Below are 115,343 nucleotides of genomic sequence, written 5' to 3'. Positions count from 1 at the left end.
AAAATATGCTCGACAGAAACGTACGAATCTCCGAGCGCCTTGGCCTCGTCCTCAGCGGATAAAAGAGCTTTATTAAGCTGCGCGCCTATATATGGCTGTCCGCCCTGCACTTTGGTTCTCTTGCCGATTCCCTGTTCAATCCTTGTGATAAAAGATGCAGTATCAACGCCCATCTTTTCCACAAGTCTTGAAATAAGACTATCTTCTATTGTCATAAGGGCATAGAGAAGATGTTCCTGTTCTATCTCCTGATTGCCGTATTCAACCGCAATCTTCTCGCATCCGCTCACAGCCTCTATGGACTTTTGTGTAAACTTCTGGATATTCATAATTCCCTCCTCATGTAACGCACACTTACAAGGAAGTTCCGATAATTATTCGCAAATTTCGGAACTATTTTTCATAATTCTAGTTGTTCTACTACAACTATAACACGTTATTTTCTATTGTCAACTCCCGCGATGCCAAAAACCCGAAGGCCACGTCCTACGTGCGGCCATTCTAATAATCAAAAATAAACACGTAAAATTCCATCGATAATTCAGAAGCTTCTACGTGAGCCTCTGTGAAATTCAAAGCAACTCACGTAAATATTGCCAGAAATCGAAAGCTTTTTACGTGCAATGTTGCAGAAAATCGGAGTTACTCACGTAGACTTGTCCTATCAGAGAAAATATCCTACGAGAGATTCCGTCAAAAACCGTGACAACTCACGTAAGTTTTGTATCATTACTGCTACTTCCTTGAAAACCTGGAACGTGGAAACTTGTTTTTATCACTGCAACAACAGCCAGCCCGGCCAATAACTCAATTCTTGCCAAGCCAGTCTTCGAGAAGGGTCCTGGTCTCCGCGAGTGCCCTCTTCGTACTCTCATTCCTTGTGGGGAATTCGAACATCTTAAGAACGTATCCCTGCTCTTTGGCAAGCTCACGGCTCTTCTCATATACAAGTTCAAACGTAAGCGCGATGTGTCCTATAAGGTGCTCCGCCGGCGAGTCCATGATATCGCGGTTGATCGCATGGCGCTCTCTGACCTGCTCCATAACTTTCTCAGACACTCCTGACGTAAGAAGCACCTCCTCTGTAACGTTGTATATCTCCTCCATAGGAGTCTCTATATTCACCCTTAAAATATCAACTTTATCGGCATCACGCAGAATATTGCAAAAGACAAGTGTCTTTCCCGAAATAGTCTCATCCATCCTGTACTTATTGTGCTGCCTTATTACGATTTCCAGCATCGCATCCCAATCTCTGTCATCGATGTAATCAGAAATCAAGCCCTCTTCTCCGAAAAGAAGATCCGCTCCAAACTCGGCATGATCTACCGACTCAGAGTCAATGAAAGTGTTATATCTTTTGACCTGCTCGAATCTTCCGATGTCGTGGAGCATGCCTGAAAGCCATGCAAATTCAACCTCCTCGTCCGTAAGTCCTATCGACCTTGCAATCTGTTCGCAGTTGTCGGCAACTCTGTATGTATGCGCGATCTTAAGCGCTATCTTGGTGTCTTCAGGATCGTAATTTCTTGTATATGAAGCAAACTGCTCCTTCACTCTCTGTCTGTCAATTTTCATATTTCAATATCTCTACCGTTTTGCTTTGCGAATCAATACAAACAGAAAATCTGCATATCCCTTCGCTAAACGTATCAGTACTCTATCCCTTCTCTGGCTTCAATCCCCTTGTCATAAGGATGACGGATTTTTTCCATATAAGTTATATAATCCGCCCTGTCCGCAAGGAGCTCGTCAGCATTTCTTCCCGTCATGACAATCTCCATACCTGACGGCTTATTATCTATCAACTCTTCAAGCCTCTTTTTATCAATAACTCCGTAGTTGTACGGGTAAGTAATCTCATCCATTATGAGAACATCGCATTCTCCCGCCTGAATAAGTTCCGAGATTTTTTCAAGGATTTCATTATGCACAACGCGAAAAGCCTCGCACTGCTCGTCATCATCGCGGTGCAACCATCCAAGTTCCTTGTCGCTTCTGACAATCGTAATTCCCGGAATAAGCGAAAGGCTGTTTAACTCGGAAGTCTGTCTTCCCTTCATGAATTGTGAAAAGACAACCTTCCTGCCCGCACCTGCTGCCCTCACGGCAAGTCCGATTGCAGCGGTAGTCTTACCTTTCCCTTCTCCGGTATAAAGATGTATCAGTCCCTTTTGGCGCTTAGTTCCCTGCTTTGACGCGCTCTTTTTCTTCTGCGGTTCTTTCCTCATAGGACAACTCACCGCGCTGCAACTTGCGCAGTCAGAATGCTTCTCGGTTCTCTCCTTATGAAGCTTCGCCGAGAACACAACACTCTTTTTCGGAACAAGAACAAAAGACTCATTGCACTTTACGATCTTCTGCCCAAGCTTAGCCATAACCGCCGCAAGCTCTTCAATCGGCATCTTATCACTTCCCGCAAATACATAGCTTCCGACATATAGGCCCGTCTTTTCAAATATCTTTTTATCAACTTCTTCATATGCAAGTGACAACATTTCTGTTCCGAGGCAGTCTATTATAAAGGCTTTCTGTATCTCGCCTCTTTGCAAAAAACTGTCCTGAAAGCTGTCAAACGCATCTCCGAGCGTCACGACAACATAGACGGTATCACCCTCGATTACATGATGAAAGCTTGCATGAACTCTTGGGTGAAGCTGCCTGTAGAGCATCACGATATCTTTTTTCTCACTTGCTTTAAAATGGTAGCGCTTGATGAAGCTCTTAATCCCGCTCTCATCAAGAGCTACCGATAATGGTTCAAAAGTCATATTTTTTCTTTCACAATAACACTATCAACAATATTTTTGAATGTATTCGCCAAAAAAAGGCAAGGTGATTTCAGCAATTCCATAAGACTGTGCACTATCTGCAAGAAGCCCCATTTTCTTAAGCGCGTTGCTGTTCACCTGGTAATTTCCCTTTCCATCCATCTCTGCAATAACATCTTTACGTTTCTTTGGGCCTGAAGATACTATCTTCAATATCTCACGTTCACCTTCAGGCAGCTCTTTCCAGATTTTTTCGTAGCATTGCGAAAACAACTCACTTTTTGCCTGCTTTACCACATATTCTTCGCCTTTATCTTTATACTCAAAATACGCGCTTCCAAACACTTGATATGCATATGCAAATCCTTTTGTCATTTTAGCAAAAGAAATAGCCATATCTTCTTCCATTCCCGTCTTATCCTCATATTTTATAGCCATAGCAGGCATTGGGAAGGCCTCTGTTTTTAGTTCCACTGCACGCTTAAAGAAAGTAAGATTCGGAACTTCTCCGAGTTCATAAAAATTCTGATATACACCGGAACATATGAGATATACAGGCCATGGAGCAGCAATTTCATCATCCATCACATTTCTTATAAGCTTAGCATATACTGAACAGAACTCCGCCATTTCATCTGTCTTTGCGATATCATCTATCCCGATCATAATTTTCTTCTTTGCCTTTATGAGTATTCCGACAAGTTGCTCAAGCCGAACTTCCTCATCGATATCGGTTTTAGAATCAAACCCTGCGCTTATCCCAACAATCGGTTTCGAAACACTTAAATTGGTCTTCTCTGACAATAATACTTTCTTTACTTCAGACTCAAGCAAAAGATATGAAATAAGCGTATTTATAGGCCTTCTGGCAGATGACAAGTCATAAACCAACCATCCATCCGCTTTCATATCCGCAGTCTTGTAATGTCTTAATATATTTCCAAATATTACAGTTTTGCCGGATCCTCGAATTCCGGTTATCTTATATACACATTCTGACGGTTGCTGATATCTAAAATTATCATACACTTTTTCTTCGATAGTTGTGACAATATTAGCATCTCCAACTCTGCCCGGTGTATGTGTAAAAGGGTTCTTCATGATATTTATATCTCCATTACAACTATTTACAGGTTTGATATCATTTTACAACTCTTTACAAGTTTGTACAACTGTTTACAGGTTAGATGCATTTTTTACAACTCTTTACAGGTTTATGTTATTTCTTATCATCCTCACTGTCATCGTAGAAGATCTGCTCTTTGCCTTCGATTCTCTTAGAAAGTTTCCTTGCAATTCGCCTGAATATCTTCGGTACTTTCTTACTGCCACGTATAGCCGCAATGACAAGCAATGCGATAAATACAAGTCCGATTACGATTGCTGCGATAACCATGTACTTATACTTAGACACCGCAAGTCCAGCCTTGGGGAACTTAACTTTCAAAGTAAACTCATTGCCTTCGATATCGTATGTGCTGTACTCTCCCATCTCGCCTGTCTTTGTAAGGAGCCGTTCTCCCTCGCCGTTTACGAGGTAAACCTCGAAACTACCAAGCGCGTCATTTATCTTGGATAAAGGCTTATATCTAACTGTGTGAACAGTCTCTCCGTCATCGGGAACGGTGACTTTGAGCGTTGTATAATTCTTAAGAGTTTCCGCATCATAGTCTTTTGCCGAGGTGAATTTTTTTACGTCAAAAGAGTCATTTCTTTCAACCACAAGTTTGTCCTCAGCCTTAAACTTACCGTCGACGAGAAGCTCACTCTGATAAGCCTCGCCGTCGTCATGCTCTTTATCTTCTTCAGCAATTGTTGTCCTGTATCTGCAATACTTTGCGGTTATGATCTGGTCCGAAGTAGCCGAATCTATCGACGATTTATCCCATGTAACATAATAACCGTCCTTGGGTTCAACAATAGGATATCCCTTTTCATCAAGCTTATCGCCATACTTCTTGTTACTCTTTTTGACAATTGTCTTTCCGTCACCGTTTTCATCATCGTCAAGTTCGTAAGTAACCGTAAGATCCGCAAAATCAGTCGGAAGTTCCTTGCTGTCATGCGAAACGGGTTCTGCCTTTAATGAGTAGCTTACCCTGTCAATTCCCGCAAGTGTATCGCTCACAAAGTAGTTGCCCCTGACTTCGCCCTCATCGCTTACGTGTCCCGCGATCGCACCATACCAACTGTTGGCGTCTTTGATATCGACCAAAGCCCTGCAATCCCTGATATTGGCGCCGTCGCCCACTATACCGCCAACATAAGACATTCCGTCAAGTATTCCCTTTGAACTTGAACTTACAATGTAGGATAAAGAACTTCCGCATACGCCTCCGACATACTCGCCGGAATTGGACTTCATATTTCCGTAGTTTGCGCAGTTTATGATGGTTCCCATCTCCTGAAGTCCGCAGATACCGCCTATATAGCTCTTTTCACCTTCCGCGGTATTGTAGTTCTTATTGTCGCGCAGAACGCATTTGGAGATAAAAGAGGTATTGAGCTTTGCATCCTTAATTCCCGTAATGTCGCTCTCTGCATCAAAGTCATATTCTATCGCCATCGTTCCAGCAATGCCCGATGTGTCGATGTCACCATAAGCCTCCCCGTAGTTAATACATCCGTCTATCGTCGCATCAGTGCAGATAAGAGCCTCCTCCAAAGACACATCCTCAAATGTATTCGAATAATCTTTTTCCAAAACACCGTCAATTGCATCCGCATACAGGTTCATTATCACATTGAACTGATCCGCCACAGACTGAAGGTCGTCGACGATTGCCCCCGTCGCATTGTTCATCTCGTTGTTAAGGAGCCCGAAGTTGTCGTTCATCCCCTGCATATTGTTGGCAAGCGATACCGTATGTGCCTTATACTCTGTGCTGAACTGTGGAAAAGAAATCGCTCCCCTTCCCGCGATATTCCTAACTATTCCTTTTGCCTGATCTCCGGCTTCTTCCAGATGATCCGTTGCCTCTTCCAAAGAACTCATGGCGTCAAGAGCATCACCTCTTGCCTCTTCTGCCATAAGGCGAATGTACTTCTTTGTCAAACTTTCAATTTCTGCTTTCGCATCCGCAAGATCTCTTGTGTAAAAGAAACTTCCTTCCCCGCCGTCCACACCGCTCTGATAATGATTCTTGGCATAATTATCAGCTTGCGCCGTTGCATAGTTTGAAGCATCCTTACTCAGATTAACATCATTCTCATCCTCTTTATCCGGAAACGCCCTGCCATCGGATAAATGTGTCCAATCTCCGGGAACATTGTATGATTCAACAAGTTTGGTATCCGAATCTGTGAAAGGATTATACGATCCAAACGTTCCGCTATAATCAAGATCCGAAGCATTCGGATAAAGAGCTGCTGCAGACGTCGACGGATTCTTTGCATCTGCAATAAATTTATTGTAATAAGCTTTATAAGCAGGTTCACTTAAGATTGCATACTGACTCGCAATACTCTCAAGTGTTTCCTTGGCTTTTTCGTATTTCTTTTTATCCTCTTCCGACATATACTGTTCATAATCAAGATCCTTCACCGTTTCTTTAAGACTTGAAACCGCATCGGAAGTATGCTCTATCGCATCATCGGCATTATCAAGAAGCCCATCGTCCTTGGCAGACTCTTCAAGAATATACTGAACTCTTGAAAAAGCTTCCGATGTCGCGCCTGACACGCCGTTTGCAAAATCCGTCGTTTCATTAGAAATAAACCTGACGTCCTCAATGGCTCCCGCCGTATACTCCTGAATCACATTCAATCTGTTCGTGATAGTATTCGACTGATATTTGACGTCCTTCAGTGTCTTTGTAACTTTGTTATGGAGATCGTTTATCGCTATGTTGAGCTGGTATGCGACGTCTCTGCTGAGGTCGACCGTTACATACGGCTCGGCCTGCCCCACAATTCCTCCGACATCTTTTCTTCCTCGGATAACGCCGTTATTTATGCAGCTCGACACATATCCCGACTGTCTTCCGGCAATTCCTCCCACGTTGTATCCGACGTGCTTGTAACCTACCTGCCCTTTATTTGTGCAACCCGATATGATGCCGATGGAAGTTCCGGCAATTCCGCCGATATCCACGCTTGTTATATCAGCACTTGCTTCATCACTGCCTTTATCACCGTTCTTTATTATATTAAGAACTTTATTAAGCGTATTCATGCTGTCTATGGTGATCTGCGAATCGACATTTGTTGTATTTACCGCACTTTCATTGACACAGCCTGATATATTTCCCATGTTCTCGCCCGCTATTCCGCCGGTAAAATGAACACCTTTGATATATCCTTTAGCCGTGCAATCCTTTATGTTTCCCTCAAGCCCGTTTTTGCCCGCAATCCCGCCGACATAATCATCGCCCGAAACAACTCCTTCGTATGACAGCTTACTCAAAAGCCCGTGATTGTCCGCAACGATTCCGCCTACTATAACCTGTTTCCCCGTCGGAATCACGGTTCCTTTCACGTTCAGATTCCTAATAATGCCCGTCTTTTGAACATTGGAAAAAAGAGCCACGTAGGACATGTCACTCTTTACTGAAAAATCGCTTATCGTATGTCCGCAGCCGTCAAATTCTCCGCCAAACGTCGGCACTCCCGCAAAAGAAGTATCTGCAAGCGAGATATCTTTGGATAAGATCACTTTTTTGTTTACAGACCATGTATCAAGCCTGCAACTTTCTGCAAACTTAAGGAATTCTTCAGCGCTTCCGATCTTGATTTCCTCGATATCATCGGGAATGAGTAAGTCGATATCATCCTTTATATCCGCATCAACATCTTTTTGCTCTTCCAAAGCTCCCGTCTGCGTGCCTGTCGTAATTATCTCCTGCCCGTCATTTCCTGTCTCTCCGTACACACAGACAGCAGAATTGATAAAAAGAACTATTCCCGGAAGAAGCATGCACACTCTTTTTTTCATATCAGATGTCCTCCCCTTCCGTGTAATAGAATTCAATATCTTCCGCATCAATCGGTTCATCCTCCATCGGAGTGATATCGCCGTTTTCGATATATGCACTGACATCGCCCTTTACAACGGCGTGAATGACACCTGTCACATTACCTTCAACGCGGCCTCTTATAAATCCGTCAATACGCATGGTTCCGGTTCTTTGCTTGAGCCTTAGCGGCATATTCATAACAAACGCCGTGAGCTCTATTACTCTGTCACCCACAAGAAGTATCTGCGGAAGAACAAACATCGTGACAAGAATGGAAATTATAGTTCCGCGGCCAAGACATTTTCCGATACCGTATATCGCGCAGTCCGACGTCATATTTCCTATAAGTGTTCCCGCAACGGCAAGCATCGTTCCCGATGTGATGATCGTTGGAAATGAAAGATTCATGGTATCGATGATCGCATCTCTTTTGCCCATGCTCTCTCTAAGCTCCGTGTACCTGCCCGCGATAACGATGGCATAGTCGATATTCGCGCCCATCTGAATGGAGCTTACTATCAGGTATCCGAGGAAAAAGAGATTGTCATGCCGGATGGCGGGTATCGAAAAGTTGATCCAGATACATCCCTGAATGACCGCAATAAGTAAAACCGGCATACCTGCAGATTTGAATGTGAAAAGAAGCACCACAAGAACCGCAAGTATCGAAATAACTCCGGTCACCGTGTTATCCCTTGAAAAGCACTTCTTAAGATCGTACTGGCTGACAGATTCTCCCACCACATAGATCTTGCTCGCGGCGTAATATTTCTCCGTTATTCTGTGGAGCTTTTCTATAAAATCAAAAGTCTCATCCGACTCCTGAGGAAGATCCACATAAATAAGTATTCTTGAGTATTCGTCGCTCTCAAGCTGTTTCTTCGCAAAGTTCATCATCCTGTTTGCATCTTCGAGCTTTTTCATCAGCTCGTCATCAAGAGTGACGTAGCCCTCTTTGATTTCTTTATACACAAACATGAACATGTCAATCAGCGGCACCTTGTAATTGGCAAGACCGTTGACCGCTTTGGCATAGTCCTCGTCATTAACGGCGTATGCGGCGTAAACAAGCTCAGCCACCTCGTAGTCGATATTTAAAAGTTCCGAAAACTGCCTCGGCGTAAGCTTCTCCGTCAATGTGTAGCCGTTCATCGCCTCAGTATTTGCAAGGCCCGTAACAGACGTAACATCATCCTCCAAAAGGATCTCATCTATCAGTCTCTTTTCCCTGTCATAATCACCTGACGGAAAAACAAGAGCCATCATGTTATCCGACGCAAAATTCTCCTTCTGGATATTCTCTGCCTTCTGAACAGCGTTGGTAAGGGGAGGCGTAATCTGTGAATAGCCGTATACATACGGGGTTTTTGCAGAAACCCTGTTTGCGACAATTATCAGCACAACGAAGAGCGGCGCAATGATATATCTTGTTTTATACGCAAACTTGCCCACAAAAGGAATCTGAGGAATGAAATTTTTGTGCTTAGTCTTTTCAAGGAGTCCCGCAAATACCATGATAATTCCCGGCATCAAAAGAAATACCGATAAAAGGCTGAGAATGATTGCTTTAATAAGAACCGTACCCATATCCGCACCGATACCAAACTGCATGAACAGCATGGCAACAAGGCCGCCAATCGTAGTCAGGGAACTTCCCGTTATCTCGGGAATTGATTTGGAGAGCGCCACAATACACGCTTCTCTTGGCTCAAGCGTCATATGCTCTTCTTTGTATCTGTTTAGGAAAATGACCGCATAATCGACTGACAGTGCAAGCTGAAGAACTATCGTAACCGAATTGGAGACAAAAGAAATAGTGCCAAGAAGGAAGTTCGTGCCCATCTGAACAAGCGCCGCACTTCCGAATGTAAGAAGGAGTATCGGAACCTCGGCATACGCCTGCGATGTAAGCACAAGTACCAAGACAACGACAATAACTACGATAACCGAGATGACATTCATCTCCTGATCTATAAGTTCAGACTGCGTATCGCCGAGCGTCGTGGTCAAATAATAATCATACGGTTCAAAATACTCTTTTACCGTATCAAGTAGCTCAAGACATTTATCATTGGTCTCATCATAATCAAAGGTAATATTAAAGAGCGCAGACCCGTTGGCATAGTGCTCATCCGAATCATCAATTTCCGCCGAGAAAACTCCCGATATTTTCTCAACATCCTCCTGTATCAGAAGTGCCTGGTCATATGATATGTTCGCAACCATCACTTTAGCGGAGCCGTAAGTCGTAAACTGCTCCTCCATTAGTTCAAGTCCCCTATACGTCTCTGAAGTTTTCGGAAGATACTTGGGCAGCTTATTCTCTACACCTACCCAGCCCCTCGATATCACAGAAAATATGCACACGATCGCATATATCAAGAAAAAAAGATTACGCTTATCCACGATAAACGTACAGATCTTAAGCATAAAGCTGTTTCCGGCCTTTTCATTACTACTCATTTTCGCCCCCTCAAAAATTCCTTCATAATGAATATCCACGCATCACTGCTTGTTATTTAATTTATATATACACTATATATTGTACACCTCTGAGTGAGCATTAACAACCAAAGCCTTTGCCGCCACAGTTTCGGGGATAGCAGCCCTTGGGGAGAGGGATATTTGAGCATTGCGCGAGAGCGTAAAGTTTCATGGGGAACCGAGATCCTTCCTGAAATTCTGCTTTGAGGCTCTTGTTTGACATCCAATCCGCAGAGAATAGGGGGCTACAGGCTTATGTTTTTTCGCAATCACTCCGGCTCACATTTTTATGGGGTTACGACCGTTTTTCTATTATGGCGCATGTTACGACTAAACTCGCATCCCGATGCCTTTATAAGAAGTGTCATACGCTGCTTTGCAGCTATAAAAATAAGCAAAGCCACTCTCGCAAACTTTTTTTAGCTTGCAGAGATGGCTTTGTTTATTTTTATACGCCCGCGTATGCGGGCTATGACACTTCTTATAAAGGCATCGGGATACTCACACAACGTCTCCACATGCGCAGGAAAAGCGGTCGTAACCCCATAAAAATGTGGCCTCCCGTGAAATGCTCAAAAACATAAGCCTGTAGCCCCCTATTCCCTGCGGATTGGATGGAGTTTTGAGCCGAAAGAATTTCAGGAAGGATCTCGGTTCCCCATGAAACTACGCGAAGAAGCAGCTCAAATACCCCTCTCCCCAAGGGCTGCTATCCCCGAAACAGTAAAGGCATACCGCGGTATCGCGATATGCCTTTCGATCACTTTTTGCAGTAATCTTCCCATCCGAATTCTTCTTTGATTCTGAGGACGTCGGTGGAAGGTTTAAACTCGTATTCGTAAGTTTCGCCACCTTCTGTGGTTATCTTGCCATCAGCCCAGGTTATTTTTACTGTATCCTGGCGTGTAAAACTTCCTGTTCCATCTTCATTAAATGTAACAGAACAGATCTGCTTTACTTCTTGGCCTTCGATTTCCTCTGTGTATTCTCTTGAAAAAATACCTACAGGTTTGTCGCTCACAACGTTGTCACTTCCGGGAGCGCCGTTTCTCTCTTTGGTAGCAGCCTTTGATGAACTGTCATCTGCTACATTATCGGCAGAAGACATGCTCTTTGTCGCACTGTCCGATCCGGCATCAATTTCCTCTTCATTTGCAAATAAACTATCCAGATTACCGGCCGTATCTGTATCTGAATCCAAACCCGGAATATTAAAAGAACACCCGGTAAACACCAGCGCAAGTGCTAAAATACCTAGAAATCTTTTTTTCATCTCCTCATTTCCTTTCTCTCAAAGCAATAGTTACGATAACGTTAATTATAACACAATCATCATAACTCAAATATCTATGTGTAATTTACGAGTGTTCTCTTCAAAATTAGTTTGCCATTTCGCTCTCTGTAGCGTCGGCATTATCTGCACTACCTATTGTGATAGTGTGGTCATCTTCTTCGGAAAAGCTGCTTTCTCCGCCTGTTCTGATAGTCTCAAGCGCAGCTTCTTTTTCCGCATCAGATTCTGCATTTTTGGATGAACATCCGGTCATTACCATAGCAAGTGCCAAAATGCAAATAAGCTTCTTTTTCATCTACTCGTTTCCTTTCAGAATGTTAATTTAATAATAACCTATATTACTCCATCCCTCTAGTCACAGCAATGAATTTTATTAGTATTTTTTTAACAATTTATATTTATTTTGTACTATATCAAAATTGCGCGCTTCTGTAAAACACAATATCCTTAGTTTCACCGTCTTTTTTAATCGCCACTTTAATATATAGCTTATCTTTAAGCTCCGGATCACTTGCTTCTTTCTCACCAATCACACCCTTGGGATAGATAGTATACTCAAAGTCGTAATTATCATATTCGCAAAGATATGAGCCATCTTCATTTTTGGTAATCTTATCAGGCCAAACCTGAGGATAACCTTCTCCGCCTCCGATCATTCCTCCATAGCTAAAATACATATCACCATACGTCTTTGCATTTTCCTTTTCAGCTTCTGAATTTTCTATCTTACTATAAACTCCTGCAAACTCAACCAAATCGCCATTCTCTATCGGATCGTCTCCGGGCTTTTTAGTATATTCCTGCCAGCCGTCAACCTCTTTTACTTTCAGGATATTCCCTTCAAGTTTATATTCATGAGATTCAATGCCTTCCTCTGTCGGAACTTCCCAATATATATTTTTATCATCCCATGTAATCCTAAAATCATCATTACCACGCACAAGCCCTGTTCCATCTTCATGTAAAGCATAAATAAACTCTCGTTCAAATACGTCATTTCCCTCATAATGCTCCTCTTTGTTTATTCTGGCATATACACCATAAGGTTCGCTTGACACACTATCACTTTTTGATGCCCCCAAGCTTTCTTCAGAAGAACTTTCTCCTGCCACATCAGTACTTGCAATAGCAGAAACCTCCGCAGTTCCCATGACATCATCAGATGCCACATCCTTTCCGGCCATGCACCCTGTCAACACAAGCGCCATGGCAATGCAACCAACAATCTGTTTTTTCATATAAACTCCCTTCTGTATAAAACAATCCCTTTCTTCATTAATCCTCTGTTAATATTTATCTCCCCATTATAACTATACGTCGCCGTTTTTCCAAGTTAAGCAAAGGACGTTTTCCCTTATGTGCAAGCGTTTTTTGCCTGTTTGAAGCATATAGTGTAGAATATACGGGAACCAAAAATCGAATTCAATTGATCATGGAGACAATACAAGATGGTAATAAAGAATGTAAACCTCGAGACAGTATGCGGTATCACAAGTACTCTTCCGGACAATCCGTACCCCGAATTTGCCTTTGCGGGAAAAAGTAATGTCGGCAAGAGCTCACTTATAAACGGCATAATGAATAGAAAAAATTATGCGAGAACTTCGCAGGAACCGGGTAAAACCCAGACAATAAACTACTACAACATAAACAACGAGTTCTATCTCGTAGACCTTCCGGGCTACGGCTTTGCGCGCGTTCCCGAAAAAGTAAAGGAGCAGTGGGGAAAGATGGTAGAGAACTACCTTCACACTTCCAAACAGCTCCTTCGAGTTTTTCTTTTAATAGATATAAGACATGAGCCCTCTGCAAACGACGTTCAGATGTACAAATGGATCGTGCATCAGGGATTCCAGCCTGTCATAATCGCGACCAAATCCGACAAGATCAAGAAAAGCCAGCACGAAAAGCACCTGAACATGCTCAGAAACGGCCTAGGTCTTCCGGACGATGTAAAAATCTTCCCTTACTCAGCCCTAAGTAAAGACGGCCGCGACGATATTTATGATTTCATGGATGAACTCTTAGCTGAGGCAAAAGAATCATCACTTTAATCTGATCATTGCAAAGCTCTGTGCCTTCAGCACAATCTTTGAACCACTGCGCTCTATCCTGCCGATTGAATAGACTTCTTCATAGTCGCCGTTTTCTATCGCGGGATAGTCCGCTGTATATTCAATATCTTTTTCACCGGGATTAACCATAATCACAAGACTGCCTCTCTTATAGACAAAAGGCTTATCTTTTCCGCTGCACAGAACTTCAAACGAAGCATCTGCGCACAGCTCTTTTTCTTTTTCCCTGATTGCAAGAATCTCTTTTACAACATTATACAAAGAAGTCTTATCATTCTGCTGTCCCGTAACGCTCGGACCGTTTTCATCAACAGGAAGATAGAGTTTATCCTTGGATGCGGCGGAAAATCCCATATTAACAGCACCTCCGTCCCACTGCATGGGAGTTCTGCTGCCTGTTCTGGTATATCCGCCTTCCTTTGTCGGAAGATTCTCAATATACTTCATCCCGATCTCATCGCCGTAATAAATAAACGGAACTCCGGGAAGCGTAAATATAGTGGCATACGCGATCTTAAGTTCTGTCTCATCAAGCGTCCTTGCAGGTCTCGGTGTATCGTGATTGCAGGTCATAAAGCATATATAGCCTGCGTCTTTTGTCTTCTCATATTTTGGAATATAGTCACTTAGAAAAGCCGATGCATCGCTGTCACCGTCTTTTTTGAAAAAGCTTCTGTCCCTGCCTTCGGTATTCTTCCTATCCTCAGCTATCGGAAATACATGGTACTTTTCAAGTGTCTCGTAATCTCTGAAAAGTCTGTTGTATCCATTCCCTGCATGATCGAGATAGAAATCCATATGAAATCCGGCGTCATTCAGAGACAGTTCGGGATTTGACCACTCAGATACCATCGCCGCATCGGGATATTCACTGTCAAGCATTGCCCTTACTTTTTTCCAAAGTGAGCACGTACATGTCTTTCTTTCATCATCGTCTTTTACAAGTGAATCTGCCATATCCACTCTAAAGCCGTCACATCCCATATTTAGCCAGAATCTCATAACATCCATCATAAGTTCCAGTGTTTTTTGCGGTTCGGGATCTTTGTAAGACATTTGCCAGCTCTCGGTCGGAGCGGCAAAACCATAATTGAGAGCGGGCTGCGACTTAAAGAAATTCAGCATGTACACGCCGTTTCTGTCACATTCCCCGCTTATGTAAGGATGGCCGCCAATACCTGACAGCCAGTATTCAGTCCAGATATATCTGTCGGAATGCTCGTTTTTCTTGGGCACTCCGTCTACAACGGGAATTGCTTTCCCGCTTTCTTTAAACCACTCATGTTCTTCGGATGTATGGCCCGGAACGAGATCTAAAAGTACGCGGATGCCCTTTTTGTGCGCCGTCTCAAAAAGGCGCTTTGCATCCTCGTTAGTTCCGTATCTTGAAGCCACTTTTTTGTAATCTCTCACATCGTAGCCCGCATCCTTGAACGGAGAGTCGTACCACGGATTGATCCAAAGCGCATTTGCCCCAAGGTCCTTGATATAATCAAGTTTCTCTATGATTCCCCCAATATCTCCTATTCCGTCATCGTTGGTATCATAAAAGCTCTGCGGATAGATCTCGTAAAATACTGCATTCTTAAGCCAACCGGGCATTGCTATATCCTACCTTTCCGTCTCCTTCTCTTATCCTCATACATCAAGGTATCTGCTCTGCTTATGTACTCATCCAAAGAAACTTTTCCTTTGCCTTCCGTCACAACATATCCAAAACTAAGCGACAGATCTACAGGAAGCTCTATCTTTCTGGAATCTCTGACTAAATTTTCTCTTATCTCAATGATGCAATCCTTTACAATCTCTTCACTCATGAATTTATCAATTATAAGGAATTCATCACCGCCAAGTCTAAAGCACATTCCCTCCGGGGTAACATGCTCTTTTAACTCATTGGAAGCACATATTATAGCTTTGTCACCAACTTCATGGCCATAAGTATCATTCAAATACTTAAGCATATCAAGATCGGAATAAAGGATAAGCATCTGTCTTCCTTCTTTGTGTCCGTCAGCGATAAGCTTCTCTGCATATTCACCAAATCCGAGTCTGTTATAAAGCCCCGTAAGAGCATCTTTTACAGAAAGATCCGAGAGCTTCTCATTGGCTCTTGCAAGACATTCTTTCTGATAAAGGATCTCCATTCCTGATAAAAATGTATTGATAAGATCAAAAAGGAACTGCTGCTCCATAAGATATATCGGGTTCTTCATTGCAAGATATCCCGCGCTCTTTTCCCTGAAGTGAATGGGGATAAACAGATAGCAATCGCCCCTGCCTGTTCCTTCGAAAGTCGGAAAAACATTTTTTATACAATCTTCATTAATATAAGCCGTATCAAATATCCACTCTTCCTCGGCAGTCTCAAACTGCGCCCAGAACTTGGGATCGAGGACCATTATGATATCTTCGCATCTGGATACTTTGACGACATCACGGATAACATCAACCATTTCTTTCATGCTGTCTGCATGAGTGATCCTTGAAGAAAGCTTTAATAAGTCATTTGCAAACTCTACGCTGCTCTCATTCCACAGGATATTGCCTTTCATCTGGGCACGACTGTCAACTATAATATCTGACTCGCAGTCGCAACTATCCCAATATATATTGGTGGATTTAATATAATTCTCCTGCTCAACAGGCTTTCCGCTCCATAGATCAAGGAAAAGCTGTATTGCCATCTCTCCGGCATCTTCTCTCTTGTAGCTTACGGTAGAGATTCTTGGAGAATAAAATCTTGCCTTGTCAAAATCATCAAATCCCGTTATATAAAAGTCCTCAGGACATTTAATTCCCTCTTCTTCCGCCTCGGCAAGTACGCCGACCGCAAGATTGTCATTGACACAGATCACCGCATCGGGCATCTTCTTTTTTGTCCCATACAGACTTCTAAACGCTTCTCTTCCATCCTTTATATCAAAGCCTCTAAATTCAAGAACATAATCCTTGTTCTTTTTAAGGCCCTTTTCTTTTGCAAAGTCAACAAGTGCCTTGGCACGTCTCTGACTCTCATAATTTCCTTCCGGTCCCATGACAAACCAAAAGCTCTTGCAGTTCTTTTCATTATATAAAAAGCTTATATTATCATACATGCACTGATAATTATTTACACCAACAAGATAGAAACCGTCTTCCTTTGCATTGATAAGAATAGCCGGTGTTCCGGAAGCCCTGACTCTTTCTATCACGTCATTTCTTACAGAAGGCTCTTCCGTGTTATTAAGTTCAACGATCACTCCGTCATAATCACAAAAATCAGGGAGACCAAAAATATTGTGTTCTCCCTGATTGTACAGCTCATCTGTGCTCCAATTGGCATAAGCGTTAAATACATATAAGTTTACATCTGCATCCGCTTCCTTGATCTTGCTGAGGATTCCACTTATCCATGCGTTAGTGATATATCGTCCCCAGCTTTCCATTACCAGAGCAACTTTCTTCATAAGCCCTTATTCTCCTAAATATCAAAATGCCACTTCGTAGACAAATGTACTTTTTGCCGACACACTTAGTATAACACACATCTTCAATAATTATAAATAGGGCAATTTCATTCTTTATGCTTTTTTAAGTCAATTTTTAAGACAAAACTATCATTATCCTTGTTCCAAGTTCCGTTCTTGAAACAACTTCAAAGTGTCCGCCATGCCTGTCAACTATCCATTTTGCTATTGAAAGGCCAAGTCCCGTCCCCTGAAAACTTCTGGCTTCATCGGCTCTGTAGAACCTTTCAAACATATGCTCAACATCTGTTTGAGTCATACCTATACCAGTATCCTGCACCATCAGATACGGCCTGTCGTCTTCGGTACGCCCAACTCCAAGTATTATCTCATCGTTTTTATTCGTATATTTTGCGGCATTATCCACAAGTATGCGCACCGCCTGTTTAAGAAGCGTACGGTCGGCATCGATCGTTATAAGTTCCGAAGCATCCCTAAACCTGTACGGATGCTCTTCATCTATTAAAAATGATTCCTCATATATTTCCTTCATCAGTTCATTTAAGAGAATGCTCTCTTTTTGCAATACGGTCTTTCCGCTGTCGCCCCTCGCAAGGAAAAGAAGCTGCTCAACCAGGTGGTTCATGTGCTCGGCTTCATTAGATATAGCCGCGATCGACTCATCAAGCACTTTTTCATCAGACCTGCCCCATCGCTCCAGCATTCCTGCGTATCCCCTGATAACCGCTATAGGAGTTCTGAGCTCGTGTGACGCGTCATTTACAAAGCGCGCCTGCTGTCTGTATGAATCCTGAAGTCTCGCTATCAGATGATTAACCGCCTGTTCTATTCCAAGAAGGTCCCTGTCGTTAAGGTTTATCGTTCCCTCCGGATCCGCATGTTCTATCGCATCCTCTATATGCCTGAATTTATCCTCCGAAAAAGCGAGTCTGTTCAGCTCATCCGCTTTCTCCGCAATCTCTCTTATCGGTCTGAGCGTGCGATGTGCCTTTCTAAACACGATCGGAAGCGAAAGCATAAGTCCTATCATCTGCAATACAAAAAGTGCCGCCACAAAGACAGCTATTCTGAAAGCTATCATAAAAAATTCGGCGGACATAAGCATTTCCCCGTCCGTTGAAAAAACACGATAGCATATATCGCTCAAATGCCCTGTTTCCGAATATAAGCTGCGATTATGATTAAAAAGTGAAAATTCCCCGATAACCTCCAGCTCTTTCATATATGCCCATCCCGCGTTCAGCAGGATGAACATGAGCAGATCCGTTTTTAAATATACTTTCGTCTTTGCCAGGCTTATCTGACCCACGATATGATGCGCGATAGACGTCATTTTTTTTGACGGGCGAACATTATTCTGCATCGGATTTGATGACATAGCCTACTCCCCTCACGGTCGTGATCATATTAACATCAAACGCATCATCAATCTTTGAGCGCAGATATCTTATATATACATCGATCATATTGGTTTCACCGACATAGTCATAGCCGCACACTTTCTCAAGAAGAGTGTCCCTCGAAAGCACAATGTCTTTATTCTTTAGAAGCATTTCAAGCATCAAAAACTCACGGTTTGTAAGCGAAATTATATGGCCGTCATAAGTAACCTCCCGCTTTTTCTCATCAAGTTTTAGTTTCTGCCAGGTATAAACGCCTTCTTCATTTGCGTCGGAAGTGCCTTTAGCTGCGCTCTCAGCGCTCACCTTTCCGTGAAGCTTAAGCGCAACCCTGACTCTTGCAAGAAGTTCCTCAATGGCAAAAGGCTTTGTGATATAGTCCACAGCCCCGCCATCGAGTCCCGATACTTTATCCATGACTTCGTCACGTGCGGTCAAAAGAATCGTCGGCGTCGGATTATCCTGCATCAATCGCCTCAGTACTTCCAGTCCGTTTAAACCCGGCAGCATGATATCAAGCAAAATAAGGTCGTAGTTTCCTTCGGTTGCCATCCTAAGGCCTTCGCGGCCATCGGCCGCTTTGCTCACTTCATACCCTTCATGCTGCAATTCAAGTTCGACAAACCTTGCAAGTTTGTCCTCATCTTCAACTATAAGTAAATGTGCCGCCATTTAATACTCCTGTCGTTATTGGTAGTGTTTCATTATGATTCCGAAGAATTGTGGTGAAATTCTTCCTTAACCTGCTCAGCGGTCTCTTTTGCCTTGTCCATTACATTGTTTGCGCCCTGTAGATTGTTTTTTCCGTAGAACTTATAATTCCAATCAAAGAACAGTGAAACCACAATAAGTACAAGTATAAACCACCAGCCGAGACCCAATATCAGAACCGCCGTCCAGAGCGGAAGGTCGATTACCTGCTCATCGTGATGCGAAACTTTCATATGATTGTTTGAAAGATAGTCGATCACTTTCTTAACGATTTCTTTGAACTTGGTTCCAAAACTCTCACCGCAGTCCTTACCATCACCTACGGGAACCATCTCATATCCGGGCTCACGTGTATATTCTGTGGAATGTACCTGCTGCTCAGGCTTTGCAACCTTGCCCTCTTTCTCCAAAACGATCATCGCATCAAGAAGATCTCCGTTTGCCTCAGCAAGTGCCGCCTTAGCCTCTTCATATGTTACGTTTGCTCTAGCTCTTAATTTTTCAATCTTTTCAAATTCATCCATGGTGTATTCCCTTTCTCTTTGTAAGAATGTTTTCTTTTGTTTACAGTAATCAATATAAAGGTCCCAAATTAAACAATCCTTTGAGAAAGATTAAAATCAGATTAATGTCAGATTATAATGATATCAATTAGTCCTCTTTAATGCAAAACAACTATTTCTTCCATTAGGAGGTCTGCTGCATTATATGAGTAGCTGCTAAAATCAGCATATAACAAGCAACAGACCTGTATGGCCATTCTTCACGGCCTGCAGCGACGGTATCAGTTTTAAAATGTGCAGTTTTCGGACGAGCAAGATGATTTTCAAATTTTAGAAAACCCGAAAATGCCGACTTCCCTGAGCAACGTCGAAAGGAGGCATTTTCGGGTTTTCTAAAATTATGAAAATCACTGCGCAGCCGACCACAAACATTTCAAAACTGATACTGTCGCTGCAGGCCGTGAAGAATGGCCATATAGGTCGTCCCTTTTATAAATAATCAGCCCTTTATCGCTCCGCCTGATACACCCTCGATGTAGAACTTCTGCATAAGCAGGAACAGTATTGATATCGGGATGGAGACGAGTAGTCCGCCTGCGCAGAATATTGAGAAGTATTTGTTGATAAGCGACTTATCAAGCATGTTATACAGTCCTATCGCAATGGTCCAGTCTTTTGAAAGTCCGGAATTGAGCATAAGCTTTGCGAGTACGAAATCTCCCCACGGAACAAGGAATGAAGCGATTACCTGATAAACAATTATAGGTTTACAGATAGGAAGTATGATATTAAGCATGATCTGAAGTTCATTGGCTCCTTCAAGTCTTGCGGACTCACGCAGAGATACGGGAATTGTATCCATGAATCCTTTGACAATGAGGAATCCAAGTCCGGAACCCGCCGAGTAAACTATGATCATACCGATGTGGCTGTTTGTAAGTCCGAGAGACTTAAGTACAAAGTACACAGCTATCATTGAAAGTACGCCGGGGAACATATTCAAAACAACGCTAAATACCATAAGTTGCTTACGTCCGGGGAATCTCAGGCAGCAAAATGCATAACCTACCATGAATATAAACACTGTGGATATTATGCAAGTAAAGACTGCTATGATAAACGTATTTTTAAACCATGTCACATACTGTACAACAGAGTCCGGCTTAAACAAAATGGTACTAAAATTCTTAACCGACCATGTCTCAGGGAAGAAATGAGATATGTCTATTCCCTTATATCCGCTGAAAGCCGTAACTACAAGCCAGATGATCGGTATTATCCATACAAATGTTATAAATGCCAACAGGATATGAAGGAGGCTTGATATAATAAATTTTTTTACTTTCATCACATGAATACCTCCTCTCTCTCACCTGCTACAATTCTGCTAAATGAAAGAATAGTAAATATCGAACATATCGAGAATACAATGACACCGATTACCGACGCCATCTTGTAATCGTAATACTCGTTTGTCAGTCTGAACAGCCACGTGACGAGAAGGTCTACTTCTTTTCCGTGTGAATTGGCCAGTGCCTGATCCGTCGTTACATATACGTCCTGCGTAAGCAGATAAATAATATTGAAGTTATTGATATTTCTTACAAAGTCAGTGACAAGCGTCGGTCCCTCAACGAACATAACATAAGGCATTGTTACGTTTTTAAATATCGCATACGGTGACGCTCTGTCGATCATTGCCGCCTCAATCTGGTCCCTTGGAATATTCAAAAGAATACCTGTAGAAATCAGTATCTGATACGGAATACCAACCCAGATATTTATAATGACAATCGTAACTTTTGCCCATCCGGGGCTGGTAAGGAACGGAATATATGAAATATTCTTACTTACAAGGCCTACATTCTGAAGAAACGCCGTTATGCCCATGCTTGAACATATAGAATTGACAATACCCGAATCCGCAAGGAAATTTCTTATCAAAAGAAGTGTTACAAACTGCGGCACGGCAATCGTAACTATAAATAACGTTCTCCAAAATCTTTTAAGTTTGATAAGTTTCGAATTGATGAGCAGTGCAATAAGGTGACCAAGAAGGAAGTTCGAAACCGTTGCAAAAAATGCCCACAAAAATGTCCATTCAAGAATTCTTCTGAATGCATATCCAAAAGAGGATGTTGTTGTCTGAGTAAACAGTTTTACAAAGTTTCTGAATCCAACCCAGGTAAACAGTTCACTCGGCGGCAGATGATTCTGGTCGTAATTGGTAAATGCTATAGTGATAAGGATCAATATCGGGATGATATTCATCAAAATAACGCCGAGAATAGGGAATGAAAGAAGTGTAATATGGAACTTCTCGCCCAAGAGCTCTTTGAAATCTTCACTGAAAGTATTTACATGCTTTCTTGCCTCCAGCAGAAGCTGTGTCCTGTACATGCTCTTAATATTGCTTACCCAGAATAAAAAGAACATGAAAATAATAAACAGTGCACCTACCGAGCCAAGCAGTATCATAAATGAATTGTCATAATCATTTACTGTATTCTGCATCGTCAGAGGATCGAATATGGCTTCTCTTTTCACCGTACCGAGTGTACTGAACTTAGCCAGATTCGGTGCGGCACCGAAAATGAGGTATACAATAAACAGCGCCTGCACAATAAATACAAGCACACCTTTCATAAACTGGTAATTGTATATATGCCCCAATCCCATGAATACGGTCGATAGTTTCACACAAGTACTGCCCTCTGCCAGACAAGTGCCCAATTCCTTGAAGTATTTTACGATCGGATTAACTTTGGGAGCCTTCTTAATACGAACAGTCTTTTGATTACGCGGATAATTTCTCTGATTATGCGGATAAGTCCTATAATTAGCCAATTATCTCAACTCCTTTCTCTTACCCTTTTACCTTTTTGACAAATATAACCCCATACCTCATTCGATATGGGGTTATACTTCATTGGCTAGTATCTAGCCCAAAATTCAATTATCAGTCATTGACCGGTGCTGTAATACCTTCAACTGCAGTATCAAGAAGTTGCTGAAGATCTGTCTTGTCAGGATTGCCGCTTGCAAGAATCTGCCCGAGTGTCTCAGCAGGACTCCAGTAATTTCCGCCAATAACCTGAGGTGTTGAGAAAGGTGCCTGCGCTGCAAGAGCTGAAATAGCCTTATCACTCTTAACCGCATCAGATGAAGCTGCATTAATATTGGAAGGTCCGAGGTTTCTTGCCTCAAATCTTGCTGTCTGAACTTCCTCTGAAGTAAGGTACTCAGCAAGAAGCATAGCCCAACCGATATTCTTTGCATGAGGATTTACACCGATAAGCTTAAATCCGGAATATGATGAAAGCTGGCAATCTTTGCCACCGATCTTCATTGTGGGAAGCTTACTTGCTTCGTAGTTTGCTCCCCAGGCATCCTGTGCAACCTGTGCATTCCAGATACCGTTAATAGCCGCACAAACCGTACCGTCCTTAATTCCTGTAACGGTAGTGCCGTCATCCATATTTACAACAACACCTGAAGCAACTGCATCAAGGATTGCCTGACATACGTCAACACCGCCCTCTCCGTTCCAGTTGCAAGTGTTTGTCTTTCCGTCTTCATTAAGTGTAGCGTCAAGGCCGACTGCCTTAAAGAAACCGTAAAGGTACCATCCGTTCTTAAACTCGATAGCAATCTTCTTGCCTGCAGCCTTTGCATCGGCGATCATTGCTTCAAGATTGGAAGGGTCTTTGATAACCTCACTGTTATAGAACATAAAGTAACCGTTATCTGCCGTCATAGGATAAGCATAAAGCTTTCCGCCTACTGTTGCGGCATCAACAGAAGTCTGAACATTGGCATTCTTTACATCATATGTGTAAGTAGCCAATACTTCCTGAAGTGCTCCCGCATTAACCAGGTCATTGATCTGGTCATGTGCAAATGTATATACATCCGCAGCAGCCTCAACGTCTGTAAGGACTTTATCCTTAGCTGTAGACTCTGACTCTGCGCCGAGTGTAATGTTAAATGTTACATCAGGATAAAGAGCCTTGAAGTCATCAATAACTCCCTGTGTGAAATCCTGATCTTCCTCAGAAGCCCAAAGTGTAAGATCCACCGGTCCCGTTGTACTGCTGATAAGGTTCTGAACTGCGTCCGCAGAAGCTGCGCCATCCGTTTCCCCGCTATCTCCTGAGCTTTCAGCTGTTGGTGTTTCAGACTCTACCGTGTCATTGGCAACCTCAGGATTGCCACACCCTGTAATAGCAGCTGCAACCATCATAGATGCCAAAGCAATTGATAGAAACTTCTTTTTCATAATCGTTTCCCTCCTAACAATTATAAGTAATATAAAAAGTTCTTCTGCCTGTACTATTGCGCAAAAATCACACGCAAACGGTTGTCCATACTATTATATTTTACCTTTTTTACGGGGGTGTATCAATGTTTTTTTGATAATGTAATCGGATTTACGCTTTTTTGTGTGGACTCTTTCAGTAATACTTCATAGCCAAGAAGGCTCTTTTCCGGAGCCTCTTCACCGTCTATAAGTCTGAGCAACGTCTTACACGCAACGTTTCCAAGTTCCTTCGGATCATACTGAAGAGCTGTGACCTGAGGCTGATTTCCCGAAAGCAGATCGCTGTTATAAAAAGACGCAACTCCGACATCCCCGGGAATATTCACGCCATCTCGCCTGAGTTTCAAAATCACATCACGACATATTCTGTCATCCATACATACTATACACTCTGCGTCTGCTTTGATCGCTGCATCGACTGCTTTTTCCACTTCTTCGGAAGTTTCGTTTCCAAGAAAGAGCATATCCGACTCAACTCCGATACCTGCTGCCTTAAGCCCCATCTCGAACCCTTTCTGTCTTGTCGTATTTACCATGTGGCCGAGTGCGCCGCCGATCAGAACCGGCTTTTTATAACCGCATTTTATCAGAGCGGTTGTCATCTCCATGCAGGCATTCTCCTGATCGTTATCTACCTGAATAACACCCTTTTCTTTGCTGCTTCCGACCGTAACAAACGGAATATTCATGCTTTTTAAGTACTTAACTGCAAGATCGTCCACCATTGTTCGACCAAGGATAACGCCGTCCGCTTTTTTATTCTCGACGATCCTCTTTAAATGAGAAATATTATCCTCATATACAAGCGAGATCAGGACATCATAGTCAGTAGCCGTAGTAACCTCGCAAACTCCCGCCATGCACCTCTGGAAAAAAGGAAGTGCATACACATTCGAATCTCCGGGAATAGCCCAGCATATATTATATTTTTTCTGGTCCGCAAGCCCTTTGGCCATTGGATTTGGCCTGTAATTGTTTGCTTCTATATATTCAAGGACTCTCTTCCTTGTTTCGTTTCCTATTCTGCCCTTACCGGAAATTGCACGGGAAACCGTTGTTTTTGACACCCCCAACGCCTTCGCAACATCCCCGATGGTTATATTCTTTTTTTCATTCTCTCCCATCCGATAAAACCTCTTTTAATCGATATTTAAAATAATACTTTGCTTTTTTTAAACTCTGTGTTATACTTTGCGCAATTGGTTGTCTTGTTTGAAATTTAGCACTTTATCATTTTTTCGTCAACCGCAATTGTTACTTGATTTTTCATGTTGGCTGCTAAATAAAACCAATTTATATTTGATATGAAATTCCTATCAAATAAAAAACTGCATCTTGTGTTTGTTGCATATACGAATATTTTTTCTCATTTTTGACATATTAAGCGAATTTTTTTATAAAATATATATACAAAGGTTTTTTATGAGGTGAATTGTTATGAAATCAACTTTTTTTGGTGCTGCTTATTATGCTGAATATATGCCTTATGACAGAATAGATACCGACTTCCAACTTATGAAGGATGCCGGCATGAACGTTATCAGAATCGCTGAATCCACATGGAGTAATTGGGAGCCTTCCGATAACGTATTTGATTTTACATATTTACACAAAGTTCTTGATGCGGCCGCAAAATACGATATTTCGGTCATCGTAGGTACGCCTACTTACGCTATACCTTCATGGCTTGCAAAGAAATACCCCGATGTCATGGCCGTAACTCCTGAAGGACAGAGCATCTACGGACGCAGACAGCAACACGATATCACCAACCCGCATTTTCTTTTCCATGCTGAAAGGATCATCAGAAAGATGATGGAAGAAGTTGCGGCAAATCCGCAGGTTATCGGATATCAGATTGATAACGAGACACGCTCAGGAAACGGATATTCTCCTGAAAATCAAAAGTTGTTCATCGAAGAGATGAAGAAGAAATATCCCGACATCAATAAATTCAACGATGAATTCGGGCTCAATTACTGGAGTAACCGCATTGAATCATGGGATGACATGCCCGATATCCGCGGTACCATAAACGGTAGTCTTTCCGCTGCCTACAAGGCGTTCCTCAGAGACAGGATAACCGAGTACCAGAAATGGCAGGCAGACATCATAAATGAGTATAAGAGAGACGATCAGTTCATCACTCACAATTATGATTTCTCATGGGATGGATTTTCTTACGGCATTCAGCCTCTTGTTAATCAGCAGGACGCTGCAAAAGCCGTTAATATTGCCGGAGTTGATATCTACCATCCCACTCAGAACAGATTCGACGGCGCAACCATAGGTTTCGGCGGTGCCATCGGAAGATCACTCAAAAAGGATAATTACCTTGTACTTGAAACACAGTCTCAGGGCAGACTTGACTGGCTCGCATATCCCGGACAGCTCAGACAGGCTTATTACAGCCACCTTGCAAGTGGAGCAAACGGTGTTATGTACTGGAATTGGCATTCAATCCACAATTCCCTTGAGTCCTACTGGAAAGGGATCATAAGCCACGACCTGATCCCCGGTGAAACTTATAAGGAGCTTGCCTTTGCAAGGTCTGAAGAGCTTAAGATAGACGAGCATTTACAAAATCTCAGGAAGCACTGTCCTGCTGCCATTATCGCAGATAACAGAAGCCTTGTTGGTCTGGATGAATTTCCTATTGACGATGTATCTGATGCAAGCGTCGGGGAAGATGACTGGAGCCCTAAGGAGCTTAGTTATAACCATATACTTCGCTGGATGTACAATGCCTGCTACAAGATGAATCTTGAAACAGATATTGTTTACAAAGACGATATTATTAATATGGATCCGGAGGAGCTGGTTAAAAAATATCCTCTCCTGATAGCACCTTCACTCTACTCGGCTACAACAGAACTCATCGATTCTCTTCGCAAATATGTTGAGAAAGGCGGAAATCTTGTACTTGGATTTAAGAGTCTTGTCTCTGATGAAGAGCTTAAGATTTATCCCGATGCTCTTCCTTATAACATGACAGACATGGTCGGAGGAAGCTACGATCAATTTACAAGACCCGTAGATACAACTATAAAGATCGAAGGAAGAGAATTTAATGTTTCTCACTGGATGGAACTTTTGAGGCCTCAGGGCACAGGCGAAGAAATCTGGGGTACCTACGTACATCCATGTTGGGATAAATATGCCGCAATCCTTCATAAGAAACTCTATGAAAACGGAAGCGGAACCGTAACCTATATCGGATGTTACATGAAATGCGAAGGTCTCACTTCGATACTGAAAAAACTTATAAGAAGAATAGGCCTCTCCGTACCCGAAGAAATATTCCCTATTATAGTCAAATCGGGAACCAATGCTCTCGGTGAAGAGATAACCTACTACTTTAACTACTCTCCCAGAATTGAGCTTATCTCAATATTTAAAGACTGCACGGAACTTATAAGCTCGGATAACTACAACCGCGGAGACAGGATCAGTATCGGACCTTGGGGTATTAAGATATTTGTCAACAGATGAGGGTTAGGAAAATATGAAAACACAGGACTTGATCAGTTATATTGAAGATGGCAGATTAAACGATAAGCTTCTGGATATCTATCTTGATGAATCTCTGATTGCTTATCAGACAGAAAGATATATCAAGGCAATAAAAAGCTATGAGGATACTTTTAAGTCAACTGCCGGATACAACGATGATGTATGCATAATAAATGCACCGGGACGCACAGAGATAGGCGGTAATCATACCGACCATCAGCACGGCCATGTCCTTACGGCATCCATCAACTTAGACACTATCGCCGTTGTAGCAAAAAAAGCCGACATGATAAATATCAGATCCGAAGGCTACAACAACATGATAAGCTTCAGCCCTGATGACACAGCTATAAACATGGCTGAACACGGTTCTTCGCTTGCCATGGTAAAAGGTGTTCTCGCCGGAGCCAAAATGAACGGATTTGAAATAGGCGGTTTTGATGCTTATATTACAAGCGATGTGCTTAACGGTTCAGGTCTTTCATCTTCTGCATCCTTTGAGACAGTGATAGGTACTATCATCTCCTCATTGTACAACGAGGGTAAGATCGATCCGATGACCATTGCAACAATAGGTCAATATGCAGAAAATATATATTTCGGTAAGCCGTGCGGCCTTATGGACCAGATGGCCTGCTCTTTCGGAAAACTCAGTCATATAGATTTCAAAGTTCCCGGCACTCCAAAGGTTGAAACCTTAGAACTTGATCTCGATGCAGCAGGCTACAGTCTTTGCATCACAGATACAAAGGGAAATCACGCAGACTTAACTTCGGAATATGCTGCCGTTACCAAAGAAATGAAAGCCGTAGCGGAAGAATTCAGGAAAGCCGTTCTTGTAAATGTTCCTGAATCCAAAGTTATTGAATCCATTCCCGCTCTTCGTGAAAAGCTCGGAGACAGAGCAGTTCTTCGTGCTCTCCACTTCTACGAAGAGAACAAGAGGGTTATAAAACAGGTTGACGCCCTCAAAAACAATGACTTTGCTACATTCCTGAAAACCATAAAAGAATCCGGTGATTCATCATACAAATTCCTTCAGAACGTATATACCAATCAGGACGTTCAGCACCAGGGTATTTCACTTGCTCTTTGCATCAGCGAGACCATACTTGGTGAAGACGGCGGTGTATGCAGGGTTCATGGAGGCGGATTTGCCGGAACAATTCAGGCTTTTGTTCGTAATGACAAGGTCGAAGAATACAAAAAAGCCCTCAACGATATATTCGGCGAAGGAGCATGCGTCGTTCTTAAGATCAGAAAATACGGCGGAATGAAAATTGATATTTAAACACTATTTGTTTTAAATATAAACCCCACTAAAAAATGAGCCATGACTTTAAGTCATGGCTCTAAATCTATCTTTTTTCTCTGTTCTGCCTTGCAATTATTTTGCGGGCTTAAGAAGTTTTCCCTGTTCTTTGTGAACAATAAGAGGCTCACTTGTTCCGTCAACGGAATTGTCAGTGATCACACACTCGCTGATTGTTTCATCGGAAGGAATCTCGTACATAACATTCATCATAGTCTTTTCCATGATGGAACGAAGTCCTCTGGCACCTGTTTCTCTCTCGTATGCCATCTGCGCAATCTTATCAACAGCGCCTTCCTCAAATGTAAGCTTAACATCATCAAAATCAAAGAGCTTCTGATACTGCTTAACAAGAGCATTTCTGGGCTCTGTAAGAATTCTGACAAGTGCTTCCTTTGAAAGACCTTCAAGTGTTACCGTAATAGGCACACGTCCGACAAACTCCGGAATAAGTCCGAATTTAACAAGATCCTGAGGTGTAACCTCTTTGAGAACTTCTCCGATTTCTCTTTCAGACTTGTCAGCAATCTCAGCGTTAAATCCGATTGAGTTGCGGTCGAGTCTTGCCTCAACGATCTTATCAAGGCCGTCAAACGCTCCGCCGCAAATAAACAAGATATTACTTGTATCAATCTGAATAAGCTCCTGATGAGGATGCTTTCTTCCGCCCTGCGGAGGCACGCTTGCAATAGTACCCTCAATAATCTTAAGAAGTGCCTGCTGAACACCTTCACCCGATACGTCTCTTGTTATGGAAACATTCTCGCTCTTCTTTGTGATCTTATCGATCTCATCGATATATACAATGCCGTACTGCGCTCTCTCGATATCGTAATCAGCATTCTGGATAAGCTTGAGCAATATATTCTCAACATCTTCTCCGACATATCCTGCCTCGGTAAGCGTTGTAGCATCAGCAATCGCAAAAGGTACATTGATTATCTTGGCAAGTGTCTGTGCAAGGTATGTCTTACCCGATCCGGTAGGACCTACCATTATGATATTACTCTTCTGAAGTTCAACTTCCGACTTATCTTCATTCTTTGGAGCCAATACTCTCTTGTAATGGTTGTATACGGAAACAGCAAGAACTTTCTTAGCTTCCTCCTGTCCGATAACGTACTCATCCAAAAAGTTTCGGATTTCTACAGGCTTCAAAAGATTTATCTGCTGGTCCCTCTCAACTACTTCGGGCTCATCGTCGAATTCCTCAGCGATGATGTCCGAGCAAATCTCTACGCACTCGTCGCAGATATATACACCTGCAGGTCCCGCTATTAATTTTTTTACCTGATCTTGTGTCTTATTACAAAAAGAGCACTTGATCTCTCCCGGTATCTTTGCCATTATTTATTTTCCTCTTTCTTAGGACGGTTCTCAACTATAGAATCAATCAACCCGTATTCCAAAGCTTCCTGCGCAGTCATCCAGTTATCTCTTTCAGTATCTGCAGCAACCTGCTCGAAAGGCTTTCCTGTATTCTCAGCAAGCATCCTGTTCATTTTCTCTTTTGTTCTGATGATATGCTTTGCAGCAATCTCAATCTCAGTAGCCTGACCTTGTGTTCCTCCCAAAGGCTGGTGGATCATAACTTCCGCATTGGGAAGAGCCATTCTCTTGCCCTTTGCTCCGCCTGCAAGAAGAAACGCTCCCATACTTGCAGCCATTCCTATACATATTGTGCTAACGTCACATTTTATATAATGCATTGTATCATATATAGCCATTCCGGATGTAATCTCTCCCCCGGGACTGTTAATATACATATGAATGTCCTTATTGGGATCTTCAGCTTCAAGGAACAGGAGCTGAGCTACAACTGTACTGGCTGATGCGGCATTAACTTCTTCTCCGAGGAAAATGATTCTCTCTTTCAAAAGTCTGGAGTAAATATCATATGACCTCTCACCGCGACTTGTCTGTTCAATGACGTAAGGTATTAAACTCATTTTTTCTTCCTTTCTAGCCTAAAAATAAAATTCCAATTTCCATTATACCAATAATTTTATAAAAAGAGCATAAAAATTTCCCGCAAACTGATATTTACGGGAAATTTTTCATAGCATCTCACTCTTCAAGATAAACAATCGTAACGGTATTAAGATCATAAAAGCCTGCCGCAGACCTGTTCACCCACTCTCCGGCTTCTACTCCAAGCCCCATTCCATAGGTGGAATATGCCGGTCTGTAAGGTCTGACATAAATAACGGCATCGCTTCCTTTTTCCGCCAAAGTAAGCGACGAAAGAACATATTCGCGAGCGGCATAGTTTTCCTGCAATGCCCCTGTCCTATAATCGTCATATGAAGCATACGACATTCCGCTCTTAATATCTTCACTTAATGCCGAATGAAGGATCAGTGCAAGCAATACTCCTGCAGCAAGCACTCCCGTTGCGATACGATCTGTCTTTCCTTCAAACTTCTCCGAAAGAAACTGTGCAAGCACCGCCACTACAAGAAAATACATAAACTTCGCCACAATCTCATAAGAACTTGCGGTTCTCATGTTGATAACTTCATCCACATGATATCCGAAACATACGGGAAACATGGTGAAATATCTCGCAAACCATGTTCCGACAAGAACGATCACAAGATTTAACACCGTAACTTTTCCCTCAAGCACCTTAACCTTATAAATAGTGAAGATCACAAATGCCAAGAGCAGCATAAGAATAAACACAGCACTTGTAAAAAGGATCTTGTCTTCGGAAACGATACATTTAAAAGTATCCCTAAGTGCGTCAAAAAATGTACTGTGGCCTTCCTTCAGGTCTTTCTCCGCTCTTCTATAGTTTCCGGGAGCAAGACCGTTTATAAGTGTTCCTACAAACGATACGCCCGCCGGTATAGCAATCTTTTTATCCTTGATAAATTCTTCTCTTTTAAGTATCACTACTGCGATAAGCCACGAAAGATCAGCAAGTACAATATTAAGCGATCCTCCGCTTGCCAAAAATGCCAATATGGCGCTTACAACAAGATATCCATTTTTTTTCTTTCGTATATACAGGATACTCAACGAAACAGCAAGCAGACCAAGGGTTAATTCCGTCAGATAATTAAGTCCGCCGGTATACCAGTAAAAAAGCTCTCTTCCACTTGGCGTATTCGCCATGGAAAAAACAGTCGCAAATATTGCAAAAGAGGCTCCGAGGCACGCGGTATTGTCTTTTATAAGGATTTTCAGAAGAACCATAAGTGCAACGCAGAAAGCGACAGCGTTTAGGATCATGTAAAAATGAAATCCCGGAAGTCCACCTCTTGTATATGCCCTGATAAAATGAATCAGATAATTAAAAAGATATGTTCCCTGATTTACATTGTAATATTCAACCATCTTATGTGCGGCTGCAACCACGTTGGATCCGTATACATCCGCAGCATCCGCAGCTCCACCCTCAAAGCTGAAATCATCTTCACACAGATATGTATAACCACAGCCCACTATAACAGGCACAACTGCACAGAATATTCCGATAATGAATATCCCCGCAAATATTTTCTTATACTTGTTAAAAAAAGACTCTATCATACATCCTCCCGGTTCCACATAAAACTAATGGCACCTATTTCTTTGTATTTACCAAATAATAAGTGCCATAAGGTTCATATGTTTTTATTCAAACTGCCTGATTACTCTTCAGTCTTCTTCTTTCTTGTTGTTGTCTTCTTAGGCTTCTCTTCCTTGTCTGCAGCATCTTTCTTAGCTGTAGTCTTCTTGGCAGCTGTCTTCTTTGCAGGCTTCTCTTCCTTATCGGCAGCCTTCTCAGCCTTTTCAGCAGTCTTCTTTGTTGTTGTCTTCTTTGCAGCCTTCTTAGCAGCGCCTTCCTTTACATTCTCCACAAGGAAATCAGCAGCCTTCTGAACTGCAAGATCACTCTTCATGACCTTCTTCTCAGCATCAGACATGAGCTCTTTAAGCTTAGAAAGCTCCATTCTGTACTGCTCAGCCATCTTCTCAAGTTCCTTCTCGAACTCTTCGTCTGAAACTGTGATGTTTTCCTTCTCAGCTACAGCCTCGAGAACAAGTCTTGACTTGATTCTCTCGATAGCCTGAGGCTTAACCTGCTCAAGCATCTTGTCTACAGTGTTACCTGTATACTGAAGATACTGATCCATGTTCATACCCTGCATCTGAAGTCTCTGAGCGAAATCATTAACGATCTGTCTCTGCTGTGTCTCGATCATAGCCTCAGGAAGCTCCATATCTGAATCTTCGATAACAGCCTTAACTACAGCATCTTCTCTCTTAGCCTTCTCTTCGTTTGTCTTCTTCTCAACAAGCTTCTTCTTAACATCTTCCTTGTACTCGGCAAGTGTATCAAACTCTGATACATCGCTTGCAAACTCATCGTTGAGCTCAGGAAGTTCCTTAGCCTTGATAGCCTTAACTGTGCACTTGAAAGTAGCATCTTTTCCGGCAAGTTCAGCTGCCTGATATTCCTCAGGGAACTTAACGTTTACATCGCCTTCTTTACCAATCTCAAATCCAACAAGCTGCTCTTCGAATCCGGGAATGAATGCACCCGAACCGATTGTAAGAGGATAATCTGTTCCCTTTCCACCGGGGAATGCAACTCCGTCAACAAATCCTTCGAAATCAAGAGTAACGATATCGTTGTTCTGAACTGCTCTGTCTGTTACATCAACAGTTCTTGCATTTGTATTTCTCTGCTTGTCGATCTCAGCGTCAACATCAGCATCTGTAACGTCGATGTCCATCTTCTCAACTTCAACGCCCTTATATTTTCCAAGCTTAACCGGAGGCTTAAGAGCTACTTCAGCTGTAAAGATGAAGTCCTTTCCTGCCTCAAGCTGCTCAACATCAATCTTGGGAGATGATACAACGTTCTCTCCGCACTCCTCAACAGCCTTGGGATACTCTGTCTCGATAAGTTCATTTGCAGCATCCTCATAGAATACTCCCTTACCGTACATCTGCTCGATCATCTTACGAGGAGCCTTACCCTTACGGAAACCGGGTAACTGAATCTTATTCTTGTTTTTCTCATAGGCCTTCTGAATTGCCTTCTCGAGCTGCTCAGCAGATACTTCAATCTTAAGCTTAGCCATGCTCTTTTCAAGCTTCTCAACTGTTACGCTCATTTTATCTGTAATTCCTCCTAAAAGTATTTATAATAAAGAGCCGAAAAACACAGTTTCAAGCCCTTTAGCCCACATATAGGCACAATCGCTTCAGATTATAACATAAGTACATAATAATTTCCATGTTTTTATTCGCGCTTTTTTAAATAGTATCCCACATGGAAAAAATTGCTATTTTGAATCCCGGCACTTAAATTAAGCGAACCAATTGCCGATATTATACTGAACTTAGCACGCCAAATCATTAAAACTATATAAAATTTTCCTAATTTCAGTCATTTTTTAACTGCTAAATAGTATCATTTTAGTATAAAATTGTTATTATTTTTTAATCGTTTTAACGTGTTAAAGTTATTTACTTTTATAGTACGGAGGCAATTTCTATGGCAAAGGATTCCAAACCCCAGAAAAGAACTACCAATTTTATGAACAGCATTAAACCGCGAATGATTGCAATAATGCTTTTAGTAGCAGCTGTTCCGCTTATTATTTCCGTAATAGTAAGTTATGCATCATCGACTTCAAAAGCGGTTAAGGATGCAGAAAATACACTAAACTGGCAAGCAAACTATATTCAGTCCGAATTTGAAGGCATTATGGAAAAAAATATAATGAGTATTCAGACACTTGCCAAATCACCTGCCACAACACGATTCATGGAGACTCCATTCAATGTTACTTTCCAGGAAGAGGCCGCCAAATATCTCGAAGAAATCGATACAATGCTTAATGACGGCAACATTACCGTTCTTACGGGCAAAGATGGAAAACAGATTCTCAGAAATACAGGAGAGCTTGTCGAAGTAGGTGAAAGAGATTACTTTAAAGAAGCAATGAACGGAAATACTTATGTTTCCAATGTCATAGTTTCAGCATCAACAGGTGTACGTCAGATTACAATCGCAGCTCCCGTGTACAATTCAAAGGGTGAGGCTATAGGTATTGTTCAGCGAAATCTCGATCTTAACAGATTCCATGAATTTCTTTCCGAAAAGTCAAGCGACGCTTTCTTCGTTGACAGAAACGGACTTGTTGCTGCTCATTCACAGTATGAGATCACTGCAGAGAACGAAGATGACAGAAGCAAATCACAATTCGTAACTTCCGGTCAGGACAGCGGAGTATATCAGGTTGATACCGGTAAAGGATATCATGCCGTAGTTTCTTATAAGAAATCTCCGAGTACAGGTTTTGTAGTTGTTGCTGCAACCGATACGAAAGTAGTAACCGCAGAGACAAGATCCGCTGCACTTATTGTCGTGATCGTCGGACTGGTGTTGCTCGTTTTAACAGCATTTATCTCTGTACAGATGGCTATTTCTTTCACGAACCCCATCAACGATGTCAACACTGCTCTCGCAGAGCTTGCTGACGGTAAATTTGCAGTTGTGACCAAGCATATTAACAGAAAAGATGAGTTTGGAGCGATCATCAACAACACAAACACTGTAATAAATGAACTTCAGGCAATTGTTTCCAATATTAAAGCATCTGCAACAACAATCGGCGAGTCATCCGAGGAGCTCTCAGATATGGCCAATCAGATTTCGCAAACAGCCGAAGATGTATCGAATGCAGTTCAGGATATCGCATCCGGTGCTACCCAGCAGGCCGATGAGATTCAGAAAGCTTCCGAGAATGTTACTCAGATCGGTGATGCCGTTTCAAATGTTCAGGGTTCAACCGGAAGTCTTGAAGCTCTTGCAACAAGAATGAAAGATGCTTCGGAAGCTTCTTCCCAGTCGCTTTCAGCTCTTCAGGAATCAAGTACAAACATGACTTCCAAGATCGACGACATTTCAAGGACTATCTCCGCTACTCAGGAAGCGGTTTCAAGCATCAACGAGAAGGTCGAAGGAATTGCAAGTATCGCAACTCAGACAAACCTCCTTTCACTTAACGCTTCGATTGAGGCTGCAAGGGCCGGCGAAGCAGGAAAAGGATTTGCGGTTGTTGCTGAAGAGATTGGTAAACTTGCCGACGATTCCAAGGCAATGGCTGACGATATCAGAAAACAGATGGATATCCTTCTTGAGCAGAGTGAAGCTGCGGTTGAAGCTTCAGATGAAGTAAGAAAAGGAAATCTTGACCAGCAGGATGCTCTTGGCGAAACACTCATTTCCGTAAACGAAATGCTTTCAGATATCAGCGAGACCGTAAACGGTGTAAAGAGCATCTCCTCAGGTGCAGAGACTTGCGTATCTTCCAAGAATGTTGTATCGGATTCAATGAATTCGCTCTCTGCCATTTCACAGCAGAACGCCGCTTCATCAGAAGAAACCGGCGCCTCTATGGAAGAACTTTCCGCTACTGTTACATCTCTTGCAGGTTCGGCTACTAACCTTAAAGATGTTGCAAATAAGCTTAATCAGGATATTCAGTTCTTTAAAACCTGATAGATTACGATAGGTTACACTACTAAAGCTTAAGGCAGATATTATAATTTAGCTCAGATTGTGCCGGACACATCAATGAGCCCAAAGAATTGGTCTCATTGATGTGGCACAAATTCGCAACAATTATAATATCTGCCTTTTATTTTGTAGTGTAATGATCTATCTTCCTTAATTAGGTCAACTTCTGTTGCCCCCAAAGTCACGCTGTATATACGATTGCTTGTGCCATCTGCTCTGCTGCTTCTTTTCCATTGAAGTGCTCTAAGATTGCAAGTGCGAATGGAATTGCCGTTCCCATGCCGCGTGATGTGATGAAGTTGCCGTCCTTTGAGACCATGTCAGTAGATACGTTTGCACCGATGAGGTCGCCTTCGCATCCGGGATAGCAGCAGGCTTTTTTGCCCTTAAGAAGTCCCATCTTGCCGTATACGGTTGGTGCAGCACAGATTGCCGCAAGCATCTTGCCTGCGTTGTTAAACTCTTCTATCTTAGCTTTGAGAGGCGCACACGCATCAAGGTTCTTCGTTCCCGGCATTCCGCCCGGAAGAATGATCATATCAACTCCGCCAAAATCATAGTTCTCAATTGTATCATCAGCCTCAAGCTTTATTCCGTGAGAACCCTCAACGGCTGTAGTTCCCGTTATAGAAACCATTGTTATGTCGATTCCCGCTCTCCTGAGAATATCCACTACTGTAAGTCCCTCTATTTCTTCAAAACCGTTTGCAAGAAAAATCGCTGTTTTTGCCATATTCGTCCTCCGTTTATTCTTAATACTTTCGCTTTTCAACATTCGTCTTTTCGGCTCTTCTACGCAATTATATGAATCATTATATCATTTCTATTCGCACTAATCTGAGAAAACATGACCTGTTAGATAGTTTTTATTCAAAAAAGTCATGTCCTCTACTATAATTTAAGATATGAAAACTTGAAATCTATGACTTTTTGGTATCATTTTATTATAAAAAGTCATAACACCACTAAAATCGAAGACATGATAGCACAAAAAGTATATTCAGTCTTAGACAAAATCACAGAAAGGTGCATATACCATGGGAATTGAGATAGAAAAAAAATTTACCGTAAAAGACCTTCCGCAGAACCTTGATACATATCCCTGCCATATAATCGAGCAAGGCTACCTAAACACAACCCCCGCCGTACGCGTACGAAGAGAAGACGACAGATACTATATGACCTACAAAGGCTCCTCACCCGCAGAAAAAAGCGGCATCGGAAAGGTGGAGTACAACATGCCCCTTGATGCGGTGAGCTATGATCATCTTGTAAAAAAATGTGACGGCAACATCATAAAGAAAACCCGATATCTCCTGCCACTTAACGAAGACGCATTTGATAACGGATTTCTGTCGGCCAATCCAAATATTAATTTTGCAATAAAATCAGGCGCCATCAAGATTGAACTTGATGTTTTTGACGCGCCGTTTAACGGTCGTCTGCTTGCCGAAGTTGAATTTCCAAGCGAAGAAGCCGCAAGCGCATATCACCCCGCTTCCTGGTTCCGCGAAGACGTAACCGGAGATTTCCACTACAGCAATTCATACATGAGCACTGAATCATTTTAATCACCTGCGGCGATATAGATACGTATTTCTACATCGCCGATTTCGTCTATAACTCACTCCTATAGACAATGAATACTTTTCCGCCCATGTTACTTTCTATGTCTCCCGGCTACTTCCTATGCCTTAAGTTACTTTCTAAATTTTCATTTACTTCCTGATTCTTCCGTAAACTTTAGCGTAGCTATACATCCTCTCGCAGAGCTCATCCGTGAGCTCATCGCCTTCCATCTTCCACTGCCAGTTTCCACCGAGAGTCGACGGAATGTTTATTCTTGCACTCTCGTCAAGCTCGAGATAATCCTGCATGGGAATTATCGCAGTGTCCGCAACGCTTGAAAATGCAGCGCGTATAAGTCCGCTTATAACCTGCCTTCCGCTGTTTACTCCAAGATAGTCCCTCACAAATTTCTTATCATCTCTGCTTAGTGTCTTATACCATCCCCTTGTCGTATCATTGTCGTGAGTTCCCGTATATACAACGCAGTTGCTGTTATAGTAGTGCGGAAGATATTCGCTGTCATCATCCGCTCCAAACGCAAAGTGAAGCACCTTCATTCCGGGATATCCCGTCTTTTTTACAAGCTTAATGACCGAAGGCGTAAGAAATCCCAGATCTTCTGCGATAACCTTTACGTCTCCGAATTCTTTTTTCACCGCATCGAAAAGATCGTATCCGGGACCTTTACGCCACTTTCCGATCTCAGCCGTAGGATTTCCGTAAGGAATCGCATAATACTCATCAAAGCCCCTAAAATGATCGATACGAAGCACATCATAAAGCTTGTAGCAGTGCCCTATTCTCTCAAGCCACCACTTATACCCCGTCTGCTTGTGATAGTCCCACCTATAAAGCGGATTTCCCCAAAGCTGTCCTGTCTTACTGAACGCATCGGGAGGACATCCCGCAACCTCTATAGGAACATTGTCCTTATCAAGAAGGAAAAGTTCAGGATTTGCCCACGTATCCGAGCTGTCAAAAGCAACATATATCGGTATGTCGCCGATAATCTCGATCCCGTTCTTATTCGCGTAATTTTTAAGCGCATTCCACTGCACATAAAAAACAAACTGGACAAAGCAGTAGAAATCTATCTCTTCCGAGAGCTTCTCCCTATACTTTGTCATGGCGTCTTTTTTCCTGAGTCTTATGGCCTCATCCCAGGTATTCCAAGACCTTCCGCCGTACATATCCTTAAGAGCCATAAAAAGTGCATAGTCAAAGAGCCACTTCTTTCCGTTGCTTTTCTTGAACTTCTCGAAATCAGCTTTTATGCCAGAAGCTCCAAAGGCCTTATCTATATTTCCGAAAGCCTTGCGCATAAGCTCGTATTTATGCGCCTCAATAGTCTTGTAGTCAACCTTATCAACCGGCTCTTCGCTCTTTAATACCTCAAGGTCTTCCAATGTCAAAAGATCTTTTTCCGCAAAAAACTCAGGATCTATCAGATACGGATTTCCTGCAAAAGTAGAAAAAGACTGATAAGGCGAATCACCGTATCCCGTAGGCCCAAGAGGAAGGATCTGCCAATACTTCTGCCCCGCTTTCTTAAGGAAATCCACAAACTCGTACGCTTCTTTTGAAAACGCACCGATTCCGTATTTCGACGGCAATGAAAAAACAGGAAGTAAAACGCCGCAAGCTCTTTTTTGCTCATTTTCGCTTTTTTTCATATCGGTCCCCTTATAGTATCTTTTTTACTTAATACCCCAGATCAGGTTTCTCCACTGTGCAAGCTGATCCGGCGTCATAAATCCGTTTGACGTTCCCATATATCCAATCTTGTAGGATGCGAACAAAAGTGCATTCTTTATGGCGTTTACGCTGTCTCCCGTCTCCATGTAGTAATGAAGGAAGCATGCAAAAAGCGCATTACCTGCACCTATGGTATTTACTACCTCGTTGGTCTTAACGGTGTTGTAGTGAATTCGAAGATTCTGAACTTTGTCATAAAGCATCAGTCCTTCACTGCCCTGACCGAGGATAATTATCTCCGTTCCGTATGTATTTGCCATTCTGTCTATGAAATCGTAGGGATCTTCCGTCAAAGTATCGTCACTGAAATAAAGAACCTTTGCGGAGTCTAGAAAGTCTGCGTTATATTTTTCTTTTTCTCTCTCGTAATATCTGATGTTGACTGCGACAGGCTTATTGTGCTCTTTCGCAACCTTAACAAACGGCCTGCAGAAATTCGCATTGGCCAGAACTACCATGTCACAGCTCTCCGCAATAGGCGGAACCATGGACATGTCATATGTATTTTCTCTAAGATCCTTGATATCTTCAAAGATCTGCTGTCGCCTTTCCTTGTCGTACAGAACAACTTCGGTAGGCGTATCATTCATCTGCGGGATAATATATTCAGTGGAAAGCGTGATTCTCCTGTCGGGCGGATTGATCATCTCAAGATCCTGATTACGTCCGACAATTGACATAAAGACAACCTCGTCACCCAGCCACTCAAGCGCAAGCGACTCGTTGTAGGCATCACCGCCCATCGCGGTATAGATAGAATCTATAGCGCTTGTCATAGGCGCAAAGCTGACAGGAATCTTTTCAACTCTTACGATAGTTTCAATCTGTGTTACACCAGCCACTAAAAATTTACCCATTTTTTAGCCTCCTTATTATGTAAGCACCATCCTTTGAACCATATCAACGTATTCCAAAGCTTCTTCCATAAACAGGTCTGCCCTAAAGCTACCACCTCTGATATTCTTTTCGAGTACTCCTTCCACCGTATAATCAAGAATGTACCATATTTTGTTGTAGTCAACTCCCGTGGAAAAGACTGTTATGTCCGCCCTCTCTTTAAGCGCACGCATTATCAGCGAGAACTTCTCCCGCTTCTCGCTTATTTCAAAAGAAGCCTTAGTATCCGTCTCTTCATCCGCTTTTTTCAGAAAAGAAAAAATATACGGGAACCGTTTAAGAGCATCGCCCTTAGCCGCAAGAACCTGCTTGTACAGCTCAAAGTAGCCGGTCTCACTCTTTTCAACATGTGTCGAAAATTCAAGCGTCACCGACCTCGTCGCATAATCATACAGAAAAGAATACAAACCGATTTTATTTCCAAAATAATGAAACAACAGGCCCTTACTGATATCCGCAGTCTTAACTATCTCGTCGGTGCTGGAATGCGTGTAGCCGTTCTCCGCAAACACCTTAAACGCCGCGTTAATGATCCGTTCCTGCTTATCTTTTTTTAGCTCAAAAAATCGTTCATTCATACACGTTCTCCGGCTTCAATTGACTACATCAGTCTGATTTTAATATATCATTTTGTAAGTACTAATTCAAACGATTTGCCGTTATTTATTAATTTTTAATACAACGTACTTTTATTTATCTGAAAATTGTTATAAAATTAATTCAACGTTTGGATAGGAGGATGTATGGTTATGTCCAAGGGAAATGGATTCGGAAAGTTTATTTTATTCTGTACTGCTGTTGGTGCAGCCGCAGCCGGTGTATATTATTACTTAAGTAAGAGAGATGCTGAGATTGCCGACAGTTTTGATGACGATGATTTTGAAGAGTTCGAAGATTTCGATGAGGATTTGGATGAAGCAACCGAGTCCAGATTCGGTTCCAGAAAATACGTAGACATCAAAACCGCCGAAGAAAAGGCCGGAAAAGCCGCAACTACTGCTGAAGCTGCCGAAGCAATAAGCACTACCGAAAGCAATGATTCCGCTACACCTGATGAATTCTTTGGCAATGAAGAAGATAAGTTATAAATAATAGTTAACCCCACGGATATCGCTATCCATGGGGTTTTATTATGTCTGTTTTTATTTGGGAGAATTACTTTTCGCCCTGCTTCTCGGCCATCATATCCTTAAGTGCTCTAGCCTTGTCCTTAATCCTGCTGTTTGCGGTTCTGGACATGAGAAGTTCAGAGATCATCTTGCTTGCGATATCATACTGTTCTGTCTCAAATGCAAGTGCTGCGATAAGATAATCGAGCGTTGTCGAATCCATTCCGGCAATAGGGAAATCTTCTGACTGCCTTGCCATGATGAATCCGTTAAGTGCGTTCTTTAAAAGCTCAAGCTCCTGAGCGTCGTTATCTTTTTTCTTCTTCTCGTAATCAGCTTCGTCCTGATCGAGTCTCTGAGTCTCACCTCTAATTACCCAGGCTGTCTTAAGACAGATATAAGCCTTCTCGCTGTTCTTCGCCTTCTTTACTACCGCATTTGCAAGTGCAAGCTGATAAAGGCTTCGTGCATGCTCATATGTGTATATAGGCTCCTTGTAGTCCTGCTTCTTGTAATTCATGCAGATTTTGTTTCTGATATCGTCAATCTGATACTTATTGAGCGTCGTGAAATATCTTCCAAGCGCCGCATATCCGCATTCGGGGCATGCAATGATGTCATACTTTGTAAGATCGACTTCAGAATAGTCAGGCCTTAAATCCACATCCACAGCCTTCATTCTAACCTTACCTGTACGAACAGTCTTTGATTCAAAGTCCGAATCACAGATAGGACATTTATATTTCTTGTCAAAAAGATAATCCTCCTCATTGACAAGTGTAAGCTTCTTCTGGGGCTCAGCTTTCTTGACATTGGCCTCTTTCTTGTTTGGATCCTCAAAAAGATTTCCTCCGTCAATATTTCCAAGTCCAAGCTTCTCCAGTCCAGAAAAAATACCAGCCATTTCTATACCTCTTTTCTAAATATTACTATAGAAAAATTTTTAATTATTCTTTGGCAGAACAAAAGAACTCTTAAGCGAAACGATCCTGTTAAATACAGGTGCTCCGGGCTTAGAATCCTTGCTGTCAACGCAGAAAAATCCGTTTCTTACAAACTGGAATTTGTCGTAGCTGACCGCATCTGCAAGTTCGGGCTCAAGCTTAGCATCCTTGATAACTGTAATTGAGTTGGGGTTTAAGTTAAGAGAACCGTCCTCGTTATAAACGCCCTTCTCCTCATCAATAATATTCTCATAAAGACGAACTTCTGCAGTTACCGCTTCTTTTGCAGCAACCCAGTGGATCGTGCCCTTAACTTTTCTTGCGTTAAATCCGCTTCCGGACTTAGTCTCGGGATCGTAAGTACAATGTACGGCGATAACATTGCCGTTCTCATCCTTATCGCAACCCGTACATGTTACAAAGTAAGCGTTCATAAGTCTTACTTCGTTTCCGGGGAAAAGACGGAAATACTTCTTCGGAGGCTCCTCCATGAAGTCTTCTCTCTCGATATAGAGCTCTTTTCCAAAAGGAATCTTTCTTGTTCCCATCTCAGGAACTTCTTTGTTATTCTCAATCTCGAGATACTCTGTCTCATTCTCAGGATAGTTATCTATTATAAGCTTTACGGGGTTGAGAACTGCAAGCATTCTCTTTGCCTTAAGCTTAAGGTCTTCTCTTATGCAATACTCAAGCATCGCGTACTCTGCAGTTGACTGTGCCTTACTGATTCCGCACATATCAACGAACATCTTAATTGACTCGGGAGTAAATCCTCTTCTTCTGAGTGCTGCGATGGTTACAAGTCTCGGATCGTCCCATCCGTCAACAATTCCGTCTTCTACAAGTCTCTTGATATATCTTTTACCTGTTACGACATTGTTGAGGTAGAGCTTCGCAAACTCAATCTGACGGGGAGGATTCTTGTAGCCGCACTCCTCTTTTACCCAATCGTAAAGAGGTCTGTGATCCTCAAACTCCAATGTGCAGAGTGAATGTGTTATACCCTCGATCGCATCCTCAATGGGATGAGCATAGTCATACATAGGATAAATGCACCACTTATCCTGTGTACGTGCATGTGTCATATGAGCAACCCTGTAGATAATGGGATCTCTCATATTTATGTTAGGTGAAGACATGTCGATCTTGGCTCTCAGTGTCATAGCGCCGTCCTCGACCTTGCCGTTCTTCATATCCTCAAAAAGTCTTAAGTTATCCTCAACACTTCTGTTTCTGTTAGGATCGTCCTTACCGGGCTCTGTGAGTGTTCCTCTGTATTCACGCATCTGCTCGGCAGTAAGCTCTGAAACGTATGCCTTGCCCTTTTTTATAAGCTTAACGGCATTCTCATACATCTCATCAAAGTAATCCGAAGCATGGAAAAGACGGTCTTCATAATCCGCACCGAGCCACTTAACGTCCTCGATAATGGAGTCCATGAACTCAGATCTTTCCTTGGTGGGATTGGTATCGTCAAATCTCATGTTGAACTTGCCGTTGTATTCTTTTGCCATTCCGTAGTTAAGAAGAATACTCTTAGCATGTCCTATATGCAAAAAACCGTTTGGCTCGGGAGGAAATCTTGTGCATACATGATCGTAAACTCCCTCCGCAAGATCCTTGTCTATAGCCTGCTCTATAAAATGTCTGGAAGGTGTATTTTCCACCTCAGCATTATCACTTGTATTTGTAATTACTTCTGCCATTATTAAATCCTAACCTTTACATTTATATCTTTGTGCCGTTTAGCGCTCTTATATAATAACATATTTTTAGTTATAAACGTACTTTTCCTCGAAAGCCACTCTGCGCATGGGTTTGTCGTAATAATAACCCTGAACGTACTTAACTCCCATTCCTTTTATCGCATCAAGCTGCGCCTGCGTCTCTATTCCTTCAACGCAGATCTCGGCATTTATTGCCTTTCCAAGCTCTGCCATCATGCGGATAAATGCCTGCGAATAATCATCCTCGGCAAGATCCTTGGCAAAGTTCTGGTCAACCTTGATTATGTCAAAAGGAAGCGCTCTTATACTGCTAAGAGCAGAGTAACCCGTACCGAAATCATCAAGTGCAAGCCTTACTCCGAGTGCCTTGATATCAAGAAGCGTCTGCTTCGTTCTTGCAAGATCGTTTATCGCAAGTCTCTCAGTAAGCTCAAGTACCAGATTACGGGGATTGATGTGGTTTTCTTCAATATTCTTCCTTATAACATCCACGATGTCGTTCTGCATAATCTGCACAACGGAAAGATTTACGGAAACCGCATATTCTCCCGTTCCCGACTCATTCCACTGTCTGCAGCACTCACAAGCTTTTTTAAGAACATGATTACCGATAGGTGTGATAAGTCCCAGGTACTCAGCAAGCGGAACAAATTCGTCCGGGCTTAAGAACCCAAGCTTTGAACTGTTCCATCTTACAAGAGCCTCTGCACCGACGTGCTTGTACTGCTTTCTTCCGCTCTTGTTGTCTATAGGTTCGCTGATAACAGGCTGGAAGTAAACCTCAAACTCGCTGCAACTCTTTGTTATAGCGTCATACATATTCTTCTCAAGATCGAGTCTGTGTATCGATGAAGAATCAATATTGTCGGAATACTCGGCAATCCTGTTCTTACCGGATTTCTTCGCTTCATACATCGCAACGTCGGACTTTCTGATAAGTTCCGAAACATTGTCACCGTGATCGGGATACTTTACAACACCCATACTCATTGTACAGTAATAATCGCTGTCCTTAAGATACCACGGTGTTGCGAAAGTATTTTTTATCTCCTCAATGATCTTGGGGAGTCTATCAAAACTCTCGGGAGGAACGATAATAACGAACTCGTCTCCACCCATTCTGTAGCAGGAATTGGTTATTCCTTCGATCCTGCTTATCGCCTTAGAAATATCTCTTAAAAGAACATCTCCGTACTGATGTCCCAAACTGTCGTTGATATGCTTAAAGTCATCAAGATCAAGGTACATAAGCGCACCGTGAATACGCTTTGTCCTTGCTTCGTCAATGTATCTGGCAAGGTCTTTCTCACAGCACATTCTGTTGTAAAGGCCTGTCAGGAAATCTGTATATGCCTGCTGCTCAATTCTCTTTTGATACAGCTTTTTCTCGGTAATATCATATATAGCACACAAAGAAACGGGACGTCCGTCCACCCACTTGATCCTAGTGTAGTAAACATCGTACCATTTCTCTCTGTCCTTGTGATGAACCTCGTAGTTTCCGCTTCTGCTCTTCGCGGGAATATTTGATTCAAAAAGATCCACAAGAGTATTCTCGGTAAGCTCTTTATTAAAGTTCTTTTTAAAGCTTCTGTTTGCAAACAGAAGGACGCCGGTGCCTATATCCCTTACGTAGATGGCACTTCCCACGTTATCAAGCACAGCTTCAAGCGAAGCAAAAGAACTTGCGAGCGAATTCTTCTGAAGTCTCTTTGTTATTATTGTCTGTAGAACGCGGATCGCATCGTTGATAAACTTAACGTCATCTATCGACCATATCCTGTTCTCTCTGTTCTCTGTAAGGCATGCATAGAAAAGAGCCGAGCCGTTAATAATAACAGGCATTGCGACAAGAGCCTTAATGCCAAGGTCTTCCACCTGTTCGCGCTCGCCCGCATTCATCGCCGTATCACTTGATATAACAACCGCCTTCTCGCTTCCAAGGAACCAGCAAAGCTCTCTGTCAGTGGTCTCAGGAAAAATCTTTTCAACACCGGAAGCAGTCCACTGAACAACAATATCCATAAGAGAATTGTGATGAACCTTACAGGTAAATCCGTTGCTTATCTGGAGATATGTGCAGAGCTTCTTTAATATCTCGACCATTATTTCTTCAATAGTATCGTCGCTATCAAGGAGTGATACTATCTCAGTCATGGTCTCGGCACGCCTGAATGAATTCGTCATTTCAAGCTCCTGCTGCCTGCTCTCTTCACTTACAGCCACAGCTTTGGATCTGGAAGCTTCAAGCTTTATGAGAATATCAAGTGTCGTGCGCAATATATCCAGCGTCTTATAAAATTTACTCTCTGAAGTTCTGTAGCCGAAAGAATCTATCGGCTCAAGATGAAAATACTCGGAATCGTATTCAAAATCAGTGAACACCCCACAGACTATCCACACAGCCGCTGTTGTATTGCCGTTTTTAACAGCTACCGCAGCAAGACGCAGGTTCGGAATCTCTGTTATCTCAACCGCCTGATCCTCGAGGTCGCTCTCCGACACTCGCTTGTGGATACTCTTTATTCTGGGTTCCGTAACGTATTTTTTTATGATCTCTATCTCATGAGGATTTCCGGAAAAATTACTGAGAGGGACACCTGCCGGATCAAGGCAGAAGGCGTAAACCCCTGCCATCTCGCAGAACTTGTCCTGCCAAGCCTGCATTTCATCGGCATATTTAGGCGTAAAACTACCAAGAGCTCCGCTTACTGACGAAGAAGAGCCCTTATTGGTAGCATTTATCGTGTCCATCTCATTTAGTGTCTCTTGCAAAATATCCCCCCATCCCTGTTTATCAATTTAATAAAATAACAGGAAATTAGTGGTCATCTACACTATAGTTAGGTGCCTCTTTTGTGATCTGAATATCATGAGGATGTGACTCACGAAGCGCTGCGGAAGTCATCTTGATGAACTTTCCGTTCTCTTTGAGTTCCTCGATGGTAGCGCATCCGCAATAACCCATACCTGAACGAAGACCACCCATAAGCTGGAATACTGTATCTTCTACTGTTCCCTTGTATGCAACACGTCCTTCAACACCTTCGGGAACAAGTTTCTTTGCATTTTCCTGGAAATAACGATCCTTGGAACCGTTCTCCATAGCTGAGATTGATCCCATTCCACGATATACCTTATATTTTCTGCCCTGGAAGAGCTCGAAGTCACCGGGAGCCTCGTCGCAGCCTGCGAAGATTGAACCCATCATTACAAGGTTTCCGCCGGCAGCGATAGCCTTTGTGATGTCTCCTGAATACTTTATACCACCGTCTGCGATGATCGGAACACCATATTCCTTAGCTACTTCATAGCAGTTCATAACAGCTGAAACCTGAGGAACACCGATACCTGCAACTACACGAGTTGTGCAGATAGATCCGGGGCCGATACCAACCTTAACAGCGTCGGCACCTGCTTCGATAAGAGCCTTAGTAGCCTCACCAGTAGCACAGTTTCCGGCGATAACCTGAAGATCGGGGAATTTCTCTTTTATCATTCTGAGGCACTTAAGAACGTTCTCAGAATGTCCGTGCGCGGAATCAAGCACGATAACGTCAACTTTAGCATCTACAAGAGCAGCAACACGATCAAGACAGTTAGCTGAAATACCAACGCCTGCACCGCAAAGAAGTCTGCCCTGGTCATCCTTTGCAGCAAGGGGATACTTAATTGTCTTCTCAATATCCTTGATTGTAATAAGACCTACAAGATTGTAGTCGTCATCTACGATGGGAAGTTTCTCTTTTTTGGACTTTGCAAGGATGCTCTTTGCTTCCTCGAGTGTGATACCTGCCTTAGCAGTAACAAGATTCTCGCTTGTCATTACATCCTTGATCTTCTGTGAGAAATCTTTTTCAAACTTAAGGTCACGGTTTGTAATGATTCCGACAAGCTTTCTGCCTTCTGTAATGGGAACACCCGAAATACGGAACTTAGCCATAAGTGCGTCCGCATCTGCAAGTGTGTGATCCGGTGAAAGTGAAAAAGGATCTGTGATAACGCCGTTCTCAGATCTCTTAACTTTATCTACTTCTTCAGCCTGTGCCTCAATAGACATGTTCTTGTGGATAATACCGATTCCACCCTGTCTGGCCATTGCGATTGCCATTCTGTGCTCTGTAACTGTATCCATTCCCGCACTCATCATAGGAATGTTAAGTCTGATCTTCTTGGTAAGCCATGTACTCACATCTACCTGTCCGGGTATAACCTGTGAATATGCAGGCACCAAAAGCACGTCATCAAATGTTATTCCTTCACCAATAATCTGTCCCATCTTTTAACTCCAATCTAAATAATAATAATGATTATGGAGGCAAAAAACCTCCGTAATAACTACACAATAATTAATCCACCAAAAAGATCAGTCTGTAAAAACCTTTCTCGGTGCAACGGCCTTAACGGCAGCAACAAGCTCACTGCTTGGCTCAAATACGATCTTTTCTTTTCCGTCATAATAAAATGTATATGTCGGATCGGGCTGAACATTTTTATTTTTTGCCGAAAAATCAAGAGTCTTAAATGTCTGATTCTTGTACTCCGAAAGATGATATGAATTCGAAGGCGCCATAGCAGCGATCTTTTCGACTTCATAAGTTCCTATATGTTTACGGGAACTCTTATTCAAGATTTTATCAATGGAAATTTCCTTGTCACAATACTGATATTCATACTCTATACTGGAATTCTGCTTTGCGAAATAGTATCCGGCACCGGCTGCCAGAAAAAGCAGAACACAAATGATATTTGCATTTAACAATAGAGTTGAAAGTAAGAAAAATATAGCCAATCCAAAGCACACATACTTAAGAACAACAACTAGCGGAGACGCTTTACTGGCTACTAGACATTCAACATAACTGTTGTCATTACCGATCATGTATAAATCCAACCTCCTACATACTTGACTGCCTGCCATTTTATCGACTATCTTATATTATTTCCGTTACTCTTTCAAGTTTTTTTTGACCAATCAGTTGACTTATAGTTAAATAACGTTTATATCATTATAAATGTACAAGCTTTATTTCATTATATATGTTTTAGAAACAAAATGACATTGTTTTATTAAAAATAGAGAGGTATGTATATGTCAATTCGTGAAGAAGTCAAGCAGCAGCAAGACAAGATGAAGGATAAAGATTTCAAGGCAAAATGGGATTATTTCTGGGACTACTACAAGTTCCACGTAATGACGGTTGTCGTCGCCCTGATCTTCATCATCTCAGGCATAAAGAACATGGTCAACGAAAAGCCCACTTTTCTCAGTGTAATTCTTGTCAATTCTACACCTGCTTCACTTGAAAACACGATGGCTGAGGACTTTATGGAAGCCATAGGTGTCGATCCCGCAGAAAATGTCTGCTTTGTAGACACCACAGCAGTTCTTAACCCGGACAACATCGATCAGGTTGCTGTCGCTACAACTCAGAAGATAACGGCAAACATAGCCGCAAAGGAGCTTGATGTTCTCGGCGCGGACTACAATACTTTTTTCCAGTATGCCGGACAGGATGTATTCGCCGACCTTTCAGCTTATTATTCCAAAGAAGACCTTGAAGCAATGGGTGACAATGTTCTCTACATGGATGCGGGCTACATCGAATACATTGCATCCGATGAATATCAGGCTTATCTGACAAACGGAACTTTTGACGAAAACAACAAATACGCTGTTCTTTGTGACAACGCGGCAAAGACCGGAAATTATACCAATCTTCCCAAAGAAGAAATGAAAAATCCGGTCCCCGTAGGAATTATCATCAATAATTCTAAAGCCTACGAAAAGACCGGAATATATTCAGGCAAGACATCGGTTGTCGGAATCATTGCAAATTCCACACGAACCGAAGCTGCCGTAAAATTCTTAGATTATATATATCAGAACTGAGTAGTTACGAATATATCATATATTGAACGAATTGCCTTCTCAAAGTCACGCGCATCAACACCGATGATGATGTTAAGCTCTGAAGAACCCTGGTCGATCATTCTTACGTTAACGCTTGCATGAGCAAGTGCTGAGAATATTCTTCCGGCTGTTCCTCTTGTAGACTTCATTCCGCGTCCAACGACTGCGATGAGGGCAAGATCTGATTCAATCTCAAGCATATCGGGATGTGCAAGTCTGTGAATCTCTGAAACAACCGACTGCTCTTTCTCGATAAACTCATCTTCCTGAACAAATACCGTCATGGTATCGATTCCTGAAGGTACGTGCTCGATTGAGATCTGCTGATCTTCAAAAGCCTGAAGTACCTTTCTTACAAATCCAATCTCTGAATTCATCTGATCCTTCAGAATGTTTACACAGCAGAATCCCTTCTTTCCGGCAATACCGGTAATAACATACTTAGACTTCTTTGCTGTTGACTCAACGATCCATGTTCCCGGATCCTCAGGCTTGTTGGTATTTCTGATATTGATCGGAATACCCTCTTTTCTTACAGGGAAGATAGCGTCTTCGTGAAGAACGGAAGCTCCCATGTATGCAAGCTCTCTAAGCTCTGTATATGTGATAGTCTCAATGTGCGGTGGCTTGTCGATGATTCTGGGATCTGCAACAAGGAATCCCGAAACATCTGTCCAGTTCTCGTAAACATCAGCCTTGATAGCTCTTGAAACGATAGAACCTGTTATATCGGAACCGCCTCTTGAAAATGTCTTGATGCTTCCGTCGGGATATGCACCGTAGAATCCCGGAATAACGGCCTTGGGAGTTTTCTCAAGCTTTTTAGACATAAGCTTGTTTGTCTTCTCTCCGTCGAACTCACCGTTCTTGTCAAATACAACTACTGTTGCGGAATCGATGAACTCATAACCAAGGTAATTTGCCATGATTATTCCGTTCAGGTACTCTCCACGGCTTGCAGCATAGTCATTACCTGCAATAGCCTTAAAGTTCTTCTCAATTGTCTTGAACTCATCAGAAAGATCAAGCTTAAGGTTAAGTCCCTTGATGATCTCGTCGTATCTTGCCTTAATATCGGCAAGCTGTTTTGAAAAGTCCTTCTTTGCCTCGGCAAGAGCATATGTCTTGTAAAGCATGTCTGTAACCTTTGTGTCCTTGGAATTTCTTTTTCCCGGAGCAGAAGGAACAACATACACGCGGTCGGGATCTGCCTTGATGATCTCGCCTACCTTTTTAAACTGCTCTGCACTTGCAAGTGAACTTCCGCCAAATTTAACTACCTTCTTCATAATGAACAAACCTCTTTTTTGTATTTTTATAGGGAAAACTTATCAATAAAGCCTGATATATCCCTTAACGCTGTCAAACTTCCAAAGCTTTTCTTCAAAATCTTTTTCTGAAATAAGATCTGTGACGAATGCGAACTCGCCTTTTACTTCTTCGCTCTTAATAATCTCTATCTTGTTTCCGAACAGTTCTTTTGCATGATCTTCAAAATCCTCGGTAACTCTTACAAAGAACTTACGAACAGCGTTGTCTTTTGAAGTAAGCACTGCCTTCTTGGAATTCATGTTTACTTCGATATGCTTGTCCTTGTGCTTAAGGATATCTACAACGTCTGCAACAACCGCACTTGCTGTAGCGCTCTTACCTGCGCCCTTACCGTAGAACATTACGTCGCCGAGCATGTTTCCGTGAACGTCGATTGCGTTGAATACACCGTTTACGTTAGCAAGAGGATTCTCCATAGGAATAAGGAAAGGAGCTACTATAGTAAAGAATCCGCTCTCGTTCTTCTTGCACATTCCAAGGAGCTTGATAGCCATGTTAAGGCTCTTTGCATAAGCAAAATCCTCAATGCTGATCTTGGTAATTCCCTCTGTGTAAATATCCTCGTAATTTACATGCTCGCCGCTCATAAGGCTTGAAAGAATAGCGATCTTACGGCATGCATCATATCCTTCGATATCGGCTTCGGGATTTCTCTCTGCATAGCCCTTATCCTGTGCCTGCTTAAGGACTGTGGCAAATCCGATACCCTCTTTATCCATCTTAGTAAGGATGTAATTGGTTGTTCCGTTGAGAATACCTGTTATTGAATCAATCTTCTCATGCTTAAGTGAATCGTTGATGCTGCGAAGAACCGGAATACCGCCGCCTACGCTTGCTTCAAAGAGGTAACTTACGCCGTTCTTCTTTGCAATCTCAACAAGTTCGGGACCGTGCGCTGCAACGAGCTCTTTATTTGATGTGCATACGCTCTTTCCCTTTTCAAGTGCCTTCTTTTCAAATGTAAAAGCAGGCTCAAGACCTCCCATTGTTTCGCAGATAACGTCAACTTCGGGATCGTTAAGTATAATATCAAAGTCATGTACGACCTGATTCTCATGCTTATCGCCGGGGAAATCCCTGAGGTCAAGTATGTACTTAACTTCTACGGCTTCTCCTGCGCTGTTTGCAACCTCTGCTGCATTTGTGTCAAGAACTTCAACAACTCCGCTTCCTACTGTTCCGTAACCTAAAACCGCTACTTTTGCCATTTCATCCTCCAATATATTTTTAATAGGTTGCACTTCTTCCGGTTATGTGCACCTTATGAATTCCTTCTTTACCTTCCATAATGGAGATCATCTCCATTATATCCTTAGTCGCTTCAAGCACCTGAATCGTGATCGATATGGATGCCACTCCGTTAAGCGGGATTGACTGATGAATCGTCAGGATGTTTGCACCAAAATCCGCGATCAGATTAAGCACATATGATAAAAGACCTACCTCATCATTCATCTGGAATGTCAGGGTAAATGTTGTTCCCTGAAGAGAATCATGAAATTCATATATGTCTTCCTTATATTTATAAAAAGAACTGCGACTGATACCAAGCATCGCAGAAGCTTCATTTACTGTCTTAACCTTGCCGGATTCCAAAAGTTTCTTGGCTTCCACAACCTTAAGCAGCACTTCCGGAACCGCCTGTTTCCTGATAACGTAGTACCCTGTGTCCTGCTGCATCTCTAACCTCCGCATTTATAATACCTTGTTTTTCTACTACGGACATTTGTGTGCGACGTAAAGAGTTTAGCATGCTAAAGTTTTAAAGGCAAGGCCTATTTTTGCCAAAAAAACTCTTTTCACCCCAATTCTCTTTGGTAATCATGCCAATTACGCCTATTATATAAAAAACGAAAAAACTGTGAACACCGCTTCAAACGACCTAAATAAGCCTGAGTTATGCTATACTTTTTCATTGGTCAACGAGTTTTTGTGTTTTAGGTTTTAGGTGTTAGATGAAACAGAGATTTTTAAGAAATTGGTATTTTCTATTAGTTATAGGTGTATTGCTTCTTCAGCTCATTGTTTTTTTTATAGCCGGTGAAGCTCACACATTCATTGGTGTTCACGATAATCTTGACATTCACATAACCGATTACAAATTACTGAAGGATAATAATGCATTCTTTTCGCAGGGAAAGACTATCCCCCTTCTTGGCGGTATTGACAGAAATTTCCTGTTATCCGAATTCTACGCTTATTCCTGGCTATATATGATCTTTCCGAATTTCGCGGCATATATCGTGGGATATTTTCTCAAGATATTGATCGCACTCTTTTCGGGAATACTCCTTGGCAAAGACATTTTGAAAGACAAGTATGAGAAATACGAATGGGCCGTGGTCCTCTTTAGTTTTATCTACGGTCTTCTTCCGCTTTATCCGGCATTTTCGTTTTCTTTTGCTTCGCTCCCTCTTCTGATATTCATAATAAGAAGACTTAAAAACACCGGTAAAAAAATCTATTACCTACTTGCGTTCCTATATCCGACGCTTTCGTACTTTACGTTCTTCGGACCTTTTATTCTGGGTTATATCTTTATTTACTTCATTTATCTTTGGGTAAAAGAAAAAAAGATAAACTTTAGGATTTTTGTTGCGATGATCCTTATGTCCGCAAGCTATATCCTCATTGAATACAGGCTTTTTGCCCTTATATTCGGCTCCGGACAGGCAACAATCAGAGACACGATGGTGATCGACGATCTGTCTGCATCTGAGATCTTACACAGTATCTTTAATGTTTTTGTAAATAACATTTTCCACTGCGAAGATCTGCACAGAGTTGTTGTTTTACCTTTGTTCATCATATCTTTTGCAGCTATCAATTTGGGACACATAAAAAGAAAAGAATACAGGCAGCTCTGCACCGATCCGTTTAATCTCGTATTTCTTTTTATAGTCGGAAACTGCATTGTTTACGGTCTTTACAACAATCATGCGGTCAGAACTTTATTCGAAAAGCTCGTCCCTCCTTTAAAGGGATGGCAGTTTAACAGAACAATATTTTTTAACCCGCTTCTGTGGTACGTTGAAGCCCTTATCGCGATGATACGTCTTTCAGACCACATTGCTTCCCAAGAAAGTAAAAAGAACCGTTTAAGCGCAATATTACCGTTTATCCCAAAGGCACTTACAATTATCGTCCTTCTCTCTGTGATTGGAACGCAGTCCTTATATAACGACTTTTTCAACACCTGTTACGTAAACACCTGGGAAGCATTTAATGGGCAGAAGTCGGAAACCCTGTCCTATGGCGATTTCTTTTCAACAGATCTGTTCGAAAAGATAAAAAAAGACATTGATTATAAAGGCGAATACAGTGTGGCTTACGGCTTCCATCCCGCCGTTCTTTCTTACAACGAGATTGCAACTTTGGACGGGTGCCTTAGCTACTACTATCAGTCGTATAAGGATTCATTCAGAAATGTAATTGCGCCTTCGCTCTCCGAATCGGAAGAAGCCCGCAACTACTACGATGATTGGGGCGCACGTGCCTATATCTTTTCAGGCAGCGACTACGGCATCTGGAATCCCGCAAGAACAGTTAATGTTGACGACAAGCGTCTTCTTATTGATAAATCAGCATTTGAGCAATTAAACGGAAAATATGTATTCTCACGAATAGAGATTTCAAACGAAGATGAGATCGGATTTAAGCTCATCGGTGAATACTCGGATGCAAACTCACCATACACCATATGGGTATATTCTTTATAAAAGGTTTGGAGATGTAAAATGAAAAAATATATTAAAATTGCCCGTCCCGATCATTGGATAAAAAACTTCTTTATCATGCCCGGAGTTGCAATCGCATTCCTGCTTACGGAGCATTCTCTTAAAGATATAAATATCTTCAAGCTGATATGTGCTTTCTTTGCAACTTGCATGATCGCAAGCGCAAACTACGTAATAAATGAATGGCTCGATGCTCCGTTTGATAAATTCCATCCGACCAAGAAAAACAGACCTGTTGTAACCGAGAATATGAAATTCTCCGTAGTTATCGCGGAATATATCGCTCTTATCGCTGTCGGTGTTATTCTTTCTCTGCTTGTCGATAAGCTGTTTCTGATAACATCGCTTGTCCTTTTGTTCATGGGCTTTTTGTACAACGTTAAACCTTTTAGGACAAAAGATATTCCATATTTTGATGTGCTCTCTGAATCTGTAAACAATATGCTTCGCCTTATGATGGGATGGTTTGTCGTGACAGATTCTTCGCTTCCTCCTTCAAGCATCCTCATTGGCTACTGGATGGCAGGAGCATTTCTCATGGCAACAAAGCGCTTTGCAGAGTACAGAATGATTGGCAATCCTGAGGTAGCCGGTCTTTACAGACGTTCATTCAAATTATATACAGAGAAAACTCTCCTTGCATCAGCGCTCTTCTACTCGCTTATATCCACATTTTGCCTGGGAGTTTTCCTTATCAAGTACCGTATTGAATATCTCTTATGTATGCCGCTTGTATTCCTGCTCTTTTCCTACTACGTGGCGATGTCATTCGATCCCGACTCCGCTGTGCAGCGTCCCGAAAAGCTTTTCAAGGAAAAAAAGCTTATGCTGTTGGTATTTGTAATAATCATTGCATTTATGATACTGACATCCGTAGACCTTAATTTTCTCCACAGACTTACATCCAACTCCCTTGTATGGGTCCGCTTGGATTGACATACTTGCGCGGAATATAAAAAGCAAAACACCATCCGGATTCACAAAAGCCCCGGATGGTGTTTTATTATTTATTTTCATTCATGTATGTTGTTGCTCTGTTCTGAATAGTATCTGCCACCTCTTCCGCGGTCTTCTGTCCGCCAAAAAAAGCCGGTACCTCTTCCATGATAATTCTATTGATCTCAGTGTAAAAGCCGAAATTATCATCATGATTTTTTATTGAAAGAATATAATTACTCAGTTCCTGTACCTCAGCTTCAGTCAAAGGAGTTGCCTTTATTCTGTCATATCCCAAACTAAAATAATCGTCTTCTCCTCTTTCCTGTGTCGCTGCTTTTTTTGCAGCTTCAAATGATGCTTTATCCGAAGGAAAAGAACTGTAAATATTTGAAGGATCGTAATTTTCAAACATACTCTTTATAAATTGAACTGCAGCATCTTTATATTTGGTCTTACTATTTATGCCAACTTCAGCAAGAGGGCATATTTTAGCAGAATTCTCGCTGTTGCTGTTAATACATCCCACAAGCGAAATATCATCTTGAAATACTCCATATTTAAGCATTGCATAATCTCTGAAATTTGATAAAGGACTATACCTGAAGATTGCTTTATCCTCCAAATATCCCCTATCTTCATCAAACATTCCATAGTCGTACTCAGATTGTTCCGGGAACTTATCGGCAAAAGTAAGTAGTTCTATAAAATCAGAGTCTGTAAAACTGCACTTTCCGTTCTCCGGATCCAAATACTTATCGAAATCCCCCCCGCAATAAATAATACCTTCCTTATAGCTGTCACTGCCAAATGCAGCTTTATAGCCAACACCCGTCTTATCTATGATTTCTTCACAATCACTTATCGAAAGACTTGTTCTGCCTTCCGCAAATCGTTTTCTCATTGCCAATGTATTAACAGTAAATCTGGAAAATACAGTGTAAATCTTATCTTTTGTATGCATCATCTCAAAAACATTCGGTAAAAATTCTATATTTTCAAGAGTTCCTCCCTTATCAAAAAGAGGCCCCAAATCCATCAAGACTCCCTTATCTATATAACCGGATATATCCGAACTATCCGCGCTTACCGCCAAAATATCGGGGGCCTTTCCCGATAAAATATCAAGGTTAAACTTTTCTACGCTCCGGTCTGCTTCATCGTCAGAAAGACAATCCTCTGCATAATCTATAACCTGTATTCTATACTCATCATTCGTTTTGTTGAATTTATGTACTTCATTTATAATATCACTATTTATATAAGCTCCTCCGAGAGTAACCGTTGTCTTTTCTTTTATATCTTCAGGATTAACTTTGGTAAGCTTGGATAAATATACTCCACCGTTGTCTTTACAAAAAGTCGCCCAAAACTCGCCTTCATTTACTGCTATAAATCGATTAATACCTTCCTCAAAACCAATATCAGAATCCCGAAGATTTGCAATCTCAGTAATCTTATCTTCCTTACTGTCATATCCATAGATATAGTTACCAAGTGCTGCATACAGACCATAACCTTCTCCTCTTGAAAAAGATAACCCTTTGTCAGCATTAGTTTCACCAAAACATTTGCTTGGTTCTCCTATTTTTCCATTCGCAAGATCAACTTTCCATAACCGGCTATCGTCAAGATTATAGCTATGTATATACAGCTGTTCATCGCTTCCTTTAATAAGTCTGCCTCCATTTTTAAAAGAATGCAGTAATTTGGGGTCGATGATGCAAGTTAATCCGTCCTGTTCGCTATATTTTTCAACTCCTCTTGAAGAACTTATAATAAGCCCGTTATCCTTAGTCCATGCAACACCTTCTATTGAAAACATACTATTCGCAGGAGCGTCTGACAATAAATCTTCCCTTCCCGCTTCTTTTCCGGTATTGTCAAATTTAACAAGATAATAGCCTGTTTTCTGATCGCTTTCATCACTCTCATAATCAGAATATTGCATGTACAGATTTTCGGATTCATCCATTTCAAAAAAGGCATGTTTATCATTTGTAGAAACCGGAATTTCATATGACTTATCGACTGTTCCATCGGTATTTGCCGACACAAACTTATACTTTCCGGCTTGATCTAAATAGACACACTTTATCTTGCCTCCTACATAATCAAGATAAACATCTTCTGAACCTTCTTCAATAACCCCTTTAATTTCCTCCTCTTTAAAAAAATGATCTTTATCAATTTCTTTAATCTGATTTACGGATTTCACATCCGCACTGCTCTCTTTCTTACCGCATCCCGTAACACTTGATACCAGAACCGCCATTGTAAGAACACTTACTGTAACCTTCTTTAAAAATATACTTTTTCCCATACGTTTTTTCATATTTCTATTCAGTGCTCGTGTCTTTAACACTTTTACTTTTCCCGATAATAAGTTATCAAAACTCACTCCTTTCAAAAATTTCACCTGCAAGTGTATTTTCAGTATTAGTTATCTCTGTGAAATCTTCAAGTTCCACTTCGAGCAATCGTGTTTCCATTGTGGTAACATGCCCATTTCATCAGTGTTTTAAGTTATTTTGCGCATCTCTGCGGAGCCTTTTTTATATCATAGAAAAAACTTCCTAATAGAAAAGGCCATGGTATAAAGAGAATACCATGACCTTTCATAACGCTTATTTAATATAAACTCCTGCTCTTGAGTTGTCTTTTATTTTATATCTTCAGGATTAACTTTGGTTAGCTTGGATAAATATATTTCACCGTTGTCTTTATAAATAGTCGCCCAAAATTCGCCTTCATTTATTGCTGTAAATCGACCAATACCTTCGCCAAAACCAATATCAGAATCCCGAAGATTTGCAATTTCAGTAATCGCATCTTCCTTGCTGTCATATCCATAGATGTAGTCGCCAAATGCTGCATACAGATCATTCCCTTCTCCTCTTGAAAAAAATAAAAGTTTGCCTGCAGTATTTTCACGAAAGCATTTGCTTGGCTCCCCTATTTTTCCATTCGCAAGATCAACTTTCCACAGTCGGTCCTTGTCATTGTTATTTCCTTTTATGTACAGCCGATCATCGCTACCTTTAATAAGTTCTCCTCCGTGACTGAAAGAATACAGAAATTTTGGTTCTATGATACAAGTAAATCCGTCCTGTTCACTATATTTTTCAATTCCTCTTGACGAACTTACAATAAGCCCGTTATCCTTAGTCCATACAACACCTTCTACCGAAAACAAACTCTTCTCGGGAGTGTCTGACAATAAATTTTCCCTTCCGACTTCTTTTCCGGTATTGTCAAATTTAACAAGATAATAGCCTGTTTTCCGACTGCTTTCCTCACTCTCAAAATCAGAATATTGCATGTACAGATTTTCGGATTCATCCATTTCAAAAAAGGCATGTTTATCATTTGTAGAAACCGGAATTTCATATGACTTATCGATTGTTCCATCGGTATTTGCAGATACAAACTTATACTTTCCGGCTTGATCCAAATAAACACACTTTATCTTGCCTCCTACATAATCAAGATAGACATCTTCCGAACCTTCTTCAATAACTCCTTTAATTTCCTCCTCCTTAAAAAAATGATCTTTGTCTTTAATCTGACTAATGGATTTTGCATCCACACCGATTTCTTTCTTGCCGCATCCTGTAACAATTGATAACAGAACCGCCATTGCAAGAATACTTACTGTAACCTTTTTAATACTTATACTTTTAATCATACGAAAATTTCATATTTCTATTCAGTGACCATTTTATTTATTTCACCCTCTGAGTTGATAACAGATTCCAGCTTTTTTCTCTTTTTCCACAGTGCCACAGTCTGAAAAACTATCAATCCGTAAACAGCTACATCAATAAGCAGCATCAGTATATTATTCATCGTAAAACCAGTCCTAAGACCAAAATCAATATTGCTGACGACACGATCCTCAATGTAGTAACTATTTGTTTCTTCTATAGCATATTTAATCCAGTATAATGTATAGCTCAGATTCAATATCACTTCCAGTAACGAAACAAACACGATCATTGTAGGAACAATTTTTTTATTACTTCCCCTAATAAATAGGAAATATGTCAAAACTGCCCCACTGATTGTCGGAATAAGAAAGATGAAAAAATCAGCGATAATATAACGCATTTCAGCAACAGCATACCCTGTTAAGATGCCCTCTATTATCCACGTAGCCAGCACCTGCGCAAAATTTATAAGACTTGTCAACGCAAGGTACAGAACTATTATTCCTCCCGTCATCTTGGGAGAAAGTTTTCCTTTTATTGCTTTATCAAGGCCAAAAGCAAAAACAACTATCTGCATAACAACTTTGATCATCGGTATTATCTGCTTTGTTCCAAAATTCATCATTGCAACACTGACATATCCGATCAGCTCTGCTTCTGCTCCTACAGGTCCCCCAAAACCGACTGCTTTGGTGTAAATCAAAAAATAATTGGAAATGTGACTGACAATTGCTATCAAGCAAGAGAATATAACAAATGCATACAGCGCAATTATTATATTATGTGCTGTTTTGTTTTCAACTACAGGGTTTCTTTCAACTTCAACAGAAATATCTTTACCAGATAATAGGTTGTCCAGGCTCACACCAAGAATTTCAGCTATTTTCTTTGTTGTAAGAAGATCGGGGAATCTTTCACCGCACTCCCATCTTGATACAGTCGGTCTTGTTACAAATAATTTTTCCGCAAGAGTCTGCTGTGTCATACCTTTCTCTTCACGTGCTTTTCTAAGCTGCTCGCCAAATTCAACCATATATATCTGCCAAACTCCTTTCAAAAATTCACCTGCAAGCGTATTTTCAGTATCAGTTATCTCTATGAAATCTTCAAGTTCCACTTCGAAAAATCGTGTTTCCATTGTGGTACCATGCCCATTTCATCAGTAGTTTAGGGCATTTGGGAATAAATTGCAAAAAAGCTCCCCAAACAACATTCAGATGGATGTGGAAAGTTTTTTCAAATTGTTTTTTGCGCATGCGAAAGGCCATGGTATGGGGAATACCATGGCCTTCCATAACGCTTATAAAAGGAAAGAGTATCTTCACCTCGCGGACAAGCAAGATGAAGAGTAGTAAATAACTAAGTCAGATTATCCCTTTACACCACCGAGCGTAACACCGCCGACAATGTGTCTGGATAATAAAAGATAAACAACTATAACAGGGAAGATAGAGAATGAAATCATTACATATACCTGTCCCATGTCAAACTTAAGCCAGTCTGCACTTCTGAGCTGAGCTATAAGTATAGGAAGTGTCTTCTTTGTGTCTGTGTGAAGCACAAGTGCAGGAGTAAAGTAGTTATTCCAGCTTGTTACGAAACTGAAGATTGCCTGAACAGCAACAGCAGGTTTCATAAGCGGTACTACAATCTTGTTGAATGTGCCCCACTCTGTAGATCCGTCGATTCTGGCAGCTTCCACAAGAGAAAGAGGAAGTGTAGAATCCATATACTGCTTCATAAAGAAAAATACTGCAGGTGAAGCAATAGCCGGAACAATAAGTGGTGTAAACTTATCATCCAATCCCATCTTTCCGATAAGCTGCAAGAAACCAAGTGCAGTTACCTGAGTAGGGATCATCATAACCATCAAAATAAATGTAAAAATGAACTTCTTAAGCTTAAAGTCATAAGCGTGTATTGCATACGCTGTCATCGTAGAAAAATATGTAGCAAATACCGCTGTTAGTGTAGCAACAATAAGCGAATTAATCAAGCCATTAAATATAGGCAAAGTTCCATGTACAAGATTATCCCAGTTTGTTCCAAGGAATTTTCCCGGAGCGGGACTGAATCCTCTTGTAAGATCTGCGTTTGATCTGGTTGAATTTATAAACAAAACATAGAACCAGAAAAGGCAGATAAATGTTATCAATATAAGTACAATATACGCTATCACGCGTCTGGCGTGAACCGATGCTCCGGTATCACTCTGTCCGGCCATCGCAATTCTTTTTTCTTCCATTGTTAAGCCTCCAAAATCAATCCTTATCCTCGCCTGTCGTGAACTTAAATACGATCAAGCTGAGTATACCGGTAATAATAAACATGAATACCGAAAGAGCACCACCAAGACCAAAGTTCTTACTGAAAAGATGCTTGTTAAGATACATGATCAAGGTCATTGAAGATCTCATAGGATCGCCTGTACCGTTTGTCAAAATCTGAGGTACGTCAAACATCTGGAGTCCACCAATCAATGATGTAATCATAACATAAATAAGGATTGGTTTTAACAAAGGCAATGTAATTTTATAGAAAATTTGAGTGGCTGTAGCACCATCAACCTGTGCCGCTTCGAAAAGTGAAGGGTCAATACCCATCATTCCTGCCATCAAAAGAATTGTCGTATTTCCAAACCACATAAGGCAGTTCATAAAAGCAACCAAGCCACGAACTGACCAAACATGGGCCATGAACTGATAAGGTTCTTTTAAAAAACCAATCTGTACCAAAATCGAATTGATAGGGCCTGAATTTGAGAACAATGTGAAAAACAACATTGCAAATGCTGAGGCCATTATCAGATTTGGAAGATAAATAACTGTCTTAAAAAAGCCTTGTGCCTTCAATCTAAGTGACGGATCTGTAAACCATGCTCCCAACAAAAGTGAAAGAAGAATCTGCGGAATAAATCCCAAAATCCACATTATCAAAGTGTTCTTTAAATATGTAGGAAGATCTCCGTTTGTAATTATTGTTGCAAAATTCTGTAATCCGACAAAATTCGGACCGATCTGTTTTAATCCCGAGCGATAATTCTCAAAGAATGAATTATAAATTGTTGAAAAAAGCGGTATCATCTGAAATACCAGATAAATTACCACGAACGGAATAAGGAAAATGTAGCCCCATTTATTATAACTGACTACTTTGCTCTTCTTTTTCATACCCGTTACCCTTCTGAATAAATATTTGTGGAACGCATTGCGAACAATACGTTCCACAATGATAAATCTAAAACTACAAATTACTTACTGATTACTCAGTCTTTAATTCAGGATACTTCTCAACGATAGCTGAATTGAACATGTCAAGAGCCTGGTCGAGAGTAGCGTTGCCGTCGAAGTAGTTCTTCATAGCTTTCTGGAACTCTTCGTTACAACCCTGATCGTATTCGCACTGGTTAGAAAGATCGCACTTCTCAGCACCGTTGCAGAACATTGCAAGAGGGTTCTGTCCACCAAGAGGAGCAAATGCATACTCGTCCTTAGTTGCTGCTTCTTCCATAGCAGGCTTGTTGTTTACGAAATCACTGTCCTTAGCAACGATATCAAGCATGATATCCTTGTTTGTTGTAAGCTGCTTCATGATATCTGCAACAAGAGATACATTGTCTGTTCCCTGAGCTGCGCAGATCCATGTTCCGCCCCAGAAGAATCCCTGAGGTCCTTCTGTTGCACCCCAACCACCGTCGTGAGCGATTGAGCCTTCTTTATCAGCAGCCATTGAGAAGTTGATCATCCAAGCGGGTCCAAAGTAGCAGAATGTCTTTCCGTCAGGATAGAATCCCTTGCTCCAGTCATCGCTCCAAAGATCTGATGTAGAACCAACCTCTTTAGCGTCAACCATCTTCTTTGTCATCTCAACCCATTTCATGATGCTGGGATCAACCTTAACTACTCCATCCTGTACCCACTTACCTGATACATTGTTAGAGAATACACGATAAGAATCGTTAGTTGTTGATGTCATGCTGTAGCCCTTAGCCTTCATCTGCTCAGCTGTCTTAAGGAATGTATCCCAATCAGCTACGGCCTTCTGAACTTCAGCGGGTTCGTCAGAACCAAGAACATCTTTAGCAGCTGCACGGTTGTAAATAAGAACACCGGGGCAGCCCTGCCATGAAAGACCCTTAAGCTTTCCGTTAGAATCTGTCATAACATCCTGTGTATATTTGTACTGGTTAGCGATGTCAGCGTCTGCGATACCAAGATCTGCAACAGGCATTGAAACATCGGCATCTACATATTTAAGTGCGTAGTCAGCCTCTACAAGGAAAATATCAATCTTGTCATCAGCTGCTGCGTCAGCCTGCTTAAGAAGAGCCTCGTCGAGGTTGTTCTGATAAGCATTGTCCTGGCTGGGTGTGATATTCCACTTTACAGTTACATCACCGATTTTTCCTGAAGTAGCATCTGTCTCTGTATATCCAGGATAGTGATCTGTAACTCTGCTCTTGAACTCTTCGTTCCAGCAGTAAATATTGAGGACTTTACCCTCATCTCCAGCAGCTGCAGGTGCATCTGCTGCAGTTGCATCTGCTGCGTTTCCATCAGCTGATGCTCCGGTTGAAGCAGCAGTGTTTGCATTTCCGCCACAAGCAGTAAGCATTCCTGCTACCATAGTCATAGAAAGAAGTAACCCAAGTACTCTTTTCTTCATAACCGTACCTCCCATTCTTTTGCGTTAAATAATTGTTGTGTGTATTTAAAATGGCTCAGCCATCTCAAATCTTATTGAATCTTTTTAACGGATTCCCCTTTTTCCAATGTACCTTCAACTACAATCTGCTCAACCAGTGTCCCCTTAGGATTGTTTATAAGGTCGATCAATTTGGTTGCCGCTATTCCACCGATTTTCTCAGAATTCTGCACCACTGTGGTAAGTCTCGGAGAAAGACGCTTTGCAAGTTCAAGTCCATCATATCCTGCAATTGAAATATCTTCCGGTATTCTGAGATTCCTCTGTCTTATAGCATTTATTCCACCAAGTGCCGCAAAATCATCGGGATAAAGAATGCATGTAGGCGGTTCCGGAAGATCCAAAAGTTTGTTAGTCGCCTCATATGCAGCATCAGTATCTCTATAAGGAGATACAACTACATATTCATCCGGAATCTCTACTCCCAATTCCTGAAGTGTCTTATAAAAACTTGTAAGTCTGTTCTGTGTAACGGATGAACCCGCGCCGTGAACATATGCCACTTTCCTGTGCCCCTGCCCGTAAACATAATTTACAAGCTCTCTCATCCCTTTTACATTGTCAGACACGACTGAAGTCCTGTTGAAAAAGATATGGTCAATCGTGACGACCGGTATATTGCTCTTAATAAGTTCCTCAACTTCCGGATCGGAGAAATCAACACATGCTATAACCACTCCATCAAAGCCCCTGTATATCGCATGTGACAGATAGGACATATTGTTGATCTTCGCCTTCCCTCCATTGATGAAGGTTATATCAAAACCGTTCTCCTCCGCAGTTTTCTTAAAACTGTTAAGCACATGATTGAAATAATCATGTGTGAGACCGCTGTTGGCTTCATCTACAAACAAGACACCGATATTGTTGGTCCTGTTCGTCTTAAGAGCCTGCGCAGCCGCATTCGGATGATATCCGAGCTTATCAGCAACTGCCCGTATATGTTCCTTAGTTTCCTGCCCTATGTCGCTATGATCGTTTAGTGCCTTAGACACTGTAGCTATGGACACTCCACAAGCAACGGCAATATCCTTTAATGAAACATTACGCTTAGCCATATCAATAAATACCCTTGAACTTAATCGTTTTCGCACGATAAATATACATCATAATGACTCCAGAAGCAATAAAAAAAACGAATTTTTTGTGCACATTATATATCTTTGTTTGTTTTTTACAAAATCCACTCTCTTTTTTCATATATAATTCTGATTTTGGTTACAATTGGTTAATGATTTAGTAAAACGTTTTCGAAATATCATTTACGCCCAGTGTCCATCGGCGGTTTTATGCGTGTTATCTCTGAAACGCGCACAGGGCAACGGTTTAAGGGCAATAATATTTGTGATATTTTGTGTTGCAATATAGGAGCTTCCCATATATAATGTCTCTAGTAATTATCTTAAACGTTTAAGTGAACGGAGGTTATATTTATGAAATTCGGCTACTTTGATGACAATGCATGTGAATACGTCATCACTACACCAAAGACTCCTCTTCCCTGGATCAACTACCTCGGAAACAAGGAATTTTTCTCATTAATATCAAATACTTGCGGCGGATACACATTCTATAAAGATGCCAAGCTTTTAAGGCTCACAAGATACCGTTATAACAATGTTCCTTATGATAACAACGGTAAATATTTCTATATTAAGGATGAAACAGATAAAGCAAATGAAGTTATCTGGAATCCCGGATGGCAGCCTGTAAAGACAGCCCTTGACAGCTACGAGTGTCGCCATGGATTAGGTTATAGCAAGTTCTCATCATCAAAATCAGATATTAAAGCCGATGTGTTAACTTTCGTTCCTATGAATGATAATTGTGAAGTTTCCAAGATCACTATCACAAATAATAAGAAAGAAGATGCTAAGCTCGTTCTCTTTTCATATGTAGAATGGTGTCTGTGGAATGCAGATGACGATATGAAGAACTTCCAGCGTAACCTCAGTACAGGTGAAGTTGAAGTTACAAACGACGGAGCAACTCTTTTCCACAAGACAGAATACAGAGAGCGTAGAAATCACTACGCAGTATACGGCGTAAATACTAAAGTTGACGGATATGACACAAGCAGGGATGCATTCCTTGGCGCATACAACGGACCTGACAGCCCTGATGCAGTTGCAGCAGGAAAGTGCACAAATTCTGTCGCAAGCGGATGGTCTCCTATCGCTGCTCACCAGATCAACATCAACCTTAAGCCCGGCGAATCCAAGACATTCATCTTCACACTCGGATACATCGAGAATCCCGAAGATGACAAGTGGGAATCATACGGCGTTATCAATAAGAAGCCTGCATACGCAATGCTTGATGCATACAAGACTGAGGATGCTTTTGACAAGGCTCTCGCAGAGCTTAACGACTACTGGAAGAATCTTCTCGGAATCTATCATGTATCTTCTTCAAACGAGAAGGTTGACCGCATGGTAAATATCTGGAACCAGTATCAGTGCATGGTTACATTCAACATGTCCAGATCTGCTTCTTATTATGAGTCAGGTATCGGCCGTGGAATGGGATTCAGAGATTCTTGTCAGGATCTTCTCGGATTCGTTCACCTTATTCCCGACAGAGCAAGACAGCGTATCATCGATATCGCTTCTACTCAGTTCCAGGACGGAAGCGCTTACCATCAGTACCAGCCCCTTACAAAGAAGGGTAACTCAGACATCGGATCAGGATTCAACGACGATCCGCTCTGGCTCATCGCAGGTACAAGCGCATATGTAAGAGAAACAGGCGACCTTTCTATCTTGAAAGAAATGGTTCCTTTCGATAATGATATGAGCGTTGCAAAGACACTTATGGATCACCTTAAGTGCTCATTCAACTTCACTGCTACTCACAAGGGTCCTCACGGCCTTCCTCTTATCGGACGTGCGGATTGGAACGACTGCCTCAACCTTAACTGCTTCTCAGAGCATCCGGGTGAGTCATTCCAGACATTCGGTCCTTCAGAAGGTCCTGTTGCCGAGTCTGTATTCATCGCAGGTATGTTCGTAAAATACGGCGAAGAATATGCACAGCTTGCTGAGCTCCTCGGCGATGATGCTGAAGCAAAGAGAGCAAGAGAAGAAATCAAGAAAGTTTACGATGCAGCTTGCACAGCAGGTTGGGACGGCGAATGGTTCGTAAGAGCTTACGATGCTAATTCCAACAAGGTTGGTTCAAAAGAATGTGAAGAAGGTCAGATCTTCATCGAGCCTCAGGGCTTCTGCGTTCTTGCAGGAATCGGCGTAAAAGAAGGTCTTGCAGAGAAAGCTCTTAAGAGCGTTGAAGAAAGACTTGATACAAAGTACGGCGTAATGATCTTACAGCCTGCTTACACAAAATATCATCTCGAACTTGGTGAAGTTAGTTCATATCCACCGGGATACAAGGAGAACGGCGGTATCTTCTGCCACAACAATCCTTGGGTATCTATCGCTGAGACTGTTCTCGGACACGGCGACAGAGCTTTCGAGATCTACAAGAAGACATGTCCTGCTTACATCGAGGATATCAGCGAAGTTCACTGCACCGAGCCTTATGTATACTCTCAGATGGTTGCAGGAAGAGACGCTAAGTTCTTTGGTCAGGGCAAGAACAGCTGGCTTACAGGAACAGCTGCATGGACATTTGTAAATATCTCCCAGTACATCCTGGGTGTATATCCCACACACAACGGTCTTTCAATCGATCCTTGTGTGCCCGCAGACTTCGGTGACTTCACTCTCACCAGAAAATACCGCGGTGCTACTTACAACATCAGCGTTAAGCAGAACGGTGCTCAGAAGGGTATCAAGAAGCTTACCGTAAACGGAAAAGAAATAAGCGGAAATATCATCCCATACGAAGAAGGCGTAAAAGAATACACAGTAGAAGCTGTTATGGGTTGATCATAATTATACTCCTATTCTTCAGGGTCCGGGAAAGCGCTATTTATCTGCGTTTTCGCGGGCCCTATTCATGTAAAGTTGCACGATTGACCGATTATATGTTAAAATACAGTGTCTAAGTCGGAGGTGAATATGAGTACTATTAGTAAGCCCAGACAGCAAAGGTACCACAGAAAACACAGACACAAGCGAAGTTATACATTTATGGTTATTTCCGGAGACTCTGACGGTGTAACAAAACGTCTCCATCTGAATCATTCCCAAACACAATGGTTGGCATACTCAATTTTTGCTTTTGCATTATTTTTAGGATGCTACATTATCTATAGTATTATGACCATTTCTAATTTGAAGGCTATACAAGCCGAACAGAAGCAAGAAATCTCAGATCTTCAAGAAGAAAACAGTAGTCTCGCAGCGTCATACGAGAGCGCAAGTTCCAATTCGGAACATATTCAGGCTGCCCTCAGTGAAAGACTTAAGAACGAGCGTCAGGCTAGTGAAGAGGCTGAAAAGTTGGCAGTTCCTTCAGGCTTTCCTTTGACAGGAACCACTCCGCTTCCAACTCAGGCTGTGGATGATCCGAATGCCACCAATATAACCAAGCTTACCGACAAGAACAAGGATACCGCAACAGGAAATCCTCTGGTTCTATTTACAGCAGCTCCCGGAAGTAATATTATAGCTACCGGAAGCGGAACAGTTATGACCGTAACTTCAGATGCGAAGTTTGGACACATCGTTTCCATAGATCACGGAAACGGATATATTTCAATTTATCGAAACGAAGGTTCACCTGTAGTTTCGGAAGGCGATACTGTTGACAGGGGCGACCTGTTATACGTTGTAGGCAGCCAAAACAAAACTTTAGGATATCAGATACAGAAGGATGAGAAATACGTAAATCCCGAAGATGTAATGGATATCAAGGGTTAAATGGAGGATTCATTATGTTTGGAAACACTAAAAAAGATTCTACCAACGCAACTGAAAATGAGATACTTGAACAGGTAGGAACTATTATCGGTCCCGGCGCCGTAATTGACGGTCCGCTTACCACAAAGGATTCAACAAGGATCGATGGCACTATCAAAGGCAACGTCACTATAAGCGGTGCTCTCATTGTAGGTCAGGAAGGTAAAATTTTTGGAACTGCTTCCGGCGTAAATATTTATGTAGCCGGCGAAGTAAACGGAAATCTATCCGCGCCTCAGGGAAAAGTCGAGATAAGCGATACCGGAAAAGTTGTCGGCGACGTCATCTGCAAAGGTATTATCATCGATGAGAATGCTATTTTCCAGGGCAGATGTGAAATGACAGGTCTTGAGAGAAATTCAGCGGATATCGCAAAAGAAAGAGCTGCTGCCGTAACAAGTGATGCAGAAAACGATTCTGAATCAGAGACTAACGAATCTGACGAGAAGAAAGTAATTTAAGTAAATATTTAGATTAAATAAGCGCTTCGGTTCAAGCCGAAGCGCTTATATTTTTTTGACTCAATTTTAATTTCGAAATTACTCTTGCAATCTATCGAATACGAGCTCATATCCATCATCGCCATAATTCAGTGAGCGATTTACTCTGCTGATGGTCGCTGTTGATGCTCCTGTCTTCTCTGCAATCTCAAGGTATGTCTTGTGCTCTTTAAGCATTGAAGCCACCTCAAATCTCTGAGAAAGAGATAAAAGTTCGTTCACGGTGCAAAGATCATCGAAAAAACTATAACATTCATCTTTATTCTGAAGGCATAGAATTGCGTCAAACAGATGATCCACAGCATCTGTTCTAATCTTTTTGTTCATTTCGCCATCCCTCCGATTTTTCTAACACAAATTTGTAAACTATATTGCGTTAATAATAAACCTTTGTGCTTATATATTTTATCACTTTAAAATCTTAAAGTAAATAGGAAGATATACTTTACTTTTTTAGCTATTTATGCTATTGTTAGTTTGTTGTCATGGACAACAGAACGATTATTTTTTTATTTTTTAGTGGAGGTATTACAATGAACAAAGGTACTGTTAAGTGGTTCAACAACCAGAAAGGTTATGGCTTTATCTCTGATGAGGCTGGAAACGATGTATTCGTACATTATTCAGGACTTAACATGGAGGGCTTCAAGTCTCTCGACGAAGGCGCTTCAGTTGAGTACGATGTAATCCAGGGCGAAAAAGGACCTCAGGCCGTAAACGTAAACAAGCTTTAATTAATCAAAAAGTTGAAGCTAATTAATCAGACTACATGTCGACTTATTCTTAAATATAAAAATAAATATTTAGAATTTGCAATATTGTATAGATGATTAATCAACAGAGCCATCCAACATTTGTTGGATGGCTTTTTTGTTTATCATTCACATATATCAACTATATCTTTTATCTTAAGATTACCGCCGAAAATCTCAAGGGCACTTCCTATCGTAACGTCCACTCTTCCCTTTCCGATTTCCTTAAGCTCTTTTACATCATCAAGACTTCCTGCTCCTCCGGCATAGGTAACGGGTATCTTTCCCCAGTCTCCGAGGATCTTTGCCACATTCTTCTCTATACCTTTTTGCTTGCCTTCTACATCGGCAGCATGAACAAGAAATTCATCGCAGTACCCGGAAAGCAGATCAAGCGTTTCCTCATTTAGTTCAACATCAGTAAGCTTCTGCCACCTGTCTGTTACTATGTAATACTTTCCGTCTACATTTTTGCATGAAAGATCAAGAACAACCTTCTCTTTTCCAACTGCCTCTTTAAGCTTCTGCAGATTGGCGTAATTGATCTCTCCGTCTTTAAATACATAAGAAGTGACAATAACGTGAGAAGCACCCACATTTATAAATTCTGAGGCATTTTCGGCCGTTATTCCGCCACCGACCTGCATGAGTCCGGGACAAGCCAAAAGAGCCTCTATGGCCTGTTTTTTCGTCTTCTCATACAAGGGGCTTGTTACAGGATTAAGCAATATTATATGCCCGCCCGAAAGTCCCATCTCTCTGTACATTCTGGCGTAGAATACAGCATCCTGTGAAGCAACATAGTTTTCTTTTGCCTCATCGTTCTTATCACGAAGGCTACTCCCCACTATCTGCTTCACTTTGCCGTTATGAATATCAATACAAGGTCTGAATCTCATACACTTCTCCTCAGGTGCCGCTTCCGATCAGTCAGGCAAGAACATCCGACATGTCATACAATCCCGCAGACTTACCGGCAAGGAACTTAGCTGCCTCAATGGCGCCCTTTCCAAAAATTGCTCTTGAATAAGCTCTGTGAGAAAGAGTTACAACCTCGTCGTGACCTGCAAAGATAACATCATGGTCACCTACGATTGTTCCTCCGCGTACAGCAGAGATTCCGATTTCCTTCTGAGGTCTCTTTTCTCTTCTTGTGCTTCTGTCATATACATAATCCATCTCATTATTAAGAGATTCGTTAATGCTGTCTGCAAGTGCGATTGCTGTTCCACTGGGTGAATCAAGCTTCTGATTATGATGCTTTTCAACTATCTCGATATCAAATCCCGCAGCCGCAAACATGGGAGAAACTTCCTTCAGCACCTTGATAAGTGCATTTACACCAACCGACATATTTGCCGACTTAAGAACCGCTACCTTTGAAGAAGCTTCTTTTACCATCTTAAGCTGATCCTCAGAAAGTCCTGTTGAGCAAAGAACAACCGGAACATTCTTAGCCGTGCAGTAATTAAGGAGTCCCTCTACTGCTGATGCATTCGAGAAATCAACGATAACATCGGCATCTGTAGTACATTCATCAAGACTTCTGTATACGGGAAAATCGTAATTGTTATCGCCAAAAGCGTCTACGCCCGCTACTACTTCTATATCATTATCTTCCTTTACAAGGTCGATGATAACCTTGCCCATACGGCCGTTACAGCCGTGCATGATCATTTTTGTCATCTGTGTTTCCTTTCCAAATCTGTGTAATCCTAGCTATTTAATCTAAGAAACATCGTTTTTGCCAAGTATCCGTCAGATAAGTCCGAACTTCTTCATCTCTTCCTTAAGCTTAGCGCAGTTCTCAGGCTCCATCTCTGTAAGAGGAAGGCGAAGCGGACCTGCTGCAAAACCGATCATCTTAAGCGCACTCTTAACGGGAATAGGATTAACCTCTGAGAAAAGAGCTTTTACAAGAGGATATGCCTTGAACTGAAGCTTTCTTGCAGTCTCATAATCTCCCTCAAGACACTTCCGGCAGATCTCATGTGTCTGAGCCGGAGCAACGTTTGCAAGAACAGAAATTACTCCGAGGCCGCCGACTGACATAAGAGGTACGATCTGATCGTCATCTCCCGAATAAAGATCGATACATCCGTCTGCAAGCTGCATCATCTTGATAGTCTGTGACATATTTCCTGTAGCATCCTTGATGGCAACAATATTCTTTTTCTCCTTGCAGAGCTTAACAGCTGTCTCAGGAAAAATGTTACATCCCGTTCTGCTCGGTACATTGTAAAGAATGATAGGAATATTTACTGCGTCAGCAATTGCAGAAAAGTGTGCAAAAAGACCGCCCTGTGTTGCCTTATTGTAATATGGTGTTACGCACAAAAGCGCATCCGCACCGTAGCTTTCAGCAAGCTTAGAGAGCTTAATTGCTGTCTCTGTGCAATTTGATCCTGTTCCTGCAATAACGGGAATTCTTTTTGCAACTTTATCTATACAGAACTTAACAACATCCATGTGCTCTTCTTCTGTCATGGTTGCTGCTTCGCCTGTTGTTCCGCAAACGATGATCGCGTCTGTTCCGTTCTCGATCTGGAACTCGATAAGACGTTCGAACTCCTCGTAATTAACCTCTCCGTTTTCCTTAAATGGTGTTGCGATTGCAACTCCCGCTCCTTTAAAAATTGCCATTTTTTCCTCCTTAATAAATCGCGCCGGTTGAAGCATCTTTCATCGAATGGAATTTGTGTTCAACAAAAAACCGACTCCATAATGGGAGCCGGTAACATAATCTTTTCACTATAAAAAGAATAATGTTGATAGCGCCCCATCCTTAGATGACAGTCATACGGTTCTTAACCGTATGCCCAAGCAATTGACCTTCAGGTGGTCAACCCTTTCGGCGTATTTCCCTTTCATGCCGCTTCATCTGTGCCTGTCACATCTGCGACGTTACTTATTAAATACGCAACCTCTATCCAACTGTTTCTTATACTGATACTACACCAGCGTCAATAGACTGTCAACACACAAGCATTTTTTACCATAAACTAAGCATTATCTAAAAAAGCTTTAAGCCCCAGCAATTGTGACGTTTTCAATCTTTATAACGCTGGGTACGAGATAATTGTCATACTGACGAAGTTCCTTTGAAAGCTTAACATCGCTGATGAGCTCGGTAAGAGTTCCCGTTACGGATCCTCCGCACACAGGTGTAACCTTATCTCCCTCATGCCAGTAAGCAAGTCTGATCTCTCCTGCGATCTCTCCGGTGAAAATATCTACACTGAAGTCCGAAAACTCAACAGGCTCAAGATATGTGCCTGTTCTTATCTCGCTCTCCGAAAGCCTGCCGCCCTCAACCTTAAAGTTTGTTGCAATGAAGGAATCCTCAACTCCGAGATAATGACGGAACTGAACGCCGCCCCAATAGCTTACGGGAACGTTGTCCTTAATGATAGCCATATCCCTGACCTCTGCACCTTCAGCATCAACAGGAAAGTTCTTGGAGGAATTGGCAAGCTCTTTTACCGCACTGATTGTGAAGGTGTCGCCCTTAACATCATTGCAGATTGCCTTGCCGATCTCCCAATCAGACATTTCACGGTACTTCATGGATGCCATCATCTTATCAACGATCCACTCGTAGATCTGAACACAGTCCTGTGTAGGAAAAAGAACTGCTGCCTTATAGGCGGCTGGTGTCGGTTTTGCCACAAGTCTGTCCTTACCATACTTAAGAGTATCCGAAATTTCTTTTATCAGATTCTCTCTGTCACATGTTCCTGCAGTATACATGCGGTAAAGCTCGATCTCATGCTCATCGTTTCTTGCATTGACAACAACTTCCACGGTTGAACTCGGGTAAGAGATCGTAACATCAATGCCCTCAGAGTTGACGTATCTTCTCTTGCAGTTCTCAGCAAAGATCTCATAGGAATTGATGTCCTCGCCTGAAGTCTCGGGAATATGCTGCATAGCTTCGATATAATCCTTTGCCATCTGCTGTGGATCAAAGTTCTCATCCACTCCCTTAACAGGCTTCTTATTGAGCTCGTAGTATGGATTCTTAACATAGGAAGCTCTCTCATAAAGGTCGTCGATAATCTTTTTAGCCTCGGCTTCCGTTGCTGTCGGCGCTATCTCCTGCGATGCACTTCCAAGGAACTTGCCGTCATCCAGCTTTCTGTGAACAATTACCTCTATGTGCTCAACGTCGCGAACTCTGTTCTGATCAAGCCTGTGTCCGATGAAATAGAACTCCCAGCCCTCTGTACATGTATCTGTAACTTCCCAGGCATCTGCGCCTGAGTTTTTCAAAAGTTCAATTATCTTATCTGTCATCTTCTCATCCCCTTTATCCAAGTCTTGCCACCGCCTTCAGGTATGGGCCGCCGTCTGAAACCTTAACCCATTCCTTGTGGCCTTTTCCGCAGGCTCCGTCTCCGAATGATATATAGTCGTTGCTGGCCATGGAAATGGATCCAAGAAGATCGGGCACATAGCCCGTGAGAACAACAGGAGAAACCACCTTTCCGGTGAGCTTTCCGTCGATGATCTCGTAGCCCCTTGCTATGATGCACTGAATTCCCCAGTGCTTTGGATCCTCCATTCCGGCATCAATTCCGTCTAAAAGATATCCCTTCTTAACCGAAGCGATCATCTCTTCTTTTGTGGATGTTCCCTTATCAAACATTGTATTTGTCATTCTTGTATAAACCTTGTGCTCGAAGTTCTCTCTCTTACCGTTACCGGTTGGCTTTGTTCCGAGTCTGAGAGCTGCCAGGGCATCGCATATACCTGCCTTAAGGATACCCTTTTCAATCTCGATAACATCGCCCGCCAGAGTTCCTTCATCGTCAAATGCATAGCTGGATACATCTTTTACGCAGTTTGCCCCTTCATGCATGGTAACAAGATCCGATCCAACCCTCTTATCAATATAATCTACTCCGAGAGCTCTTTTCTTAACGAACATATCCATCTCAACGCCGTGACCGAATGCCTCGTGAGCGATAAGTCCCGAAACGTCGGGAGCAGTGATGATCTCGTACTCTCCGGGAATCACGTGCTCAGAACCAAGGCTGTCCTGAAGTTCCTTGAAACTCTTATTGACGAGGTCTCCGAGTCTGTCAAAGATTTCCGGACCTTCTCTGTCAGAAATTCCGTTGATAGCCTGATTGCTATTACCATCACGGTCACCGATCATGTACACGAAACCTTCTGAAATTACATAGCTCTGTCGAAGGTCCTTATTTGGTGTAAGGAACATCTTGCAAATGTGGGTTGACTGAGCCGCACAGGTGCAATCAATGACTTCATCAGAAAGAGCTGCTCCCTCGTCGCTGAGCTTCTGAAGCTTACCGACAAGAGCCGAAAGATCTGTCTCTTCAGGAAGTTCGCCCGTCTCCATCTCCACAAAGAGCTCCTGCTTCTCATCCTCGAGCTTTGGCGTATTGTAGATTTCTGAATTTGTCTCTTTTAACACTGCAAGCTGACGATCAAGAACTCCCTTAGCCTTGGCTGCCATAGCTACGGTATCGCCCTCAAATCTGTTAAAAGAATATTCGCTGTACAGACCGTCTTTGTAAACCCTTATAACGTTTCCTCTCTCTGTTGTAAGTGTTGATCCGGCAATAGTCTTAACGTGCTGAGATACTCTGACATTGAAACCTACAGAGTCAGTTGAAAGAACGCTGACATAGTCATAGCTTTTTGCAAGCTCTGCTATCATCTCTTTCAATTTCAACGCTATGTCGTTTAAATATATAGAAAATTTAGCTTTCATTATTATCTCCTTTCATAACTTTATTTGGGTCATATCTTCGCAGCTACGCTCTATTCTAACACAGAAGGTCAGTTTTTCTGTGAAATTTTATGGTTGAACATTAAAAATACGCGTGCTATAATTCCTTAGTTTGAAATGGATGTGTTTTTTAAGGAGACAAAAGATTTATGAAGCAGACAAGAAATGATGTTAGAAACGTTGCGATAATTGCACACGTTGACCATGGTAAAACAACTCTGGTTGACGGACTTTTGAGACAGAGCGGTGTATTCCGTGAAGGTCAGGAAGTTGTAGAGCGCGTAATGGATTCCGGCGATATCGAAAAAGAGCGTGGAATCACGATCATGTCTAAAAATACGGCTATTACTTATAAAGATATCAAGATCAATATCATCGACACTCCCGGTCACGCTGATTTCGGCGGCGAGGTTGAGCGTGTTCTTAAGATGGTTAACGGCGTTATCCTTGTTGTTGACGCTTTCGAAGGTCCCATGCCCCAGACCAAGTTCGTTCTTGGAAAGGCTATGTCTCTCGGTCTTCCCGTTATCGTATGTGTCAACAAGATTGACAGACCCGAAGCAAGACCTAACGAAGTTATCGATGAAGTTCTTGAACTTCTCATCGACCTTGGCGCAGATGACAACCAGCTTGACTGCCCGTTCGTATTCGCTTCCGCAAAAGCAGGAACATCATCTCTTTCACTTGATGAAGCAGGCAAGGATATGAAGCCTCTTCTTGATACGATCATTAATTATATACCCGCTCCCGTCGGAGATCCCGATGCGAGCACACAGGTTCTTATCAGCACTATCGACTACAATGAGTACGTAGGACGTATCGGTGTAGGTAAGGTTGATAACGGTGTTGTTAAAGTAAACCAGGAAGTTATCGTAGTAAACCACCACGAGCCTGAAAGACGCGTTAAGACCAAGATCAGCAAGCTCTATGAGTACGACGGTCTCGGAAGAGTTGAGGTTCAGGAGGCAAAGATCGGTTCAATCGTTGCCATCTCAGGAATCGAAGATCTTAAGATCGGTGATACAATCTGTTCCGTTGATGAGCAGGTTGCAATTCCTTTCCAGAAGATCTCAGAGCCAACAATATCCATGAACTTCATTGTAAACGACTCTCCTCTCGCAGGTCAGGAAGGTAAGTATGTTACTTCACGTCACCTCAGAGACAGACTTTACAAAGAGCTCAACACAGACGTTTCTCTTCGTGTAGAAGATACAGATACAACAGAGACATTCAAGGTTTCAGGTCGAGGCGAGCTTCACCTCTCTGTTCTTATCGAGACAATGCGTCGTGAAGGATTTGAGTTTGCGGTAAGTAAAGCTGAGGTTATCTATCATACAGATGAAAACGGCCAGAAACTTGAGCCTATGGAAAAATGCTACATCGACGTTCCCGACGAGTTCTCAGGAAGCGTTATCCAGAAGCTTGGCGAAAGAAAAGGTGAGCTTGTAAACATGGGTGCCGGAAACGGCGGATATACACGTATTGAGTTTAACATCCCTTCACGTGGACTTATCGGTTACAGAGGTGAGTTCATGACTGATACAAAGGGTAACGGAATCATCAATACAATCTTTGACGGATATGCTCCTTACAAGGGAGATATGAACTATAGAAAGACCGGTTCCGTAATCGCATTTGAGACAGGTGAAGCTACAGCTTACGGTCTCTTCAATGCTCAGGACAGAGGTCAGCTCTTCATTAAGACAGGTGACAAGGTTTATTCAGGAATGGTAATCGGAACCAGTGGAAAGAGCGAAGACGTTGAAGTTAACGTATGTAAGACAAAGCACCTTACAAACACAAGAACTTCATCTTCAGACGAAGCATTGAGACTTGTTCCTCCGAGAATCATGTCTCTTGAGCAGGCAATCGAATTCATCGATAACGATGAGCTTCTTGAGGTCACACCTACAAGCCTTCGTATCAGAAAGAGAATTCTCGATCCTACACTCCGTAAGAGAGCCGGATTTAAAAAGTAAAAATCATAGTTCAATATAAAAAGCAGATATATGATGCATCGCTCCGATTGTGCGCAAAAAACGCGCACAAAAATCGCGATTCATTCATATATCTGCCTTTTTATATAGTATGACTCCTGAACTTCATGTTCAAGAATGCATGATTTTTTTCCTTAAGCTCTTACATTCCTACTCTTCTTACATGAGGTAATATCCCGCATCGCCTTCGGTGATGGTGATCTTTCCTTCACACTTCTGGATGAGGCCTTCGGTGATTTTTTCTTTATCTTCTTCTTTTACGCAAATATCGTATTGAACGTTTTCTGTATACCTTGGATCACTTATAGAAATTTTATTTTGCTCAAGGAAATATTTTACGTTATTTATCATATTATATGCGACTTCTATCGTGAGCTGTCTGGCATATACCATCTCTCCCGTTTCGGAAGCTGCAATAGCGGCCTGAGCGGCCTGTGTATAGGCTCTCACAAGGCCTCCGGTACCAAGAAGAACTCCTCCGAAATACCTTGTAACTATCACAAGTGTATTGGTAAGTCCCGCCCCCGTGATCACCTCAAGTATGGGCTTTCCTGCAGTTCCCGACGGTTCTCCGTTATCGCTGCATCTGGTATTCTCGCTGTTTTTACCTATTACATAGGCATAGCAATTGTGGCGAGCATCCCAGTACTTTTTTGACACCTCTGCGATTTTCTTTTCTGCGTCTTCTACGGACTCGACTATATAGGAACCACCTATAAATCTGGACTTTTTCTCGACAATCTCGCCAGTTCCCTCTTTTGTTACTACTTTGTACGTTTTAATCTCACTCATAAAGCCATAATAACACACTTTCTTTATAATATCTTCAATTAGTGGTATACTAACATACATTATAAAAGGAATAAAAAGAGAGGTTGATATATGAATTATGGTAAACGAGGTATCGTGTCTCAAGCCCGAGTGCTAAGTTCCGGTACCGATAAGTGGGGGAAAAAATTTGGACTGTTAGGTTTTTACTCTCTGATATCAGGAGTTTTAGCCGTAGCGATAATAGGTGCCAGCGCCGGACTCGGCGTTTTTATGGGTGTAAAAGATCAGGCGAATGATTATGCAAGTAAGTTGGAGACTCTTGCTACTCCCAAGGGCTTTTCTACATTTGTATACGATCAGGATGGTAATCAGATTGCAAAACTTGATGCTGCTGATTCAAACCGTGTAGTTGTAACCAAAGATAAGATTCCGGAGAATATGTCAAACGCTTTTGTCGCCGTAGAGGATGAACGTTTCTACGACCACAACGGAATTGATATTCACGGTATTATCCGTGCCGGATTCAAAGCACTTTCATCAGGTGATATGTCACAGGGTGCGAGTACAATTACACAGCAGCTTATTAAGAACACTGTATTTAGCGAAACCTGGACAAACGAATCCAAGCTTGAAAAAATTAAGCGTAAGATTCAGGAGCAGTTCCTTGCGGTTGAACTTGAAAAACAACAGAGCAAGGAAGATATTCTTGTAAACTACATGAACACAATCGCCTTGGGACAGAGTGTCTACGGCGTTCAGGCAGCTGCCAAAACTTATTTCGGAAAAAATGTCGAGGACCTCGACCTCTCAGAATGTGCCGTAATTGCCGGAATCACTCAGAACCCCAGCAAATACGACCCTCGTAGACATCCTGAGAACAATAAAGAGAAAAGAAATATCGTCCTTGATAAAATGCTCGCTCAGGGCTATATCAAACAGGATGAATATGACATTGCAAAATCAGATGATATATATGACCGCATCAAATCTGTGAATGAAGAAACAGAAGAAAACAAAAAAGTTAACTCTTACTTTGTTGATGCCCTTATTGAAGATCTTATTAACTCACTTATGGATGAAGAAATAATGGGTGATAAAGTCATGACCAAACAGGAGGCGATAAACGAAGTTTATTCCGGCGGTCTTAAGGTTTATTCATCACAGAATACAAAAATACAGAGTATCTGTGATGAAATATACAGTAATCCCGATAATTATCCTAAGGGAACAAAGATATATCCTCAGTATCTTTTGACTGTTCATCACAAAGACGGTTCGGTTGATAACTATAACAGTATTCACCTGGATAAATTCATGGGCGGCAAAGAAAAAATGATCTTCAAATCTCAGGAAGATGTAGATGCAGCCATTGCAAAATTCAAAGAATCTGTTATTAAAGAAGGTGATGAAGTAAATGAGAATGACGAATCTCTTGAATACGTTCCTCAGCCTCAGATCTCATTAACAGTTGCAGATCAAAAAACCGGTCAGATTGTTGCACTTATAGGTGGACGCGGCGAAAAGAAGCAAAACAGATCACTTAACAGAGCAACAGGGGCTAAAAGACAGCCCGGTTCAACATTTAAGGTTATTGCGTGCTTTGCACCCGGAATAGACCATGGAGACCTCACCCTTGCTACTACCTTCAAGGATGCAGAATTCCGCTATGACAACGGACGAGGCCGAGCTGTTAAGAACCACTGGGGTGCCGAATACAGAGGTCTTCAGTCTGTACGATACGCTATAATCAAATCTGCCAACGTTCTTACAGTTGAAGCATACACATACATAACTCCTGCAGTTGGTGCAGATTACCTTAAGAATAAATTCCATTTCACAACACTTACAAAAACTGACCTTGAACAGCAGGCAACCTGCCTTGGTGGTGTTGAACATGGTGTATATTGCAACGAGCTTAATGCAGCATATGCCACTATAGCAAATGGCGGTATATATTATAAACCACATCTTTTCCAGAGAGTTGAAGACTGCAAAGGAGAGACGCTTATCGACAATACAGCGCCTGAAGGCGAACGTGCCCTCAAAGAAACCAGCGCTTATCTTCTTAAGAGCGCAATGAAAGACGTTGTAACAAAAGGTACAGCTACATCAGTCAACTTCGACAAGAGCAGAGATATTGCAGGTAAAACAGGTACAACAACCGGTAACGTAGATGTATGGTTTGCAGGTTTTACAAACAACTACACCGCAACATCCTGGGCAGGTTACGACAACAATTATCCTTTGCCCGGCAGCGGCGCTGAACATGATCTTGCAAAATCCATGTGGAAAAAAGTAATGCAACAGATACATGCCGACTTAGAGCTTCCTGCAGAGCAATTCGAAGTTCCGGACGGCATTGTAAAGATGGATATATGTTCCAAGTCAGGTCTTCGTCCGACAGGTGGATGCGGAGACCAAGTAATAAATGAAATTTTCGATAAAGATAATGTTCCCGGCGAAAGCGAAATGTGTGATGTGCATACCGGCGGAATGGGGCCAATGTGTCTTATCGATCATAAGCCCGCATGCCCGACTTGTCCTTTCCAGATAAACGGCGAAAGAGACCCTATGAGACTTGAAAAGATCAAGGACGGCTTTGCTCAGCCACTTAATTTGGGCGGCGACAACACCGGCGGCGGTGGCGGTGGTGACGGTTTCTTCGGAGGCTTATTGGGTGGCGAACACTGTCACCATGATCTTGGATTCATGGCACAACCAAATATAGCGGAAATACTTACAAATGAATTGATACAGAGCGGATACCAGGATAAAGTTGAACAATACCAGCAAAGCTGGCAGAACAGCAACGTTTTCAATCAATTTATAGATGATTTTGTGAATGGTGGTGACCAGAATAATGATTACCATGACGGCGATAATAATGGCGGTGATGATCACGGCGGTGATAATCATGGCGAAGACAATGGCGGTGACCAGAATCACGATTGGCAGAACAGCCAGGATAACACGCCACAACCACAGCCACAACCTCAACCGGACCCGCAGCCTGCACCGCAACCCGATGACAACCAAGGCGGTGACAATCAGAATAACTGATACTAAAGGAGAGGTCATTTTATGGACTTTGGAAGAAGGGGTATTGTAGCGCAAGCAAAGTCACTTAGCGCACGTGCCGACAGATGGGGAAAGAAATTCAGTCTTTTCGGCTTCTACTCTCTCATCTCAGCAATTTTAGGTTCTATCATAATAACTGCAAGCGCCGGAATCGGCGTGTTTATGGGAATCAAGGATCAGGTCAACGAAAAAACCGATCAGCTTGAGAACCTCGCTAAACCCACGGGATTTTCTTCTTTCGTTTATGACATAGAGGGAAATAAGATTAAGAAGATCGACTCAGCTGATTCAAACAGACAGACCATAGCCAAAGAAAACAGGGATAAGATTCCCGAAAATCTGACAAACGCTTTTATTGCTGTAGAAGACGAGCGTTTCTACGAGCATAACGGAATTGATATTCACGGTATGATCCGTGCCGGATTCAAAGCTTTTTCATCAGGAGATCTGTCTCAGGGTGCAAGTACAATAACCCAGCAGCTCATTAAGAACACGGTATTCAGAGAGACCTGGACAAAAGAATCCAAGCTCGACAGAATTAAACGTAAGATTCAGGAGCAGTTCCTTGCAGTAGAACTTGAGAAAAAGATCAGCAAGGAAGATATTCTTTTAAACTACATGAATACTATCGCCTTAGGTCAGAGTATCTATGGCGTTCAGGCTGCAGCAAACGATTATTTCGGCAAAAAAGTAGAAGAACTTGACCTCTCGGAATGTGCAGTAATTGCCGGAATTACTCAGAACCCAAGTAAATACGATCCAAGAAGGCATCCTGACAACAATAAGGAAAAAAGAAATATCGTCCTTGATAAGATGCTCACGCAAGGATACATCACACAGGAAGAATACGATATTGCCAAAACCGATGCAGTATATGACCGCATCAAAGCAATCAATGAAGAAGCAGGAACCAAAAAGCCCAACTCTTATTTTATCGATGCACTTATTGATGACGTAATTGCCTCACTTATGGATGAAAAACTTATGAGTCAGACCGGTAATAAGCCGATGACCAAATATGAGGCTGAACAGGCAGTATATTCCGGAGGACTTCAGATTTATTCCTCTCAGGACAGTCATATTCAGAGTATCTGCGACGAAGTTTTCAGAAACCCCGATAACTTTCCTAAAAATACAAAGTTATTTCCTCAGCTTGCCATCACTGTTCGTAATGCCGACGGTTCGGTAAAGCAAAACTATGACAGCTATTCAATGGATAAATTTGTAGGTGGCAAAAACAATATGATCTTTAAGTCAAAGGAAGACGTTGATGCCGCTGTTGAGAAATTTAAAGAATCTCTTATCGATAAAGAAAAAGGTGAATATGTAGGCGAGAAAGATATTTTCCTTGATTACGTTCCTCAGCCTCAGGTATCAATAACAATCTGCGACCAGCGGAACGGCCAGATAGTTGCGCTTATCGGTGGACGAGGCGATAAGAAATTCAACCGTTCACTTAACAGAGCCACAAAGTCTCCCAGACAGCCCGGTTCTACATTTAAGGTTCTTTCAACCTTTGCACCGGGAATCGACCACGGTGACCTCACCCTTGCAACAACATTCAAGGATGCAGAATTTCATTATGATACCGGTCGACCTGTAAAAAACCACTGGGGTGCTGAATACAGAGGCCTTCAATCAGTAAGATATGCAATAATCAAATCAGCTAACGTTTTGACAGTTGAGGCATTTACTTATATAACTCGTATAACTCCGGAAATTGCTTCCGATTATCTTAGAGATAGGTTTCATTTTTCTACACTTACTGACAATGACTGTCATCAGCAGGCTACTGCCCTTGGAGGTATTGCAAAAGGTGTATATTGCTCGGAACTTAATGCCGCATATGCCTCTATAGCAAGCGGCGGCATGTATTATAAGCCACACTTGTATGTGCAGGTTCTTGACCATGACGGAAATGTTCTTCTTGATAACATTGCTCCCGAAGGCGAGCGTGCTCTTAAAGAGACAAGCGCTTATCTTCTTACAAGCGCAATGAAAGATGTTGTGACAAAAGGTACCGCTACATCTGTAAACTTCGGTAAAACAGATATCGCAGGTAAGACCGGTACAACAACCAGCAACGTAGATGTTTGGTTTGCCGGATATACCAACTATTATACCGCAACAACATGGGCCGGTTATGATAATAACGTACATTTGCCCGGTAGCGGTGATGAGCATAACCTCGCAAAATCCCTGTGGAGAAAGACCATGGAGAAGATACATGAAGATCTCGATCCGATGCACTTTGAGCAACCTGCAGGTATTGTTACCGAAAATGTATGTGCGCTTTCGGGTCTTCTCCCCTTCGAAGGATGTGGTGGAGGAATAAGTGAGATTTTTGATAAAGACAATGTTCCAAGTGAAATATGTGACGTTCACAGTCTGGGAGAAATATGTCAGCTCGATCACAAATCCGCATCACCTGAATGTCCTTTCAAGACTATCGGTTACGGCGGAAGAGATCCAAAGAGACTTGAAATAATTGCAGATGGCTTCTCGGGCGGCGTAAGCACCGGCGGTATGTCAGGCTCATGCCATCACACCGCAGAATTTATGTCTCAGCCGGGTATTGAAGGCATACTCGCAGCCGAAAGAGCTCAGATCGCTGCAGGCGGTTGGGGAGGCGGAGGCCAGCCACAACCACAGCCTCAAGACGGTCAGAATCAGGGCGACCAGCCACAACCTCAACCTGATCCGCAACCACAACCTCAGCCCGAGCCGCAACCTCAGCCGCAGCCGGAACCTCAACCACAACCTGAGGGAAACAATGAAGGTGGCTAATTACGTGATCATCATAGCAACAACTGGTATATAAATCATGAATATAAATGGAGATATAAATCATGAATATAAATGGAGCGCAGCCCGATACATTTACGGACTGCGTTTTCTTTTTTCTCTTGCAAAGCCATTACAACATATGTATAATCATTTTGTTGTCGTATTTGACACGTGCGGATATGGCGGAATTGGCAGACGCGCTAGATTTAGGTTCTAGTGTCTTCGACGTAAGGGTTCAAGTCCCTTTATCCGCAGTAAGTTTTAAGGCTTTTCTTGTGCATGCATGAAGAGCCTTTTTTATTAGATTTTATCTATATTTCTTAAATTTAATGACAGTCTCATGTTATCCTAATCAATCTCTTCTTTTCTCCATTTATCCTATGAAATGATGACAGAAATGATGACAACTAAGATGACTCGAAGCCTCAGTAAATATGTGCTTTTCCTTGCCATACAGGGGTTAATATATACCTTTATTCACACGCCAGCTTAGCACCTCAGATACTCAAAAAAATAAAAAAGGATTAGACCAAGTCATCTACGTTATATAATGCAAAAACATGTTATGATATATACAACAGATTGCAAAACAGCTTTTTCAGAATACAAATTCATATAAGGACTCCGAAGCCCTTACGTATGGCGTGGTTTGGCTGAGCATGGAAAAACATGTTTAAAGGAGGAAATATATGAGATATTCAGAAAAAACACTTTACAAGAAAGCACGTGCCATAGGTTACAGTGTACACAAGGGAAAGGTTCATTTTCTTAACGGCAACTACCCTGTTTATTCAGATGAAATTGGCTATAATGTAGTTAATGATTCTGTTGTAACATTGGTTTTGGGATGCTACAACAACGTCTTAGATCATCTATGGGATTTGGACGATGTTGAATCATTTCTCAAAAGTAAATACAATGATTTAGAATTAACACTTTGATTTTTGTAGTAAGCAATCTGTTGTTGGGGGAGCGTTTATAAGCTCCCTTTTTTCTTTTCACGCTTCTTCGTGATTTCTTCTTTATACTTAATGAGTGTAAGTTCTATTTCTTTTATTAAAACTGCTTCTGCAATTACTTTTCCATCTATTTCTAAACCACTTCCTTTTTCTACATTTGAAGTAATACAAGGTAAATTCTCTATTTCATCATCATTGTTGCCAACAAGATAATGCGTCATAAGATTTAATAGTCCTGTATCATTAGCTCCTTTTATTCCTTTTCCACTAAAGAATTTGCGTATAGGTTTTATGTGATTTTCTCTTAATAGAAAATCTAATGTTTTTATTTTGGCATTATCATTTGCTTCTACATGGCTTTCTAACATAGCTATACTTTTTTCGTTTATTCCAATTTTCTTTTGTATTTGAGCATTTTCTATATTTTTACAATTCGATAATCCCAAGAGATAATCCGTGCTAACTTGGCAAATTTGCGAATATTTAATGAGAATATCCGCTTTAATGGGAGTTCTCCCCTTTTCATAATTGACAAGTGTCGAAGTGGTTATTCCAAGTTTTTCAGCAAGTTTGGCTTGTGAAATATGTGCATCTGTTCGAGCCCGTGTATTAAGCGTCGGAAATAGCCCATCTTTGCTGTTTCCTTCTGCTTTTTTGCGTCTTGTTTGTGCTGATTTTACCGCCTTATACATTGCCCTCTCCTAAAATAACGATTTATTTCATTAATTACGCCAAAGAATCATTGCAATTAACAATAATTTAATGGCTTTTTTCATTAAATATAATAATCCATAATAAAGCTAGAAACAAGGTGCGCATCGAAATAATGACATACAAAAAAAGAAAGGAATGAAAAATAAGATGAAAACATATGAAAAGATTAAAGAAGCCATGGAACGAACAGGATATTCACGAAACACACTCATGAGATTTGATAAACCTGGAATTACTGTCCGCGTAGGTAAGGCTATTCGATTCGATGCCGATGCATTAGATGAAGCTTTGGCAAATGGTCTAGAACATAATATGGACAATACCTAAAGATGGGAGGTTTAAAGAAAATGGATGAAGCATGGTAATACGCATTACATGCAAGTATCAAGGGATATTTGGGATTATGCTATTTCTGATAAAGCAAAAATGTTGTTCTTTTGGCTAAACGAGTTAGAGCAACGCTATACAAGCGATAAAATAGATTATTTTTTTCGCTCTGACAAACAGTTAGCGGAGGATTTGGGATGGAGCGTAAAAACGTTGCGGAAAGCTAAAGCAGAGCTAAAGGACAACGCCAAAGACCTTGTAAAATTTGGATATGTAAATTGGTGGTTGGACAAAGCACACACAAAGAAATCCCCTAAACATGTTACATCGTACGTGATTTTGAAATAATTAGCAATTAGGTAAAATTTTCCCTGTTGCATATGCGACTAGGAACTAGTTATATATTTGCGGCAACTATGAATTTTTTTCCTATAACGCAACAGGGCAAAAATTACCTAGCTAATATAAGAATTTGATGTACTAATTAAGAATTTGAATAAATATATATACCTAATATTTTGTAAGTAACAGCCCTTTTTCAAACGAGTTGAAAAAGGAAACACCTCTATAAAGGAGTAACTCATATGAGAGATATTAATAATTGTAGTCAGAAATTAAAGGATTACTACCAGTCAGATAAATGGAATGAAATACGACAACGTATTCTTTGCAGGGATAACTTTACATGTCGATTATGTGGAGCAACAAATACAACGTTACATTGCCATCACATGCATGGAAGATACCGTTTTAATGAAAACAATCATCCTGAATCCTTGATAACTCTTTGCGAAGATTGTCACACTCTCATCCATACATATTGGACGGTTTGTGACAGTATCAAGGAATACTATGAAAATCAACGTCACCAAGAACAACTCAGAAAAGGTTATTACTAGAAAGGAGAACAACGCAATGATTACATGCTACGAAGATTATGTTAGAGCAATTCAAAAAATAAATAAGAATTCCGAATTTCATGGAGCGGATTTATCGGATTTATACTGCGAGATTGATGAGTTTAGAAAAACAGATCACGACCGCTATCATCGATACTTGAAAAAGATGCATAAAGATTTTATCAAAAATAATTAAGTTTGGTGTGTAGTGCAACTATTAAAAAAGGAGAAAAAGAATATGAATAGAGAAAGCAATTTCCCCACAGCTCAGGCAAGCCGAGAGCTTCAAAAAGTAGATGGTTTTATCAGTGATACTTTAGGCGGTATATCTGCGATGGCAAGTATGGAAAAGCCTCAGAGCGAAGGAGAACTGAAAGAGCGTATAAAAATGTATTTTGACTATTGCAAGAACAACTCTTTTCGCCCAGGCGTTGAAAGCCTGTCGTTAGCGCTTGGCGTTGACCGAAGTACGTTTTGGAGATGGTGCAATCGAGAAACAAATGTATCGCTTGAATGGGCTAAGACTTGCAAAATTGCAAGACAGAGCATTGTTGCTTTTACTGAGGCGTCAGCTATTAGTGGGCATCTGTCGCCACCTGTGGCAATTTTCATTTTGAAAAACATAGCAGGTTACAAAGACTCTGTTAGCTTTGAAGATGCCACACAGAACAACGCTCTTTGCAACGTTCTTATTGCGCGGGATTTACCTGTTTTAAAAAGTGAAGGTGATGAAAATGTAAATCTATAACAAGAAAGGGATTTCAAAATGGATGAATTTGAAAAAGCAGTAAACGAAATTGATGAAAGAAATGGAAACGCGAATGATGAAAATGTTTTTGAGATTGGCAACGACATAATTGATTTTTCACCAAATTCACGTAGCTTAGTTACCGCTACTCTATCAAGTGCGCGGAAATGGAGAAATAAGATATTAGAACTTTCAAAGGAGCATCCTGAGGAATGTGAAATTGTACACACCAATAAAGACGGCTCAATAGTCGCACATTTCCCCTGTTCCTATTTGCACATTTATAGACCACGAGAATTAAGCGAAGAAACCAAAGAGAAATTTCGGAAAAATCTTAAGAGGGTAAAAGCAAAATAATTTGCCCACAACTTCCGCTCCACAGGGGATTATTTTTAATAAAAACAATTTTTATGTTGCCAATGGGTTAAACTACCAATAGCAATATAATAAAATGATTTTTTGAAATAATCCCCGTGCGGAATATATTTTCCTTTTTGATACTATTTTGTCTGTCTCAAACTATCAATGCGCATATCAATGGCCTTTTTGATAAACTCATTTACTTTTTCGCCGCATGAATCAGCAACCTCTTTGATTTCATCATACTTACTAAGTTGAACATCAAGCGGAATCCGCTTGTAATGTTGCTTTGAATATTCTTGATTGTACTTTTTTTTCTTTTCATTATATGTCATAACCTCATCCTTTCAGGATTCAGTGATACTGCTACCGATTCCAAAAATATACTAACATTGTACGTTGTATTTGTAAACATTGTACATTGTAAGTACATCGTACATTGTATATCATATCTATGAAAGGAGAAAAAAGGGCGCAAGTGTTCGCACCACCTGCACCCAATATGACTAGCACACTACCCAAAGTATGATAATCACAATATTATTATATGGATTGTCATACTAATTTCAAGAAAGGAATTTGATATGGCAAAAAAGAAAACAAAGAAAAAAAATCTATGTAGCGATGGCAGACTTCAAAAGTCTTTTATGTTTAATGGCAAAAGAATTTACGTCCGCGCTAGAGATAAAGATGAACTAGAAAAAAAGATATACGAAAAGAAATTACAATTAACCGAAGCCAAAGAACTACATGACAATCCTACTATAGAAATATTCTTTAAAAGATGGATGGATAACAGGCGCGGAAGTGTCACACAAGCCACACTACGTTCACAGCAATGTCATTACAATACAATGTCTATGATTCAAATTAACGGAAAAGCCTTTAAAGACTATAGACTTTCTGAGGTAAAAGCTGAAGATATAAGAAATATTCAGAAAGCACTTGCTAAAAGGAATAATAGATCACAAACGATTAATGACAAAGTCGCTCTCCTATCACACATATTCCATGATGCAATAAGGGAACAGTATATAAGTTATAACCCTTGTAGTCCTGTAAAACCGCTTAAAAGAACAGAAGTAGCGGCAAGAGAAACAATCCATAGAGCATTGACACCCGAAGAAACCAAATTGTTTTTTGAAAACGCACGCAACAGCTTTTACTATAATGTTTTTCGATTAGCTATACAAACAGGAATGAGAATTGGAGAAATTGGAGCATTAAAGAATAGCGATATTTATGATGATGCAATTCACATCACTCGCACTATCACAAGAAACGAAAACGGCTCTTACTGTATAGGTACAGAAACAAAAACATGGCATGGAAAAAGAACCATCCCACTAAACAACGCCATAACAGAAATAATCGAGAATCAACGCAAAATAAATCATATCTTAGATGGCAATATCAGTAATATCGATGACTTAATATTCAGAGCCCCTGAACGCGGATTATTAATGTCTTCACCAGCCGACAATGTCATCAAGAATATATGTAAAAAGATAGGCATTAATCAGTTTACTTGTCACGCTTTTCGTGATACTTTCGCAACTCGTGCGATTGAGCAAGGTATTGAGCCACGAACATTACAAGAGCTATTGGGACATGCTGATTTTTCACTAACAATGAATCTTTACGGACACGTTATTGATGATACAAAAGAAAAAGCCATGAACAAACTTAATATAGCACTTTGATACACAAGAGCGATGACAAGAAATGTTGTCGCTCTTTTTTCACCAAAGTACATTAATTATGATAAAATGATGACGGATATGATGACAAGAACGTTTAAACTCGCTAACTGTGCTATATTTTGGATAAAGTCCCTTTATCCGCATTTTGTTGGGAGGTTTTTCATGCTAGCGCATGGAGAACCTTTTTTATTGAATCGGAAACTTCTGTTCAACAGAAATGCTCACGTCTCATTGTTCTTTGTAATATTTTTTCCCAGCAAATATTACAGTTCTATGCTTCGGATGTACGATTTTATCTATATAATCACGATTTAATTATTTTACAACTCCTGCTATAATATCTGCTGTAAATATTTTTATGAGGGACTTTTTTCTATGAACAAAAAGATTGATAATTCGATCATTACAGGGCCTATTCTGGGAAGTATGCTTATGTACTTCCTTACTCTTCTTTTGGGCTCTTTTTTCCAGCAACTCTACAATATATCCGATACTCTGATAGTAGGTAACGTACTGGGTCCGGAGGGTCTTGCGTCCGTCGGTGGATCTTCCGCGATCATCGTAAATATCTTTGTGGGAATCTTTATGGGACTATCGTCCGGTGCAACGGTCATTATTGCGCAATTTTACGGTGCTAAGAGGCACGAAGAAGTGTCCAAGGCAGTTCATACCGCAATCGCTCTTGCAATCGTCGGTGGGCTTATTATTACGTATTTGGGGTATACCTTTTCAAGACGCATAATCATCCTTATGGATACAGCTCCCGATATCATAGATTCTTCCGTTACATATCTTCGCATATTCTTTATGGGAATGGTATTTAACTTTGTCTACAATATCGGAGCCGGCATATTAAGAGCTGTCGGTGATTCCAAGAGACCGCTCTATGTCTTGATCGTAAGCTGCTTTATAAATATCTTTCTCGATATTCTCTTTGTGGTTCATTTCAAGATGGGTGTTGCAGGTGCCGCTATCGCAACAATAATCTGTCAGTTTATAAGCGCCTGTATCATTATCTTTTTGCTTACTAAGGCAACCGATTCATATAAGCTTATACTCAGCAAGATACGCTTTGATGTGCTCATTTTACTTAAGATTATCAGCATCGGTTTTCCCGCTGCAATTCAGTCCACAATGTACACATTCTCAAACCTGCTCATACAGACATCTATAAACGGTTTCGGACTTAATTACATCGCAGCATGGGCAGCGTATGGAAAGCTTGATTCAATATTCTGGATGGGCATAAATTCGCTCGGAATCGCCGTTACAACGTTCTCAGGACAGAACTACGGTGCAGGAAAACTTGACAGGGTAAAAGAAAGCACAAAGTGCGCCTTTGGAATCGCGCTTTCGATCACGATTCCCATAACACTGATCTTCTACATCTGGGCTGCACAGCTGCTGTCATTCTTCACACCTGACAGTCCCGAGACAATTGCTATCGGTGTTCAGATGATGCACTTCCTTGCCCCGTTCTACTTCACATTCCTTGGTGTTGAGATTTTCTCAGGAACGCTTCGCGGAATGGGAACCGCTATTATTCCAATGATCATTACGCTCTGCGGAATCTGTGCTCTTCGAATCGTATGGATAAAGGGAGTATTTCCTTTCTACCCTCAGATTGAGACAATAGAAGCAAGCTACCCGATAACATGGATAACCACTACTATTCTGTTCCTATTCTATTACACGTATTACATGAAATTTAAAGCGACGGGCTTATCCCGTTGATAACTTGATCTATATATTGGACGCCCAGCATCTCTCGAGTGTGTTTCACTTTAATATAGGGCGTCCGACATCTCTTGATTTTATTCTTTACTATTATCAGTAACTTGGATTCAACATTTTTTGAATATTGCGCTGTTGAGCGAACAAATACCACACAGATTATTCTCTCGCTACCTGTACGGTGCTAAAGTCAAAATATGCACCACACAGATTATTCTCTTCACTACCTGTACGGTGCTGAAGCAAAAATATGCACCACACAGATTATTCTCTTCGTTACCTGTACGGTGCCAAAGTCAAAATATGCACCACACAGATTATTCTCTTCACTACCTGTACGGTGCTGAAGCAAAAATATGCACCACACAGATTGTTCTCTTTGCTCCCTGTACGGTGCACTTTACTTTCTAATACCATACACGTTTCAAAGTATGACACGCGTATAAAAAAGATCGCTCAAACGTACTGTTTAAGCGATCTTCAATAATGAGACATGGGGGATTCGAACCCCCGACAACTTGATTAAAAGTCAAGTGCTCTACCACCTGAGCTAATATCCCATGTAAATATTATGTAATTTTGCGACGAAACATCTCACCGCTAACTGGGCTAGCCGGATTCGAACCGTCGTATGCAGCAGTCAAAGTGCTGTGCCTTACCGCTTGGCGATAGCCCAAGATTGTAAGAGCTTAACGCTATACTCCGCTGTAGCAATTACAAAAGTTTGTTCCGAACTCACACTATGTGTTTGTCAGAACTAAGTAATACACAAAAGTAATTAAGTGATTACTTAGGGTGGCTAGAGGGACTCGAACCCTCGGTCTCCAGAACCACAATCTGGCGCGTTAACCAACTACGCTATAGCCACCATATAAAAATGTGCCCGAAGGGATTCGAACCCCCGACCCACGGCTTAGAAGGCCGTTGCTCTATCCAGCTGAGCTACGGACACATGTTTTAGAAGCAGTGCACTGATTTGCCGAACTTGACGTTAATAAAAAGGAACTTCCGCTCTCGCATTCGCTCGCCGGAAGACGTTCGAACTAGCTTCGGTAAAACCTCAGCAAGTTCTCTCAGCTCGCCAAGTGTTCTGCTCAAAGCGGGTGATGGGAATCGAACCCACGTATCTAGCTTGGAAGGCTAGTGTTCTACCATTGAACTACACCCGCACATATACAATATTCAGATAATGTTTAGCTTGTCCCCTGATCGGGGTGACAGGATTCGAACCTGCGACCCCCTGCTCCCAAAGCAGGTGCTCTAGCCAAGCTGAGCCACACCCCGTCTTGTTCGCATTAAGGTCTAAGCCGTAACGCGAGATTTATTATATAATAGTCTTTCGGGGCTTGTCAACACTATTTTTTCTTATTTTTTAAATATTTTTATGTTGCAAAATCCCGTATTTACAGGTATTTTATTTCATATTTTATATCATCTTTTTCGATGGTCAAAATGAGGTAACTTGGCCGTCTTCCTTCCTGTCTGGGATATGCGAGACTTCCGGGGTTGAAGATGTAAACACCGCCCATAGTTTTCGCAACAGGCTTGTGTGTATGTCCGTAAAAAATAAGCTCTGCGCCTCTCGAAATTCCTTCACTTCGAAGATTCTCAAGATCCATACTCACAAGATACTGATGTCCGTGCGTAAGAAACGCCTTATGCCCGTCAAGTGTAAATGTCAGCTCTCTTCCAAGCGATGAAAAGAAGTCGTTATTTCCCGCAACAAAGTACACGGGACAATCGGCAGCCAGCGCAAATTTCCCTTCAGAGCCTTCAAAATCTCCGCAGTGGATTATTCCGTCAACCGCTCCTTCTATGTCAAGAACTTTATAAAAGTTGTCATCTCTCCCGTGAGTATCACTCACCACCAAATATCTGTGCATCAATCAGTCTCCCGTACCAAATATGTATAGCGCATTATTCGAAATAACAGGAAATCATCCTATCCTGCCATCAAATGACAATTACGCCAACTCTTCTTTCAGAAGTTTAGCCATCTCTCTGAGCGCTTTTCCTCTGTGACTAATTGCATTCTTTTCATCCGCCGATATCTCAGCACTTGTCTTCTTGTATTCGGGAAGATAAAAGATCGGATCGTAACCAAAACCGTTTGCTCCGGCAATCTCGTAGCCTATTATGCCTTCCATTGTTCCGACTGTAGAAAGTTTTTTTCCGTCAGGGAGAACAGCTGAAATGGCACATACAAATCTCGCGGTACGCTCGCTGTCGGGAACTCCGTTTAATCTCTCTATGAGATTGTTGTTCTTCTCGGTATATGATGTTTCTTTTCCCATATATCTTGCCGAATATACACCCGGCTCGCCGTTTAGATAGTCAATCTCAAGTCCCGAATCATCAGCAAGAACTATCGTCTCTTCCGCTTCTTTCGGGAACTTATCCTTAATGATCTGTGCAATCGCAGATGCCTTGATCATTGAGTTTTCCGCAAACGTCTTACCGTTTTCTTCCACGTCTTCAAAAACGCCTGCTTCTTTCATCGAGATGATCTCTATATTCAGAGTATCCAAAATCTCGCGTATTTCCTTCAATTTGTCGTTATTTCCGGTTGCAAATACTATTCTCATTCCATCTCCTTATAGCCGTCTAAAATCGCCTGATAGATGCCCTCAGCGGCCTTTTGCCTGTAAGAGCCCGTAGCAAGCTTCTCCGCATCCTTATTTCCCGTCAGATATCCCAATGAAATCTTGGCGGAAGGAACTCCGGAGTTTTTGATAAGAGCCTCGCTCTCGTCACATTCATATATTCCAAGCGCCGTGTTTCCCGTATTGTCCGCGCAGCTACGCTCCACAATATCGGCAAATCTCACGTTGCTAAGATCTCTTATAAAATAAGTTCCGTTGTAATATGTTTCTATTCCGTTGTTGTCTTTGTCTTCAGAATCTGACGTAGCTATCTTGACAGCCATATCGGCGCAAGATTCTTTGATCAGCAGCTCTTTACTCTCATCCGAAATATCGGTATCCGTCATATGGGTAAAAAAGAACTTTACCTTGTTCTCCACATCTTTTTCCGCTATACTGCGAAGTCTCTGCGCAACATCAAGCGTGACCTCATTTTCGGACAGACCTGCTGCCGACAAAATTCCGCCAAACGTCGTGTTTATCTCAGGATCGATAAGGACAACTTTGTCATATCTTTCCTTTGGTTTAAAAAACTCGACCTCAATCGTACTGTGATCGGTAAGCGCGCTCTCATTTGCATAAAAGCCGTCAAGTTTAAAATCAAGGCACACTCTGCCCGCATCGTTTTCTGTATGGCAAACGGCGCTCTCCAGAATATCGTTATCCGAAACAATCGCATTGTCGCCGTAAAACCCCTCTTCTCTACAGTCAACGTAGATAAGAAGTTCATGGTCGGAATACCTGTCTTCAAGCTTGATATCCTCAGAACTTACGCTCTTTGCAAGAGGAATGATAAGTTTCATCTTTCCGTCTTCCGGCTCTCCTTTTTGGATCAGCAGGTCAAAAGATTTCCCCGAATTAACACTACTCACGGGCATTTCTGCGGCATCCGTTATAAGTATATGTTTGGTTGCGGATCTGTGAAGCATAAGCGTGATAGAAACAACACCGAATACTGCTGTCAGAACCGCTGCTTTTCTCATTTCCTCTTTTTTCATGACAATGGCTCACTCGCTTCTTCTTGGAGGCTTGGGTCCCATAAACTGATAAAAGTAAGTCTTGATCATTCCGTTATAAATTTTTCTGTTCTTATCAGCTTTTTTGCCTATATATTTTTCAGCCTGCTCATAGCCTGTTATAAGGTACATCGACCACGCGTCAAGGCTCTTGTATCTTTCTCCTATTGTCTTGTAAAGCTGCGGAAGGATTTCTTTTTCACCGATTCTCTCACCGTACGGAGGGTTTGTGATAATAAATCCGTATTTCTTCCTGTGGCTTAAATCCGCTATATCTCTGGCCTGGAAGTGGATCATGTTCTCAACACCCGCTTTTTTGGCGTTGATCCTTGCAATCTCAACCATCTCGGGCTCAAGATCGTAGCCCTGAATATCGACATCAATATCTGTGATTATCTCTTCCTGAGCCTCTTCTCTTACATCCTTCCAGTTCTGAGGTGTAATAAGATGTGTCCAGCTCTCCGCGGTAAAGTTCCTGTTCATTCCGGGAGCTATATTTGCCGCCATCATCGCAGCTTCAATAGGGATAGTTCCGCTTCCGCAAAAAGGATCCACAAGTATTCTGCTGCCATTCCAAGGTGTCAGCATAATAAGCGCAGCCGCAAGATTCTCGGCGATAGGTGCCTTGGATTCAAGCTTTCTGTAGCCTCTTTTGTGAAGGGAATCACCTGTCGTATCAAGCGCCACAGTGACTTCGTCCTTCATGATAAAAACTCTGATCGGATAGCTCTCCGCATCCTCCTTAAACCAGTCTGTGTGATAACTGAGTTTAAGCTTTTCAACTATAGCTTTTTTAGTAATTGATTGAATATCTGAAGGGCTAAAGAGTTTGCTCTTAACGCTTGATGCTTTTTTTACCCAGAACTTTCCTCGCTCGGGGATAAACTCTTCCCAAGGAAGTTCCTTGACTCCCTGGTACAGCTCTTCGAAAGACTCTGCGCGGAATGCTCCTACTTTTATGAGTATTCTCTCCGCAGTTCTAAGACCAATATTGGCACGGCATACTGCATCCGCATCGCCCGCGAAAGTTATCCTGCCGTCCGAGACCTCAGTTATATCGTAGCCAAGATCTATTATTTCTTTTTTGAGTACCGCCTCCAGGCCAAAGTGGCAAGGGGCTATTAATTCCATCTTTTTCATACCAAATTAGTATACCAAAAAGAAAAAAGCGTATCAATCCGATACGCTTTTAAGTAGTAATGTGAGTGACAAGATTCGAACTCGCGACCTTCTGGTCCGTAGCCAGACGCTCTATCCAGCTGAGCTACACTCACATAGTGTCGCCTGCGGCAACAAACTATATTATATGTACCGCAGGCGTCTTTGTCAATAATATTTTTTTCAACTTCCGTAAGGCGAATAGCTGTTTTTCTCTGCCGCTTCGGCGGCTTTGGTCTGAGCAACAAGCTTTTCCATATCGGGTCTCGCAAATTCGAAACAAGCAAGAAGCTTGGGTGAGAACACACCGCATTCGCCGTCCTTGATCATCTCATAGGCTTTATCCACAGGGTATGCGGATTTGTATACACGATCGCTCACAAGCGCGTCATATACGTCTGCAATGGCTGTGAGCTGAGCTCCTATAGAGTTCTCTTCGCCCTTGAGTCCGTCGGGATAGCCTCTTCCATCATATCTTTCGTGGTGGTGTCTGCAGATATCAAGGCATGCTTCATAGTATTCTTTATCCTGAATATCTTTGAGCTTCTCGATTATCTCGCACCCTCTTGTCGTGTGAGACTTCATTACTTCAAACTCTTCCGAAGTAAGTCTTCCGGGTTTAAGAAGGATTGAATCGGGAACCGAGATCTTACCTACATCATGCATGGCGGAAGCCTGTGTTATTACCTCTATCATGTGAGGTGTAAGACCGAGCTCCGGATAATTGTTCATCGCCGTAAGAGCAAGTATTCGCACGAATCCTTTTATTCTCTTAAGGTGATAGCCCGATTCCATATTTCTGAACTCAATGATCGTTGCTATTGTATCTATGACTTTTTCGTTACTGTAACGAAGTTTTTCTTCCTGTTTCTTAAGGTAGATGAACTGCTTTTTCAAGACTCTCGTCTGATCGTCCACCTTGGTCTCAAGATTGTTCTTATGATCGTATAACTCAATCGCTTTCGAAACGCGCCTGTCTACGATGACAGGATCGAAAGGCTTATGGATCACATCCGCCGCGCCTTTCTCATAGCTGGTCCTTTCTGCCTCGGTAGACGTATCCGCAGTGATCATGAGCACGGGAATTTTCTCGTTTAAGTTATCCTGGCTTACCATAGATTCCAGAACAGCATAACCGTCCATTCCCGGCATGATAACATCAAGCAATATGGCAGCAAGCTTTGAGCGCTCCTGATTGATAAGTCTCACAGCTTCACTTCCGTCACTCGCCTCTATGATGTTGTACTTATCTTTAAAAATCTCTGCAAGGATACCTCTGTTAATGTCATTATCATCAACAAGCATAATTGAACGATCAGCCATCAAAAGCCTCCATGAGTTTTAAGTCATTTATCGCTCTACAATTGCAGCGCAGCCCATTCCACCGCCAACACAAAGAGTTGCAAGTCCCTTATGAACATCTCTTCTCTGCATCTCATACAGAAGTGAAACAAGAATTCTGTTTCCGGAGCATCCAACGGGATGTCCGAGTGCAATTGCTCCACCGTTTACGTTAAGTACATCTTTGCTGAATCCGAGGTCATGCTGAACAGCCACTGACTGTGCGGCAAAAGCCTCATTTGCTTCGATAAGATCAAAATCACCGATTGAATATCCGGCTTTTTTCATAACTTTCTGAGTTGCTGCTACAGGTCCGATTCCCATGATGCTGGGCTCTACACCTGCAAGCTCTCCGGCAATCCATGTTCCGAGAGGCTTAACACCAAGCTCTTTTGCCTTCTCTTCACTCATAACGATTATTGCCGATGCGGCATCGTTGATTCCTGAAGAATTCGCTGCTGTAACCACGCCGTCTTTCTTGAATGCGGGCTTAAGATGTGCGATACCCTCTGCTGTAACGCCCTTTCTTGGACCTTCGTCCGTGTCAAAAATGATTGTCTCTTTCTTTTTCTTTATCTCTACAGGAACGATCTCTTCCTTGAATTTTCCGTCTGCGATTGCTTTCTCAGCCTTGTTCTGAGACCATGCTGCAAACTCATCAAGCTGCTCTCTTGTAAGATGCCACTGTTCTGCGATATTCTCAGCTGTGATACCCATGTGATATCCGCCAAAAGCATCTGTAAGTGCGTCTTTAATCATAGCATCCTGAAGTTCTCCGGATCCCATACGATATCCGTATCTTCCCTGCTGCATAAGATAAGGAGCCATCGACATGTTCTCCATTCCGCCTGCTACGATGATATCAGCATCTCCCATTCCGATAAGTTTTGCTGCAAGGTTAACGCAGTGAAGACCCGATCCGCACAATACGTTGATTGTTGTAGCGGGAACCTCAACAGGAATACCTGCGTTTAATGCTGCCTGTCTTGCGGGATTCTGCCCAAGTCCTGCCTGGATAACACATCCCATATATACTTCATCAACCTGTTCAGGTTTAACTCCTGCACGGTTAAGTGCCTCTTTGATAACAATAGTTCCAAGTGCCGGAGCAGGTGTTGTGCTAAGTGCTCCCCCCATTGTTCCGATTGCTGTTCTGCATGCTCCTGCAAGTACTACTTTTCTCATGTGTCTACCTCCAAAATATACACTGTATCAATTATTATTTTATCACTTTAATGATAAGCTCTCAACGCATTAATGTATACACTTTTTCTCATTAAAGTCCATGTTCCTCTAACAGCTTTTCGTCTCCGAGAACATCTTCCGTTCTTCCGTCGGCAACTATTGTTCCCTCGTCCAAAAGAATCGTTCTCTCACAGGTATTTCTCACAAAATCAAGGTCGTGCGAAGCTATGATCTTAAGCCCGCCGATTCCCGTGAGCACCTTGATAAGATTTTTCCTGTTCCTCGGATCCAAGGCTATCGAAGGTTCATCCATAATTATTATATCGGGTTTCATCGAAAGAATCGTTGCTATCGCCGCAAGTTTTTTTTCACCGCCCGACAATTTGTATGTCTTATTATTTCTAAGCCGCTCTATTCCCACAAGTCTAAGCGCCTCTGATACCCTTTCTTCAACTTCTTTCTCAGAAAGCCCGTAGTTACGAGGGCCGAATGCCACATCGTCTTCGACCGTTGACAAAAAGAGCTGGCTGTCCGAATCCTGAAAAACATAGCCGATATGCTCTCTTATATGGTCGAGATTTTTTTTGCACATCTTATGTCCCGCAACGGTTATGTCACCCGTGTAGTTCATATACAGCCCGACCATGAGCTTCATTAGCGTCGATTTGCCGATTCCGTTCGCACCGACAAGCGCGATACTCTCACCGTAGCATGCCTTAAAAGAAATGTCTTTTAAGACCACATTGTCTTTTTCATACGAAAAGCTCAAGTTCTCTATATTCAAAAGTTCACCGTTTACTCCGGTTTTCATAACGCACCTCACTCAAACCATTTTTACCCATCATATTCACAAAGCTTATGCGCCAAACACATGAAACCTTATGAGCAAAAGAACTGTTGCCCAGACAAGCGGATATATCACATCAAGTTTTTTTACCCCCTTTTTCTTAGGGATAAAATCGCCCCTAAATCCGCGAAGGAGCATACTCTCATATACAATCTGCGCCTTGTCCATGCTGCGAAGAAGCCACTGTCCGACCAGAGTGCCCCAGGATCTGTATTCAATGCCTTTTTGCCCCGGCGCCCTTAACCTGTACGCAGTGTATATCCTGTCCGCTTCGCCCGCCATAACATCAATATATCTGTATATCAGCATTATGACAATAACGATTATCTTGGGCACCTTGATGCTCCTAAGCGCGTAACAGATATCATCTATGGAAGTCGTCGCAACAAGAGCATAGACCGCAAACACCGTGTACAGTCCTTTGATGACAAGCGTGACCATTGATACTATCCCGCCGCGCACCGCAAAGCCCGCGACCGGCACGCTGCTTTTGTCAAAAAAAGGATTGAACACTCCCACAAACATTACAAGCGGCAAGATCAGTCTCATTCTGTAGATTCCCTCTTTTACCGAGAGTTCGCCAATGATAAAGGTAAAGATAACGTACACCGACATAAGAATAAGCGTGACCAAATCGTACTTTCCAACCGACGTCACCAAAAAAATGTACATAATGCTAATAAGCAGCTTTCCCAAAGGATGAAGGTTATTCATCCAATGAGAACGCTGCTGAATGTCTTGTAGTCTGTTCAGTTCTAAGATTTTTTTCTCAATACTGTCCATTAAGCTGTCTGAGTCTCAGTCTTTCTTCTAAAGAATCTGAATGCATAGCAGCAAGCTGCTGAAAGTCCGGCAACGATAAGCGCTCCGACAATTCCCGAAAAGCTTGTTCCCGCTGCCGCTTCGCTGTCGGGGAATGCATAATCGGGCAAAAGAGATGTCGTCTCTTGGATTGCTTCCGCTGTCTCGTAAGCCTGTCCCTGAGCTTCAAGCTCTGTTGTTCCTGCAACCTGCTCCATGGACCACTCAAGTCCGTCAGGGAATGCAGATGCAAAAAGTGAAACAACGCCGCCGCAAAGTGCTGCTGCTACCGCTATCGTAATGATTGTTTTCTTAAATGAAAGCTTAGCATCCCTTTTCTCTGTGCTCTCGCCGATTCCCCAGAGAAGTTCAGGTCTTGCTTCATGTATAAATATAAGAACCGCAGATGTGATAAGCCCTTCCACGAATCCTATTGCAAGGTGGATTGGCTGCATTGTTGCAACAAAAGTCGAAAAAGGAAGTTCAGTGATTCCCGATATCAATGTCTCCATAGTAACCGAGAATGCTCCAAGCTGCAATGTCAGAACACATCCAAGTATCGATGCAAGTGCAATTTTTATTTTCGTAGCGCCTTTCTTCATGATGGGACGCCATATCAAAAGAGATCCGATAAAGCACCCGTAGAACGCCATATTCCAGATATTACATCCAAGCGCCATCAGTCCGCCGTCTGCAAACAACAGGCACTGAACCAGCAGCACTCCTATCATTGTAAGAAATCCCGCGAATGGTCCGAGCATCGCTGAGAGCATCATACCTCCGCAAAGATGTCCCGATGAACCTGTACCGGGGATTGTGAAATTAAGCATCTGTGTAGCAAATACGAATGCTCCCATAACTCCCATTACCGGGATCTTGGATTCATCACTTTCCTCTCTTACCTTCTTTACAGAAACTCCGGCTGCTCCTGTAGATAATACATACATCGTTCCGGCAACCGCCGGAGCAACCAATGCGTCCGCCATATGCATAGCCATATCCTCCAATACTGTTATTTTTTTAACACCATAAATGAGTATACGGCAGAATAAAAACGCTCCACAAGCCCCCTAGGGGGTTCGTGGAGCACTTTTTTACTTGTTTGCAAGAGCTTCCTTAATCTTCTTTGTGAGTACAGGAAGGATCTTGTTAAGATCTCCTACTACACCGTAATCAGCTACGTCAAAGATAGGAGCATTCTCATCTTTGTTGATAGCGATGATGATGTCTGACTCTTCCATACCTGCAACGTGCTGGATAGCACCTGAAATACCAATTGCAAAGTAAAGTGCGGGACGAACAGTCTTACCTGTCTGTCCAACCTGAAGATCCTTGGGCTTCCAGCCTGAATCTACAACGGCACGTGAACATGATACTGTTCCGTTAAGAACCTCTGCAAGGTCATCAAGAAGCTTGAAGTTCTCTGCAGAACCAACTCCACGACCACCTGATACGAGGATCTTAGCAGCCTGGATATCAGCTACGCTTGTAGCTTCCTTTACGATCTTAACGATCTCTGTATAGCAATTGTTCTCTTCGAATCCGGGATTGAATTCAACAACTTCTGCCTTAGCACCCTTGATAGGATCAATCTTCTGCATAACGCCCGGACGTACTGTAGCCATCTGAGGACGGAAGTCAGGACATGCGATTGTAGCGATTGTGTTTCCACCGAATGCAGGACGTGTCATAAGAAGCTGTTTGTGCTTCTGCTCCTGATTCGGAACAGGATTGATCGGGAAATCACCGATCTCAAGACTTGTACAGTCAGCTGTAAGTCCTGTATGTACTCTTGATGATACTCTGGGACCAAGATCTCTACCGATTGCTGTAGCACCAACAAGGAGGATCTCAGGCTTGAACTCATCGATAACAGATGCAAGAGCGTGTGTGTAAGGCTCTGTTCTGTAATCCTTAAGAGCAGGATCGTCAACAACGATAACTCTGTCAGCACCGTACTGTGCAAGCTCGTCAACAAGACCCTTTACTCCACTTCCAAGTAATACTGCAGTAACTTTCTTCTCATCAAGATCTTCTGCAAGATTCTTTGCTTTGCCCAGAAGCTCAAGTGCAATGCTTGAAATTTCATTGTCAACCTGCTGAGCAAAGATAAATACACCTTTATATTCTTCTAAAGACATGACGCTTCTCCTTTTCCTATGTTAATTAAACGATATGCTTCTCTACAAGCTTACCCATCAGATATTCAACTGCTTCATCAGCAGAGTCAAGAACAACCTTCTCTCCCTGACCCTTCTTAACCTTGTCAGAAGCCTTTGCAATCTGTGTAGGTGATCCCTTAAGTCCAAGGTTAGAATCATCAACGTCCTTAAGATCTGCTCTGCCCCAAACTGTTACTTCCTTCTCGAAAGCATCGAAAATTCCGCCGGGAGTCATATATCTGGGCTCGTTGAGCTCTGAAAGAGCAGTTACAAGGCAAGGCATCTTAGCCTTTACAATGTGATATCTGTCTTCGAACTGTCTCTTAACTTCTACAGTCTTAGCCTTCTCATCAACTTTGATCTCTTCTGCGTAAGAGATAACAGGAAGGTTAAGGTGCTCAGAGATCTGAGGTCCAACCTGAGCTGTATCTCCATCGATAGCCTGACGGCCTGTGATGATGAGATCATACTCAAGGTTTCTGATAGCACCTGCGATAGTTGAAGATGTTGCCCATGTGTCAGCACCGCCGAGTACTCTGTCTGTTACAAGGATTCCCTTGTCAGCGCCCATAGCAAATGCTTCTCTAAGTACAGCCTCAGCCTTGGGAAGTCCCATTGTAAGAACTGTAACCTCTGCGCCGTACTGATCTTTTAATCTAAGTGCTGCTTCAAGTCCTGCCTTATCATCAGGGTTCATGATTGCAAGCATAGCACCTCTATCCAATGTTCCATCGGGTTTGAATTTAACGCCGCCCTTTGTATCGGGAACCTGCTTAACGCAAACTACAATTTTCATTATTTTTTCTCCTTATTTATTTTGTCACAATACCATATCAAGGAAGTTATACCTCGTTTTCACTCGGTATAACACGTTCGAACCAGACTCAAAAACACTTCGTCAGGTTCTCACAGCCGATAATACCTCACCAAGTGATTACTTAAGTAAATCGCCAGAGATAACCATTCTCTGAACTTCTGATGTTCCTTCGTAGATCTCAGTGATCTTAGCATCACGCATCATGCGCTCAACTTCGTACTCTCTGATATATCCGTAACCACCGTGAAGCTGTACAGCCTTTGTTGTAACATCCATAGCAACTTCAGCAGCATAAAGCTTAGCCTTAGCAGCTTCTACGCCGTAGTAAGACTTATTCTTCTTTGCATCAGCTGCCTGATATACAAGAAGTCTTGCAGCTTCGCACTGTGTAGCCATGTTAGCAAGCTGGAACTGTGTGTTCTGGAAAGCGCCGATTGATCTGCCGAACTGCTTTCTCTCCTTAACGTACTCAACTGTTCTGTCAAGTGCGCCTTCAGCAATACCAAGAGCCTGAGCAGCGATACCGATACGTCCGCCGTCAAGAGTGTGCATTGCGATAGGGAATCCTTTTCCGCGAGCACCAAGAAGGTTCTCTGCAGGAATATGGCAATCCTGGAAGATAAGCTCGTATGTAGAAGAACCACGGATACCCATCTTGTTCTCTTTTGTTCCGAATGTGAATCCGGGAGTTCCCTTCTCAACGATGAATGCTGAGAACTTCTTCTGCTTTCTTCCCTTCTTATCTTCTACGATATCTGTGTAAGCGATGATGATGTAAACATCAGCAACCTCACCGTTTGTGATAAAGCACTTAGAACCGTTAAGGATCCACTCTTTACCATCTTCTGTAAGAACAGCCTTAGTCTGAACACCCTGAGCATCTGTTCCTGCCATGGGCTCTGTAAGACCGAAAGCACCAAGTTTCTCACCCTTTGCAAGGGGAACAAGGTACTTCTGCTTCTGCTCTTCTGTACCATATGTCATGATAGGGTCACAGCAAAGTGATGTGTGAGCTGATACGATAACTGCTGTAGTACCGCATACTTTAGCAAGCTCCTCTACACACATAGCGTATGTAAGGGGATCACATCCCTGTCCGCCGTACTCCTTGGGAATCGGAATACCCATGAAACCGAATTTCTGCATTTTCTTTACAGTTTCGATAGGGAATTCCTCTGTCTCATCAACGTCTATTGCATGTGGCTTAACTTCTTTTTCTGCGAATTCTTTGAAAAGAGCTCTCGCCATTTCATGTTGCTGATCAAGCTGAAAATCCATTATAATTTCCTCCAAATTTTTTCTTTAAATAATAATTATTTTTCATAATGAGGTTCTGCTCTCGTGCTTACAAAAGCAGAGGTTCTGCTCTCATACTTAAAAAGCAGAGGTTCTGCTCTCGTGCTTCGCACTCGCCAGAACAATAATACTCACTAGCTTCGAAAAAACCTCAGCAAGTGATTATTATTTATCAGTAGGAACCTTGTTTCCGTCTGCATAGTTGTAGAAGCCGATTCCTGTCTTAACACCGAGCTGCTTACCACGAACCATCTTACGAAGAAGAGGGCAAGCACGATACTTAGAATCGCCTGTCTCTGAGTAAAGAACATCCATGATAGCAAGAACGATATCAAGTCCGATGTAGTCACCAAGCTCAAGGGGTCCCATAGGATGGTTACATCCAAGCTTCATAGCTGTGTCGATACCCTGGATATCTGAAACACCTTCTGAATATACGAAGATACCTTCGTTGATCATAGGAACAAGAATTCTGTTAACAACGAATCCTGCTGCCTCGTTAACCTGTACAGGAGTCTTTCCGAGATCCTCAGAAATCTTCTTGATCTTATCAACCATATCTGCAGGTGTGTTTGCACCCTGGATAACTTCAACAAGCTTCATAACAGGAGCGGGATTGAAGAAGTGCATACCGATGATAGGCTTTGTAAGTCCCGATCCGATCTCTGTGATTGAAAGCGATGATGTGTTTGATGCAAAGATGCAATCAGGATTCTTAACGATGTTATCCTGAAGCTCTTTGAAAAGGTTCTTCTTGATATCCATAACCTCAAGAGCAGCCTCAACTACAAGATCAGCATCAGCACAGATGTCGTTAAGACCTGTCTGAATCTTTCCTGTGATCTTGTCAGCCTCTTCCTGAGTCTTCTTTCCCTTAGCAACCTGCTTATCAAGTCCCTTCTTGATCTTAGCAAATCCGCCTTCTGCAAACTCAGTCTTGATATCGCAAAGATATACTTTCTCTACGCTCTCAGCCTGAGCAAAAGTCTGAGCAATTCCTGAGCCCATTGTACCTGCGCCAATAACAGCTACTTTCATTATAAAATCCTCCTATATATAAATTATTATGTGTATATACTATTTCCCTATCGGAAGTTCCGCTCTCGCTTCGCTCGCCGGAACAAAGTAGTACACTAGGCTCGATAAAACCTCGCCAAGTGATTACTTTATGCATTTTTAAAATCTACAACTTTAACCTTCTTCGGATCGTCTTTCTTTCTGAGGAAGTTAGCCATTCCCTCTTTCTGATCCTCTGTCTCGAAGCAAGAACCAAAGAGCTTCTCTTCGATTACAAGTGCAGCATCAATGTCTGTCTGAAGTCCATCGTTGATAGCCTTCTTGCAAGCACGAACAGCGATAGGTGCATTTGCAGCGATCTGTGATGCCATCTTCTCAGCAGCTGCAAGGAGCTCTTCCTGAGGATATACGGCATTAACAAGACCGATTCTGTAAGCCTCGTCTGCCTTGATGTTACGTGCTGTGTAGATAAGCTGCTTAGCCATTCCTGCACCGATAAGACGTGCAAGTCTCTGTGTTCCGCCAAATCCGGGTGTGATTCCGAGACCAACCTCAGGCTGACCAAACATAGCGTTCTCTGAGCAGATACGAATATCACAGCTCATTGAAATCTCGCATCCGCCGCCAAGAGCGAATCCGTTAACTGCAGCGATAACAGGAAGCGGGAACTCTTCGATCTTACGGAATACGTCGTTACCTTTCTTACCGAAAGCTTCACCCTCAGCCTTTGTGAGTGTGCTCATCTCTCCGATATCGGCACCTGCAACAAAAGACTTTTCGCCTGCACCTGTAAGAACAACAGCTCTTACAACATTAACGTCGATGCTGTCAAAAGCAGCATTAAGGTCATCAAGTACCTGTGAGTTAAGTGCATTGAGTGCTTCAGGACGATTGATTGTAATAACAGCGATCTTGTCTTTAACTTCGCAATTTACAAAACTCATGTCTTTATCTCCTTTGAATATTCAATTTATATTTTTTCGTGATATACGCGGGCATCAAATGTATAACGACTGCTCTGTGCAAGCACAGCAGTCGTCACACATTTTCTTCCCTATATTACTCGTACTTTTCAACTATTGTAGCGCAACCCATTCCGCCACCGATGCAAAGAGTTGCAAGACCCTTCTTAGCATCTGCTCTTCTGCCCATCTCGTGAAGAAGAGTTACAAGGATACGGCATCCTGAAGCTCCTACGGGATGTCCGAGTGCGATAGCGCCACCGTTTACATTAACCTTGTTCATATCGAATCCAAGGTCCTTAGCTACTGCAACAGACTGTGCTGCAAATGCCTCGTTAGCCTCGATAAGATCGATATTGTCAAGTGAAAGTCCTGTCTTCTTAAGAACTTTGTTTGTAGCTGCAACAGGTCCGATACCCATAACCTCGGGCTCAACACCTGCAAGTGCTCCGCCAACCCATGTAGCCATAGGCTTGATTCCGAGCTCTTTAGCCTTCTCTTCGCTCATAACAACGATTGCTGCTGCACCGTCGTTGATACCTGAAGCGTTACCTGCTGTTACAAGTCCGCCTTCCTTACCTGAGCAGCACTTAAGCTTTGAAAGTGACTCAGCTGTTGTGCCGGCACGAGGGCCCTCATCAACCTTGAAGTCTACCATTTCTTTTTTAACCTTAACGGGAACGGGAACGATCTCGTCGTTGAACTTGCCTTCAGCCATAGCCTTCTCGCACTTCTGCTGAGAATTTGCTGAAAATGCGTCAAGCTCTTCTCTTGTAAGGTTCCATCTGTCGCAGATATTCTCTGCTGTTATCATCATGTGATAGTGATTGAATGCATCTGTAAGAGCATCGTTTACCATTGTATCTACAACTGTTCCGTTGTTCATACGATATCCGAAACGTGCATTGGGAAGTGCGTAAGGAGCCATAGACATGTTCTCCATTCCGCCTGCTACTACTATATCAGCCTCACCTGCCTTGATAAGGTCAGCTGCCATATTGACACAGTTAAGACCCGATCCGCAAACTACGTTAAGAGTTACAGCAGGAGTCTCGATAGGAAGTCCGGCTTTGATTGAAGCCTGTCTTGCTACGTTCTGTCCAAGACCTGCCTGGATTACGCAACCCATAAGAACTTCATCAACCTGTTCAGGCTTAACACCTGCACGGTTAAGTGCTTCCTTGATAACTATAGAACCAAGCTCTGCTGCCGGTGTGCCGCTGAGTGCTCCACCCATCTTGCCGATAGCTGTTCTACACGCGCCCGCTAATACTACTTTCTGTGCCATAACGTATTACCTCCATTTTTTGAAAAAATTATCTGTCCGTTATTCGATTTTTCTTAATAAAACCTTTGATTGACAAATTTTTGTCAGAACAGGTTTATTGTAGCATACCCCCTTGTCAAATGCAATAAAAAGAAACTTCCCACAAACGTTTTTATTTAGCAAATTGCCAAACCGTCGCAGGAAGTTTCCTTCATGATTTTTAATTCTCTTTTATATCTTTTTCAAGCATTTTAAGGACATATTCTTTTCGGTTTTTAAAAAATGAGTCAAGCGCCGCAAGATCTTTCTCATACTCCTTTTCAGAGTATCCGTCCTCTTCAAACCTTCTTATCGTCTCGATGTTCTGCTCGCGGTATATCTTGTCCCACTCAGCAAGCTTCTTACTCAGATGCTCGTAGGACAGCTCATTCTCAGTAAGCTCAACCATCCTGTTGTAAAAGAGCTCCTTAAATCCAGGTCTTTCATAGAAAAATCCCGGCATAAACATCTTTTCATCAAGTTCCCTGTAATATGAAACCGTATCCGCTTCCACATCCTCACAGGTAATATCAAGATCGTACGCAGCAAAGCGCCACTTGCCGTCACCGTAATCGCCGTATCCCGGCTCTTTTGACCTAAACATAAATCTGTTATGCTCGCCGTCGATGTCGGTATCGTTAAAGAATAAGAGCATGCAATAATAATCGATCATATTGTCTATATCAATCTCGCTCTCAACTTGCGAATAAACCGCATCATCACTCATATCGCCATTCATCATCACATCATACAGCGCCTTGTAATTCTCATCCGTCTCCGGATCTCCGCACTCGACTGCGCTGTTTTTCTCAGTCCATAACATATCTTTCGGAATGCCGTAGCGCTCGGCAAAATAGTTATCATCGTACTGTTCTCTGAGATTGTAAATTCCCCAATACTCGCCGTTTATAAAGACAACTTCAGGGACGGAATTCTGGAAAGGAATTCCCGTTTCTCCTATCACGGACTGAATGAACGGCTCCTGATATATTATCCTGCCATCGCCTTTTCGAAGTCGCACTTTCTTTTCATTGTTACAGACAAAACTCTTAGCAAAGTTCTTTTGCCCATCATAAATATCTCTCGCAAACAGGTTGAGCGCTTTCTGATACACGAACCTCGTCGACTCGCCCGATATCCTGACACCTATATCCTGGGAAAAGAAATCCTTATGAGCGGAATCAAACGCAGTCATATGCGCTTTTCTCTCCCACTCTTTTCCCGAGAACTCCGAATTAGTGAAGTAACTTCTATAATACACTTCTCCGTTATCATCCGTGAAACTTCCCGGAACTTCGTCTTCAGGCAAATCCGTAAATCCCCCGAGTTCCTTGTACTCATCATATTTCTTGCCCAGAGTATAGATTCCTCTGTCATGGTCAAAAAGATCCGCAGGGTCAAAGACAAGGGACATTATCTGTTTATCCTTGTATTTTTCCTTCTTATCATATCCGACAAAATACGTGTGCGTCACAACTTTGCTCTTCTTGCCCGTAAGCTTATTTATCGCCACGGCACTGATCACATTCGCCTTGTCAATCTTGTAGCCGGGCGGATTGTAGGTCGGGTACATTATCTCATTCGAATACACATTTTCTTTTGCGGACGCGTCGGTAAGAGTAATCTCGCCCTTGTATTTCTGTGAATTCTCATCGGGAACACTTCCGTCGTCGGTGTAAAAAATATTCACCCACGGCGAAGACGAGATCTTTAATTTGGTTCCCTCGTCATAGAATCCGTCTTCTATAGAAAAAACAGGTCCTTCGATATAAGAATTATCAATATGGGAAGCACCGCCGTTTGTCTCTCCGGGAGTTGCCGAAAGAGATGCGAACTTACCTTTACCGTCTTCTTCCCTAGAATAAGTCACATCATAGGAAAGTCTCGGAAGAGTCACGGCATCAAGCATATTGCCGTCCTCATCACTTAGATAGATCGTTTCTCCGTCTTTGCTAATGCCAAAGCCGTTCTCCGCATCTTTGGAGATGCTTGCCACAAAAAATCCGTTTGCAGGAATCGCCTCTTCTATTCTGAATTTCTTCAGGTCCTTTCTACTATCGGAAATATATAATCCTGAAACTTCCGAACCGGACATGTTGTAGAGCTCCACATAATCCGTGTACTCTCCGGCATCATTTCTGTATGCGCCGAAATTATCCGCACACACTTCATTTATAACGACCGTTCTGCTGTCTTTTACAAGCCCGCAACAAAAAAGGGTTGCTGCGCTGACAGCCAGCAACCCTGTAAATACTATGGTATATTTAGTTTTGCCAAAAAAGAATTCTCGTATCATACTTCAGGCTCTATCAATCCGTATGTATTTCCCTTTCTCTTATAAACTACATTAACCATGTCTGTTTCTGCATTAACAAATACAAAGAAGTTGTGTCCCAAAAGTTCCATCTGAACGCATGCGTCTTCTGCATACATAGGCTTGGGATCGAATTTCTTGATCCTCTCGATGCGGATAGTCTCCTCATCCATGTAATCAGCCTCAAGATATTCTTTCTTGAAGTTGCTGACTTCAGCCTGCTGCTTATCAACGATCTTACTTCTGTATTTCTTAAGTTGTCTCTCAATAACCTCCTCTACCAAGTCAATCGATACATACATGTCATTGCTGACCTGCTCTGCACGGATAATTTTGCCCTTAACGGGAATGGTAACCTCGATCTTATGTCTATCCTTATCAACGCTGAGGGTAACATTGGCATCTGTATCAGAGGTGAAATACTTCTCGAGTTTTCCGATCTTCTCTTCTACCGCTGCCTTAAGTCCGGGTGTTACATCAATGTTCTTGCCTACAATAGTAAATTTCATGCAATCATCCCCTTTGCTTCGACCCGTGTAATGTTTCATCAATATTAAGATTTGACGCTCACTGCACCTTGGCCGTTATTTATATATGTACAGTATACCATTTTGAGCCCGATAAGTACATTTTATAAGCGAAAATTGACCCACCTCTTTTGAAATTTTCGCTTTTTTTGTGAATGATGCACAAAATTATTTCATGATTTTTAACGTGGAAAAATCAATTAATCCTTCATATTTTCGTGGATAATGTGGATAACTTCGTGTATAAGTCCATTTTTTAGACAATTTTTCTCACATCCTGTGGATAACTTATTAATCTTTTGTTCTCAAAAAATAATCTTTTTGTTATTGACTTTTGTTATTATGTGCACTTTATTGAAAACATGAACAAGGAGCTGAATAATCAGCTCCTTGCTAAAGTCTAATTCAATATTCAATTACAAGATTCTTCTTACTGCGAGTACCTTACGGTAATCAGCGTTAGAAATCTTAATACCTGTCTTAGCTGTTGAAGCATGTACAATCTGTCCGCCACCAATATAGATAGCAACGTGACCTGAGTAGCATACGATATCACCGGGCTGTGCATTTGCAAGTCCATCGACTGCAGCTCCCTGAGTTCTATCTGCAGATGAACTGTGAGGAAGACTTACACCGAAGTTCTGATATACACTCATTACGAAACCTGAGCAGTCAGCACCGTTTGTCAAACTTGTTCCGCCGTAAACATAAGGGTTACCAACGAACTGTTTAGCGAACTCTGCAACCGCAGATCCGATTGAGCTTGTCTCTGTTGTATAAGAAGCAGCTGACTTATAGTCCTTACCTACAGCCTTATCGGATGTATTCTTACTAGCAGCTTTCTTATTGGCATCAGTCTTAGCTTTTTCTTCTGCGAGACGTTTCTTCTCAGCGTCATTAGATTCAGCCACTTTATAATCGAGCCAAGGTTTAACGTATTCAGCACAAATGTATACGTCACCTTCCTCCATACTTATCTTATACCATTTCTGGCCTGAGCTGTCTTCTTCTTCAGCAAGAATAATAACCTGTTCATCAGGAGCAACATAACCCATTACGTCAGCATCTGTGCCGGGTTCTTTTCTGGTCTTAAGAACACCTTCCTGTGTATTAACAGTACCCATCTGGGTAGCAACATCTTCTGCATACTCGGCAGCTTCCTGGCCAACGATACAGTACTGAGCCTTAACCCAACCTGTTACATCGCCTGATTTAATCTTATACCAGCCGTCTTTTTCCTCTAAAAGAGTACCAAGGGCTTTATTAGGCAGTTTACCAATTTTTTCAGTGTTAGTTTCACTCGGGTTATCACGAATGTTTACATAACCTTCAACTTTGGCAACTACGAAATTGTCAACATTCTGTTTTTCTGAATCATCCTGGGATTGTTCATCACTACCTGACTCGTCTCCGCTTGCGGATCCGGTCGCATTCAAAATATCACGCAGAAGACTTCCTGTAATATTTGAAGCATTTGGTGTCGCATCGGTAACGGCAGAACTTAATTCGATCTTATCAGCAACAGATTTGCTGATAGTTGAAGAATCCCCATGACTCCCCGACTTCCCCGATTTCTTGCTCGATCCTTTACCTGAACTACTCTCTTCTTCGTCGATACTGTTCTGAAGAGTTGAAAGTGATACTTGATTATCCCCTAGAGCGTATGTAAAACCTGCCTGAGGCAAAACGCTCGTTACTCTCCTTGAAGGTGCAGCATGTACTAAAACACTATTCATGTTGGAAATTGTTATTGCAGCTACAACACTAGCGGTCATAATCTGTTTAGCAGTTTTTTTCAAAAGAAACCTCCGGTTTGTTACATTTTTGTTACGCATATACAAATATACGCTATTTGCTTCCGTTTGTCAACTTTTGCAACACGTTCACCAAAATTTCAATATTCCCAGAGTATTACTGAAAAAAATATACAACAAACAAATTTTGACCAAATTTTTTGTATATATTTTTCACAAAAAATTCGTATTCCGGTTATTATTAGGATATAACGCATTTATTTACACTATAAGATAATCTTGTGCCGCAGTTACGGCATTTGCACCATCTGCCACCGAAGTAACAATTTGACGAAGCCTCTTCTTCCTGCAATCCCCCGCAGCAAAGATTCCGGGTACATTTGTTGCACAATCTTCTCCGGCAATCACATATCCGGTTTCGTCACATTCGACAATATCTGCAAAGATTTCTGTAGACGGATGTATACCGATTGCCACAAAAATACCGTCAACATTAAGGTCAGAGACTTTATTTTCTTTAATATTCTTAACTCTTAAATTTGCAACTTTGCCCTCTCCCTGTATTTCCTGAACTACGCTGTCCCAGATAACTTCTACATTCGGAAGGCCAAAGAGCTCATCCTGCAAGATCTTCGCAGCACGAAGCTCGTCTCTTCTGTGAATGAGATAAACTTTCTCACAGAACCTTGCAAGGAATATCGCATCTTCAACAGCTACGTCTCCGCCACCGTTAACCGCAGCTACCTTTCCCTTATAAAAAGCCCCGTCGCAAGTTGCACAATATGAAACTCCCTTTCCGATATATTCCTCTTCTCCGGGAATCCCGAGCTTGGAATGATGTGCACCTGCAGCTATAAGAACTGTGCGCGTCTCATAGCTCTCATTCTCTGTATTTACTTTAAATATAGGTTTTCCTTTTTCATCCGTAGAACTCTTCTCGATTCCCGTAACTATTCCGTCAGCAAATTCCGCACCCAACTTATCGGCATGCTCCCTGAATTTCATTGCAAGATCAAATCCGTTAACACCGGGAATTCCAAGATAATTGTCCACTTCATAAGTGTCGATTATCTGTCCTCCGCTCACAGGATTTTTTTCTATAACAAGCATATTAAGTCCGGCTCTCTTTGCATATACCGCAGCCGAAAGCCCTGCAGGGCCGGAACCGATTATTATAATATCAAACATTTGTATTTCCTCCTAAACTATAAAACTCAAAAGCACTCCTCTATAATCGAGTAGAAGGCGGTGACTAACCGCCGTCCTCTCACAGCACCGTACGTACCGTTCGGTATACGGCGCTTTCAATAGTTGACGTGCACAGACTGATAGGCTGTGGCTAAATCAAAGAAGCCACTGTTTATCAGTCTTTCTTTATTTAACGCCCAAATCACAGCCTTATTGTTACTAACGTACCAATACTTCCTGCGACTGTTCGCAATAGTTGCCGCATAGTGTTCTGGAATTCCGAGCTTTACGAGATTTCTAAATTTAGTCCTCGGTAGTTTCCATTGCTTCCATATACACATGCGAATTCTGTGATAGAGCCATCCGTTGATGTCATCTATGTTGTTCTTCATA

At 41.9% G+C, this 115,343-nt stretch carries 92 protein-coding genes, 8 tRNA genes, 1 pseudogene and 1 riboswitch (1 of these 102 running past the window's edge); of the genes and pseudogenes, 24 read left to right on the top strand and 77 right to left on the bottom strand.

Features of this window, described 5'->3' with window-relative positions; all coding sequences use genetic code 11:
- The 9 genes from clpB to DL92_RS0106235 form a co-directional block, all read right to left on the bottom strand.
- Positions 1-329, bottom strand: the beginning of a protein-coding gene (clpB, locus tag DL92_RS0106275; RefSeq protein WP_026656833.1) for an ATP-dependent chaperone ClpB. The gene continues 2,263 nt to the left of window position 1, outside the view; only the first 329 of its 2,592 coding nucleotides appear in the window; the start codon lies at positions 327-329; its stop codon lies off the left edge, out of view.
- 478 nt (positions 330-807) lie between these two features.
- Positions 808-1,578 (bottom strand): HD domain-containing protein, encoded by a 771-nt coding sequence (locus tag DL92_RS0106270; protein ID WP_026667214.1) that lies wholly within the window; start codon positions 1,576-1,578, stop codon positions 808-810.
- Between the two features lie 74 nt (positions 1,579-1,652).
- Entirely contained in the window at positions 1,653-2,771 is a 1,119-nt protein-coding gene (locus tag DL92_RS21465; RefSeq protein ID WP_242845837.1) for a cob(I)yrinic acid a,c-diamide adenosyltransferase, read from the bottom strand.
- A 24-nt stretch (positions 2,772-2,795) separates the two neighbouring features.
- On the bottom strand, positions 2,796-3,872 hold the full coding sequence (locus DL92_RS0106260; RefSeq protein ID WP_026667212.1) for a hypothetical protein: 1,077 nt from the start codon (positions 3,870-3,872) through the stop codon (positions 2,796-2,798).
- A gap of 118 nt (positions 3,873-3,990) precedes the next feature.
- Positions 3,991-7,704 carry a GLUG motif-containing protein gene (locus tag DL92_RS0106255; RefSeq protein WP_026667211.1) on the bottom strand — a complete coding sequence of 1,238 codons (3,714 nt, stop codon included), beginning with the start codon at positions 7,702-7,704 and terminating at the stop codon, positions 3,991-3,993.
- 1 nt (position 7,705) lies between these two features.
- Positions 7,706-10,189, bottom strand: a complete 2,484-nt coding sequence (locus DL92_RS18450) for an efflux RND transporter permease subunit (RefSeq protein ID WP_034468586.1) — start codon at positions 10,187-10,189, stop codon at positions 7,706-7,708.
- 781 nt (positions 10,190-10,970) lie between these two features.
- Positions 10,971-11,483 (bottom strand): hypothetical protein, encoded by a 513-nt coding sequence (locus DL92_RS0106245; RefSeq protein WP_026656828.1) that lies wholly within the window; start codon positions 11,481-11,483, stop codon positions 10,971-10,973.
- Between the two features lie 106 nt (positions 11,484-11,589).
- Positions 11,590-11,799: a hypothetical protein gene (locus DL92_RS0106240; RefSeq protein WP_026667210.1), complete on the bottom strand. Its 210-nt coding sequence runs from the start codon at positions 11,797-11,799 to the stop codon at positions 11,590-11,592.
- 118 nt (positions 11,800-11,917) lie between these two features.
- The gene (locus tag DL92_RS0106235; protein ID WP_026667209.1) at positions 11,918-12,742 is read right to left on the bottom strand and encodes a hypothetical protein; all 825 of its coding nucleotides are present in this window, start codon (positions 12,740-12,742) and stop codon (positions 11,918-11,920) included.
- A 210-nt stretch (positions 12,743-12,952) separates the two neighbouring features.
- On the opposite strand from DL92_RS0106235, the gene yihA reads away from it, so the two are divergent.
- The gene (gene yihA / locus DL92_RS0106230) at positions 12,953-13,558 is read left to right on the top strand and encodes a ribosome biogenesis GTP-binding protein YihA/YsxC (RefSeq protein WP_026667208.1); all 606 of its coding nucleotides are present in this window, start codon (positions 12,953-12,955) and stop codon (positions 13,556-13,558) included.
- Here the strand turns inward: yihA and DL92_RS0106225 are convergent.
- From DL92_RS0106225 to DL92_RS18440, 9 genes are all read right to left on the bottom strand, one after another.
- A complete protein-coding gene (locus DL92_RS0106225) occupies positions 13,550-15,181 on the bottom strand; it encodes an alpha-amylase family glycosyl hydrolase (protein WP_026667207.1) in 1,632 nt (543 codons plus the stop codon). The genes yihA and DL92_RS0106225 overlap by 9 nt on opposite strands.
- Before the next feature lie 2 nt (positions 15,182-15,183).
- Complete coding sequence (locus tag DL92_RS0106220) at positions 15,184-17,028, bottom strand: diguanylate cyclase domain-containing protein (protein WP_026667206.1); 1,845 nt, start codon at positions 17,026-17,028, stop codon at positions 15,184-15,186.
- Between the two features lie 136 nt (positions 17,029-17,164).
- Entirely contained in the window at positions 17,165-18,427 is a 1,263-nt protein-coding gene (locus DL92_RS0106215) for a sensor histidine kinase (RefSeq protein ID WP_155833820.1), read from the bottom strand.
- On the bottom strand, positions 18,402-19,121 hold the full coding sequence (locus DL92_RS0106210; protein ID WP_026667205.1) for a response regulator transcription factor: 720 nt from the start codon (positions 19,119-19,121) through the stop codon (positions 18,402-18,404). The genes DL92_RS0106215 and DL92_RS0106210 overlap by 26 nt, the downstream gene beginning before the upstream one ends.
- 32 nt (positions 19,122-19,153) lie before the next feature.
- Positions 19,154-19,684 carry a UBA domain-containing protein gene (locus DL92_RS20130; RefSeq protein ID WP_051625244.1) on the bottom strand — a complete coding sequence of 177 codons (531 nt, stop codon included), beginning with the start codon at positions 19,682-19,684 and terminating at the stop codon, positions 19,154-19,156.
- A 478-nt stretch (positions 19,685-20,162) separates the two neighbouring features.
- Positions 20,163-21,011 (bottom strand): sugar ABC transporter permease, encoded by an 849-nt coding sequence (locus DL92_RS0106195; RefSeq protein WP_026656821.1) that lies wholly within the window; start codon positions 21,009-21,011, stop codon positions 20,163-20,165.
- On the bottom strand, positions 21,011-22,510 hold the full coding sequence (locus DL92_RS0106190; protein WP_242838994.1) for a carbohydrate ABC transporter permease: 1,500 nt from the start codon (positions 22,508-22,510) through the stop codon (positions 21,011-21,013). The genes DL92_RS0106195 and DL92_RS0106190 overlap by 1 nt, the downstream gene beginning before the upstream one ends.
- A gap of 112 nt (positions 22,511-22,622) precedes the next feature.
- Positions 22,623-23,942 carry an extracellular solute-binding protein gene (locus DL92_RS0106185; RefSeq protein ID WP_026656818.1) on the bottom strand — a complete coding sequence of 440 codons (1,320 nt, stop codon included), beginning with the start codon at positions 23,940-23,942 and terminating at the stop codon, positions 22,623-22,625.
- Between the two features lie 122 nt (positions 23,943-24,064).
- Complete coding sequence (locus DL92_RS18440; protein ID WP_051625243.1) at positions 24,065-25,108, bottom strand: LacI family DNA-binding transcriptional regulator; 1,044 nt, start codon at positions 25,106-25,108, stop codon at positions 24,065-24,067.
- A 313-nt stretch (positions 25,109-25,421) separates the two neighbouring features.
- On the opposite strand from DL92_RS18440, the gene DL92_RS0106175 reads away from it, so the two are divergent.
- Both DL92_RS0106175 and DL92_RS0106170 read left to right on the top strand, forming a co-directional pair.
- Positions 25,422-27,476: a beta-galactosidase gene (locus tag DL92_RS0106175; RefSeq protein ID WP_026656817.1), complete on the top strand. Its 2,055-nt coding sequence runs from the start codon at positions 25,422-25,424 to the stop codon at positions 27,474-27,476.
- A gap of 13 nt (positions 27,477-27,489) precedes the next feature.
- Positions 27,490-28,788 (top strand): galactokinase, encoded by a 1,299-nt coding sequence (locus DL92_RS0106170; RefSeq protein WP_026667204.1) that lies wholly within the window; start codon positions 27,490-27,492, stop codon positions 28,786-28,788.
- Between the two features lie 96 nt (positions 28,789-28,884).
- On the opposite strand, the gene clpX is transcribed toward DL92_RS0106170, so the two are convergent.
- The 4 genes from clpX to tig form a co-directional block, all read right to left on the bottom strand.
- Positions 28,885-30,156 (bottom strand): ATP-dependent Clp protease ATP-binding subunit ClpX, encoded by a 1,272-nt coding sequence (gene clpX / locus DL92_RS0106165; RefSeq protein ID WP_026656816.1) that lies wholly within the window; start codon positions 30,154-30,156, stop codon positions 28,885-28,887.
- Positions 30,156-30,758: an ATP-dependent Clp endopeptidase proteolytic subunit ClpP gene (gene clpP / locus DL92_RS0106160; RefSeq protein WP_026514654.1), complete on the bottom strand. Its 603-nt coding sequence runs from the start codon at positions 30,756-30,758 to the stop codon at positions 30,156-30,158. Before clpP ends, clpX begins: the two co-directional genes overlap by 1 nt.
- A 118-nt stretch (positions 30,759-30,876) precedes the next feature.
- Complete coding sequence (locus DL92_RS0106155) at positions 30,877-32,346, bottom strand: DUF6056 family protein (RefSeq protein ID WP_026667203.1); 1,470 nt, start codon at positions 32,344-32,346, stop codon at positions 30,877-30,879.
- A gap of 101 nt (positions 32,347-32,447) precedes the next feature.
- The gene (tig, locus tag DL92_RS18435; protein WP_034468583.1) at positions 32,448-33,920 is read right to left on the bottom strand and encodes a trigger factor; all 1,473 of its coding nucleotides are present in this window, start codon (positions 33,918-33,920) and stop codon (positions 32,448-32,450) included.
- Positions 33,921-34,303: 383 nt separating this feature from the next.
- Between tig and DL92_RS0106145 the strand changes: the two genes are divergently transcribed.
- Positions 34,304-36,316: a methyl-accepting chemotaxis protein gene (locus tag DL92_RS0106145; RefSeq protein ID WP_026667202.1), complete on the top strand. Its 2,013-nt coding sequence runs from the start codon at positions 34,304-34,306 to the stop codon at positions 36,314-36,316.
- Between the two features lie 199 nt (positions 36,317-36,515).
- On the opposite strand, the gene DL92_RS0106140 is transcribed toward DL92_RS0106145, so the two are convergent.
- A complete protein-coding gene (locus tag DL92_RS0106140) occupies positions 36,516-37,067 on the bottom strand; it encodes a DJ-1 family glyoxalase III (RefSeq protein ID WP_026667201.1) in 552 nt (183 codons plus the stop codon).
- Positions 37,068-37,371: 304 nt separating this feature from the next.
- Here DL92_RS0106140 and DL92_RS0106135 point away from each other — a divergent pair, with 304 nt between their 5' ends.
- Entirely contained in the window at positions 37,372-37,905 is a 534-nt protein-coding gene (locus tag DL92_RS0106135; protein WP_330365508.1) for a CYTH domain-containing protein, read from the top strand.
- A gap of 147 nt (positions 37,906-38,052) precedes the next feature.
- On the opposite strand, the gene malQ is transcribed toward DL92_RS0106135, so the two are convergent.
- From malQ to DL92_RS0106120, 3 genes are read right to left on the bottom strand one after another with little or no spacing between them, the layout of a single operon-like run.
- Positions 38,053-39,576 (bottom strand): 4-alpha-glucanotransferase, encoded by a 1,524-nt coding sequence (gene malQ, locus DL92_RS0106130; protein WP_026667199.1) that lies wholly within the window; start codon positions 39,574-39,576, stop codon positions 38,053-38,055.
- A gap of 24 nt (positions 39,577-39,600) precedes the next feature.
- Positions 39,601-40,515 carry a carbohydrate kinase family protein gene (locus DL92_RS0106125; protein ID WP_026656810.1) on the bottom strand — a complete coding sequence of 305 codons (915 nt, stop codon included), beginning with the start codon at positions 40,513-40,515 and terminating at the stop codon, positions 39,601-39,603.
- Between the two features lie 15 nt (positions 40,516-40,530).
- Positions 40,531-41,133: a TetR/AcrR family transcriptional regulator gene (locus DL92_RS0106120; RefSeq protein ID WP_026667198.1), complete on the bottom strand. Its 603-nt coding sequence runs from the start codon at positions 41,131-41,133 to the stop codon at positions 40,531-40,533.
- Between the two features lie 165 nt (positions 41,134-41,298).
- On the opposite strand from DL92_RS0106120, the gene DL92_RS18430 reads away from it, so the two are divergent.
- Positions 41,299-41,643, top strand: coding sequence for a hypothetical protein (locus DL92_RS18430; RefSeq protein WP_034462167.1), 345 nt, complete (start codon positions 41,299-41,301; stop codon positions 41,641-41,643).
- Between the two features lie 67 nt (positions 41,644-41,710).
- On the opposite strand, the gene DL92_RS0106110 is transcribed toward DL92_RS18430, so the two are convergent.
- The 5 genes from DL92_RS0106110 to DL92_RS0106090 all read right to left on the bottom strand — a co-directional run bounded on the left by DL92_RS0106110 (position 41,711) and on the right by DL92_RS0106090 (position 49,217).
- Positions 41,711-42,568, bottom strand: a complete 858-nt coding sequence (locus tag DL92_RS0106110) for a DUF2225 domain-containing protein (RefSeq protein ID WP_026656808.1) — start codon at positions 42,566-42,568, stop codon at positions 41,711-41,713.
- Positions 42,569-42,607: 39 nt separating this feature from the next.
- Positions 42,608-44,314, bottom strand: a complete 1,707-nt coding sequence (locus tag DL92_RS0106105) for a glutamine--tRNA ligase/YqeY domain fusion protein (RefSeq protein ID WP_242838990.1) — start codon at positions 44,312-44,314, stop codon at positions 42,608-42,610.
- Positions 44,315-44,380: 66 nt separating this feature from the next.
- Entirely contained in the window at positions 44,381-47,110 is a 2,730-nt protein-coding gene (locus DL92_RS0106100) for a putative bifunctional diguanylate cyclase/phosphodiesterase (RefSeq protein WP_155833819.1), read from the bottom strand.
- A gap of 46 nt (positions 47,111-47,156) precedes the next feature.
- The gene (guaB, locus tag DL92_RS0106095) at positions 47,157-48,614 is read right to left on the bottom strand and encodes an IMP dehydrogenase (RefSeq protein ID WP_026656805.1); all 1,458 of its coding nucleotides are present in this window, start codon (positions 48,612-48,614) and stop codon (positions 47,157-47,159) included.
- A gap of 87 nt (positions 48,615-48,701) precedes the next feature.
- Positions 48,702-49,217 (bottom strand): DUF6106 family protein, encoded by a 516-nt coding sequence (locus tag DL92_RS0106090; RefSeq protein ID WP_051199216.1) that lies wholly within the window; start codon positions 49,215-49,217, stop codon positions 48,702-48,704.
- A gap of 210 nt (positions 49,218-49,427) precedes the next feature.
- Between DL92_RS0106090 and DL92_RS0106085 the strand changes: the two genes are divergently transcribed.
- Positions 49,428-50,228 (top strand): hypothetical protein, encoded by an 801-nt coding sequence (locus tag DL92_RS0106085; RefSeq protein WP_026667196.1) that lies wholly within the window; start codon positions 49,428-49,430, stop codon positions 50,226-50,228.
- On the opposite strand, the gene DL92_RS0106080 is transcribed toward DL92_RS0106085, so the two are convergent.
- Genes DL92_RS0106080 through DL92_RS0106070 form a run of 3 tightly spaced genes read right to left on the bottom strand, consistent with a single transcriptional unit; the run spans position 50,219 to position 53,261 of the window.
- Positions 50,219-51,538, bottom strand: a complete 1,320-nt coding sequence (locus DL92_RS0106080) for an aspartate kinase (RefSeq protein WP_026656801.1) — start codon at positions 51,536-51,538, stop codon at positions 50,219-50,221. The two genes, DL92_RS0106085 and DL92_RS0106080, sit on opposite strands and share 10 nt — an antisense overlap.
- Before the next feature lie 42 nt (positions 51,539-51,580).
- A complete protein-coding gene (locus DL92_RS0106075; protein WP_026667195.1) occupies positions 51,581-52,789 on the bottom strand; it encodes a homoserine dehydrogenase in 1,209 nt (402 codons plus the stop codon).
- A gap of 19 nt (positions 52,790-52,808) precedes the next feature.
- Positions 52,809-53,261: an ACT domain-containing protein gene (locus tag DL92_RS0106070; RefSeq protein WP_026514634.1), complete on the bottom strand. Its 453-nt coding sequence runs from the start codon at positions 53,259-53,261 to the stop codon at positions 52,809-52,811.
- Between the two features lie 275 nt (positions 53,262-53,536).
- Between DL92_RS0106070 and DL92_RS0106065 the strand changes: the two genes are divergently transcribed.
- Both DL92_RS0106065 and DL92_RS18425 read left to right on the top strand, forming a co-directional pair.
- Positions 53,537-55,300: a DUF6044 family protein gene (locus tag DL92_RS0106065; RefSeq protein ID WP_026667194.1), complete on the top strand. Its 1,764-nt coding sequence runs from the start codon at positions 53,537-53,539 to the stop codon at positions 55,298-55,300.
- Between the two features lie 18 nt (positions 55,301-55,318).
- On the top strand, positions 55,319-56,254 hold the full coding sequence (locus DL92_RS18425; protein WP_051594255.1) for a UbiA prenyltransferase family protein: 936 nt from the start codon (positions 55,319-55,321) through the stop codon (positions 56,252-56,254).
- Positions 56,255-56,321: 67 nt separating this feature from the next.
- On the opposite strand, the gene DL92_RS0106055 is transcribed toward DL92_RS18425, so the two are convergent.
- The 7 genes from DL92_RS0106055 to DL92_RS0106015 form a co-directional block, all read right to left on the bottom strand.
- The gene (locus DL92_RS0106055; protein WP_026656797.1) at positions 56,322-58,577 is read right to left on the bottom strand and encodes an extracellular solute-binding protein; all 2,256 of its coding nucleotides are present in this window, start codon (positions 58,575-58,577) and stop codon (positions 56,322-56,324) included.
- 339 nt (positions 58,578-58,916) lie between these two features.
- Positions 58,917-59,942 carry a hypothetical protein gene (locus DL92_RS0106045; RefSeq protein WP_026656795.1) on the bottom strand — a complete coding sequence of 342 codons (1,026 nt, stop codon included), beginning with the start codon at positions 59,940-59,942 and terminating at the stop codon, positions 58,917-58,919.
- A gap of 17 nt (positions 59,943-59,959) precedes the next feature.
- Positions 59,960-61,102: a helix-turn-helix domain-containing protein gene (locus DL92_RS20125; RefSeq protein WP_051625242.1), complete on the bottom strand. Its 1,143-nt coding sequence runs from the start codon at positions 61,100-61,102 to the stop codon at positions 59,960-59,962.
- Between the two features lie 231 nt (positions 61,103-61,333).
- Entirely contained in the window at positions 61,334-62,188 is an 855-nt protein-coding gene (locus DL92_RS0106030) for a carbohydrate ABC transporter permease (protein WP_026667193.1), read from the bottom strand.
- Positions 62,189-62,225: 37 nt separating this feature from the next.
- Positions 62,226-63,134 (bottom strand): carbohydrate ABC transporter permease, encoded by a 909-nt coding sequence (locus tag DL92_RS0106025; protein WP_026667192.1) that lies wholly within the window; start codon positions 63,132-63,134, stop codon positions 62,226-62,228.
- 91 nt (positions 63,135-63,225) lie between these two features.
- The gene (locus DL92_RS0106020) at positions 63,226-64,629 is read right to left on the bottom strand and encodes a type 2 periplasmic-binding domain-containing protein (RefSeq protein ID WP_026667191.1); all 1,404 of its coding nucleotides are present in this window, start codon (positions 64,627-64,629) and stop codon (positions 63,226-63,228) included.
- Between the two features lie 71 nt (positions 64,630-64,700).
- A complete protein-coding gene (locus tag DL92_RS0106015; RefSeq protein ID WP_026656791.1) occupies positions 64,701-65,726 on the bottom strand; it encodes a LacI family DNA-binding transcriptional regulator in 1,026 nt (341 codons plus the stop codon).
- A gap of 375 nt (positions 65,727-66,101) precedes the next feature.
- On the opposite strand from DL92_RS0106015, the gene DL92_RS0106005 reads away from it, so the two are divergent.
- From DL92_RS0106005 to DL92_RS18415, 3 genes are all read left to right on the top strand, one after another.
- Positions 66,102-68,555, top strand: coding sequence for a glycoside hydrolase family 94 protein (locus DL92_RS0106005; protein WP_026667190.1), 2,454 nt, complete (start codon positions 66,102-66,104; stop codon positions 68,553-68,555).
- A 132-nt stretch (positions 68,556-68,687) separates the two neighbouring features.
- On the top strand, positions 68,688-69,491 hold the full coding sequence (locus tag DL92_RS0106000; protein WP_026667189.1) for a murein hydrolase activator EnvC family protein: 804 nt from the start codon (positions 68,688-68,690) through the stop codon (positions 69,489-69,491).
- Between the two features lie 14 nt (positions 69,492-69,505).
- Positions 69,506-69,991, top strand: coding sequence for a bactofilin family protein (locus DL92_RS18415; RefSeq protein WP_051199213.1), 486 nt, complete (start codon positions 69,506-69,508; stop codon positions 69,989-69,991).
- A gap of 78 nt (positions 69,992-70,069) precedes the next feature.
- Here the strand turns inward: DL92_RS18415 and DL92_RS0105990 are convergent, their stop codons facing one another.
- Complete coding sequence (locus DL92_RS0105990) at positions 70,070-70,357, bottom strand: YerC/YecD family TrpR-related protein (protein ID WP_026514625.1); 288 nt, start codon at positions 70,355-70,357, stop codon at positions 70,070-70,072.
- A gap of 206 nt (positions 70,358-70,563) precedes the next feature.
- Here DL92_RS0105990 and DL92_RS0105985 point away from each other — a divergent pair, with 206 nt between their 5' ends.
- Complete coding sequence (locus tag DL92_RS0105985; RefSeq protein ID WP_022755461.1) at positions 70,564-70,764, top strand: cold-shock protein; 201 nt, start codon at positions 70,564-70,566, stop codon at positions 70,762-70,764.
- Between the two features lie 143 nt (positions 70,765-70,907).
- On the opposite strand, the gene hisA is transcribed toward DL92_RS0105985, so the two are convergent.
- From hisA to DL92_RS0105960, 5 genes are all read right to left on the bottom strand, one after another.
- Positions 70,908-71,681, bottom strand: a complete 774-nt coding sequence (hisA, locus tag DL92_RS0105980) for a phosphoribosylformimino-5-aminoimidazole carboxamide ribotide isomerase (protein ID WP_026667188.1) — start codon at positions 71,679-71,681, stop codon at positions 70,908-70,910.
- 31 nt (positions 71,682-71,712) lie between these two features.
- Positions 71,713-72,468 (bottom strand): 4-hydroxy-tetrahydrodipicolinate reductase, encoded by a 756-nt coding sequence (dapB, locus tag DL92_RS0105975; RefSeq protein WP_026667187.1) that lies wholly within the window; start codon positions 72,466-72,468, stop codon positions 71,713-71,715.
- 72 nt (positions 72,469-72,540) lie between these two features.
- Positions 72,541-73,425 (bottom strand): 4-hydroxy-tetrahydrodipicolinate synthase, encoded by an 885-nt coding sequence (gene dapA, locus DL92_RS0105970; RefSeq protein ID WP_026667186.1) that lies wholly within the window; start codon positions 73,423-73,425, stop codon positions 72,541-72,543.
- A 121-nt stretch (positions 73,426-73,546) separates the two neighbouring features.
- Positions 73,547-73,719, bottom strand: a riboswitch (Lysine riboswitch).
- Positions 73,720-73,806: 87 nt separating this feature from the next.
- On the bottom strand, positions 73,807-75,078 hold the full coding sequence (locus DL92_RS0105965) for a metallopeptidase TldD-related protein (RefSeq protein WP_026656784.1): 1,272 nt from the start codon (positions 75,076-75,078) through the stop codon (positions 73,807-73,809).
- Positions 75,079-75,091: 13 nt separating this feature from the next.
- Entirely contained in the window at positions 75,092-76,522 is a 1,431-nt protein-coding gene (locus DL92_RS0105960; protein WP_026667185.1) for a TldD/PmbA family protein, read from the bottom strand.
- Between the two features lie 167 nt (positions 76,523-76,689).
- Here DL92_RS0105960 and typA point away from each other — a divergent pair, with 167 nt between their 5' ends.
- Entirely contained in the window at positions 76,690-78,519 is a 1,830-nt protein-coding gene (gene typA / locus DL92_RS0105955) for a translational GTPase TypA (RefSeq protein WP_026656781.1), read from the top strand.
- Between the two features lie 177 nt (positions 78,520-78,696).
- On the opposite strand, the gene DL92_RS0105950 is transcribed toward typA, so the two are convergent.
- Positions 78,697-79,329, bottom strand: a complete 633-nt coding sequence (locus tag DL92_RS0105950) for a YigZ family protein (RefSeq protein ID WP_034462166.1) — start codon at positions 79,327-79,329, stop codon at positions 78,697-78,699.
- Between the two features lie 90 nt (positions 79,330-79,419).
- On the opposite strand from DL92_RS0105950, the gene DL92_RS18410 reads away from it, so the two are divergent.
- The 4 genes from DL92_RS18410 (at position 79,420) to DL92_RS0105930 (ending at position 86,114) form a co-directional block, all read left to right on the top strand.
- Positions 79,420-82,368 carry a transglycosylase domain-containing protein gene (locus DL92_RS18410; protein WP_081816843.1) on the top strand — a complete coding sequence of 983 codons (2,949 nt, stop codon included), beginning with the start codon at positions 79,420-79,422 and terminating at the stop codon, positions 82,366-82,368.
- A 21-nt stretch (positions 82,369-82,389) separates the two neighbouring features.
- Positions 82,390-85,173: a transglycosylase domain-containing protein gene (locus DL92_RS18405; protein WP_051199211.1), complete on the top strand. Its 2,784-nt coding sequence runs from the start codon at positions 82,390-82,392 to the stop codon at positions 85,171-85,173.
- 173 nt (positions 85,174-85,346) lie between these two features.
- Positions 85,347-85,427 (top strand) — tRNA-Leu (locus tag DL92_RS0105935).
- 435 nt (positions 85,428-85,862) lie between these two features.
- Positions 85,863-86,114, top strand: a complete 252-nt coding sequence (locus tag DL92_RS0105930) for a hypothetical protein (protein ID WP_026667184.1) — start codon at positions 85,863-85,865, stop codon at positions 86,112-86,114.
- Positions 86,115-86,149: 35 nt separating this feature from the next.
- Here DL92_RS0105930 and DL92_RS18400 read toward each other — a convergent pair whose 3' ends face one another.
- The gene (locus DL92_RS18400) at positions 86,150-86,824 is read right to left on the bottom strand and encodes a helix-turn-helix domain-containing protein (RefSeq protein WP_034468577.1); all 675 of its coding nucleotides are present in this window, start codon (positions 86,822-86,824) and stop codon (positions 86,150-86,152) included.
- A 157-nt stretch (positions 86,825-86,981) separates the two neighbouring features.
- On the opposite strand from DL92_RS18400, the gene DL92_RS0105920 reads away from it, so the two are divergent.
- The 4 genes from DL92_RS0105920 (at position 86,982) to DL92_RS0105900 (ending at position 89,177) form a co-directional block, all read left to right on the top strand.
- Positions 86,982-87,173 carry a MerR family transcriptional regulator gene (locus DL92_RS0105920; RefSeq protein WP_026667183.1) on the top strand — a complete coding sequence of 64 codons (192 nt, stop codon included), beginning with the start codon at positions 86,982-86,984 and terminating at the stop codon, positions 87,171-87,173.
- A gap of 24 nt (positions 87,174-87,197) precedes the next feature.
- A complete protein-coding gene (locus tag DL92_RS0105915; protein ID WP_026667182.1) occupies positions 87,198-87,521 on the top strand; it encodes a hypothetical protein in 324 nt (107 codons plus the stop codon).
- Positions 87,522-88,310: 789 nt separating this feature from the next.
- Complete coding sequence (locus tag DL92_RS0105905) at positions 88,311-88,820, top strand: terminase small subunit (RefSeq protein WP_026667180.1); 510 nt, start codon at positions 88,311-88,313, stop codon at positions 88,818-88,820.
- A gap of 18 nt (positions 88,821-88,838) precedes the next feature.
- The gene (locus tag DL92_RS0105900) at positions 88,839-89,177 is read left to right on the top strand and encodes a hypothetical protein (protein WP_026667179.1); all 339 of its coding nucleotides are present in this window, start codon (positions 88,839-88,841) and stop codon (positions 89,175-89,177) included.
- A gap of 143 nt (positions 89,178-89,320) precedes the next feature.
- Here the strand turns inward: DL92_RS0105900 and DL92_RS0105895 are convergent, their stop codons facing one another.
- Entirely contained in the window at positions 89,321-89,515 is a 195-nt protein-coding gene (locus tag DL92_RS0105895; protein WP_026667178.1) for a hypothetical protein, read from the bottom strand.
- Positions 89,516-89,764: 249 nt separating this feature from the next.
- On the opposite strand from DL92_RS0105895, the gene DL92_RS20120 reads away from it, so the two are divergent.
- Positions 89,765-90,883 carry a tyrosine-type recombinase/integrase gene (locus DL92_RS20120; protein ID WP_051625239.1) on the top strand — a complete coding sequence of 373 codons (1,119 nt, stop codon included), beginning with the start codon at positions 89,765-89,767 and terminating at the stop codon, positions 90,881-90,883.
- Positions 90,884-91,258: 375 nt separating this feature from the next.
- The gene (locus DL92_RS0105885) at positions 91,259-92,617 is read left to right on the top strand and encodes an MATE family efflux transporter (protein WP_026656779.1); all 1,359 of its coding nucleotides are present in this window, start codon (positions 91,259-91,261) and stop codon (positions 92,615-92,617) included.
- A 487-nt stretch (positions 92,618-93,104) separates the two neighbouring features.
- Here DL92_RS0105885 and DL92_RS0105880 read toward each other — a convergent pair.
- The 27 genes and pseudogenes from DL92_RS0105880 to DL92_RS0105750 form a co-directional block, all read right to left on the bottom strand.
- Positions 93,105-93,177: transfer RNA gene (locus tag DL92_RS0105880), tRNA-Lys, on the bottom strand.
- Between the two features lie 44 nt (positions 93,178-93,221).
- A tRNA-Gln gene (locus tag DL92_RS0105875) sits at positions 93,222-93,293 on the bottom strand.
- 118 nt (positions 93,294-93,411) lie between these two features.
- A tRNA-His gene (locus DL92_RS0105870) sits at positions 93,412-93,485 on the bottom strand.
- Positions 93,486-93,495: 10 nt separating this feature from the next.
- Positions 93,496-93,569, bottom strand: a tRNA-Arg gene (locus DL92_RS0105865).
- A 146-nt stretch (positions 93,570-93,715) separates the two neighbouring features.
- Positions 93,716-93,786, bottom strand: a tRNA-Gly gene (locus tag DL92_RS0105860).
- A gap of 40 nt (positions 93,787-93,826) precedes the next feature.
- Positions 93,827-93,901 (bottom strand) — tRNA-Pro (locus tag DL92_RS0105855).
- Positions 93,902-94,020: 119 nt separating this feature from the next.
- Positions 94,021-94,500, bottom strand: a complete 480-nt coding sequence (locus DL92_RS0105850) for a metallophosphoesterase family protein (RefSeq protein ID WP_026656778.1) — start codon at positions 94,498-94,500, stop codon at positions 94,021-94,023.
- 81 nt (positions 94,501-94,581) lie between these two features.
- On the bottom strand, positions 94,582-95,202 hold the full coding sequence (locus DL92_RS0105845; protein WP_026667177.1) for an XTP/dITP diphosphatase: 621 nt from the start codon (positions 95,200-95,202) through the stop codon (positions 94,582-94,584).
- Positions 95,199-96,257, bottom strand: coding sequence for an N-acetylmuramoyl-L-alanine amidase family protein (locus DL92_RS0105840; RefSeq protein WP_026667176.1), 1,059 nt, complete (start codon positions 96,255-96,257; stop codon positions 95,199-95,201). The genes DL92_RS0105845 and DL92_RS0105840 overlap by 4 nt, the downstream gene beginning before the upstream one ends.
- A gap of 9 nt (positions 96,258-96,266) precedes the next feature.
- The gene (locus DL92_RS0105835; RefSeq protein ID WP_026667175.1) at positions 96,267-97,415 is read right to left on the bottom strand and encodes a THUMP domain-containing class I SAM-dependent RNA methyltransferase; all 1,149 of its coding nucleotides are present in this window, start codon (positions 97,413-97,415) and stop codon (positions 96,267-96,269) included.
- A gap of 60 nt (positions 97,416-97,475) precedes the next feature.
- A tRNA-Arg gene (locus DL92_RS0105830) sits at positions 97,476-97,549 on the bottom strand.
- 67 nt (positions 97,550-97,616) lie between these two features.
- Positions 97,617-98,756 carry an HD domain-containing phosphohydrolase gene (locus tag DL92_RS18390; protein WP_034462165.1) on the bottom strand — a complete coding sequence of 380 codons (1,140 nt, stop codon included), beginning with the start codon at positions 98,754-98,756 and terminating at the stop codon, positions 97,617-97,619.
- 27 nt (positions 98,757-98,783) lie between these two features.
- On the bottom strand, positions 98,784-99,959 hold the full coding sequence (locus DL92_RS0105820; RefSeq protein WP_026656774.1) for an acetyl-CoA C-acetyltransferase: 1,176 nt from the start codon (positions 99,957-99,959) through the stop codon (positions 98,784-98,786).
- Positions 99,960-100,050: 91 nt separating this feature from the next.
- Complete coding sequence (locus DL92_RS0105815) at positions 100,051-100,770, bottom strand: energy-coupling factor ABC transporter ATP-binding protein (RefSeq protein WP_026667174.1); 720 nt, start codon at positions 100,768-100,770, stop codon at positions 100,051-100,053.
- Positions 100,771-100,815: 45 nt separating this feature from the next.
- On the bottom strand, positions 100,816-101,589 hold the full coding sequence (cbiQ, locus tag DL92_RS0105810; RefSeq protein ID WP_026667173.1) for a cobalt ECF transporter T component CbiQ: 774 nt from the start codon (positions 101,587-101,589) through the stop codon (positions 100,816-100,818).
- Entirely contained in the window at positions 101,589-102,599 is a 1,011-nt protein-coding gene (locus tag DL92_RS0105805) for an energy-coupling factor ABC transporter permease (RefSeq protein WP_026667172.1), read from the bottom strand. The genes cbiQ and DL92_RS0105805 overlap by 1 nt, the downstream gene beginning before the upstream one ends.
- Positions 102,600-102,701: 102 nt before the next feature.
- The gene (locus DL92_RS0105800) at positions 102,702-103,748 is read right to left on the bottom strand and encodes an electron transfer flavoprotein subunit alpha/FixB family protein (RefSeq protein ID WP_026656772.1); all 1,047 of its coding nucleotides are present in this window, start codon (positions 103,746-103,748) and stop codon (positions 102,702-102,704) included.
- 25 nt (positions 103,749-103,773) lie between these two features.
- Complete coding sequence (locus tag DL92_RS0105795; RefSeq protein WP_026514598.1) at positions 103,774-104,565, bottom strand: electron transfer flavoprotein subunit beta/FixA family protein; 792 nt, start codon at positions 104,563-104,565, stop codon at positions 103,774-103,776.
- A 138-nt stretch (positions 104,566-104,703) separates the two neighbouring features.
- A complete protein-coding gene (locus tag DL92_RS0105790) occupies positions 104,704-105,864 on the bottom strand; it encodes an acyl-CoA dehydrogenase (RefSeq protein ID WP_026656771.1) in 1,161 nt (386 codons plus the stop codon).
- A gap of 183 nt (positions 105,865-106,047) precedes the next feature.
- Complete coding sequence (locus tag DL92_RS0105785; RefSeq protein ID WP_026656770.1) at positions 106,048-106,920, bottom strand: 3-hydroxyacyl-CoA dehydrogenase family protein; 873 nt, start codon at positions 106,918-106,920, stop codon at positions 106,048-106,050.
- A gap of 128 nt (positions 106,921-107,048) precedes the next feature.
- Positions 107,049-107,843, bottom strand: a complete 795-nt coding sequence (locus DL92_RS0105780; RefSeq protein ID WP_026656769.1) for an enoyl-CoA hydratase-related protein — start codon at positions 107,841-107,843, stop codon at positions 107,049-107,051.
- A gap of 115 nt (positions 107,844-107,958) precedes the next feature.
- The gene (locus DL92_RS0105775; RefSeq protein WP_026667171.1) at positions 107,959-109,149 is read right to left on the bottom strand and encodes an acetyl-CoA C-acetyltransferase; all 1,191 of its coding nucleotides are present in this window, start codon (positions 109,147-109,149) and stop codon (positions 107,959-107,961) included.
- Positions 109,150-109,348: 199 nt separating this feature from the next.
- Positions 109,349-111,463 carry a CotH kinase family protein gene (locus DL92_RS0105770; RefSeq protein WP_026667170.1) on the bottom strand — a complete coding sequence of 705 codons (2,115 nt, stop codon included), beginning with the start codon at positions 111,461-111,463 and terminating at the stop codon, positions 109,349-109,351.
- Positions 111,460-111,990: a ribosome hibernation-promoting factor, HPF/YfiA family gene (gene hpf / locus DL92_RS0105765; protein ID WP_026656764.1), complete on the bottom strand. Its 531-nt coding sequence runs from the start codon at positions 111,988-111,990 to the stop codon at positions 111,460-111,462. The genes DL92_RS0105770 and hpf overlap by 4 nt, the downstream gene beginning before the upstream one ends.
- A gap of 434 nt (positions 111,991-112,424) precedes the next feature.
- A complete protein-coding gene (locus tag DL92_RS0105760; protein WP_026667169.1) occupies positions 112,425-113,807 on the bottom strand; it encodes a C40 family peptidase in 1,383 nt (460 codons plus the stop codon).
- Between the two features lie 216 nt (positions 113,808-114,023).
- Positions 114,024-114,950: a thioredoxin-disulfide reductase gene (gene trxB, locus DL92_RS0105755; RefSeq protein ID WP_026667168.1), complete on the bottom strand. Its 927-nt coding sequence runs from the start codon at positions 114,948-114,950 to the stop codon at positions 114,024-114,026.
- Between the two features lie 116 nt (positions 114,951-115,066).
- Positions 115,067-115,343: pseudogene (locus DL92_RS0105750) on the bottom strand (group II intron reverse transcriptase/maturase); the annotation flags it as partial.

This window comes from Butyrivibrio sp. AE2005, from assembly GCF_000686965.1.
GTDB lineage: Bacteria > Bacillota > Clostridia > Lachnospirales > Lachnospiraceae > Butyrivibrio > Butyrivibrio hungatei_A.
Note: the sequence above shows the minus strand (reverse complement) of the source record. Positions and strands in the feature narration are given on the sequence as shown.

What these genes read in the sequence shown, in the direction of transcription:
- DL92_RS0106270 (WP_026667214.1), bottom strand. Translation starts at nt 1,578, where the DNA reads ATGAAAATTGACAGACAGAGAGTGAAGGAGCAGTTTGCTTCATATACA.
- DL92_RS21465 (WP_242845837.1), bottom strand. Translation starts at nt 2,771, where the DNA reads ATGACTTTTGAACCATTATCGGTAGCTCTTGATGAGAGCGGGATTAAG.
- DL92_RS0106260 (WP_026667212.1), bottom strand. Translation starts at nt 3,872, where the DNA reads ATGAAGAACCCTTTTACACATACACCGGGCAGAGTTGGAGATGCTAAT.
- DL92_RS0106255 (WP_026667211.1), bottom strand. Translation starts at nt 7,704, where the DNA reads ATGAAAAAAAGAGTGTGCATGCTTCTTCCGGGAATAGTTCTTTTTATC.
- DL92_RS18450 (WP_034468586.1), bottom strand. Translation starts at nt 10,189, where the DNA reads ATGAGTAGTAATGAAAAGGCCGGAAACAGCTTTATGCTTAAGATCTGT.
- DL92_RS0106245 (WP_026656828.1), bottom strand. Translation starts at nt 11,483, where the DNA reads ATGAAAAAAAGATTTCTAGGTATTTTAGCACTTGCGCTGGTGTTTACC.
- DL92_RS0106240 (WP_026667210.1), bottom strand. Translation starts at nt 11,799, where the DNA reads ATGAAAAAGAAGCTTATTTGCATTTTGGCACTTGCTATGGTAATGACC.
- DL92_RS0106235 (WP_026667209.1), bottom strand. Translation starts at nt 12,742, where the DNA reads ATGAAAAAACAGATTGTTGGTTGCATTGCCATGGCGCTTGTGTTGACA.
- yihA (WP_026667208.1), top strand. Translation starts at nt 12,953, where the DNA reads ATGGTAATAAAGAATGTAAACCTCGAGACAGTATGCGGTATCACAAGT.
- DL92_RS0106225 (WP_026667207.1), bottom strand. Translation starts at nt 15,181, where the DNA reads ATGCCCGGTTGGCTTAAGAATGCAGTATTTTACGAGATCTATCCGCAG.
- DL92_RS0106220 (WP_026667206.1), bottom strand. Translation starts at nt 17,028, where the DNA reads ATGAAGAAAGTTGCTCTGGTAATGGAAAGCTGGGGACGATATATCACT.
- DL92_RS0106215 (WP_155833820.1), bottom strand. Translation starts at nt 18,427, where the DNA reads ATGTCATCAAATCCGATGCAGAATAATGTTCGCCCGTCAAAAAAAATG.
- DL92_RS0106210 (WP_026667205.1), bottom strand. Translation starts at nt 19,121, where the DNA reads ATGGCGGCACATTTACTTATAGTTGAAGATGAGGACAAACTTGCAAGG.
- DL92_RS20130 (WP_051625244.1), bottom strand. Translation starts at nt 19,684, where the DNA reads ATGGATGAATTTGAAAAGATTGAAAAATTAAGAGCTAGAGCAAACGTA.
- DL92_RS0106195 (WP_026656821.1), bottom strand. Translation starts at nt 21,011, where the DNA reads ATGAAAGTAAAAAAATTTATTATATCAAGCCTCCTTCATATCCTGTTG.
- DL92_RS0106185 (WP_026656818.1), bottom strand. Translation starts at nt 23,942, where the DNA reads ATGAAAAAGAAGTTTCTATCAATTGCTTTGGCATCTATGATGGTTGCA.
- DL92_RS18440 (WP_051625243.1), bottom strand. Translation starts at nt 25,108, where the DNA reads ATGGGAGAGAATGAAAAAAAGAATATAACCATCGGGGATGTTGCGAAG.
- DL92_RS0106175 (WP_026656817.1), top strand. Translation starts at nt 25,422, where the DNA reads ATGAAATCAACTTTTTTTGGTGCTGCTTATTATGCTGAATATATGCCT.
- DL92_RS0106170 (WP_026667204.1), top strand. Translation starts at nt 27,490, where the DNA reads ATGAAAACACAGGACTTGATCAGTTATATTGAAGATGGCAGATTAAAC.
- clpX (WP_026656816.1), bottom strand. Translation starts at nt 30,156, where the DNA reads ATGGCAAAGATACCGGGAGAGATCAAGTGCTCTTTTTGTAATAAGACA.
- clpP (WP_026514654.1), bottom strand. Translation starts at nt 30,758, where the DNA reads ATGAGTTTAATACCTTACGTCATTGAACAGACAAGTCGCGGTGAGAGG.
- DL92_RS0106155 (WP_026667203.1), bottom strand. Translation starts at nt 32,346, where the DNA reads ATGATAGAGTCTTTTTTTAACAAGTATAAGAAAATATTTGCGGGGATA.
- tig (WP_034468583.1), bottom strand. Translation starts at nt 33,920, where the DNA reads ATGAGCGTAACAGTTGAGAAGCTTGAAAAGAGCATGGCTAAGCTTAAG.
- DL92_RS0106145 (WP_026667202.1), top strand. Translation starts at nt 34,304, where the DNA reads ATGGCAAAGGATTCCAAACCCCAGAAAAGAACTACCAATTTTATGAAC.
- DL92_RS0106140 (WP_026667201.1), bottom strand. Translation starts at nt 37,067, where the DNA reads ATGGCAAAAACAGCGATTTTTCTTGCAAACGGTTTTGAAGAAATAGAG.
- DL92_RS0106135 (WP_330365508.1), top strand. Translation starts at nt 37,372, where the DNA reads ATGGGAATTGAGATAGAAAAAAAATTTACCGTAAAAGACCTTCCGCAG.
- malQ (WP_026667199.1), bottom strand. Translation starts at nt 39,576, where the DNA reads ATGAAAAAAAGCGAAAATGAGCAAAAAAGAGCTTGCGGCGTTTTACTT.
- DL92_RS0106125 (WP_026656810.1), bottom strand. Translation starts at nt 40,515, where the DNA reads ATGGGTAAATTTTTAGTGGCTGGTGTAACACAGATTGAAACTATCGTA.
- DL92_RS0106120 (WP_026667198.1), bottom strand. Translation starts at nt 41,133, where the DNA reads ATGAATGAACGATTTTTTGAGCTAAAAAAAGATAAGCAGGAACGGATC.
- DL92_RS18430 (WP_034462167.1), top strand. Translation starts at nt 41,299, where the DNA reads ATGGTTATGTCCAAGGGAAATGGATTCGGAAAGTTTATTTTATTCTGT.
- DL92_RS0106110 (WP_026656808.1), bottom strand. Translation starts at nt 42,568, where the DNA reads ATGGCTGGTATTTTTTCTGGACTGGAGAAGCTTGGACTTGGAAATATT.
- DL92_RS0106105 (WP_242838990.1), bottom strand. Translation starts at nt 44,314, where the DNA reads ATGGCAGAAGTAATTACAAATACAAGTGATAATGCTGAGGTGGAAAAT.
- guaB (WP_026656805.1), bottom strand. Translation starts at nt 48,614, where the DNA reads ATGGGACAGATTATTGGTGAAGGAATAACATTTGATGACGTGCTTTTG.
- DL92_RS0106090 (WP_051199216.1), bottom strand. Translation starts at nt 49,217, where the DNA reads ATGATCGGTAATGACAACAGTTATGTTGAATGTCTAGTAGCCAGTAAA.
- DL92_RS0106085 (WP_026667196.1), top strand. Translation starts at nt 49,428, where the DNA reads ATGTCAATTCGTGAAGAAGTCAAGCAGCAGCAAGACAAGATGAAGGAT.
- DL92_RS0106080 (WP_026656801.1), bottom strand. Translation starts at nt 51,538, where the DNA reads ATGAAGAAGGTAGTTAAATTTGGCGGAAGTTCACTTGCAAGTGCAGAG.
- DL92_RS0106075 (WP_026667195.1), bottom strand. Translation starts at nt 52,789, where the DNA reads ATGGCAAAAGTAGCGGTTTTAGGTTACGGAACAGTAGGAAGCGGAGTT.
- DL92_RS0106070 (WP_026514634.1), bottom strand. Translation starts at nt 53,261, where the DNA reads ATGCAGCAGGACACAGGGTACTACGTTATCAGGAAACAGGCGGTTCCG.
- DL92_RS0106065 (WP_026667194.1), top strand. Translation starts at nt 53,537, where the DNA reads ATGAAACAGAGATTTTTAAGAAATTGGTATTTTCTATTAGTTATAGGT.
- DL92_RS18425 (WP_051594255.1), top strand. Translation starts at nt 55,319, where the DNA reads ATGAAAAAATATATTAAAATTGCCCGTCCCGATCATTGGATAAAAAAC.
- DL92_RS0106055 (WP_026656797.1), bottom strand. Translation starts at nt 58,577, where the DNA reads ATGGGAAAAAGTATATTTTTAAAGAAGGTTACAGTAAGTGTTCTTACA.
- DL92_RS0106045 (WP_026656795.1), bottom strand. Translation starts at nt 59,942, where the DNA reads ATGATTAAAAGTATAAGTATTAAAAAGGTTACAGTAAGTATTCTTGCA.
- DL92_RS20125 (WP_051625242.1), bottom strand. Translation starts at nt 61,102, where the DNA reads ATGGAAACACGATTTTTCGAAGTGGAACTTGAAGATTTCATAGAGATA.
- DL92_RS0106030 (WP_026667193.1), bottom strand. Translation starts at nt 62,188, where the DNA reads ATGGCCGGACAGAGTGATACCGGAGCATCGGTTCACGCCAGACGCGTG.
- DL92_RS0106025 (WP_026667192.1), bottom strand. Translation starts at nt 63,134, where the DNA reads ATGAAAAAGAAGAGCAAAGTAGTCAGTTATAATAAATGGGGCTACATT.
- DL92_RS0106020 (WP_026667191.1), bottom strand. Translation starts at nt 64,629, where the DNA reads ATGAAGAAAAGAGTACTTGGGTTACTTCTTTCTATGACTATGGTAGCA.
- DL92_RS0106015 (WP_026656791.1), bottom strand. Translation starts at nt 65,726, where the DNA reads ATGGCTAAGCGTAATGTTTCATTAAAGGATATTGCCGTTGCTTGTGGA.
- DL92_RS0106005 (WP_026667190.1), top strand. Translation starts at nt 66,102, where the DNA reads ATGAAATTCGGCTACTTTGATGACAATGCATGTGAATACGTCATCACT.
- DL92_RS0106000 (WP_026667189.1), top strand. Translation starts at nt 68,688, where the DNA reads ATGAGTACTATTAGTAAGCCCAGACAGCAAAGGTACCACAGAAAACAC.
- DL92_RS18415 (WP_051199213.1), top strand. Translation starts at nt 69,506, where the DNA reads ATGTTTGGAAACACTAAAAAAGATTCTACCAACGCAACTGAAAATGAG.
- DL92_RS0105990 (WP_026514625.1), bottom strand. Translation starts at nt 70,357, where the DNA reads ATGAACAAAAAGATTAGAACAGATGCTGTGGATCATCTGTTTGACGCA.
- DL92_RS0105985 (WP_022755461.1), top strand. Translation starts at nt 70,564, where the DNA reads ATGAACAAAGGTACTGTTAAGTGGTTCAACAACCAGAAAGGTTATGGC.
- hisA (WP_026667188.1), bottom strand. Translation starts at nt 71,681, where the DNA reads ATGAGATTCAGACCTTGTATTGATATTCATAACGGCAAAGTGAAGCAG.
- dapB (WP_026667187.1), bottom strand. Translation starts at nt 72,468, where the DNA reads ATGACAAAAATGATCATGCACGGCTGTAACGGCCGTATGGGCAAGGTT.
- dapA (WP_026667186.1), bottom strand. Translation starts at nt 73,425, where the DNA reads ATGGCAATTTTTAAAGGAGCGGGAGTTGCAATCGCAACACCATTTAAG.
- DL92_RS0105965 (WP_026656784.1), bottom strand. Translation starts at nt 75,078, where the DNA reads ATGACAGATAAGATAATTGAACTTTTGAAAAACTCAGGCGCAGATGCC.
- DL92_RS0105960 (WP_026667185.1), bottom strand. Translation starts at nt 76,522, where the DNA reads ATGAAAGCTAAATTTTCTATATATTTAAACGACATAGCGTTGAAATTG.
- typA (WP_026656781.1), top strand. Translation starts at nt 76,690, where the DNA reads ATGAAGCAGACAAGAAATGATGTTAGAAACGTTGCGATAATTGCACAC.
- DL92_RS0105950 (WP_034462166.1), bottom strand. Translation starts at nt 79,329, where the DNA reads ATGAGTGAGATTAAAACGTACAAAGTAGTAACAAAAGAGGGAACTGGC.
- DL92_RS18410 (WP_081816843.1), top strand. Translation starts at nt 79,420, where the DNA reads ATGAATTATGGTAAACGAGGTATCGTGTCTCAAGCCCGAGTGCTAAGT.
- DL92_RS18405 (WP_051199211.1), top strand. Translation starts at nt 82,390, where the DNA reads ATGGACTTTGGAAGAAGGGGTATTGTAGCGCAAGCAAAGTCACTTAGC.
- DL92_RS0105930 (WP_026667184.1), top strand. Translation starts at nt 85,863, where the DNA reads ATGAGATATTCAGAAAAAACACTTTACAAGAAAGCACGTGCCATAGGT.
- DL92_RS18400 (WP_034468577.1), bottom strand. Translation starts at nt 86,824, where the DNA reads ATGTATAAGGCGGTAAAATCAGCACAAACAAGACGCAAAAAAGCAGAA.
- DL92_RS0105920 (WP_026667183.1), top strand. Translation starts at nt 86,982, where the DNA reads ATGAAAAATAAGATGAAAACATATGAAAAGATTAAAGAAGCCATGGAA.
- DL92_RS0105915 (WP_026667182.1), top strand. Translation starts at nt 87,198, where the DNA reads ATGAAGCATGGTAATACGCATTACATGCAAGTATCAAGGGATATTTGG.
- DL92_RS0105905 (WP_026667180.1), top strand. Translation starts at nt 88,311, where the DNA reads ATGAATAGAGAAAGCAATTTCCCCACAGCTCAGGCAAGCCGAGAGCTT.
- DL92_RS0105900 (WP_026667179.1), top strand. Translation starts at nt 88,839, where the DNA reads ATGGATGAATTTGAAAAAGCAGTAAACGAAATTGATGAAAGAAATGGA.
- DL92_RS0105895 (WP_026667178.1), bottom strand. Translation starts at nt 89,515, where the DNA reads ATGACATATAATGAAAAGAAAAAAAAGTACAATCAAGAATATTCAAAG.
- DL92_RS20120 (WP_051625239.1), top strand. Translation starts at nt 89,765, where the DNA reads ATGGCAAAAAAGAAAACAAAGAAAAAAAATCTATGTAGCGATGGCAGA.
- DL92_RS0105885 (WP_026656779.1), top strand. Translation starts at nt 91,259, where the DNA reads ATGAACAAAAAGATTGATAATTCGATCATTACAGGGCCTATTCTGGGA.
- DL92_RS0105850 (WP_026656778.1), bottom strand. Translation starts at nt 94,500, where the DNA reads ATGCACAGATATTTGGTGGTGAGTGATACTCACGGGAGAGATGACAAC.
- DL92_RS0105845 (WP_026667177.1), bottom strand. Translation starts at nt 95,202, where the DNA reads ATGAGAATAGTATTTGCAACCGGAAATAACGACAAATTGAAGGAAATA.
- DL92_RS0105840 (WP_026667176.1), bottom strand. Translation starts at nt 96,257, where the DNA reads ATGAAAAAAGAGGAAATGAGAAAAGCAGCGGTTCTGACAGCAGTATTC.
- DL92_RS0105835 (WP_026667175.1), bottom strand. Translation starts at nt 97,415, where the DNA reads ATGAAAAAGATGGAATTAATAGCCCCTTGCCACTTTGGCCTGGAGGCG.
- DL92_RS18390 (WP_034462165.1), bottom strand. Translation starts at nt 98,756, where the DNA reads ATGGCTGATCGTTCAATTATGCTTGTTGATGATAATGACATTAACAGA.
- DL92_RS0105820 (WP_026656774.1), bottom strand. Translation starts at nt 99,959, where the DNA reads ATGAGAAAAGTAGTACTTGCAGGAGCATGCAGAACAGCAATCGGAACA.
- DL92_RS0105815 (WP_026667174.1), bottom strand. Translation starts at nt 100,770, where the DNA reads ATGAAAACCGGAGTAAACGGTGAACTTTTGAATATAGAGAACTTGAGC.
- cbiQ (WP_026667173.1), bottom strand. Translation starts at nt 101,589, where the DNA reads ATGGACAGTATTGAGAAAAAAATCTTAGAACTGAACAGACTACAAGAC.
- DL92_RS0105805 (WP_026667172.1), bottom strand. Translation starts at nt 102,599, where the DNA reads ATGCATATGGCGGACGCATTGGTTGCTCCGGCGGTTGCCGGAACGATG.
- DL92_RS0105800 (WP_026656772.1), bottom strand. Translation starts at nt 103,748, where the DNA reads ATGTCTTTAGAAGAATATAAAGGTGTATTTATCTTTGCTCAGCAGGTT.
- DL92_RS0105795 (WP_026514598.1), bottom strand. Translation starts at nt 104,565, where the DNA reads ATGAAAATTGTAGTTTGCGTTAAGCAGGTTCCCGATACAAAGGGCGGC.
- DL92_RS0105790 (WP_026656771.1), bottom strand. Translation starts at nt 105,864, where the DNA reads ATGGATTTTCAGCTTGATCAGCAACATGAAATGGCGAGAGCTCTTTTC.
- DL92_RS0105785 (WP_026656770.1), bottom strand. Translation starts at nt 106,920, where the DNA reads ATGAAAGTAGCTGTTATTGGCGCAGGTACAATGGGCTCAGGAATTGCT.
- DL92_RS0105780 (WP_026656769.1), bottom strand. Translation starts at nt 107,843, where the DNA reads ATGAGTTTTGTAAATTGCGAAGTTAAAGACAAGATCGCTGTTATTACA.
- DL92_RS0105775 (WP_026667171.1), bottom strand. Translation starts at nt 109,149, where the DNA reads ATGGCACAGAAAGTAGTATTAGCGGGCGCGTGTAGAACAGCTATCGGC.
- DL92_RS0105770 (WP_026667170.1), bottom strand. Translation starts at nt 111,463, where the DNA reads ATGATACGAGAATTCTTTTTTGGCAAAACTAAATATACCATAGTATTT.
- hpf (WP_026656764.1), bottom strand. Translation starts at nt 111,990, where the DNA reads ATGAAATTTACTATTGTAGGCAAGAACATTGATGTAACACCCGGACTT.
- trxB (WP_026667168.1), bottom strand. Translation starts at nt 114,950, where the DNA reads ATGTTTGATATTATAATAATCGGTTCCGGCCCTGCAGGGCTTTCGGCT.